General features: G+C 65.5%; 93 protein-coding genes, 4 tRNA genes and 1 pseudogene (2 of these 98 running past the window's edge). 38 read left to right on the plus strand and 60 right to left on the minus strand.

The features are described 5' to 3' along the window. Positions 1 to 197, minus strand: the start of a protein-coding gene (gene nusG, locus QX051_RS14970; RefSeq protein WP_284423110.1) for a transcription termination/antitermination protein NusG. It extends 361 nt beyond the left edge of the window; 197 of the gene's 558 nt are visible here — the first part of the coding sequence; it begins with the start codon at positions 195 to 197; its stop codon lies off the left edge, out of view. Then, complete coding sequence (secE, locus tag QX051_RS14975) at positions 197 to 388, minus strand: preprotein translocase subunit SecE (protein ID WP_006611822.1); 192 nt, start codon at positions 386 to 388, stop codon at positions 197 to 199. Before secE ends, nusG begins: the two co-directional genes overlap by 1 nt. Positions 389 to 813: 425 nt before the next feature. Here secE and QX051_RS14980 point away from each other — a divergent pair, with 425 nt between their 5' ends. Continuing rightward, complete coding sequence (locus QX051_RS14980; RefSeq protein WP_315776637.1) at positions 814 to 2,055, plus strand: ABC transporter substrate-binding protein; 1,242 nt, start codon at positions 814 to 816, stop codon at positions 2,053 to 2,055. Between the two features lie 89 nt (positions 2,056 to 2,144). Here QX051_RS14980 and QX051_RS14985 read toward each other — a convergent pair. Further along, positions 2,145 to 2,220, minus strand: a tRNA-Trp gene (locus QX051_RS14985). 150 nt (positions 2,221 to 2,370) lie between these two features. Between QX051_RS14985 and QX051_RS14990 the strand changes: the two genes are divergently transcribed. After that, positions 2,371 to 3,606 carry a serine hydrolase domain-containing protein gene (locus QX051_RS14990; protein ID WP_315737582.1) on the plus strand — a complete coding sequence of 412 codons (1,236 nt, stop codon included), beginning with the start codon at positions 2,371 to 2,373 and terminating at the stop codon, positions 3,604 to 3,606. 317 nt (positions 3,607 to 3,923) lie between these two features. Here QX051_RS14990 and QX051_RS14995 read toward each other — a convergent pair whose 3' ends face one another. Together QX051_RS14995 and QX051_RS15000 are read right to left on the minus strand one after the other, a co-directional pair. Further along, on the minus strand, positions 3,924 to 4,691 hold the full coding sequence (locus tag QX051_RS14995) for an SDR family oxidoreductase (protein WP_315776638.1): 768 nt from the start codon (positions 4,689 to 4,691) through the stop codon (positions 3,924 to 3,926). Between the two features lie 320 nt (positions 4,692 to 5,011). Beyond that, positions 5,012 to 5,719: a histidine phosphatase family protein gene (locus QX051_RS15000; protein ID WP_315776639.1), complete on the minus strand. Its 708-nt coding sequence runs from the start codon at positions 5,717 to 5,719 to the stop codon at positions 5,012 to 5,014. A 146-nt stretch (positions 5,720 to 5,865) separates the two neighbouring features. Between QX051_RS15000 and QX051_RS15005 the strand changes: the two genes are divergently transcribed. From QX051_RS15005 to QX051_RS15025, 5 genes and pseudogenes are all read left to right on the plus strand, one after another. Beyond that, on the plus strand, positions 5,866 to 6,651 hold the full coding sequence (locus QX051_RS15005) for an SDR family oxidoreductase (RefSeq protein WP_315776640.1): 786 nt from the start codon (positions 5,866 to 5,868) through the stop codon (positions 6,649 to 6,651). An 877-nt stretch (positions 6,652 to 7,528) separates the two neighbouring features. After that, positions 7,529 to 7,789 (plus strand): annotated as a pseudogene (locus tag QX051_RS15010) (M20/M25/M40 family metallo-hydrolase); the annotation flags it as partial. Positions 7,790 to 8,095: 306 nt separating this feature from the next. Next, on the plus strand, positions 8,096 to 9,634 hold the full coding sequence (locus tag QX051_RS15015) for a YadA-like family protein (RefSeq protein WP_315737577.1): 1,539 nt from the start codon (positions 8,096 to 8,098) through the stop codon (positions 9,632 to 9,634). Between the two features lie 17 nt (positions 9,635 to 9,651). Further along, entirely contained in the window at positions 9,652 to 10,224 is a 573-nt protein-coding gene (locus QX051_RS15020) for a hypothetical protein (protein ID WP_315776641.1), read from the plus strand. A gap of 403 nt (positions 10,225 to 10,627) precedes the next feature. After that, entirely contained in the window at positions 10,628 to 10,912 is a 285-nt protein-coding gene (locus QX051_RS15025; protein WP_315776642.1) for a hypothetical protein, read from the plus strand. Positions 10,913 to 11,064: 152 nt separating this feature from the next. On the opposite strand, the gene QX051_RS15030 is transcribed toward QX051_RS15025, so the two are convergent. Continuing rightward, entirely contained in the window at positions 11,065 to 12,123 is a 1,059-nt protein-coding gene (locus tag QX051_RS15030; protein WP_315776643.1) for a phosphotransferase family protein, read from the minus strand. Positions 12,124 to 12,270: 147 nt separating this feature from the next. Continuing rightward, positions 12,271 to 13,506 carry an acyl-CoA dehydrogenase family protein gene (locus QX051_RS15035; RefSeq protein WP_315776644.1) on the minus strand — a complete coding sequence of 412 codons (1,236 nt, stop codon included), beginning with the start codon at positions 13,504 to 13,506 and terminating at the stop codon, positions 12,271 to 12,273. A gap of 232 nt (positions 13,507 to 13,738) precedes the next feature. Here QX051_RS15035 and QX051_RS15040 point away from each other — a divergent pair, with 232 nt between their 5' ends. Together QX051_RS15040 and QX051_RS15045 are read left to right on the plus strand one after the other, a co-directional pair. After that, entirely contained in the window at positions 13,739 to 14,410 is a 672-nt protein-coding gene (locus tag QX051_RS15040) for a TetR/AcrR family transcriptional regulator (protein WP_315776645.1), read from the plus strand. 37 nt (positions 14,411 to 14,447) lie between these two features. After that, complete coding sequence (locus QX051_RS15045; protein ID WP_315737571.1) at positions 14,448 to 14,693, plus strand: hypothetical protein; 246 nt, start codon at positions 14,448 to 14,450, stop codon at positions 14,691 to 14,693. Positions 14,694 to 14,807: 114 nt separating this feature from the next. On the opposite strand, the gene QX051_RS15050 is transcribed toward QX051_RS15045, so the two are convergent. After that, positions 14,808 to 16,034 carry a CaiB/BaiF CoA-transferase family protein gene (locus tag QX051_RS15050; RefSeq protein ID WP_315776646.1) on the minus strand — a complete coding sequence of 409 codons (1,227 nt, stop codon included), beginning with the start codon at positions 16,032 to 16,034 and terminating at the stop codon, positions 14,808 to 14,810. Positions 16,035 to 16,363: 329 nt separating this feature from the next. Here QX051_RS15050 and QX051_RS15055 point away from each other — a divergent pair, with 329 nt between their 5' ends. Next, a complete protein-coding gene (locus QX051_RS15055) occupies positions 16,364 to 16,918 on the plus strand; it encodes a hypothetical protein (protein ID WP_315776647.1) in 555 nt (184 codons plus the stop codon). Positions 16,919 to 16,982: 64 nt separating this feature from the next. Here QX051_RS15055 and QX051_RS15060 read toward each other — a convergent pair whose 3' ends face one another. Next, positions 16,983 to 17,732, minus strand: coding sequence for an NUDIX hydrolase (locus QX051_RS15060; protein WP_315737568.1), 750 nt, complete (start codon positions 17,730 to 17,732; stop codon positions 16,983 to 16,985). Positions 17,733 to 17,849: 117 nt separating this feature from the next. Here QX051_RS15060 and QX051_RS15065 point away from each other — a divergent pair, with 117 nt between their 5' ends. Both QX051_RS15065 and QX051_RS15070 read left to right on the plus strand, forming a co-directional pair. Next, positions 17,850 to 18,887 carry an SPFH domain-containing protein gene (locus tag QX051_RS15065; RefSeq protein WP_315776648.1) on the plus strand — a complete coding sequence of 346 codons (1,038 nt, stop codon included), beginning with the start codon at positions 17,850 to 17,852 and terminating at the stop codon, positions 18,885 to 18,887. Then, a complete protein-coding gene (locus tag QX051_RS15070) occupies positions 18,874 to 19,806 on the plus strand; it encodes a sugar kinase (RefSeq protein WP_315776649.1) in 933 nt (310 codons plus the stop codon). The genes QX051_RS15065 and QX051_RS15070 overlap by 14 nt, the downstream gene beginning before the upstream one ends. A 323-nt stretch (positions 19,807 to 20,129) precedes the next feature. Here QX051_RS15070 and QX051_RS15075 read toward each other — a convergent pair whose 3' ends face one another. The 3 genes from QX051_RS15075 to QX051_RS15085 form a co-directional block, all read right to left on the minus strand. Beyond that, positions 20,130 to 22,091 carry an alpha amylase C-terminal domain-containing protein gene (locus QX051_RS15075; protein ID WP_315776650.1) on the minus strand — a complete coding sequence of 654 codons (1,962 nt, stop codon included), beginning with the start codon at positions 22,089 to 22,091 and terminating at the stop codon, positions 20,130 to 20,132. Positions 22,092 to 22,113: 22 nt separating this feature from the next. Further along, the gene (locus tag QX051_RS15080) at positions 22,114 to 22,485 is read right to left on the minus strand and encodes a tRNA-binding protein (RefSeq protein WP_315737564.1); all 372 of its coding nucleotides are present in this window, start codon (positions 22,483 to 22,485) and stop codon (positions 22,114 to 22,116) included. 505 nt (positions 22,486 to 22,990) lie between these two features. Beyond that, a complete protein-coding gene (locus QX051_RS15085; protein ID WP_315776651.1) occupies positions 22,991 to 23,983 on the minus strand; it encodes an AraC family transcriptional regulator in 993 nt (330 codons plus the stop codon). A 666-nt stretch (positions 23,984 to 24,649) separates the two neighbouring features. Here QX051_RS15085 and QX051_RS15090 point away from each other — a divergent pair. Next, positions 24,650 to 25,024, plus strand: coding sequence for a hypothetical protein (locus QX051_RS15090; protein WP_315776652.1), 375 nt, complete (start codon positions 24,650 to 24,652; stop codon positions 25,022 to 25,024). 974 nt (positions 25,025 to 25,998) lie between these two features. On the opposite strand, the gene QX051_RS15095 is transcribed toward QX051_RS15090, so the two are convergent. The 8 genes from QX051_RS15095 to QX051_RS15130 form a co-directional block, all read right to left on the minus strand. Next, positions 25,999 to 26,973, minus strand: a complete 975-nt coding sequence (locus tag QX051_RS15095; protein ID WP_315737560.1) for an oligopeptide/dipeptide ABC transporter ATP-binding protein — start codon at positions 26,971 to 26,973, stop codon at positions 25,999 to 26,001. Further along, positions 26,970 to 27,959: an ABC transporter ATP-binding protein gene (locus QX051_RS15100; protein WP_315737732.1), complete on the minus strand. Its 990-nt coding sequence runs from the start codon at positions 27,957 to 27,959 to the stop codon at positions 26,970 to 26,972. The genes QX051_RS15095 and QX051_RS15100 overlap by 4 nt, the downstream gene beginning before the upstream one ends. Positions 27,960 to 27,993: 34 nt before the next feature. After that, entirely contained in the window at positions 27,994 to 28,911 is a 918-nt protein-coding gene (locus QX051_RS15105; protein WP_315737559.1) for an ABC transporter permease, read from the minus strand. After that, on the minus strand, positions 28,908 to 29,849 hold the full coding sequence (locus tag QX051_RS15110; RefSeq protein WP_315754136.1) for an ABC transporter permease: 942 nt from the start codon (positions 29,847 to 29,849) through the stop codon (positions 28,908 to 28,910). Before QX051_RS15110 ends, QX051_RS15105 begins: the two co-directional genes overlap by 4 nt. A 15-nt stretch (positions 29,850 to 29,864) precedes the next feature. Beyond that, complete coding sequence (locus QX051_RS15115) at positions 29,865 to 31,466, minus strand: ABC transporter substrate-binding protein (RefSeq protein WP_315776653.1); 1,602 nt, start codon at positions 31,464 to 31,466, stop codon at positions 29,865 to 29,867. A gap of 303 nt (positions 31,467 to 31,769) precedes the next feature. Further along, positions 31,770 to 32,726: an N-carbamoyl-D-amino-acid hydrolase gene (locus QX051_RS15120; protein ID WP_315737556.1), complete on the minus strand. Its 957-nt coding sequence runs from the start codon at positions 32,724 to 32,726 to the stop codon at positions 31,770 to 31,772. Between the two features lie 75 nt (positions 32,727 to 32,801). Continuing rightward, the gene (locus QX051_RS15125) at positions 32,802 to 34,331 is read right to left on the minus strand and encodes an aldehyde dehydrogenase family protein (RefSeq protein ID WP_315776654.1); all 1,530 of its coding nucleotides are present in this window, start codon (positions 34,329 to 34,331) and stop codon (positions 32,802 to 32,804) included. Positions 34,332 to 34,341: 10 nt separating this feature from the next. Continuing rightward, the gene (locus QX051_RS15130) at positions 34,342 to 35,223 is read right to left on the minus strand and encodes an NAD(P)-dependent oxidoreductase (RefSeq protein WP_315776655.1); all 882 of its coding nucleotides are present in this window, start codon (positions 35,221 to 35,223) and stop codon (positions 34,342 to 34,344) included. Between the two features lie 108 nt (positions 35,224 to 35,331). Here QX051_RS15130 and QX051_RS15135 point away from each other — a divergent pair, with 108 nt between their 5' ends. From QX051_RS15135 to QX051_RS15145, 3 genes are all read left to right on the plus strand, one after another. Next, on the plus strand, positions 35,332 to 36,288 hold the full coding sequence (locus QX051_RS15135; protein ID WP_315776656.1) for a LysR family transcriptional regulator: 957 nt from the start codon (positions 35,332 to 35,334) through the stop codon (positions 36,286 to 36,288). An 83-nt stretch (positions 36,289 to 36,371) separates the two neighbouring features. Then, positions 36,372 to 36,695 (plus strand): hypothetical protein, encoded by a 324-nt coding sequence (locus tag QX051_RS15140; protein ID WP_315776657.1) that lies wholly within the window; start codon positions 36,372 to 36,374, stop codon positions 36,693 to 36,695. 141 nt (positions 36,696 to 36,836) lie between these two features. Beyond that, the gene (locus QX051_RS15145) at positions 36,837 to 37,475 is read left to right on the plus strand and encodes a hypothetical protein (protein ID WP_315776658.1); all 639 of its coding nucleotides are present in this window, start codon (positions 36,837 to 36,839) and stop codon (positions 37,473 to 37,475) included. Between the two features lie 76 nt (positions 37,476 to 37,551). Here QX051_RS15145 and QX051_RS15150 read toward each other — a convergent pair whose 3' ends face one another. The 4 genes from QX051_RS15150 to QX051_RS15165 form a co-directional block, all read right to left on the minus strand. Beyond that, a complete protein-coding gene (locus QX051_RS15150) occupies positions 37,552 to 38,019 on the minus strand; it encodes a hypothetical protein (RefSeq protein WP_315737550.1) in 468 nt (155 codons plus the stop codon). Positions 38,020 to 38,118: 99 nt separating this feature from the next. After that, positions 38,119 to 38,192: transfer RNA gene (locus QX051_RS15155), tRNA-Gly, on the minus strand. A gap of 421 nt (positions 38,193 to 38,613) precedes the next feature. Then, a complete protein-coding gene (locus QX051_RS15160; RefSeq protein WP_315737549.1) occupies positions 38,614 to 39,234 on the minus strand; it encodes a TMEM175 family protein in 621 nt (206 codons plus the stop codon). A gap of 158 nt (positions 39,235 to 39,392) precedes the next feature. Then, positions 39,393 to 40,187: a hypothetical protein gene (locus QX051_RS15165; protein WP_315776659.1), complete on the minus strand. Its 795-nt coding sequence runs from the start codon at positions 40,185 to 40,187 to the stop codon at positions 39,393 to 39,395. Between the two features lie 370 nt (positions 40,188 to 40,557). On the opposite strand from QX051_RS15165, the gene QX051_RS15170 reads away from it, so the two are divergent. After that, a complete protein-coding gene (locus QX051_RS15170) occupies positions 40,558 to 42,438 on the plus strand; it encodes an acyltransferase family protein (protein ID WP_315737547.1) in 1,881 nt (626 codons plus the stop codon). A 6-nt stretch (positions 42,439 to 42,444) separates the two neighbouring features. On the opposite strand, the gene QX051_RS15175 is transcribed toward QX051_RS15170, so the two are convergent. Further along, entirely contained in the window at positions 42,445 to 44,343 is a 1,899-nt protein-coding gene (locus QX051_RS15175) for an acyltransferase family protein (protein WP_315776660.1), read from the minus strand. A gap of 234 nt (positions 44,344 to 44,577) precedes the next feature. Here QX051_RS15175 and QX051_RS15180 point away from each other — a divergent pair, with 234 nt between their 5' ends. After that, positions 44,578 to 45,048: a hypothetical protein gene (locus QX051_RS15180; RefSeq protein WP_315776785.1), complete on the plus strand. Its 471-nt coding sequence runs from the start codon at positions 44,578 to 44,580 to the stop codon at positions 45,046 to 45,048. Positions 45,049 to 45,136: 88 nt separating this feature from the next. Here QX051_RS15180 and QX051_RS15185 read toward each other — a convergent pair whose 3' ends face one another. The 7 genes from QX051_RS15185 to QX051_RS15215 form a co-directional block, all read right to left on the minus strand. Beyond that, positions 45,137 to 60,178: a VCBS domain-containing protein gene (locus tag QX051_RS15185; protein WP_315776661.1), complete on the minus strand. Its 15,042-nt coding sequence runs from the start codon at positions 60,176 to 60,178 to the stop codon at positions 45,137 to 45,139. Positions 60,179 to 60,589: 411 nt separating this feature from the next. Next, positions 60,590 to 60,940: a hypothetical protein gene (locus QX051_RS15190; protein WP_315737544.1), complete on the minus strand. Its 351-nt coding sequence runs from the start codon at positions 60,938 to 60,940 to the stop codon at positions 60,590 to 60,592. A gap of 80 nt (positions 60,941 to 61,020) precedes the next feature. Beyond that, on the minus strand, positions 61,021 to 61,857 hold the full coding sequence (locus QX051_RS15195) for a transglutaminase-like cysteine peptidase (protein ID WP_315776662.1): 837 nt from the start codon (positions 61,855 to 61,857) through the stop codon (positions 61,021 to 61,023). Positions 61,858 to 62,312: 455 nt separating this feature from the next. Then, positions 62,313 to 63,647, minus strand: coding sequence for an HlyD family type I secretion periplasmic adaptor subunit (locus QX051_RS15200; protein WP_315737542.1), 1,335 nt, complete (start codon positions 63,645 to 63,647; stop codon positions 62,313 to 62,315). A 1-nt stretch (position 63,648) separates the two neighbouring features. Next, entirely contained in the window at positions 63,649 to 65,832 is a 2,184-nt protein-coding gene (locus QX051_RS15205; protein ID WP_315776786.1) for a type I secretion system permease/ATPase, read from the minus strand. Positions 65,833 to 66,083: 251 nt separating this feature from the next. Continuing rightward, on the minus strand, positions 66,084 to 67,613 hold the full coding sequence (locus tag QX051_RS15210; RefSeq protein WP_315776663.1) for a TolC family outer membrane protein: 1,530 nt from the start codon (positions 67,611 to 67,613) through the stop codon (positions 66,084 to 66,086). A gap of 638 nt (positions 67,614 to 68,251) precedes the next feature. Then, positions 68,252 to 68,337: transfer RNA gene (locus tag QX051_RS15215), tRNA-Tyr, on the minus strand. 216 nt (positions 68,338 to 68,553) lie between these two features. Here QX051_RS15215 and rlmB point away from each other — a divergent pair. After that, positions 68,554 to 69,384 (plus strand): 23S rRNA (guanosine(2251)-2'-O)-methyltransferase RlmB, encoded by an 831-nt coding sequence (gene rlmB / locus QX051_RS15220; RefSeq protein WP_315737540.1) that lies wholly within the window; start codon positions 68,554 to 68,556, stop codon positions 69,382 to 69,384. 57 nt (positions 69,385 to 69,441) lie between these two features. Here the strand turns inward: rlmB and QX051_RS15225 are convergent, their stop codons facing one another. Both QX051_RS15225 and QX051_RS15230 read right to left on the minus strand, forming a co-directional pair. Further along, entirely contained in the window at positions 69,442 to 69,954 is a 513-nt protein-coding gene (locus tag QX051_RS15225; protein WP_315771125.1) for a hypothetical protein, read from the minus strand. Between the two features lie 57 nt (positions 69,955 to 70,011). Then, complete coding sequence (locus QX051_RS15230; RefSeq protein ID WP_315737538.1) at positions 70,012 to 70,473, minus strand: hypothetical protein; 462 nt, start codon at positions 70,471 to 70,473, stop codon at positions 70,012 to 70,014. 362 nt (positions 70,474 to 70,835) lie between these two features. On the opposite strand from QX051_RS15230, the gene QX051_RS15235 reads away from it, so the two are divergent. Both QX051_RS15235 and QX051_RS15240 read left to right on the plus strand, forming a co-directional pair. Continuing rightward, positions 70,836 to 71,333, plus strand: a complete 498-nt coding sequence (locus QX051_RS15235) for a hypothetical protein (RefSeq protein ID WP_315737537.1) — start codon at positions 70,836 to 70,838, stop codon at positions 71,331 to 71,333. 193 nt (positions 71,334 to 71,526) lie between these two features. Further along, a tRNA-Thr gene (locus QX051_RS15240) sits at positions 71,527 to 71,601 on the plus strand. Between the two features lie 49 nt (positions 71,602 to 71,650). Here QX051_RS15240 and QX051_RS15245 read toward each other — a convergent pair. From QX051_RS15245 to QX051_RS15255, 3 genes are all read right to left on the minus strand, one after another. After that, a complete protein-coding gene (locus tag QX051_RS15245; protein WP_315737536.1) occupies positions 71,651 to 72,247 on the minus strand; it encodes a DUF2147 domain-containing protein in 597 nt (198 codons plus the stop codon). A gap of 172 nt (positions 72,248 to 72,419) precedes the next feature. Further along, positions 72,420 to 73,082: a DUF3313 domain-containing protein gene (locus QX051_RS15250; protein WP_315737535.1), complete on the minus strand. Its 663-nt coding sequence runs from the start codon at positions 73,080 to 73,082 to the stop codon at positions 72,420 to 72,422. Positions 73,083 to 73,240: 158 nt separating this feature from the next. Continuing rightward, entirely contained in the window at positions 73,241 to 73,855 is a 615-nt protein-coding gene (locus tag QX051_RS15255) for a TetR/AcrR family transcriptional regulator (protein ID WP_315771117.1), read from the minus strand. A 294-nt stretch (positions 73,856 to 74,149) separates the two neighbouring features. Between QX051_RS15255 and QX051_RS15260 the strand changes: the two genes are divergently transcribed. After that, positions 74,150 to 74,662: a hypothetical protein gene (locus tag QX051_RS15260; protein ID WP_315776664.1), complete on the plus strand. Its 513-nt coding sequence runs from the start codon at positions 74,150 to 74,152 to the stop codon at positions 74,660 to 74,662. A 72-nt stretch (positions 74,663 to 74,734) separates the two neighbouring features. Here the strand turns inward: QX051_RS15260 and QX051_RS15265 are convergent, their stop codons facing one another. Further along, complete coding sequence (locus QX051_RS15265; protein ID WP_041750859.1) at positions 74,735 to 74,842, minus strand: hypothetical protein; 108 nt, start codon at positions 74,840 to 74,842, stop codon at positions 74,735 to 74,737. A 181-nt stretch (positions 74,843 to 75,023) separates the two neighbouring features. Between QX051_RS15265 and QX051_RS15270 the strand changes: the two genes are divergently transcribed. Beyond that, positions 75,024 to 75,269, plus strand: coding sequence for a hypothetical protein (locus QX051_RS15270; protein WP_315714645.1), 246 nt, complete (start codon positions 75,024 to 75,026; stop codon positions 75,267 to 75,269). A gap of 170 nt (positions 75,270 to 75,439) precedes the next feature. Here QX051_RS15270 and QX051_RS15275 read toward each other — a convergent pair whose 3' ends face one another. The 4 genes from QX051_RS15275 to QX051_RS15290 form a co-directional block, all read right to left on the minus strand. Then, a complete protein-coding gene (locus QX051_RS15275; protein WP_315737532.1) occupies positions 75,440 to 75,679 on the minus strand; it encodes a DUF6719 family protein in 240 nt (79 codons plus the stop codon). 220 nt (positions 75,680 to 75,899) lie between these two features. Further along, positions 75,900 to 76,613, minus strand: a complete 714-nt coding sequence (locus QX051_RS15280; protein ID WP_315776665.1) for a porin family protein — start codon at positions 76,611 to 76,613, stop codon at positions 75,900 to 75,902. A 283-nt stretch (positions 76,614 to 76,896) separates the two neighbouring features. Then, the gene (locus tag QX051_RS15285) at positions 76,897 to 77,343 is read right to left on the minus strand and encodes a hypothetical protein (protein ID WP_315776666.1); all 447 of its coding nucleotides are present in this window, start codon (positions 77,341 to 77,343) and stop codon (positions 76,897 to 76,899) included. 162 nt (positions 77,344 to 77,505) lie between these two features. Continuing rightward, positions 77,506 to 77,847, minus strand: a complete 342-nt coding sequence (locus QX051_RS15290) for a hypothetical protein (protein ID WP_315776667.1) — start codon at positions 77,845 to 77,847, stop codon at positions 77,506 to 77,508. A gap of 290 nt (positions 77,848 to 78,137) precedes the next feature. Here QX051_RS15290 and QX051_RS15295 point away from each other — a divergent pair, with 290 nt between their 5' ends. Both QX051_RS15295 and QX051_RS15300 read left to right on the plus strand, forming a co-directional pair. Then, entirely contained in the window at positions 78,138 to 78,683 is a 546-nt protein-coding gene (locus tag QX051_RS15295; protein WP_315776668.1) for a tetratricopeptide repeat protein, read from the plus strand. A gap of 144 nt (positions 78,684 to 78,827) precedes the next feature. Then, entirely contained in the window at positions 78,828 to 80,216 is a 1,389-nt protein-coding gene (locus tag QX051_RS15300; protein WP_315776669.1) for a serine hydrolase domain-containing protein, read from the plus strand. 17 nt (positions 80,217 to 80,233) lie between these two features. On the opposite strand, the gene QX051_RS15305 is transcribed toward QX051_RS15300, so the two are convergent. Further along, entirely contained in the window at positions 80,234 to 81,823 is a 1,590-nt protein-coding gene (locus QX051_RS15305) for a S10 family serine carboxypeptidase-like protein (RefSeq protein ID WP_315776670.1), read from the minus strand. A 251-nt stretch (positions 81,824 to 82,074) separates the two neighbouring features. On the opposite strand from QX051_RS15305, the gene QX051_RS15310 reads away from it, so the two are divergent. The 5 genes from QX051_RS15310 (at position 82,075) to QX051_RS15330 (ending at position 87,244) form a co-directional block, all read left to right on the plus strand. Further along, complete coding sequence (locus QX051_RS15310) at positions 82,075 to 82,758, plus strand: hypothetical protein (RefSeq protein WP_315776671.1); 684 nt, start codon at positions 82,075 to 82,077, stop codon at positions 82,756 to 82,758. A gap of 18 nt (positions 82,759 to 82,776) precedes the next feature. After that, the gene (locus QX051_RS15315) at positions 82,777 to 84,924 is read left to right on the plus strand and encodes an adenylate/guanylate cyclase domain-containing protein (protein WP_315776672.1); all 2,148 of its coding nucleotides are present in this window, start codon (positions 82,777 to 82,779) and stop codon (positions 84,922 to 84,924) included. 161 nt (positions 84,925 to 85,085) lie between these two features. Beyond that, positions 85,086 to 85,865 carry an NAD kinase gene (locus tag QX051_RS15320; RefSeq protein WP_315776673.1) on the plus strand — a complete coding sequence of 260 codons (780 nt, stop codon included), beginning with the start codon at positions 85,086 to 85,088 and terminating at the stop codon, positions 85,863 to 85,865. Positions 85,866 to 85,989: 124 nt separating this feature from the next. Next, entirely contained in the window at positions 85,990 to 86,535 is a 546-nt protein-coding gene (locus QX051_RS15325; RefSeq protein ID WP_172107934.1) for a response regulator, read from the plus strand. 124 nt (positions 86,536 to 86,659) lie between these two features. Next, a complete protein-coding gene (locus QX051_RS15330) occupies positions 86,660 to 87,244 on the plus strand; it encodes an Hpt domain-containing protein (protein ID WP_315776674.1) in 585 nt (194 codons plus the stop codon). Between the two features lie 171 nt (positions 87,245 to 87,415). Here QX051_RS15330 and QX051_RS15335 read toward each other — a convergent pair whose 3' ends face one another. The 4 genes from QX051_RS15335 to folE form a co-directional block, all read right to left on the minus strand. Then, positions 87,416 to 88,591 (minus strand): DUF2336 domain-containing protein, encoded by a 1,176-nt coding sequence (locus tag QX051_RS15335; RefSeq protein WP_315776675.1) that lies wholly within the window; start codon positions 88,589 to 88,591, stop codon positions 87,416 to 87,418. A gap of 290 nt (positions 88,592 to 88,881) precedes the next feature. Further along, positions 88,882 to 89,913 carry a lytic transglycosylase domain-containing protein gene (locus QX051_RS15340; protein WP_315776676.1) on the minus strand — a complete coding sequence of 344 codons (1,032 nt, stop codon included), beginning with the start codon at positions 89,911 to 89,913 and terminating at the stop codon, positions 88,882 to 88,884. Positions 89,914 to 90,062: 149 nt separating this feature from the next. Beyond that, positions 90,063 to 90,491: a phosphoribosyl-AMP cyclohydrolase gene (gene hisI / locus QX051_RS15345; protein ID WP_315776677.1), complete on the minus strand. Its 429-nt coding sequence runs from the start codon at positions 90,489 to 90,491 to the stop codon at positions 90,063 to 90,065. Between the two features lie 29 nt (positions 90,492 to 90,520). Continuing rightward, positions 90,521 to 91,228: a GTP cyclohydrolase I FolE gene (gene folE / locus QX051_RS15350; protein WP_315737519.1), complete on the minus strand. Its 708-nt coding sequence runs from the start codon at positions 91,226 to 91,228 to the stop codon at positions 90,521 to 90,523. A 227-nt stretch (positions 91,229 to 91,455) separates the two neighbouring features. On the opposite strand from folE, the gene QX051_RS15355 reads away from it, so the two are divergent. Further along, positions 91,456 to 91,917 carry an iron-sulfur cluster assembly scaffold protein gene (locus tag QX051_RS15355; RefSeq protein ID WP_315737518.1) on the plus strand — a complete coding sequence of 154 codons (462 nt, stop codon included), beginning with the start codon at positions 91,456 to 91,458 and terminating at the stop codon, positions 91,915 to 91,917. Between the two features lie 135 nt (positions 91,918 to 92,052). Here QX051_RS15355 and QX051_RS15360 read toward each other — a convergent pair whose 3' ends face one another. Further along, the gene (locus tag QX051_RS15360; protein WP_315776678.1) at positions 92,053 to 92,952 is read right to left on the minus strand and encodes a hypothetical protein; all 900 of its coding nucleotides are present in this window, start codon (positions 92,950 to 92,952) and stop codon (positions 92,053 to 92,055) included. 262 nt (positions 92,953 to 93,214) lie between these two features. On the opposite strand from QX051_RS15360, the gene yidD reads away from it, so the two are divergent. Both yidD and QX051_RS15370 read left to right on the plus strand, forming a co-directional pair. After that, on the plus strand, positions 93,215 to 93,565 hold the full coding sequence (gene yidD, locus QX051_RS15365) for a membrane protein insertion efficiency factor YidD (RefSeq protein WP_315737516.1): 351 nt from the start codon (positions 93,215 to 93,217) through the stop codon (positions 93,563 to 93,565). A gap of 164 nt (positions 93,566 to 93,729) precedes the next feature. Then, positions 93,730 to 93,942 carry a hypothetical protein gene (locus QX051_RS15370; protein WP_315737515.1) on the plus strand — a complete coding sequence of 71 codons (213 nt, stop codon included), beginning with the start codon at positions 93,730 to 93,732 and terminating at the stop codon, positions 93,940 to 93,942. A gap of 10 nt (positions 93,943 to 93,952) precedes the next feature. Here the strand turns inward: QX051_RS15370 and QX051_RS15375 are convergent, their stop codons facing one another. Together QX051_RS15375 and QX051_RS15380 are read right to left on the minus strand one after the other, a co-directional pair. Continuing rightward, the gene (locus tag QX051_RS15375) at positions 93,953 to 95,191 is read right to left on the minus strand and encodes a hypothetical protein (protein ID WP_409998101.1); all 1,239 of its coding nucleotides are present in this window, start codon (positions 95,189 to 95,191) and stop codon (positions 93,953 to 93,955) included. Position 95,192: 1 nt separating this feature from the next. Further along, entirely contained in the window at positions 95,193 to 96,566 is a 1,374-nt protein-coding gene (locus QX051_RS15380; protein ID WP_315776787.1) for an APC family permease, read from the minus strand. A gap of 316 nt (positions 96,567 to 96,882) precedes the next feature. Between QX051_RS15380 and QX051_RS15385 the strand changes: the two genes are divergently transcribed. After that, complete coding sequence (locus tag QX051_RS15385; RefSeq protein ID WP_409997754.1) at positions 96,883 to 98,118, plus strand: alpha/beta hydrolase; 1,236 nt, start codon at positions 96,883 to 96,885, stop codon at positions 98,116 to 98,118. A gap of 21 nt (positions 98,119 to 98,139) precedes the next feature. On the opposite strand, the gene QX051_RS15390 is transcribed toward QX051_RS15385, so the two are convergent. From QX051_RS15390 to QX051_RS15400, 3 genes are all read right to left on the minus strand, one after another. Further along, positions 98,140 to 98,490, minus strand: coding sequence for a hypothetical protein (locus tag QX051_RS15390; RefSeq protein WP_315737513.1), 351 nt, complete (start codon positions 98,488 to 98,490; stop codon positions 98,140 to 98,142). Between the two features lie 147 nt (positions 98,491 to 98,637). Further along, on the minus strand, positions 98,638 to 99,813 hold the full coding sequence (locus tag QX051_RS15395) for an MFS transporter (protein ID WP_315776681.1): 1,176 nt from the start codon (positions 99,811 to 99,813) through the stop codon (positions 98,638 to 98,640). A gap of 94 nt (positions 99,814 to 99,907) precedes the next feature. Continuing rightward, positions 99,908 to 101,185 carry a hypothetical protein gene (locus tag QX051_RS15400; protein WP_315776682.1) on the minus strand — a complete coding sequence of 426 codons (1,278 nt, stop codon included), beginning with the start codon at positions 101,183 to 101,185 and terminating at the stop codon, positions 99,908 to 99,910. Positions 101,186 to 101,584: 399 nt separating this feature from the next. Between QX051_RS15400 and thrS the strand changes: the two genes are divergently transcribed. Further along, positions 101,585 to 103,651: a threonine--tRNA ligase gene (gene thrS / locus QX051_RS15405; RefSeq protein WP_315776683.1), complete on the plus strand. Its 2,067-nt coding sequence runs from the start codon at positions 101,585 to 101,587 to the stop codon at positions 103,649 to 103,651. A 91-nt stretch (positions 103,652 to 103,742) separates the two neighbouring features. Here thrS and QX051_RS15410 read toward each other — a convergent pair whose 3' ends face one another. Further along, complete coding sequence (locus QX051_RS15410; RefSeq protein WP_315776684.1) at positions 103,743 to 104,645, minus strand: hypothetical protein; 903 nt, start codon at positions 104,643 to 104,645, stop codon at positions 103,743 to 103,745. Between the two features lie 322 nt (positions 104,646 to 104,967). Between QX051_RS15410 and QX051_RS15415 the strand changes: the two genes are divergently transcribed. Beyond that, a complete protein-coding gene (locus QX051_RS15415; protein WP_315737508.1) occupies positions 104,968 to 105,531 on the plus strand; it encodes a nitroreductase in 564 nt (187 codons plus the stop codon). Positions 105,532 to 105,638: 107 nt separating this feature from the next. Here the strand turns inward: QX051_RS15415 and QX051_RS15420 are convergent, their stop codons facing one another. The 3 genes from QX051_RS15420 to QX051_RS15430 form a co-directional block, all read right to left on the minus strand. Further along, the gene (locus tag QX051_RS15420; RefSeq protein WP_315776686.1) at positions 105,639 to 108,113 is read right to left on the minus strand and encodes a putative bifunctional diguanylate cyclase/phosphodiesterase; all 2,475 of its coding nucleotides are present in this window, start codon (positions 108,111 to 108,113) and stop codon (positions 105,639 to 105,641) included. Between the two features lie 838 nt (positions 108,114 to 108,951). Continuing rightward, complete coding sequence (locus QX051_RS15425; RefSeq protein WP_315776687.1) at positions 108,952 to 109,122, minus strand: RNA polymerase sigma factor region1.1 domain-containing protein; 171 nt, start codon at positions 109,120 to 109,122, stop codon at positions 108,952 to 108,954. An 81-nt stretch (positions 109,123 to 109,203) separates the two neighbouring features. Continuing rightward, positions 109,204 to 110,268 carry a hypothetical protein gene (locus QX051_RS15430; protein WP_315776688.1) on the minus strand — a complete coding sequence of 355 codons (1,065 nt, stop codon included), beginning with the start codon at positions 110,266 to 110,268 and terminating at the stop codon, positions 109,204 to 109,206. A 273-nt stretch (positions 110,269 to 110,541) separates the two neighbouring features. Between QX051_RS15430 and QX051_RS15435 the strand changes: the two genes are divergently transcribed. Then, positions 110,542 to 111,576 (plus strand): patatin-like phospholipase family protein, encoded by a 1,035-nt coding sequence (locus tag QX051_RS15435; protein WP_315737504.1) that lies wholly within the window; start codon positions 110,542 to 110,544, stop codon positions 111,574 to 111,576. Here QX051_RS15435 and QX051_RS15440 read toward each other — a convergent pair. Together QX051_RS15440 and QX051_RS15445 are read right to left on the minus strand one after the other, a co-directional pair. Further along, on the minus strand, positions 111,563 to 111,991 hold the full coding sequence (locus tag QX051_RS15440) for a CBS domain-containing protein (protein ID WP_315737503.1): 429 nt from the start codon (positions 111,989 to 111,991) through the stop codon (positions 111,563 to 111,565). The two genes, QX051_RS15435 and QX051_RS15440, sit on opposite strands and share 14 nt — an antisense overlap. Before the next feature lie 276 nt (positions 111,992 to 112,267). Further along, positions 112,268 to 113,065 (minus strand): rhomboid family intramembrane serine protease, encoded by a 798-nt coding sequence (locus QX051_RS15445; protein WP_315776788.1) that lies wholly within the window; start codon positions 113,063 to 113,065, stop codon positions 112,268 to 112,270. 523 nt (positions 113,066 to 113,588) lie between these two features. Between QX051_RS15445 and QX051_RS15450 the strand changes: the two genes are divergently transcribed. Next, complete coding sequence (locus tag QX051_RS15450) at positions 113,589 to 114,146, plus strand: PAS domain-containing protein (protein ID WP_315737502.1); 558 nt, start codon at positions 113,589 to 113,591, stop codon at positions 114,144 to 114,146. Positions 114,147 to 114,210: 64 nt separating this feature from the next. On the opposite strand, the gene QX051_RS15455 is transcribed toward QX051_RS15450, so the two are convergent. Further along, positions 114,211 to 115,343, minus strand: partial view of a tetratricopeptide repeat protein gene (locus QX051_RS15455; protein ID WP_315776689.1) — the end only. 1,999 nt of this gene lie beyond the right edge of the window; only the last 1,133 of its 3,132 coding nucleotides appear in the window; its start codon lies beyond the right edge, outside the window; the stop codon is at positions 114,211 to 114,213.

The following is a 115,343-nucleotide window of genomic DNA, read 5'->3' on the forward strand; positions in this document are numbered from 1 at the left end:
TTGCGCTCGGCGTCGATCTTGCGGCCGCGGCGCACCTCGGTGACCTTCTCGATCGGCACCAGCACCTGCTCGAACAGGTCCTCGAGATTGCGCTGCTTGGCCTGCTCGCGGATCGACTCCGCGACCTTCTTCTCGAAGTTCGAATAGGCGTGGACGATGTACCAGCGCTTGTCGGAGCTTTGCGTTGCGGTTGCCATCAGTGAATGCCCAGCACGAGGGTGATGAGATAACGGATGATCTGATCGGCGGCGAAGAAGAACACCGAGGCCAGCGCCACCATCACGAACACCATGATCGTGGTGATGGTGACCTCGCGACGGCTCGGCCACGAGACCTTGGCGGTCTCCGAGCGCACTTCCTGCAGGAATTTGAACGGGCTGGTAGCCATCGTCAGGGGTCCGCGTCCGTCATCGGACGATTGAAGAGTTGACTGGGAAAACCGAACAGCCGTCCTTGGCCCACCCTCTTGTCGGAGAGATGAGCCGAATCCACGGGCTCGCTTGTTCGGGGAGTGAAAAGCCGCGCCGGATATCCGCTTTTATCGCGGGCCGGCTGCAGGTTATCGAGATATCTACTGTCGGGCCGGCCAAAGGTCAAGATATGGGCATGCCGGGCGTCGGCGGCCATTCCCGCGTCAGGCCCCCGCCTGGTCCGCCACAACGCGGTTTTTCGTGCAACGGCAGGCCATTTCCGCACCACGGCAGGTTGAGCAGTTGCCGCGACGAAATGCCCGTGGTGGAGCAGCTCCTGCTCTTGCCGGGCCTGCGCCACCCGCTCATTCTCGTCCGCACAAGAACAATCCGGAGGAAACCCATGACCTTTGCCCCGCGCAAGGGACGGACGCGCCTTGCCGCCGTCAGCCTTGCTGCTCTCGGTCTTGCCGCTCTCGCCCTCACCGCCGTCCCTGCCTGTGCCCAGGCCCAAGCCCCGCTCAAGATCGGCGTGCTCAGCGACTTCTCGTCGGTCTATTCGGACATCGGCGGCCAGGGCAATCTCGAGGCCACCAAGCTCGCGGTCGAGGAGTTCGGCGGCAGCATGTTCGGCAAGCCGATCGAGGTAATCAGCGCCGATCCGCAGAACAAGGCCGACATCGCCGCCGCGATCGTGCGCAAATGGTACGAGAACGAGGCCGTCGACATGGTCATCGACATGCCGACCTCGGCCACCGCGCTGGCCGGCATGGAGATGTCGAAGCAGTTCGAGAAGCTGATGATCGTGACGGATGCCGCGAGCTCCGACATCACCGGCAAGTCCTGCTCGCCCTACACCGTGCACTGGACCTACGACACCTACGGCAACGCGCACACGGTCGGCAGCGCCATCGTCAAGAACGGCGGCAACACCTGGTTCTTCATCACCGCCGACTATCTGTTCGGCCATTCGATCGAGCGCGACACCGGCGACGTCGTGCGCGCGGCCGGCGGCACGGTGGTCGGCAGCGCCCGCCATCCCCTCAACAACCAGGATTTCTCGTCCTTCCTGCTGCAGGCGCAGGCCTCCAAGGCCAAGATCATCGGCATGGCCAATGGCGGTGGCGACACCATCAACACCATCAAGCAGGCCGCCGAGTTCGGCATCGTCGCCGGCGGCCAGAACCTCGCCGGCATCGTGATGTTCATCTCCGACATCCACAGCCTCGGCCTGAAGCTCGCCCAGGGCCTGATCATCACCGAGGCGTATTACTGGGATCTCAACGACCGCACCCGGGCGTTCGGCAAGAAGTTCTTCGAGCGCATGAAGCGGATGCCGACCATGAACCAGGCGGCGACCTACAGCGCGACCCTGCACTATCTCAACGCGGTCAAGGCAGCAGGCAATCGCGACACCAAGCCGGTGCTCGCCAAGATGCGCGAGACCCCGGTGCGCGACGCCTTCACCGACAACGGCGTCGTCCGCGAGGACGGCCGCATGGTGCACTCGATGTTCCTGTTCGAGGTGAAGAAGCCCGAGGAGTCGAAGGGCCCGTGGGACTATTACAAGGTGCTGGCCGAGGTGCCCGGCGACCAGGTGTTCCGGCCGATGAAGGACGGCAACTGTCCTTATGTGAAGCAATAAGGGGTTGCTGAAATGCATTCGGGGCTCGCGCGTTGCGGGCCCCGGCCTAACCTGTCTCGTCGATTTTTGGCTTAAGTGCTTGATCTCGCTGGCAGGAGTGGAGAGGCTCGAACTCCCAACCCCCGGTTTTGGAGACCGGTGCTCTACCAATTGAGCTACACTCCTAGCGAGCCGGGACAGTGTCGCCGGTTCGCGCGCTTTGAAGCATAGACCTCCCCCCGAATGCAAGGGTGCAATGGGGCAAATCGACTGGTCAGACCACAACTTCCGCGCCAGACTTGATGCAAACCGACAACAGGACTTCAGGGAGAGCCCATGACCCCGCCGACTACCGCATCAAGCGCGCACCTTTCCGCGCTCCGCTCGCTGACGCCGCCGCTGCCGGATGACCGCCCCGAGGCGCTGGGCCTGTCCCAGGCGCCGCTGCAGCGAGCTTCGGATGCGTTCAAGCGCGAGGCCGACAAGGGAACCATCCCCGGTGCCACCTTGCTGGTCGGCCGCCGCGGCCGGATCGGCTGGTTCGACGCCATCGGCCGGCAAGCGCCCGACGCCGACACGCCGATGCGGCCGGATTCGATCTTCCGCATCTTCTCGATGACCAAGCCGATCGTCTCGCTCGGGATCATGATGCTGGTCGAGGACGGCGAGCTGCTGCTGTCCGACCCGGTCGCCAAGTTCATCCCGGAATTCGGCGAGCAGAAAGTGGGCGTCGAGACCGGCGGCAAGCTGGAGCTGGTGCCGGTCGCCCAGCCGATGACGGTCCAGGACCTGCTGCGCCACACCTCGGGCTTGGCGTATGAGCACACCGGCACCGGGCCGGTGCACCAGCTCTACCAGCAATCGCGGGTGCGCAGCCGCAAGATCACCAATGCCGAGCACGCGGCCATCCTCGCCGGCCTGCCGCTGATCTGCCAGCCCGGCGCCGAGTTCAACTACAGCCGCTCGACCGACATCCTCGGACGGATCATCGAGGTCGTCGCAGGCACATCGCTCGGCGCCTTTCTCTCCGAGCGCATCCTCAAGCCGCTCGGCATGAATGAGACCGGCTTCTTCACGAGCGAGGCCAATGCGCACCGGCTCGCCGAGCCGTTCGCGAAGGACCCGTGGACCGGCGAGGCGGTCAACCTGTTCAAGATGACCGAGCAGCCGCTGATGGAATCCGGCGGCGGCGGGCTGGTGGCGACCACGATGGACTACGCCCGCTTCTGCGCGATGCTGCTCAGCAAGGGCAGCCTCGACGGCACCCGGCTGGTCGGCCGCAAGACGCTCGAGCTGATGGCCTCCGACCATCTCGGTCCACATGTGAAGACGCAGGGCACGCTGCTGTCGCCCGGTCACGGCTTCGGCCTCGGCTTCGCCGTGCGCCGCGAGGCCGGCATCGCCCCCTTCCCCGGCTCGGCCGGCACCTTCTTCTGGAGCGGCATCGCCGGGACGTTCTTCTGGATCGATCCGAAGGAGGATCTGTTCTGCGTGTTCATGGCCCAGGCTCCCGGACAGCGCGACTATCTGCGCACGCTGGTGCGCGACGTGGTGTACGCGGCGGTGGAGTGAGGGCGCCTGCTTCGTAGCACGGATGAGCGCAGCGACATCCGGGATATCCGCTCTCGTCATGTGACCCCGCATATCGCTTCGCTCATGCGGGCAACAACGCTGTGTTCGCGGCGAATGCGGGCCTGCCCCGTTTGCCCGGATGGCGCGACAACCACTGCTGTCGTCCCGGCGAACGCCGGGACCCATACCGCGTGATTTGTCGAGGGACGTCACTGCCAGTTGCCGGCCTCATGCCGGCCGGTGGTTATGGGTCCCCGCGTTCGCGGGGACGACACCGTTGGATGAGGCCATGGCACCGGCCCCACTGACAGCTCTCCTCAACTGATCGTCGCGCCGCCGTCGATCACCATGGTCTGGCCGGTCATGAAGTTGCCCGCGGCGGAGCCCAGGAAGACGGCGGCGCCGGCGATTTCGTCGGGGATGCCGATGCGGAGCAGCGGCGAGCGGGCGGTCGAGGCCTTCAGGTTCTCCGGATTGTCCCACAGCGCTTTGGCGAAATCGGTCTTGATCAGGCCGGGCGCGATGCAGTTCACGCGCACATTGTGCGGGCCGTATTCGCAGGCGAGGTTGCGCGCGAGCTGCATGTCGGCGGCCTTGGAGATCGCGTAGGCACCGAGGATGGTCGAGCCCTTCAGGCCGCCGATCGAGGACACGATGATGATCGAGCCGTCCTTGCGCGCGATCATCTGCGGCACGACCATGCTGATCAGCCAGTTGTTGGCGACGATGTTGTTGTCGAGGATCTTGCGGAACTGATCGTCGGAGATGCCGGCGAGCGGCCCGTAATACGGGTTCGACGCGGCGTTGCAGACCAGCACGTCGATCTTGCCGTAGATGCGGTTGGCCTCGTCGACGAGGTTCTGCAGGTCCTCCTTGCTGGAGATGTTGGCCGCAACCGCAGTTGCCGTGCCGGCGCCGAAGCGGTCGTTGAGCTCCTTCGCGACGGCGTCGCAGACATCGGCCTTGCGCGAGGAGATCACCACCTTGGCGCCGTGCTCGGCCATGCGCTCGGCAATGGCGAGCCCGATGCCGCGGGTCGATCCGGTGATCACGGCGACCTTGCCGGTCATGTCGAACAGGGTCATTGGGGTGTTCCTCCTACCTACTAGATGTTGTTAGTTCAAAAAGAGCATCGCGCACTTCTTCCGCGGTGCCAGTGACTGCTCCCTCTCCCCTTGTGGGAGAGGGCGTGTACGACAGAGCCGCAAGTTCGGTAGGGTGAGGGGTATGTCTCTACGAGTCGAGATCGCGGAGAGATACCCCTCACCCGGCATGATCGCGCTGAGCGCGATCATGCCACCCTCTCCCACAAGGGGAGAGGGTGCACTGCCCGTGTGGCGACAAAAGTTGATGCACCAAGCTTGAACCGGGCGCGAACGACGCATGGAGTATATCGCCACCCCCCTCACGCCAGCTTGCTCGTCGTCAGCTCCGGACCGGCCGGCTGATGCATCGCCTTGTGCCTTGCATCCGCGATCCACGGCTGCTGATTGACCATCGGCAACCGCCACGTGCTGGTCTCGCCGCTCACGATGTGATCGAGCCGCGTCACCGAGCAGTTGTCGATGTCGAAGGCGAGGCCCTTGTCGACCAGGCCGCCGAGCGCGAGGCCGACCGCGGCCTTGATGGTGCCGCCATGGCCGATCGCGATCACGTCGCGGCCCGCTTCGGCCTGCGTGATGCGCGCGATCGCCGCAGTCACGCGGGTGTACAAATCCATGTAGCTCTCGCCGCCGGGCGCCGGCTCATCGATGGCGGCGAACCAGTGGCTGCCCGCCGGACGGCTCGCCAGGAACGCGGCGCGGTTCATGCCCTGCCATTGCCCGAGATGCTGCTCGGCAAAGGCGGCCTCCTTGATCATGGTCGCAGGCCGCGGAAAGCCGGCGGCCCAGATCGCCTCCGCAGTCTGATGCGTACGCATCAGATTGCTCGCATACCACACCGCGCTGCGCGGCAGGATTTTCGCGACCGCCTCGAACACCTCGCGATCGGAGGTATCGCAGGCGATGTCCGACTGGCCGTAGATGTTGCCGCCGTCGCTGCGCACCGGCGCGTGACGCACCCACCACCAGCGCGTGGTGACGACAGAAGGTTTCGTTCCATCAGCCGACATCGCTCAAACCCTTCCCTCCGCTCGTCTCTCGCTGTACGTGAAGGCCTAGATCGTCTCAAGCCGCTTGGCGATCTCAGCACGTTTGAAACGGCGTTTGAATTCCGTTGCGCGGCACGCAACTGATTACAATTGAAGCAGGAGGAAACATGGGCCGCCTCGAAGGCAAATCCGTCATCATCACCGGCGCCGGCAGCGGCATCGGCCGCGCCGCATCGCTGATGTTCACCAGGGAAGGCGCGCGGCTGATCGCAGTCGATCGCAGCGAAGGCGTCAAGGAGACCGTCGAGCTCGTCAAGCAGCAGGGCGGCATCGCAGAAGCCGTGATCGCCGACGCCGGCTCCGAGGCCGATGTCAGCCGCTTCATCGATCGCGCCGTTGCGACCTATGGCAAGCTCGACGTCATCTGGGCCAATGCCGGAATCTCCGGCGGCTTGATCCCGATCGCCGAGCAGACCGTCGAGCACTGGCAGGAGATCCTGCGCATCAACCTGATCGGCCCGTTCCTCGCGGTCAAACACGCGATGCCGCACATGGTGCGGCAGCAGCGCGGCGCCATCGTCTGCACGGCCTCCGTTGCGGGCCTGAAGTCGGGCGCCTCGGGCCATCCCTATGCCGCAAGCAAGGCCGGCGTCATCAGCCTGGTGCAGACCACCGCCTATTCGCTGTCCGGCACCGGCGTGCGGATCAACGCGGTCTGTCCCGGCCTGATCGAGACCGGCATGACCAAGCCGATCTTCGACGGCGCCAAGGAGCGCGGCACCGAAGGCAAGATCGGCCAGCTCAATCCGCTGAAGCGTGCCGGCCAGCCGCACGAGATCGCCGCCATGGGCCTGTTCCTCGCCAGCGACGAGGCGTCCTACGTCAACGGCCAGGCTTTCCCGGTCGACGGTGGCCTCACGGCATCGATGCCATACGCGGGAAAACCGATTTAGCCGGGTTGCCGCGCCAAACACCGGTGTCCTCCCGCAGAACGCCGGGACCCATATCCCCTGGCCGGAATGAAGCCCGCAACTGACAGCGACGTCCCTCGCCAGATCACGCGGTATGGGTCCCGGCGTCCGCCGGGACGACAGCTGTTGTTGCCGCGCCACTGCGGCCCGTTCAGCACAGCTGCGCGCAACACACTCCGCTGTCGTTCCCGCGAACGCGGGAACCCATACCGCGGAATCGCGCGAGCAACGCGGCTGCCGGCTGTCCGTCAGGCGACGTTCCTTTCTGCAGCCGTCATTGCGAGCGCAGCGACGGAGTTCAATCATGATGACCGCGTGCAATCATGCAAAATTCTTCCCGCGACGCCTTCGCGCCCGAGTGATCCCGAATTTCACCGCCCTCTCGCATCGAGGACGCAGGGAAGGCCAGGCGTCGGCTGACGCCTGCGGCCCACCTGCGAAAAAAATGCAGGCGGCAGGTACCACAGGTGCAGCCGAGAACGCCCGGCCTTCCCTGCGCGACGGTCTTAACGCTTACTTCGTGCTCTCCCCGGGGACCGGCTTGATTGCCCCCGTGATCGACGCAACTCGCGAGCGCTGGCGTCAACTTGACCTCGGCACCGGGGTATCAGGACCACGCGACTTCACGTCCGCACACTGCCGTTGGTCCGCACATCAGATAAGCATGCTGCGGCAATCCGCGGCCATCGCCTCCCCGCCTCGCCTGTCGTGACGATCGCGCGCAACGCCCCTCCGGTGAGGCGGGATGGGATAAGCAAATTACAAATTCCGAAAAAGCGAAAGAAGAATCTTTCGCCTTCGCCGCTGGACGGGACGATCGCCTTGATCGCGCTCGCAAACTCTTTTTTGTCGGCGCCAAGACCATCCGCTGGTGACGATTGCCAAGACCCTGGCGGGCCGCAACAGCCACATCAAGGTGTCCTACGGCACCGAGGCCGGGCTGTTCGTCGCGATGGCCGATATTCCCTCCGTGGTGATCGGCCCCGGCGCCATCGCCCAGGCGCACAAGCCGGACGAGTTCGTGGAGGTGGCCGAGCTGGAGCAATGTGCCGACATGATCGAGAAGCTGATCGCAAGGTGCAGCGAGCCGAATGGGTTGGATAAACTGGCAAGGCACTGACCCTGATGCCAGCCGCGACCGAGCAAATACGATGAGAGCTGAGCTGAATTTCCTGTCCAGCAGCGATGCCGATCCGCATTTCAAAATATTCCATGTGGCCTGCCGGCCACAGCTGCGCGCGATGGAACCCGCTAAACTGTTCGCGCTTGCGGCGCGGATGTCGGGTTGCCGACGTTGATGCGCCCGGGCTCTCGGTCAGGCAGGTCGGTCTTGCAGGGCGACTCGTGGGCCGAAGCAGATGGGGTTGGGGGACTCTCGATGCAGGTGATCCGGGGCACAGGCCGTGCGGCTGGCGGCAGGTTTGGAATGCGCGCGCGCCGTACCGATCATGGTCGCCTGCGATGGATCGCGGCTGCCGTCCTGCTCTCTTGTGCCGCCCTGCTTCACCCGGCGCCGGCGGCGGCGCAGTTCGTCTGCCAGAGCACCTCCGGCAGCGGCCAGGGCAGCAACGCCTTCGGCTCGACTCTGCCAAACAACGTGGCCTGCGGCATCAGCGTCGACGCCACCGGCGTGAACTCGGCCAACACCGGCCTCGGCGTCAGTGCCAACGCCAGCGGCTCGGCCTCCGCCAACGTCGCGGTCGGCGGCGGCGCATTGAGCTTCAGCGCCCCCAACGCCTCCGGCCTCAACTCGACCAATATCGCCATCGGCGGCGCCGATGCCAGCAGCGGGCTCGACTCCCGCAACATCGCGATCGGCACCAACGCCAATGCCAGCGGGTCGGTGTCCAACAATATCGCGATCGGCACCAATGCCGTTGCCAGCGGCACCGGCGTCGCCGCCACCGCGATCGGCCATGCGGCGACGGCGAGCGGCGACCGCGCCGTCACCGTCGGCGCCAACAGCAGCGTCATCGGCACCGACAGCAGCGCCTATGGCAGCGGCAACATCGTCACCGGCAACAGCAGCGGCGCCTTCGGCACCGGGCAGCACGTCAACGGCAATGGCAGCTTCGCCATCGGCGATCCCAACGTGATGAACGGCAACAACAGCTTCGTCTATGGCGACAACAACACGATCAACACGACCGCCGCCGCAGGCTTCGGCGACAACATCCAGGTGATCGGCTCCAACAACACCGTGGCGGCGACCGCGAGCGCCAACAGCGCCTCGATCCTGGGCAGCGGCAACACCGTCAATGCCGCCAACGCGATGGTGGTCGGCAATGCCAACACGGTGAGCGGCGTCGGTGCGCTGGTGATGGGCAACAACAGCACGGTCAGCGGCGCAGGCGCCGTGGCGCTCGGCTCCGGCACCGCGGTCGCGGGCACCAATGCGGTGGCGATCGGCGCGGGCACGGCGGCCGCCGGCGACAATGCGGCCGCGCTCGGCGCGGGCTCGAGCGCGAACTTCGCCAACTCCACCGCGATCGGCACCGGCGCCGCGACCACGCGCGCCAACCAGGTCGCCGTTGGGACCGCCGCCAGCACCTACACGCTCGCCGGCATCACCTCGGCCGCCAGCAGAAGCGCGCAGTCGGGATCGGTGCAGCTCGTCACCTCGGACGCCTCGGGCAATCTCGCCACCACGACGCTCGCCAGCCTCGGGCTTGCCTCGGCCGGCGACCTCGACCGCATCAACACGCGGCTGAACGATCTGTCGAGCCGCAACAACAAGGCGATGAACGGCGTCTCGATGGCGTTCGCGATGGCCGGCGTGCCGACCCTAATGCCGCAGGAACGCTTCGCCGTGACCATGAACTGGGGCAATTTCCAGAGCACCAACGGCGTTGCCGTCAACGCCGCGGCGCGGATCACCGATCGGGTGCAGCTCAATGCCGGCCTCGGCTATGGCGCCAACGAGAACCTGCTGGGCGCGCGCGTCGGCGTGCGGGTGGGCTGGTAGATCGCCTCGCGATGGTGTTGCGCAAGCTCGTTGGCAAGCCCGTCGGCAAGCTCCTGGCCGGCCTGATCCTGTGCGTTGTCGCCGCAACGGCGGCCGAGGCACAGGACCCGCGCCCCGCGGCCTCGCCGACGCCGACCCAGGCGCCGGCGCAAGCATCCTTGCCGGTCAGCCCGGAGCAGGCGCTCTATCTGATCCGCTCGACGCTGCTGTCGCTCAACGATGCCAACCGCAGTGGCAACTACTCGGTGCTGCGCGATCTCGCCGCACCCGACTTCCAGGCCCGGAACGCCGCCGCCGATCTCGCGATCGCCTTCATCGACCTGCGCCGGCGCAACGTCGATCTCTATCCCGTGGCGTTGGCCGCGCCGCAGCTCTCCACCCCGCCCTATCTCGATCCCGGCAAGATGCTGCGCCTGACCGGCTTCTTCCCGACGCGGCCGCTGCAGATCAATTTCGACCTGACCTTCCAGAACGTCGACAATCACTGGCGCATCTTCGGCCTCTCGGTGGCGACGCCGCAGGCGCCGGAGCCCGCCCCCGCGGCGTCACCGACGCCGGCCAGAAAAGGTGCGGCAACGGGGAAGAATTGAGCGCGGCAGCTTGCCGGTCATCCCCGGTGTCACATTCCGGGATCGACCGACGAGTTGCGACGTTGAAAACGTCGATTGGACATTCGATCCCTTCACACACGTCATTCCGGGGCGAGGCGCGAGCCCGGACTCCATTTGACGGCGGAGTTCAGCGCCAGAGGGAGCCCGGGCTCGATGCTCCGCATCGCCCCGGAATGACGAGCGTGGCGCGGCATGTCTTCCGTCATCGCGAGGCGCCGGGCTCAGGGTCGCGCCATGTCGTAACGAGCGACCGTCTGGTTCAAACCACGACAGGCGTGCCTGCCACCAATTCTTGCTTCGCGTCTCGAACCGCCCTCTCTTGCGCGCCGTCGAACCTCGCAAGCGGACCATTCCGGCTTCGCCGAACCGAAGGATGGATCACATGTCGAGGATATCGAAACTGCCCGCGCTTGCCTTGATCGCTGCCATGGCGGCCGGCGCGGCTGCAACGAGCGCCAGCGCGCGCGAGGTCCAGCTGCCCCGCTGCGAGCTTGTCTCCTGGGGCGCCTGCGGCACTCCCGAAACGACGATTCAACAGGCCTCCCGGTCGCGCAGCCGCGACACCTCGCCGACCTACATGAAGCAGACCGATCCGCGCTACAGCAACGCGATGATCACGGCTGGTGGGGGCGGTGGAGGCGGTGGCGGTGGGGGCGGCGGCCGCTGACGAATGCGGCCTCGAAGCCCGGGCGAACGCAGCGACCACGGGGTCGCTCGCTCCACGCAGCATTCCGGCGCGAGAGGCCCCCGCATGTCGCTTCCGCCGTCGCTCTCCGAGCTTCGGCGTCAGCTCATGCGGGCTGCCGAACCGCCCGCGCCTTACGCTGCGCCCGCCTTCTGCGCGTAGGCCCAGGCCTGCTTGGTCATCGGCACCATGCGCTTGACCGACTCGATCGCCTTGTCGTTGGCAGCGGTGCCGTCGCGGATGCGGCCGATGATCCCCTGCAAAATGCCGGCGAGCCGGAACAGGTTGTAGGCGAAGTACCAGTTGAGGTCCGGCAGCTTCACGCCGGTGACGCCGCAATAGATCGCGGCCGCCTCCTCCATGGTCGGGATGTTCTTGGCCTTGAGGTCGACGCCGTCGAGGCCCGGCATGATCCACTGCATCAGCAGATAGGTGAAGTCCGCCATGGGATCCCCGAGCGTCGACAGCTCCCAGTCGAGCACCGCGATGACGCGCGGCTCGGTCGCGTGGAAGATCATGTTGTCGAGCCGGTAGTCGCCATGCACGATCGAGACGCGCTGCTGCGCCGGCAAGGTGCGCGGCAGCCATTCGATCAGCTTCTCCATTTCGGGAAGGTGCTCGGTCTCGGACGCACGATACTGCTTGGTCCAGCGGTCGACCTGACGGGCAAAATAGTTGCCGGGCTTGCCAAAATCGGCGAGGCCGATTGCGGCGGGATCGTAGGTGTGCAACTTCGCCAGCGTCTCGATCTTGCTGGTGAAGATCGCGCGGCGCTGCGGCGCGTCGACATGCGGCAGGGTCGGATCCCAGAACACCCGGCCCTCCTCCATCGACATGATGTAGAAGGCAGCGCCAATGACGCTGTCGTCGTTGCACAGCGCGTAGGCCTTGGCGACGGGAAAGCCCTGCTTGCCGAGCGCGGCGATGACGCGGAATTCGCGATCGACCGCATGCGCTGACGGCAGGAGCTTGCCGAACGGCTTGCGCCTGAGCACGTAGGAGCGCGCCGGCGTGTTGAGCCGATAGGTCGGATTGGACTGGCCGCCCTTGAACTGCTCGACGGTGAGCGGGCCGGCATAGCCCTCGACATGCTCGGCCATCCACGCCGCGAGCTTGGCTTCGTCGAAGCGGTGCCGCTCCTCGACCGGCTTGGTGCCGGAGAATTCTTCGTCCTTCTTGACGCCGTCGGCCACGACGAACTCCCTTGGGTCATATTGAACGTAGGGTGGGCAAAGCGAAGCGTGCCCACCGCTTTTCTCGGAGACTGGAATGGTGGGCACGCGCCTGCCCGCGCGCTTTCGCGCCCGGGCCGACGCTTTGCCCACCCTACAAGGTCTGCGTCAATGCCGCGGCTCGTTGGCGTACTTCTTCATCTCGAGCCGGGCGATGGCGCGGTTGTGCACCTCGTCGGGGCCGTCGGCAAGACGGAGCGTGCGGATGTTGGCGTAGTCCTTGGCGAGACCCGCATCATCTGACACGCCGGCGCCGCCGAACGCCTGGATCGCGTCGTCGATGATCTTGAGCGCCATGTTGGGCGCCGCCACCTTGATCATCGCGATCTCGCCCTGCGCGGTCTTGTTGCCGACCTTGTCCATCATGTCGGCGGCCTTGAGGCACAGCAGACGGGTCATCTCGATGTTGGTGCGGGCCTCGCCAATGCGCTGCTCCCACACCGAGTGCTCGATGATCTTCTTGCCGAAGGCCTGGCGCGTCATCAGCCGGCGCACCATCTTCTCCAGCGATTCCTCGGCCTTGCCGATGGTGCGCATGCAGTGATGGATGCGGCCCGGCCCGAGACGGCCCTGCGCGATCTCGAAGCCGCGGCCTTCGCCGAGCAGGACGTTTTCCGCGGGCACGCGGACATTCTCCAGCAGCACCTGGGCGTGGCCGTGCGGCGCGTCGTCGAAGCCGAATACCGGCAGCATCTTCTCGACCTTGATGCCGGGGGTGTCGAGCGGCACCAGGATCTGCGACTGCTGCTGATGCTTGGCCGCCGACGGATCGGTCTTGCCCATCAGGATCGCGATCTTGCAGCGGGGATCGCCGACACCCGACGACCACCATTTGCGGCCGTTGATGACGTAATGATCGCCGTCACGCGTAATGCGGGTTTCGATGTTGGTGGCATCGGACGAGGCCACCGCGGGCTCCGTCATCAGGAAGGCCGAGCGGATCTCGCCGTCCATCAGCGGGCGCAGCCATTTGCGCTTCTGCTCCTTGGTGCCGTAGCGGATGAACACCTCCATGTTGCCGGTGTCCGGCGCCGAGCAGTTGAACACCTCCGAGGCCCAGGAGATGCGGCCCATCTCCTCGGACAGCAGCGCATATTCGAGATTGGTCAGACCGGCACCACGGAACTCGTCGTCCTCGTGCTCCGACGGCGGCATGAACATGTTCCAGAGGCCTTCCGCCTTGGCCTTGGCCTTGAGGTCCTCCAGGATCGGGATCACCTTCCAGCGATCGCCCTCGGCGTCCTGCTGCTTGTAGATCGGCACCGCCGGGCGGACATGCTTGGTCATGAAGCTGCGCACGCGCTCCAGCCATTCCTGCTGCTTCGCCGACATCGTGAAGTCCATGGGACTCTCCTCAGGGTTTCCTCGAGATTGTTTTGACCGCAGTGTCGGTCCGCACGTCGCGTTCTTGCAAGTGTGATCTTGCGCGGCACGACCGCGCGAACCGTCGCTGCAGTGCCAAAATGTCGTCTCGCGGAAGCACCGCGATTGACATTCCGGCCGTCTCAAACAATAGTTTCATACAATTGTTTGAAACGCAACTCCCCACCCTGCTTCGTCGTTCGGGAGGACCAGCATGGCGACCGACCAGACCCGGACTGCGATCCTGATCGCCGCCGAGCGGCTCTATGCCGAGTGCGGCTTCTCCGACGTGACCTTGCGCGACATCGTGGCGGAGGCGAACGTCAATCTCGCCGCGGTGAACTATCATTTCGGCTCCAAGGACGAGCTGATCGCCGAACTGTTCGTGACCCGCTCGATCGCGCTCAACCGCGAGCGGCTGCGCGAATTGCGCGCAGCGGAGGATGCCGGCGGCGGCCGCGCCGACATCAGCGACATCCTGCGCGCGCTGGTCGGCCCGATCCTGCGCGGCTGCCTGGGGCCGGAGAACCAGCGTTCGGCGGTGGCGCAATTCATGATCCGCGCCTCGATCGAATCGGTGCCGCCAATCCGCCGCATCAAGAACAAGGAAATCGACCATCTGCGGAAGTTCGCCGCGGCGATGAAGCGCGCTTTGCCCGACAGCTCCGAGGTCGACCTGTTCTGGGGCCTGCATTTTGCGCTGGCGATGGCGCATCACACCATCCGCGAGAGCGAGCGGCTGACCAAGCTCTCCGACGGCCGCTGCGACCTCGACGATGTCGAGGATGTGATCGCGCGGGTGGTGCGCGGTGCCGTGCTCGGCTTGACGACGCGCGTGCCGGCGGCAAAGTCACAGGCCAAGGTCGCAGCGCGCGAGGCGCGCTAGACCTCGTGCTCCGCTGGATGAGAAGGAAGCTCGCCTGATGACGCAGCGCCTGCGATTGATCATGGCCGTCGCCGCCACGGCGCTCGCGATGGTGACCGCCAGCGAGCCGGTGCTGGCCCGTGGCGCCGCCGCCAGCATCATGAACTCGCCGGGCTATCAGCGCCGCCTGCAGGAATCGCGGCAGCAGCTTGGCGCGCCGCCGCGGGCCCCGTTGTTCGAAGCGCCGCACTCCTATTCCCCGTGGAAGGCGAAGCGGCACCGGCATCACCGCCACGCCCACTGATCGTACGCTACACCACGTCCTCTGCTTCAAACTGCAGCCCGGATGAGCGCAGCGACATCCGGGGTCCTCACCGGCGGTAGTGGCGATCCCGCATGTCGCTTTCGCTCATGCCGGCTACACCACGCCCTGCTGCTTCAACGCCGCGATCTTCGTCTCGTCATAGCCGAGCTGCGCCAGCACATCCCGGGTGTGCTCACCGAGCAGCGGCGGCGCGCGGTACTCTGTGATCGGCGTGCCCGAGAAGGTGAGCGCATTGCGGATCAGCGACAGCTGCGGCTCGAACGGGTGCTCGACCTTCACCTCCATGCCGCGCGAGCGGACATGCGGATCGGCGAACACGTGCGCAAAATCGTTGACGGGCCCGCACGGCACGCCCGCCTTCTCCAGCTCCTCCAGCCAGTGCGCCACCGAGTTCTTCAGGAACAGGCCGGCAAAGATCGCCATGATCTCCTTGCCGTTGACGACGCGGTCGTTGTTCTTGACGAATTTCGGATCGGTGGCGAGCTCCGGCGCCCCTAACACGGCGCAGGTGCGCGCGAATTGCGCGTCGTTGCCGACCACCAGCATCAATTCGCCGTCGGTGCAGCGGAACACGCCGGCCGGCATGCCGCCATTCCCCCAGGTGCCGCGGCGCGGCGGCGACTTGCCGTTGACCAGGAAGATCTGGGCGTAGTGCGACAGCGAGGCGATCACGGTGTCGAACAGGCAGACGTCGACGTGCTGGCCACCGCCACCATTGACGTCGCGGTGATAGAGCGCCGAGAGGATGCCGATCGAGGTATTCATGCCGGTCATGTAATCGACGATCGACGGCCCGACCTTCATCGGCCCCGCCCCCGGTTCGCCGTCCATGTGGCCGGTGACACTCATCAGCCCGCCCATGGCCTGGAAGATCGCGTCATAGCCGGCGCGCGGGGCATACGGCCCGGTCTGGCCGAAGCCGGTGACCGAACAATAGATCACGTCCGGGTTGACCGCGCGGATCGCCTCATAGTCGAGGCCATAGCGCTTGAGATCGCCGACCTTGTAGTTCTCCATGAAGACGTCGCAATCCTTGGCGAGCGCGCGGATGATCTCCTGCCCCTCCGGGCTCGCGATATTGACGGTCACCGACTTCTTGTTGCGGTTGGCGCAGATGTAAAACGAGTTGTTATTGTTGGCCTTGCCCTCGGGTTCCTTGAGGTAGGGCGGGCCGAAGGCGCGGGCGTCGTCTCCCGTGCCGGGCCGCTCGATCTTGATCACCTCGGCGCCGAGATCGGCCAGCATCTGCGCGGACAAGGGTCCGGCGAGCACGCGCGTCAGATCGAGAATCTTGATGCCAGAAAGCGGCAGGGCCGACATGGAGTTCCTCCGGGAGCCTTATTCCTTGTGGCGGATTTGCTCTGCGAGGCACCGCCTGTCACCCGCGGATACACCATTTCGTGCCCCGGAGCACTGCGCTGGCGGCATGCGGCCTTGCCCGGCACAGGATGTCACCCGGATTCGCGACGCTCACCGAACCGGTAGCACCCATTGGGAATGCGCCCGCAATCACCGGGGCACGCGCCGACTTTCTTGCTTCGTTTTGTGTGCGACGGGAGTCCAGACACATCCGGACACAGGGAACAAGGAGCCGTTAAGCGTTACAACCACAGCTGGAGACAGGTTTGATGTCTTACCCGGAGCACACCATGACTTCGATCTCTGCCTCCTCGATGAGCGGCTTTTCGCCGCTCGACCTGCTCAAACAGGAGCTCACCAAGGAAGTCTCGGCCGGCAAGGTCAGCTCGACCGACCAGACCGCCTTGTCGTCGGCGCTCGACGACATCGACTCCGCATTGAAGAGCGGCGGCAACAGCTCGTCCTCGTCGTCGACCTCCAGCACGCCGCCCTCTCCCGAGGAGATGCAGTCGAAGATCGACGATCTCATCCAGAGCGAGGTCGACAGCGGCAAGCTCACCTCCGACCAGGCGACCGAATTGAAGAACGTATTCGCCAATGCGTTCTCGGGCGGCGGCGCCGGCGGTCCGCCGCCCGCACCAAGCGACGATGCCAGCAGCGACACCACGTCGAGCACCTCGTCGTCGTCCTCGTCGAGCTCATCGTCTCAAGTCGAGGAGCTGTTGAAGAAGCTGCTCGACGCGCTGCAGAGCTCGAACAGCAGCAAGACCTCGTCCTACAGCGCCAGCGGCACCAGCTCGTCGAGCTCGTCCAGCAAGTCGCTGGTGGTCGACTTCTCGGCATGATCCGGCGGTCTCACCATTGTGCCCGCGGTCTGTCGCAGCGGGCTACGTGGAGAAACCGGCGGCGTCACTCCGGCGCATTGAACGTCCGCGCGAAATACACCGGCGCAGCCGTCTTTTTCAGGCGGTAGAGCTGCGCCGGCCGGTTCGGCCCCTTGCGCATCTTGGCGATCGGCTCGATCAGGTCGGCCGACAGCATGCGGGTCCGGAACGCGCTCTTTTCCAGCGCACGATCCAGCACGACCTCGTAGGTCCGCTGCAGCTCGGGCAAGGTGAACTCCTCCGGCATCAGATAGGCCGGCAGCGAGGTGTACTCGACCTTGTTGCGCAGTCGCTGCACCGCAGCGCGCAGGATCTCCGCATGATCGAAAGCGAGCTTCGGCTTCACGCCGGTCCCGTCGAGCGGAAACCATTGCGCGTCCGCGGCGAGCGCCGTCTCCGCCGCTGACGCCGGGACCAGCGCAAAATACGCGTGGGTCGCCGACCAGCCGCGGGGATCGCGGTTCGCGCTGCCCCAGCTGCCGAGTTGCTCCAGATACGGGCTGACGACGCCGGTCTTCTCGACGAGCTTGCGCCGGGCGCAGGCTTCGAGATCGCGATCCGTGTCGACATCGACGAAGCCGCCCGGCAGCGCGAAAGCGTCCGGGAACGGCTCACCCTCGCCGTGACCGCGGCGCACCAGCAGCACGTGCAGCGCCTCCAGGCGGATCGTGAAGATGACGACGTCGACCGTCGTCAACGGGCGCGGGAAATTAAGCCCGGCCCCGCCTCGCCCGATCTCGCCCGCGCCGCCGCCTGGTTCTTGCCGTCCCGCCATGCCGCCCCCTGACCGCCTTGCCGAATTTTGCCCCTTGACACTAGCACGCTTAGTTGTACTGTCCAACTTACTTAGTTGGCGTAACACACTTACGCCATCAGACGTCAGGAGGCCGCCATGTTCGGCATTCGCTTCATCAAGGCCCAACCCACCACCTACCTCCTCAAATACCGCGCCGGCGCCGTCGTCGAGGAAGGCGCCGGGCTCTCCACCTTCTATTACGGGCCCGCGACCTCGCTGGTCGCGATCCCCATCGGCAGCCGCGACGCCGCCTTCATCTTCCAGCAGATCGCCCGCGACTTTCAGACGCTGACGATCCAGGGCCAGGTCACCTACCGCATCGGTGAGCCGAGGAAGGCAGCGGCGATGCTGAACTTCACCCTCAAGCGCGACGGCAAGACGTACGAGTCGGACGACCCGGAGGAGCTGCCGCAGCGCGTGCTCGGCGCGGTCGAGGTGCTGGCACAGCAGGCGGTCAAGGACATGACCCTGAAGGAGGCACTGCGCGCCTCCGACCGCATTGCCGAGGCGATTGCGACCGGACTAAGGCAACGCGCCGATATCGATGCGCTCGGCCTGGAGATCCTCGGCGTCGCCGTGCGCGCGGTGAAGCCGACGCCGGAGACCGCCAAGGCGCTCGAGGCCGAAGCGCGCGAGGCGATTCTGAAGACCGCCGATGAAGCGATCTTCGCGCGGCGCAACTTTGCCGTGGAGCGCGAGCGGGCGATCCGCGAGAGCGAACTCGATACCGAGATTGCGGTCGAACAGAAAAAGCGCTCGATCCGCGAGACGCAGATGGACGCGGAGGCCAGCGTCGCGGCGAAGAAGAACGAGCTGCGCGAGGCCGGCATGGTCGCCGACATCGGGCTGGAGGCCAAGCGAAAGGACTTCGTCGCGCTGAATGCGTCGAACACCCGCACGCTGGCCGATGCCGAAGCCTATCGCGTCGGCGCGCTGATGAAGATCTTCGAGGGCGTCGACACCCGCGTGATCCAGGCGCTGGCCGCCACCGGCATGCAGCCGGGCCAGTTGATCGCACAGGCGTTTTCGGGTCTCGCGGAGAAGGCCGAGAAGATCGGGCAGCTGAATGTCTCGCCCGAGCTGCTGAACAGCCTGATGCAGAAACCCGCGGAGGCTGCCCGTGTCCGGCAATGACCGCAAGGTGGTGCTGGTCACGCGAAGGACGCGGCTCGAGGAGCTGATCGCAAGGTTCCTCACCGCGGACCAGGCCCGCTTCTATGTCGAGCATCTCGGCGCCGACTTCTCCGACTATGAGCGCGAGCACGCGGCCTACCAGGCCGCGCGCTTGACCAGCGTCCAGACGCTGGAACGCTGGGGCCGCTACCAGATCGTCGACCGCAGCTTCCTGCCGAACTTCCTGTTCGGCCCGGCCGACATCGTCGCGGCGCTCGGCCCGGACGGCCTCGTCGCCAACACAATGAAATATCTCGACGGCCAGCCGTTGCTCGGCCTGAACCCGGACGCGGCCCGGCATGACGGCGTGCTGCTGCCGTTCGCGCCGGAGAACCTCGCGAGCCTGCTGCCCGAGGTCGCCGCCGACAAGCGCGCCGCCAAGGCGGTGACCATGGCACGCGCAAGCCTCGCCGACGGCCAGGTGCTGCATGCCGTCAACGACCTCTTCATCGGCGCGCGCACCCATGTCTCGGCCCGTTACGAGATCGCGACGCGCGACGGCCATGAGCGGCAGTCCTCCAGCGGCCTGATCGTGGCAACGGGGCTCGGCTCGACCGCCTGGTTCAAGAGCATCGTCACCGGCGCGCTCGCCATCGCCGGCAGCTTCAGTGGCCGCACGACGGGCGGCGACTACAGTCCCCTGCCCTGGGACGCCCGCGCGCTTCGTTTCGCCGTGCGCGAGCCGTTCCCGAGCAAGACCTCGCAGACCTCCCTGGTCTGCGGCGGCCTCATGGGCGCCGAGACCCTGCGCCTGCGCTCGCTGATGCCGGAGAACGGCGTCATCTTCTCCGACGGCATCGAGGCCGACCATCTCGACTTCAACGCCGGGACCGAGGCGGTGATCGGAATCGCGGAGCGGCAGGGCCGGCTGATCGTGTAGTTTGGTCCCGCAGGTCGCATCGTTGGCAGCGTAACGCGCTCTTGCCGCGTCATTGCGAGCGCAGCGACGCAATCCAGACTGTCTCTGCAGAAAGATTCTGGATTGCGTCGCTTCGCTCGCAATGACGGAGGAAAGACCAAGCGTCCATCTTCCACATGTCGTCGCTGCGGGCGCGCTGCCGTAGGGTGGGCAAAGCGGCCGCCGAAGGCGGCAGCGTGCCCATCGTGGATCGGCGAGCTCGACGGCAAAGATGGTGGGCACGGCGCAATCCCGATCTGGGTCGTGGACAGAGCACGGCTGCGCCTTTGCCCACCCTACGGCCGTTACGCCCGCGCAAACACCAGCACGCCGTTCGCCGGGATCGTCACCATCGCCGAGCACGGCTGGCCGTGCAGCGCCGGGCCGCCTGCGATCACAGCGCCATCGTTGCCGACGACATCCGGATTGACCCAATTGTCGTAGACGTCGCTGTTGAACACCTCTTTCCACTGCCCGGCCGCCGGAAAGCCGATCGCGTAGTCGCGCCATGGCGTCTCGCTCAGGCTCACGATTACGACGACGTCGTCGCCCTGGCCATCCCAGCGGTGAAAGGCGAGCACGCGGTTGCCGTCATGGACGTGGACGATGGCGCAGCCTTCGGCGGTCAGCGCCGGATGGGTGCGGCGGATCGCGATCAGTTCGCTGGTAAAGCGCATCGCATCGGCGGTGATCTTGTCCTCGCCGTCAAGCAGCGCCCAACTGATCGTTGTGTCGGGGTTCGGCGTGTCGCTCCATGGTCTGTCCTCGAACAGTTCCTGGCCCATGAACAGCATCGGGATGCCCGGCGCGGTCAGCAACAGGCCCGTGGCGACGCGGCTGCGGCTGCGCGCATACCAGCAGCGGCTGTCGACGGGATCGGCGAGGCGCGGGATGCGCGGCTCGCGGCCGGCATAGACGATGTCGTGGTTCTCGATCGAGTTCACCGCGCGCCAGCGCTTGTCGAGGCTGAGATCGGCGATCGCCGCGGCGATCGGCTGCATCGCAACGGCAGCGCCGGCGCCTCCGGCCGCGCTGGCGACGGCGCCGCGCACAGCAAGGCGCAGGCCGTCGCTCCAGGTCGCGTCGAAGCCGGCGCCACCTTGTGCGATGTCCCTCACCACCCACGGGTTCACCGGCCAATATTCGGCGATCTGGAACGCGTCGGGCTTCTCGGCGCGCAGCGCCTCGGTGAGCTGCTGGCAGGTCGCCCAGCCGCCGAAGCGGTCCATCACGCTGACCTCGTCGAAGCGCAGGCCGTCGGCGTGGTACTCGCGGTACAGCATCACGGCATTGTCGACGAGGTACTGCCGAACGTCGGCGTTCCAATAGGCGAACACCTGGCCGCCGGCCCAGCCCTGGTCGGTGAAGTACAGGCTGCGGTTGGGATCGCCATAGGCCTGACGGTCGAAGAACCAGATGCTGTTCTCGTCAAAACCGCCGCCGGCGTGGTTGTAGACGACGTCGAACAGCACCGCGATGCCATGGACATGACAGACGTCGATCAAGGCGCGCAGTTGGTCGTCGCAATGACGCACGGTGTCGACGCCGGCGTAAGGCGCCGCGCCAGCCGCGACCAGGATCTCATTGGTGCGGGCGACATAGGCGGCGAGATGCGCCTCCTCGGCCTCGCCATAGTCGGTTTCCGGGCTGAACAGGTCGGTGCCGTTGTAGCCCATGCTGAACATGGTCGGGAATTCCTGCACCGGCAGCAGCTCGATGGCGTTGATGCCGAGCTTCGCCAGGTGCGGCACGCGCTCGATCACGTCGAAGAAGCAGCCGTCGGGATTGCCCGCCTTCATGTCGAAGGTGCCGACGTGGAGCTGGTAGATCACGAGCTCGCTATAAGGCGGCGGTGTGAACGCGGTGTCGTGCCAGGGAAACGCGTTGGGATTACGCAGCACCGAATGCGATTGCGGGAACGGCGGATCGACGGTCAAGAGCCGCGCATGCGGATCGCGCTTGTAGCCCGAGGTGCCCTCGCCTTCGACGAAGTACATGTAGGCGTCGCCGTCCTTCAGGCCGGGGATGAAGATCGCCCAATGGCCGTTGCCGATCGGCGCTAGGCGGCAGCTCGCGTCCTGCGCCCAGTCGTTGAACGGGCCGGAGACGTAGACCGCCTTGGCATGCGGCGCGAACACGCGGAAGGTAGCGCCGCCGGTCACCAGGGTGCCGCCCATGGGAGCCTGGAGAAGATGCATCTGCCGCAGCGAAATCCTCAATCCTTCGGGGAATGGCGGCAGCGTAACAGGTTCGAGCAGCATATCCATGATGGTCGGCTCTCCCCGGCGCTCAGAACAGCCGCGCGCCATTCGGCACGGGCTTGTCCGGCTGGAACAGCACGACGTTGCCGGCCTCGTCCGGGAAGCCGAGCGTCAGCACCTCGGACATGAACTTGCCGATCTGGCGCGGCGGGAAATTGACGACGCCGGCGACCTGGCGGCCGATCAGGGTGGCTGGATCGTAGAGCGTGGCGATCTGGGCGCTGGAGCGCCTGGTGCCGATGCCGGGCCCGAAATCGATCGTCAGCTTCAGCGACGGTTTGCGCGCCTCCGGATAGGGCTCGGCCGCGACGATGGTGCCGACGCGGATGTCGACGACCAGGAACTGGTCGAAGCTGATCCCTGCTGCCGCCGGCGCTGTGGGATCATGGGCAAGATGCATGGCGGCCTCATCGAACGCATGACCGCGCGGGAAGGCTTGCGGTGCCGACGCGGTCTGGGTCGGAATCTTTAATCGCCATAAGGGCTCCTGACAATGCACCCGCCCGGCGACGGCACGGCATATGGACGATTGGCTGTATTGGTGTGGCAGGCCGGTCGCAGGGTGCGAAGCCTTCAATCGCAGGCTGGGCGAGCGGGGGTGCCGCTGCCCCGCATCGCCGAGCGGGAGGTGCGTGAATCGCCATGGAATGTCGCTATCCGGCGAATCGTCGCGTGCACGCCTTGACCCGCCCTGCAGCATGTCCGCCGCCGAGCGCAATGATTATGACACGTCGCCCGTAATGTCGCAGTTCGGTCGCTTTGCCTCCAGACACAGCACGGAGGCCCAGCCTGGCTGCGACTACTGGACATCATCAGCAAGCTTCGCCGGGCACAACCTGCCCACCGCGCGTTGCCGGCCCCGGCGCTCTTGGGAATGGTCCTGGCCGGCGCTTCTGTCAGGCGAGCTAGGCGGCGCGCCGCCCGCGCGACAGAGTTTCGGATGGAAGCTCACCGAACATGTCGCGATAGTCTCTTGCGAAGTGTCCGAGATTTCCGAAGCCGCAATTGAAGGCGACTGCAGAGACGGAGGTGCGCTGATCTGCCCCCGAGAGCATCTGCTTTGCCCGTCGCAATCGCACCGTTTTCGCAAACGCCATCGGCGAGTATCCGCGGCTCTTCTTGAAAGCAGTATAGAGCGCGCGGATGCTGACGCCTGTCTGTGATGCCAGCGCCTCGATCGTGATGGCGCGGTCCCAAGAGGCCTCGATATACTCTTCGGCCAGCCGGACGATCCGCGGCACGACGTCCTTTTCGGCTCTCTCCAACAGCTCGCTGAAATTGTGGCGGTGAGCCGACAGGAAGGAAACGATGAGAGCCTGCTCCAGTTCGACGAGCACCGTGCGTGGCAGCTCTGTCGCCGCCGCATCCAACTGATGAGCGAGGAACATCGCCAGATCGCGCAAGACCAGAGCGTTCGGCTGCACCGCAGCCGCTATGGGATCAAACTTGAGGACACCGGCTGGCTTTGCACCGAGCAGCGTCGTCAATGTCTGCTCCAACGCCCTCGCGCTTATTCGAAGAATGAGCTGCTCATAACCTGGCTCGAACACAATCTTGTTGGGCTCGCCCGGCGCAACTATGCAGGACTGCCGCTCGGTTACCGCGATCGCCGTGCCATTCAGAATGGTCACAGCGCTGCCTTTGAGGGCAATTTGCAGGCGCGCGAAGTCGCTCTCCGGGAACTCGACGACTGACCTTGCGCCGCCATATGCACAAAAGCCGAGGCCGATGCTCGCAAGCTGAAGGTAGTTGCCCACCCCCTGGAAGTCATCTGCGTTGGAGACTGCGAATCCAGTTGCCCCGTACACCGTACGCAACGCGTGCTCCATCGCCTCCGGATCGTCTGTACGAATGACGGGAGCGCGGCTCAGCAGGCTCACGGATCGGTCGAGGTTCATCGGAGGATCGGTCCCCACTCTTATATGGCTTTTGCCAAAATATTGGAGCGTACGTCTTCCGGGCTGATCCAAGTCAACCTCCGAACACTTTCGTCAGGCGGCAGGCGCCTCAGTTCCATCAGGTTCCCGTTTCTCACATGTTAATTCGAAAGGGTAATTGGCTAGTGATGCAGCTAATTCTGAGCAAAGTTTGCAGAGACTGGACTTGAGAATGACTTCAAAATCGCTGCGCGACGCGCTTCAATCTCGTTGAGATGAACAGGCCGCAGGTCTTCTCTGCGGCCGCAAGAGAGGAGACGAACGTGGCGGCACGGGACCAGTATTTCAGCCCGACGACGTGGAACTCATGAGGTCCGTGCTGGACGAGGCGGTGATCATCCTGCCCACTGACACACCGCCAGTGTCTCACGTTTCCTATGGGACACAGTCCTCATGATTGGCTCTCAAGCTTGAGCGGGCGTCGTTCGCGTGCTGCTCGACGGCTTTGAGGGAATGGGGATCAGGTGATCAAGACAAGCGCCGCCCAACCGTCGACGCTGGGCGCTTGAGATACTCGATATTGCAAAGCAGGTCACCGAAGCGATGAACTTATGACCTTGTCACAACGCGAGCCTGGCAACGTCCACACGCCTGTCGATATGAGGCGATATGAAGTGAGTCCTTATCATGCTTATCAAGACGGTCACGTTGCATTCTATTACTTATCTTGTAGGGATTACCAGTTCAGTGGCAGTGCACCAGGTCATCCCCTCGCCGGGCACAGCGATCATCTTCCAGTCTGGCACGACTGCAATACGTTATCAGCAGGTCGCCAATCGCTCGACCAAAAGCGATAAGTTGCCAATCAGGCACGCAAATCGTCAACTCAACGTGCCAGGTTCTAAATTCGGAACCGACTGCAAACCGCCAATTGATGTCCCTGGGCGCTGCTTTGCAGACGCCGAAGGGATCCGCAAGGTCGAGTTGTCCGCTCCCGGCCCCCTTCGTGGCATACCGATTGCTTTGAACCAAATCGGTCCTGATGCGACGGGTCTGGTGTAGTCGTGGTGCAGAAAAAAATGACCGATATTCGAAGCGGCGACCTGTCCAATCAGGCTGTATTGAAATCGCTAAGTAGACTCCGCGCAGCAAAGCTGCGCCTCGATCGGCCGACGTCGCTCCAATCGACAGAGGCCACCCTGTTGTCGCAGATCGCGCTTTGCGACGTTCTATTGGACGAAATTCAGTCGATCGCTTGCAGCCTAAAGCGGCCGAGGCCGTACCCCGGTGAGCCGACGGCTGGTCGGAACCGGGCACGGCTGTGGTACCGTTCCTCAAACATGGGGTGCAGCGCCGGCACGCGGCGCAGCGATGCCGCCTTCCACCGCTGGAGACGGGGCCGCGTGCCGTCGATTGACGAGGCCGGTGCGGCCGATGGGTCCCAGGGTCCCCCACGCGCATCGCGGCCGCTCGCCGCAGAGTCTCGCAGCCTCCCAAAACTCCGCTGTCTTCCCGGCGTACGCAGGGACCCATAACCACGGGGGATTGGTGACATGAGATGGCCCGACGTCCGCAGCCCAACGGCCTTTACGGAGGATAGGTCCCGGGTCGGCGCCCCGCCGCCGCTTCGCGCCGTCGTGGCTTGCTCGGGACGACAACGGAGGTTGGCGGGAGAGCGGAGACGCGGATCAGTCGTCACGTAGCCCGGATGAGCGCAGCGACATCCGGGTTCAACGACACGGCACGTGAGACCCCGCATGTCGCTGGCGCCGACGCGCGTCCCGCGCGCCGGCTATCGCTCATGCGGGCTACGCGCCGCACCCAGACAGATCCGCGCGAGAAACGCACCATCTCTCCTCCGTCATGGCGAGCGCAATGAAGCAATCCAGACTGCCGCCGCGGAACGATTCTGGATTGCTTCGCTGCGCTTGCAACGACGATCGGCCCGACGGTCTCGTGCATCAAGCTGTCATTCGCACCGGGCCGTGGGCACGTCGCTGCGCGGCCTTCGCCGCGTAGCGCCTACACGACTACAACTACACATTCTCCAGATGGCACGCCACCCACTGGTCCTCGCCCTTCAGACGCAGCTCGGGCGCCTCCACTCGGCAGCGGTCGAATGCGAGCGGGCAGCGGGTGTTGAAGCGGCAGCCCTTGGGCGGGTTGACGGGGCTGGGAACATCGCCCTTGAGAATGATCGGGGTGCGCTCGGCGCCGGGCTCGGGAATTGGGACGGCTGAGAGAAGCGCCCTGGTGTAGGGATGGCCGGGGGACGCGAAGATCTGGCGGCGCGGGGCGAGCTCGACGATGCGGCCGAGATACATCACGGCGACGCGGTGCGTCATGTGCTCGACGATGGCGAGGTCGTGGCTGATGAAGAGGAGCGCGAGGCCGAACTCGCGCTGCAAATCCTGCAGCAGGTTGACGATCTGCGCCTTGACGGAGACGTCGAGCGCCGACACCGCCTCGTCACAAACGATCAGGTCGGGCTTGGCGGCGAGCGCGCGTGCAATGCCGATGCGCTGGCGCTGGCCGCCGGAGAATTCGTGCGGGCGGCGGTTCACGGCGTCGCGCGGCAGCCGGACGATCTCCATCAGCTCGGCAATGCGCGCATCGCGCTCGGCCGCAGTCTTGGCGAGGCCGAAATTGTTGATCGGCTCGGCGAGGATGTCGCGGATGCGCATCCGCGGATTGAGGCTGGAGAACGGATCCTGGAACACGACCTGCACGCGGCGGCGCATCTCGCGCAGGCGGTGCGGGCCGAGATCGTCGATGCGCAGGCCGTCGAGCACGATCTGTCCGGCCGTGATGTCGAACAGCCGCAGGATGGCGCGGCCGACGGTCGACTTGCCGCAGCCGGATTCGCCGACCAGCGACAGGGTCTCGCCGCGCGCGATCTCGAACGACACGCCGTCGACGGCGTGCACCCGGCTCTTGGCTCGGCCGAACAGGCCGCTGCGGATCGGAAAATGCTTCTTGAGGTCGTTGACCTGCAGCAAGGGAGCGCTCATGCGGCGGCCTGCTCCTTGGCGGCGAAGTGACAGGCAGCGATGTGGTGCGGCGCCTTCTGCTCCAGCCCCGGCGCATATTGCCGGCACACATCGGTGGCGAGCGCGCAGCGGCCGGCGAACACGCAGCCCTCGATGCGCTGCTTGAGGTCCGGCACCTGGCCGGGAATCTCCGCGAGCCGCTTGATCTCGCCCGACAGCGACGAGCCGAGCTTCGGCAGCGCGCCGAGCAGGCCCTGCGTGTAGGGATGGCGGGGGCTGCGGAACAGTTCCCTCACCGGCGCTTCTTCGACCTTGCGGCCCGCATACATCACCATCACCCGCTCGGCGACCTCGGCAACGACGCCGAGATCATGGGTGATCAGGATGATCGCCGCGCCGACGCGCTGCTTCAGTTCCAGCATCAGCTTGAGGATCTGCGCCTGGATGGTGACGTCGAGCGCGGTGGTCGGCTCGTCGGCGATCAGGAGCTTTGGATTGCAGGCGAGCGCCATCGCGATCATCACGCGCTGGCGCATGCCGCCGGAGAGCTGGTGCGGATATTCGCGCACGCGCCGTGCCGGCTCGGGGATGCCGACCAGGGTCAGCATCTCCACCGCGCGCGCCTCCGCCTGCGCCTGGTCGAGCCCCTGATGCAGCCGCAAGGTCTCGCCGATCTGGCGGCCAACCGTCAGCACCGGGTTGAGGCTGGTCATCGGCTCCTGGAAGATCATCGAGATGTCGTTGCCGCGAAGCGCGCGCATCTCGCGGTCGGAGAGCGTCAGGATCTCCCTGCCCTCGAGGCGGATGGAGCCGGCGATCTTGCCGGGCGGCTCCGGGATCAGGCGCATCATCGACATCGACGTGACCGACTTGCCGCAGCCGGATTCACCGACGATGGCGAGCGTCTCGCCGGGGTTGACGTGGAACGACACGCCGTCGACGGCGCGGTTGATGCCGGTGGGGGTGCGGAAATGCACCTGCAGATTCTCGACCTCGAGCAATGGCATCATTTGAGCTCCCGGCGATCTCTGACTGCGCTGCTCATGGGTTCTTCGCCATGCGCGGGTCGAGCGCGTCGCGCAGGCCGTCGCCGACGAGATTTACCGCGAGCACCGTCACCGACAGGAACGCCGCCGGGAAGAACACGATGTAGGGCTTGACCTGCCACAGCGCGCGGCCTTCGGCCATGATGTTGCCCCAGGACGGGATGGTCGGCGGCGTGCCGGCGCCGATGAAGGAGAGGATCGCCTCGGTGATCATGGCGCTGGCGCAGATGTAGGTCGCCTGCACCAGCATCGGCGCGGTCGTGTTCGGCAGGATGTGGCGCAGGATGACCATCGGCGTGCGCGTGCCCGAGGCGACGGCGCCATCGACATAGGGCTGCTCTCGCAACGACAGCACGACGCCGCGCACCAGCCGCGCCACGCGCGGGATCTCGGCGATGGTGATGGCGAGGATGACGTTGCCGACGCTGCCGCGCGTCAGCGCCATCAGCGCCACCGCCAGCAAAATCGGCGGGATCGACATCAGCCCATCCATGCAGCGCATCAGCACGCCGTCGGCCCAGCGCACGAAGCCAGCGACGAGACCGATCGTGAGCCCGATCAAGGAGGCGCCAAGCGCCACCGCGAGGCCAACCGTGAGCGAGACACGGGTGCCATAGAGCACGCGGGAATAGATGTCGCGGCCGAGCGCATCGGTGCCGAACCAGAAATCCGCCGACGGCAGCCGCGTGCGCTTGGCCGGCGCGATCGCGGTGGGATCGACGGTGAAGAGGAATGGCGCGAACACGCCGATGATGACGAGCAGCAGCAGCAGCGCGCCGCCGATCGCCACCGTCGGATGGTTGCGCAGGAAGCCGATGGCGCCGCGCCGGATCTTCGGCGCAACCATCAGGTCGGGCAGAACAGGGGCGAGGACGAGGCCCGGCGGCGGCGATGTGGATGTCGTGGCGGTCAATAGCGGATCCTCGGGTCGACCAGGGTGTAGGTGATGTCGATCAGGAGATTGACGAGCACGTAGACGAAGCTGAACAGCAGCACGATGCCCTGGATCACCGGATAGTCACGGCGCAGGATGGCATCGATGGTGAGCCGGCCGAGACCGGGAATGGCGAACACGCTCTCGGTGACGACGGCGCCGCCGATCAGAAGCGCGATGCCGATGCCGACCACGGTGACGATCGGCACCGCGGCATTCTTCAGCGCATGAATGAACAGGATGCCGCCCTGCCCCAGCCCCTTGGCGCGAGCGGTGCGGATATAGTCCTGCTGCAGCACCTCGAGCATGGCGGCGCGGGTGATGCGCGCAATCAGCGCGATGTAGACGCAGCCGAGCGCGACCGCCGGAAGGATCAGGTTCTGCAGCCACGGCCAGACGCCTTGGGCCAGCGGCGTGTAGCCCTGCACCGGAAGCCAGTCGAACTTCAGCGCGAAGACGTAGGCCAGGATGTAGCCGACCACGAACACCGGCACCGAGAAGCCGAACACGGCAAAGGCCATGATGATGCGGTCGATCCACGTCCCTGCCTTCCACGCCGCGATGACGCCGAGCGGCACCGCGACGATGATGGTGAGGACCAAAGTCACCATCATCAGCGACAAGGTCGGCTCGATCCGCTGGGCGATCAGGGCCGACACCGGCAGGTTGGTGAAGATCGAGGTGCCCAGATCGAAGTGCAGCAGACGCCACACCCAACTGCCGAACTGGACCAGGAATGGCTGGTCCAGTCCGAGATTGGCGCGGATGCGCTCGACGTCGGCCGGGCTCGCCTGGTCGCCTGCGATGACAACGGCCGGATCGCCCGGCGCGATGTACAGCAGGCTGAAGACGAACAGCGCGACGATCGCCATCACCGGCAGCGTCGACAGGACTCGTCGGAGCGCATAAGCGAGCATGAGACGTCTTTCGCTTTACGCCGTCTTCGACACGCCCCAGAACAGCGGGATCGGCCCCTTGGTCACGCCGGAGACGTTCTTGCGCCACGCGGTGTAGCCGAGGAAGAAGCCGGTCGGCGCGAACACGACGTCGTCGAGCGCGGCCTTGTTGATGCGCGCGGCAACCGCCTTCTCCTCGTCGAGCGACTTGGCGGCGAACCAGTTGGTGATCTCCTTTTCCACGGGCTCGCTGGTCGGCCAGCCGAACCAGGCCTTGTCGCCATTGGCGCGCAGCGCGGTGTAGGCGGCCGGGTTGATGCAGTCGGCGCCTGCGTGCCAAGTGTGGAACATGTGCCAGCCGCCTTGCGAAGGCGGCGTCTTCTGCGCGCGGCGGGCGCCGACGGTGCCCCAATCGGTGGCGACGAAGTCGACGGTCATGCCGAGCTTCTTCAGGAGATCGGCGGTAACGTCGCCGAACGCCTTGGTGATCGGCTGGTCCTGCGCGACGACGCAGGTGATCGGCTCACCCTTATAGCCGGCCTCCTCGAGCAGCTTCTTGGCCGCCGCGAAATCGCGTTTGCCTTTGAGGATGTCGCCGCCCGCCTCGGTATAGAGCGGCGTGTCCGGCGTGAAGAAGCCGGGCAGCGGCTTCCACAGCGCGTTGTCGTCGCCGACCAGCGCGCGCATATAATCTTCCTGGCTCATCGCCATCAGGATCGCCTGGCGCGCCTTCACGTTGTTGAACGGCGCATGCAGGTGGTTCATGCGGAACGAGCCGACATTGCCCAGGGGATCGCCGATGTCGACGCCGATGTTCTTGTTGCCCTTCAGCACCGGCACGAGATCGGTGATCGGGTTCTCCCACCAGTCGACCTCGCCGTTCTGCAACGCGGCGGCCGCGGTCGCGGGATCCGGCATGATCACCCATTCGACGCGATCGACCAGCACCTGCTTGCCGCCGGCGAGCCAGACCGGCTTCTCCTGGCGCGGCACGTAGTCGGTGAACTTCTCGAACACGGCCTTGGCGCCCGGCACCCACTCGCCCTTGACGAACTTGAACGGGCCAGAGCCGACATATTCCGACATCTGCTTGAACGGGTCGGTCTGCGCAATGCGCTCGGGCATGATGAAGGCGCAAGGCGCATTGCCCTTGCCGAGCGCGAACAGCATTTTCGGATAGGGCTGCTTCAACACCCATTTGAAGGTCTTGTCGTCGACGGCCGTGAGCTCGTTCTGCAGCGCCTTGAGCATCAGGCCCATCGGATCGCGCGCCGACCAGCGCGTGAGGCTGGCGACGACGTCCTTGGCGAGCACCGGCTCGCCGTCGTGGAATTTCAGGCCGGAACGCAGCTTGAAGGTCCAGGTCAGGCCGTCGTCGGACACCTGCTCGGATTCCACCATCTGGCGCTGCGGCACGAACTGGTCGTCGATGCCGTACAGCGTATCCCACACCATCGCGGCCGCGTTGCGCACGACATATTGCGTGCCCCAGATCGGATCGAAATTGGCGAGATTGGCCTGTGGCACAAAACGCAAGGTGCGCGCGGCAGCGCCTTGTGCGATCGCCGGCGCCGCAAACCCCGTCAGCGCCAAGCCACCCGCGCCCGCCAATCCCTTCAATACCGTTCTGCGATCCATGTTCTCTCCTGATGCAACTTGCCTGAGTTCAATTGCCGAAATTGTAAGCAAGGCCCATGCCATGCGCGCGAAGGGGATTCATTTGAACGCAAATGAGGCACGAGGCGCAAGGGCGCAGGTGCCGTAGGGTGGGCAAAGGCGATGCGATAGTCTCTCCGCGTCCGAGGTCGCCGTGGCGCCGTGCCCACCATCGCGCCGCACAGTCCGCCGCAAGACGGTGGGCACGGCGCCATTGCGGTCTCACATTTGGAAACAGCACGGCTGCGCCTTTGCCCACCCTACGCAGTGTGCCAGCTGGCCGCATCACGGCTTGCGCACCGGCGAGCCATCCGCCATCAGCCGCTCGCCCTTGCGTTCGACGATCATGCCATAGGCTTGCGGCTGGCGGTGGACGTCGAAATTGAAGATCGTCTGCTTATAGGATCTGCACAAATCGAGGTCACAGCGCGCCAGCGCGATCTCGTCGCCCTTGGTGGCGCAGGCCGCCACGATCTCGCCCGAGGGTGCGATGATGCAGCTGCCGGCGATGTGGTCGATGCCCTCCTCGATGCCGCCCTTGGCGACGCCGATCACCCAGGTGCCGTTCTGATAGGCACCGGACTGCATCACCAGGCGGTTGTGGAACAGCGAAAGGTCGTCATGCTCCGGTGCGGGCGGATTGTGCACCGGCGTGTTGTAGCCGATCAGCACCATCTCGACGCCCTGCAGCCCCATCACGCGATAGGTCTCGGGCCAGCGGCGGTCGTTGCAGATCGCCATGCCGATGACGCCGCCAAAGGCGCTGGCGACGCCGAAACTTTTGCCCGGCTCGAAATACCGCTTTTCCAGATGTTGGAACTTGCGCCACGGCTCGTGCTCGGCATGTCCCGGCAGATGCACCTTGCGGTATTTCGAGACGATCGCGCCGGTCTTGTCGACGAGAATGGCCGTGTTGTAGCGGTGCACGATGTCGTCTTCGACCGTCAGCTCGGCGTAACCCAGGCAGAAGCCGATGCGCAGATCCTTTGCGAGCGCGAACAAGGCCTGCGTCTCCGGCCCCGGCATCTCGCGCTCGAAATAGAGGTCGATCTCGGCCTGATCGGCCATGTACCAGCGCGGGAAGAACGTCGTCAGCGCCAGCTCGGGATAGACGATCAGGTCGCAGCCATTGGCGTGCGCCTGCCGCATCAACGCCATCAGTCGCGCAACCACCGCGGTGCGTGTTTCGTTCTTGGCAATCGGGCCGAGCTGACCAATGGCAACGTTGACGAAGCGCGGCATGTTTCCGTTCCTTATTTCGGAACTAAGTGATCGTTCCGTGGCGCGCAGCTCTTGCACCGATCATGCCATGCCGGCTCAATCGCGCAAGCCCGGCGCGTAGCCGAACGCCACGGCCGGCTCGGCCGCGGTCTCGACCCACACGCTCTTCACCTGCGTGTATTCGTAGAGCGCCTCGACGCCGGAGGAGCGGCCATGGCCGCTGTTGTTGTAGCCGCCGAACGGCGAGGCGACGTTGATGGTCTTGTAGGCGTTGATCCAGAACGTCCCGGCCTTGACCTGTGCTGCGACGCGATGCGCGCGCGCGACATCCCTGGTCCACACCGCGCCCGCGAGGCCGAACTCGCTGTCATTGGCGATCGCGATCGCCTCCGCCTCGGTGTCGAAGCGGATCGCGGCGACGACCGGACCGAACACCTCCTTGCGCGCGATGCGCATGGCGTTGGTGACGTTCTTGAGCACGGTCGGTTTGACGAAATATCCGCCGTCCTGCGCCACGCCATTTGCGCCAGCGACGATCTCGGCCCCCTCCGCCGCGCCTTCGCGGATCAACGACAGCACGTGATCATATTGCTTGGCGTTGTTGATCGGACCGATCTCGGTGTCCGCCGACAGCGGATCGCCGCATCTGATCTTCGCCGCGCCTTTCGCGACCAGATCGACGAAGCGGTCATAGACCGCGCCCTGCACCAGCAGCCTGGAGCCGGCGACGCAGCTCTGTCCGGCGCCGCCGAAGATCGCGGCCTGCGCGCCGACGGCGGCGCGTTCGAGATCGGCATCGGCGAACACGATGTTGGCGGACTTGCCGCCGAGCTCGAGCACCGACGGCAACAGCCTGCGCGCCGCAGCCTCGCCGATCAGCCGCCCGGTCGGTACCGAACCGACGAACACGACCTTCCTGACCGCAGGCTGGCCCAGCGCGGCCTGCCCCGTGGTGTGGCCGAAACCCGCGAGCACGTTGACGACGCCCTTCGGCAGGCCCGCGCGTTCGGCGATGCTTGCCAGCGCCAGCGACGTCAGCGGCGTCAGCTCCGACGGCTTGAGCAGCACGGCGTTGCCCATGCTGATGGCGGGCGCGATCTGCCAGCCCGCGGTGAAGATTGGCGCGTTCCACGGCGTGATCTGCAGCACCACGCCCATCGGCTCGCGACGCGTGTAGTTGAGATGGCTCGAAGGCACCGGGATGACGTCGCCGTGGAATTTGTCGGCCCAGCCGGCATAGTACTCGAACATCTCCGCGACCTTGGCGACCTCGCCCCTGGTGTCGCGGATCGGCTTGCCGGCGGACAGTGATTCCAAATGCGCCAGCGGCTCGGCCGCGGCGAGGATCGCCCGTGCCACCGCCTGCATCACGCGGCCGCGGCCCGCGGCGGTCAGATTCGCCCACTCCGCCTGCCCCGCCACAGCAGCTGCCGCCGCCTTGGCCGCCACATCGGCGCCGGCATCGGCATAGGTGAACAGCAATCTGCCGGTGGCCGGATCATTCACCGAGACCGTCGCGCCATCGCCGACGATGAGGTCACCGCCGACATGGGAGCCAACGGCCTCCAAGTCAGGCCAGAACGGTAGCGTCGCGGCGCGCAGGCGGGGATCGATGAAATGGGTCATGGCGGCAGGCTCACGGCTTCGCCATCGAACCGAGCTGCAGCTCGACGATGCGGTTGAAATCATCAGTGTCGGCAATGCTGGCGGCGCTGTCCGCCCAGATGCGCGCGGTGTCGGCGGCCATCGGCAGCGACAGTCCGAGCTCACCGATGAGCTGCGCCGCGAGCCTGACGTCCTTGCGCATCAGCTGCATGGTGAAGCCGGAATCGAAGGCGCCGTTGAGAATCCAATTGGGCACGTTGACGAGCGTGACGCCGGAGCGGCCCGAGCCGGCATTCAGACCTTCCAGCAGCCGCTCGGCATCGACGCCCGCCGCATCGGCGATGCGCAGCGCCTCCGCGGCGGTGAGCAGGTGCGCGGCGCAGAGGAGATTGTTGACGATCTTGGCGACGTTGCCGGCGCCGACGCCGCCGACATGGACGCGCTTGGCGCTCATGCGATCCAGCACCGGCATCACACGCGCCAGATCCGCGTCGTCGGCGCCGATCACCATGGTCATCGTGCCGCTCGCCGCGCCCTTCGGTCCGCCGCTGACGGGCGCATCGACGAAGCCCATGCCGCGCGCCTTGAGAAGGGCTGCGAGCCGGCGCGAGGTCTCGGGATGCGAGGTCGAGGTGTCGACGATGACGACGCCGGGCCTGGCCTGCGCGAGGATGCCGCCGGCGCCCTCCACGACATCGGCGACGATGCCGGCGGTCGGCAGCGACAGGATGACGATGTCGGCGGCGGCGATCACGCCGCCAATGCCGTCGGCAATCGCGATGCCCTCGGCCGCCAGCGCCGTTCGCGTCGCGGCGAGCGCGTCATAGCCGGTGACGGCAAAGCCGGCGCCCTTCAGCGTCAGCGCCATGCCGCGCCCCATCTTGCCAAGTCCGATGATGCCGATCGCCGTCACGTGGCCTCCTGCCAGGATTTGCCTCGGCAGCGTAGCCGCACCAATCCGGAGCAGACATCAGCGCCCTCCGCCGCTAGTGTTGCCCTGAGGTCAACAGTTTCCGAAGCCATGTCCGCCCTGCTCGATCACCACCGCCTGCACTATCTGCACGAGGCGATCCGCCTCGGCTCGGTGCGCGCCGCCGCGGAAGCGCTCGACGTCAACGCGTCGGTGATCAGCCGGCAGATCGCACTGCTGGAGAAGGAGCTCGGCCTGACCCTGCTCGAGCGGCTCAGCCGCGGCATCCGCGCCACCGAGGCCGGCGCGCTGCTGGTCGAGCGCTTCCGACAATGGCAGGCCGACCAGACCGACACCGTCGCCAAGCTTCGCGAATTGCAGGGCCTCAAGCGCGGCCATGTCGACATCGTGCTCGGCGAGGGTTTCGTCAGCGACCTGATGTCCGGCCCGCTCGGCCGGTTCTGGCAGCGCCATCCCGACCTCACCATGGCGTTCGATCTCGCCGGCACCAACGAGGTCGTCAATGCCGTTGCCGAGGATCGCCATCACATCGGGCTGGTGTTCAATCCGGGCGCCGATCCCCGCATCCGGATCGCCACCGCGAGCCGGCAGCCGCTGTGCGCGATCATGCCGCCGGATCACGCGCTGGCGCGGCTCGGCCGTCCCTTGCGCCTGCGCGAGCTCGCCGACCACCCGCTCGGACTGATGCATCCGAGCTACGGCACGCGCCAGATCGTGGCGATGGCGGAGGCCGCCGAACGTATCGCTCTGTCGCCGAAGCTGACCACCAGCTCGATCAACGTGCTCCGCCACTTCGTCAAGAGCGGCCTCGGCCTGACGCTCTTGCCCGCCTTCTCGATCGCCGCCGATCTTGCCGACGGCTCACTCGCTGCCGTGCCGGTCGACAACCGCCTGCTGGCCTCGAGCGAAGCCTGCGTCATCACCCGGCGCGGCCGCGAGCTGCCGCATGCCGCCGGTCACCTGCTGCGCTTCCTGAGTGGCCAGATGCGGGCGTTCCGGGTCGGCGGAGCCGCCGGCAAGACCAGGACGCGCGGCGCCGGACGTTGATCCGCGCAGATCACCGCGGATCGTTTTCCGTTGCGCTCGCGCGTGGGTTGCGATTGGATGTTGCAACCTCGGGAATCGACCTCATGCGCAACGTTCTCGCGATCGCGTTCGGCCTGTGGGCGGCGACAGCGGCCCAGGCCGAGACCTGCCAGTTCATCGGCAACCAGATCCTGTGCGACGACGGGAGGTCGGGGCAGCGGATCGGCAACAACACTTATTGGAACGACGGCTCCTCGTCACAGCAGATCGGGCGCTTCACCTACAACAACGACGGCAGCAGCTCGCAGCAGATCGGCAATCACACCTACTACAGCGACGGCACGTCGGCGCATACGATCGGAAACACGACCTACTTCAGCGACGGCAGGACGTGCCGGCGGATGGGCAACCGCGTCTCTTGCGACTAGGCGATTCGGCCAATGTGACCGACGCTGCAACGGCTTCTCGGAGCTGGAAATATTTGAAATAAAGGGAATTGAACCCTTGCATCGGGGCACGTCGGCTCCGGTCGACGGTCGTTCAACTGGCGTTTCACGAAGGTAGCCATCATGGAGTTCCGCTTTTCTTCAACGATCGAAGACGAGGCCTCCCACGTCCGCTTCCAACTTGGAAATCTCGAATTCTTTCGAACCGAGAAATACGATGTGACCTGGCCAGATGCACTCAAAGCGGAGATCGAGCAAGGTATAGCTCAGTTTTCAGATGAGAGACTGCGCGACGCGATCGTGCGTCACGACCTGCCAGGCGCCAGTCTGGAGAGCGTGGTCCAGTCATGGCGGCGGGTGGAGGATCGATTTGCTTCCGATTTCGTTGCGCAGCTTACGCGACAGTTGCCAAAGGTCGTGCGCGTCCATGTGACCAAGTTTGGTCCGGGCGGGTCGCACAATGGCACGCCGATGGCACCGCGATTGGTCGTAGGCTATCCGGAAATGAAGGGATTGGATTTCAACAGCGTTCTCGTCCATGAGTTCATCGAAGTCTTGCTTTGGACAAGGTTCCGCAGCGAAGAAGCCAGACTGGGAAAGAGAGCCGCTCATGCCATCAAGGAAGCTGTCGTCGACAAGTTCTGCTCCTGCGACAACCTGATACCCGTCGTTGGGAGCTACAGAAAACAAGCGAGCTATTCCCAACTGCCTCCGGATTGGGAAGGTTGGCTACCAGCTAAAGGGCTGACGTGGAGTTCGTAGCGACCAGGCCAAATCTAGTGCGGCGTCATGCTGGCTGGCGTTGACGCAGCGGTGGTGACGGCTAACAAGTAAGAGGTCACAGTTCGGGCCGGCAAACAGTCAACCACCCGACGAATTCACTCCACGACCAAACCTTGACCGAAAACCCGGCGCGATGAATTCTTGCGGCGAGCCGGGTTTCGTTTGTTACCAAAACATCAGACTCGTCCGCAGCCGTTGCAGCTATCAGCGCGTCTTCCGCGTGCTTCGTATTTCCTGCCATGTGCGCGACGATTGAGGCGTTGACTGCATTGCGGCCCCAACTGCATTCATCCCACTCTGAAACGTCCCAAATTGCGCCGGTTGTCGATACCTTCCCAGCCAGTCCGTATATCTCCAACAAAGCAGCGCGCTTCGGCTCTGGAGCCAGCGACAGCTCATCGCGCTGAACGTGGGTGCTAACGAGCGTCAATTGACCGTCCGCGATGCGCTCCTGAATCGCTCCGATCACAACCTGATCGGCCGCAACCAGATCATGCACATTACTGTCCAGCATGATTCTCATGGGTCAGTGTTCTATTTGAAAATGAATCGTCAGGTAAAATGGTTGCCACCATACTTGCCACCAAAGAGAACCTACCTTTGGCTAAGTGGCTGAAAATACTGGAGCGGGTGAAGGGAATCGAACCCTCGTATTCAGCTTGGAAGGCTGCTGCTCTACCATTGAGCTACACCCGCATCAGGGCGTTCCCTAACATGGTCCGCGGCGGGTCTCAACCTCTTCGGGGCGGGGTTTCGAAGCGGATGGGTCCCGGATCGGGCCTGATGGAACGGCCCGAAGCGATGGCAGCGCACGACACCGAGACCGCGGCGCGGCACGCCGGCGGCGGCCCGGTTCCGTAATCTGCCCCTACCCTCGCCGGCCGGACCGTCCTATATTGGCGTCACCATCAACAACGAAAGGAGGTGATCCAGTGTCTTTCACCAAGCGCTGTCACCTCGCTGGGATCGCCCGCTGAGCGGCTCTTCATGAGCGACGTTTGAGGGCGTGATTCGTCAGCGGATTGCGCCATCGCGGCTTGGCAACGGGGCGGTCTCGGCCCTGGACCAGCGAGTTCAAGAACGGAAGCGCGGCGGGTCTCACGGCTCGCCGCGTTTTTTATGGCACCTCCGCCCGTTCCCCGGCGGACGGTGCCGGGGGCGCCGGCTCACTGCGGACGAACCGCCGCGCCAGGAAGCCGCCGAAGCCGAGCATCCAGAAATACTGCACGTACTCCGGTGCAAGCGCTGCGATCACGATGCCCGGCACGAACACGATGACGGGAAAGATCGCGCCGGCGATCTCGGCATGGCGGCCGCTTGGAAGCGCGAGCCACCACAGCGCGGCGTTCAGCGACGCAATGATCGTCAGATGCAGGCCATAGAGGACGGCCACCGCGCTGCTCAGCCTGTAGCCGCCGTAGAGCCCGTTGGTCACCGGCAGCAGCACGATCGACAACAGGAAGAACAGATTCAGGATGACCACGGGCCGGCCCGCGAACGGCTGCCGGGCCAGCCGCCGGTGGTGGCTGATCCAGAACACGCCGGCGATGATGAAGCTGAGGACCAGCCCGGCGAGACGGCCGGAATAGGTATGCGCCAGGTCGATCCAGCCGGGCATATGCGCGAAATTGGGCTTCGGCAGGTCGTAGGCGAGAAGCGTCATCGCCACACCGAAGATGGTGTTGGACAGCGATTCCAGCCGGCGCATCTCGAACAGGTGGGACTGAGGCTCTGTCATGTCGAATCGGAAGCGACCGCGGCGGGGAACGGAGATGAAGACTCACGTTCTATAGCAGCTCCGGCGCCGCACCGCCCGACCTCGCTGCCGCCCTTGGGCGGCAGGCTGTCACGTCACTCGCCGCCCTCCAGACCAAACCGGCGATCGAGCGGCAGCCCTCACCGGCACGCATAGATATGGCCATCGAAGCCGCGATAGCTGCGCGTCGCCGGGTTGTAGCTGCGGAACTGGACGCAGGCCGGCACACCCGCTGTGCGCAGCCGGGGCTTGTCCTCCGGATGCAGCCGGGCCGCGGTCGGGGTTGCGGCCGCAGGCCTCGCCATCACGATCATCGGCCGGCTGGCGACCATGCGCGATGTCCTGCCGCCATCCTTGGCCGCTGCATCCCTGACGGCGACCACAACGGCCTGCGCCTGGGCCGCCTTGCCGGAGGACGGCTTGCCCGATGAGGCCCTGGCTGGGGATGGCGTCGTCGCGGGCGGATTGGCCGCGGCCGTCTTGGCGGAGGACGGCTTGGCAGAGGACGGCTTGGTCGCTGCTGCCGCCGCCGTCGACGGCGATTTCACGGACGGCTTGGTCAGGGACGGCTTGCCGGCGACTGGCTCTGCTGCGGCGGCCTTCGGAGCCGCATCCTGCTTGTCCGTAACTGCGGCCTGCTTCGGCTCAGCCGAGGCGGCGGATGTCGTCGCAGCCGCCTCCGCAGCCGCGGCAGGCTTGACCTCGGGACCGGCCGAAATGTCGGCGCTGGCAGCTTGGCTCGGAACGGACGGTCCGGGATTGACCGACGCGGTCTTGTCGTCTGCAGGGATCTTGTCCTCGGCAACGGGCGCCTCGGCCGGCTTCTTGATCAGTTTCTTGCATTCCAGCGGGAACACCAGCTCGCCCGACGCCGTCAACCCGATCGGCTCGCATCCGCCGAACGGCCCGCTGTCCTTGCCCTGATCCTTGGCCACCTCGCCTGCGGATGGTGAGGAGCCGCCCGGCTCGGCGCTTCGCGCAAGCGAACCGCCAACTACAATCTGAAATAGAACAACGCCGCACAACAATCCGGCCCGGCCGGCCTTCCGCCCCAATGTACGCATGACACGCTCGCTCGACGCATGAACTCCGACAAGGCCATCACGCCATTGAGGCAAGTCTGTGAAGGCACGCCGCGGATTCCCGCTGCGATGTCAATTCGATGGCATTGTGTCCTGTTTGCACGACCGGACAGTGTTTGGCGTCCCGCATTGCAGTTGCAATTGGAGCGTGCCAGGGTCCGTCGCACGCGCCGCGGCTCGGCCATTCACGACGGCAGCGCATACGAGCCTGCGGACGGCCATCTTGAGTTCGACTGACTATCGTCCCGACATCGACTGCCTACGTGCCTTCGCGGTCACGTCGGTGATCGCGTTCCATTACGACATCTCGCCGTTCCGCAGCGGCTATGTCGGCGTTGACGTGTTCTTCGTCATCTCGGGCTTCCTCATCACGCGGATCATTCATGCCGAGGCGCAGGCCGGCACATTCTCGTTCGCGGCCTTCTACCGGCGCCGCGCCCGGCGCATCCTGCCCGCGGCGTTCGCGATGGTCTGCGCCACACTGCTCGGTGCGAGCCTGATCCAGCTGCCGCGCGAGACGGTGTCAACCGCCCATCAGGCGCTGGCCGTCCTGACCTTCTGCTCCAACATCCTGTTCTGGTTGCAACAGGGCTATTTTGACGCCGCGGCCATCACCAAGCCGCTGCTCCACACCTGGTCGCTCGGCGTCGAGGAGCAGTATTATCTGCTGTTTCCGGCGCTGGCGCTGGCCGTCTTTGCGCTCCGTCGCTCGCTGATGCTGGCGAGCCTCGGCGCCGTCTGCGCGGTCTCGCTCCTGCTCTGCGTGGTCCAGACCCGGATCCAGCCGGCGGCCGCGTTCTATCTGCTGCCGGCGCGCGCCTGGCAGCTCGCGCTTGGAGCACTGCTTGCCGTCGAGTCCGTTCCGGCGCTCCGCGGACAGTGGATGAGGATCGCGGTGGCCGCGCTGGGATGGATCGCGCTCGGCGCCTCCGCCAACGTGTTCTCGCCGCGCACGCCCTATCCCGGCGTCGCCGCGCTGCTGCCCTGCCTCGGAGCGGCCGCGGTGATCTGGGCCAATCCCACCCCGAGCAAGGCCGTGCTGACGGCCTTCAAGCCGATGATCATGGTCGGGCTGTGGTCCTACTCGCTCTATCTCTGGCACTGGCCAGTGGTCTCGTTCGCGGCCGCCATCTGGGGCCCGCCGAGCTCGATCATGGACAAGCTCGCGCTGCTCGGCGCCTGCGCAACGCTGGCGCTGACGAGCTTCTATCTGATCGAGCAGCCCGCCCGACGTGCCGCATGGCCGGTCACCGCACGTGCGCTCATGGCGATCGGCGCGACCGCGATCGGGGCCTGCGCGATCATGATCTGGTCCGCGGGTTTCCCCGCGCGCTTCTCGCCGCAGCAGCGGGCCTTGGTCGACTTCCTGAGCTACGACCACAAGACCGTCTATGAGGAGGGGACCTGCTTCCTCTACCCGGGCCAGACGTTCGACATGTTGCAGCCTGCCTGCCTCGTCGAAGGGACGCGCCCCAACATCCTGCTGTGGGGCGACAGCCATGCCGCACACCTCGCTCACGGCCTGAGGCGCGCGCTACCTCAAGCTACGCTGTTGCGCGCGACGCTAGCGCAATGCATTCCCCACGACGAGCCGGGACAATCGGCCGCCTGCGCCGACTTCAATGGCCGGCTGCCCGGACTGGTGCGCGCTCTCGCGCCCGACATCGTGATCCTGTCTGGCAACTGGACGCGCACGGCCATGGCGCCCACCGCACGCGAGAACCTGCTCGCCACGATCAACGCGATCACGCGGGCCGGCAGCCGCGTGGTGGTGATCGGGCCGAGCCCGCAATTCGATCGTCCACTGCCGGATCTCCTCATCGCGGCATCACGCTTCGGCATCTCCCCGGACGGGCACATGTTGGATACGTTCAGCGGCATCGACGGCTTTCTGCAAGCCCTGCTAAAGGATTTCCCGCAGACCGACTACGTGTCGCTGCTCACTCTTCTCTGCCCCGGCAAGGATTGCGTTCTGCAGACATCCAGCGGCGCACCGCTTGCCTGGGACGACGGCCATTTCACCGCACAAGGGTCCGAGCTTGCCGCCGCGCGCATCGTCGCGGCCTCGCCCACACTCGCGCCCTTCGCGCCCAAGAGCGAATAGCGCCACCTAATCGTCCGACAAGAACCTCGCGAACACCGGCGCGGCGCGCTCGCCCATGCGCTGGGCCCCTGCCACGGTGAAATGGCCGGCATCCTGGAACAGCCACACGCCACCCTCCACGACCGGGCAATCCTGGTCGCAATAGACCTCCGAGGGCCTGAGCAGCGTCACCTTGGCCAACGGCCTGATCGCCTCCGACAGGACGGCATCGATGATGCGGTTGGTCGCCACCGCCTCGCTCTTCGGCACGGCATCGCACGGCTTAGCGGGCGCATGCCAGCGCGGCCCCGGCAGCATGCGTAGCTGATCGAAGGCGCAATTCACCGGACGGACCTGGCCGCCGACGACGAGGAAATGCCGGCCCGGCCGGTCGAGCAGACGGATCGTCTCGGCAAGATGAGCGGCGACCGCGGCGTTGCGGGCCTGCGCTGCCGGCCCATCGCCGAGATCGAGATAATGCTGCCACGCCTGCCCGATCACGACGAAATCGGCCTGCGACTGCCGGATCCGCGGCAGCTCGCTGTCGCGCAACTCTGCGCACACCTGGGCGCGCGGTCCCTCCGCGGTGAGCCCGGCGAGCGTGGGACATCCGCTCATGGTGGAGACGTGCCCGATCATGCCGCGCGCCTTCAGCGTCGCATCGAGCGCGGCGACATATTGCTGGACGTAGGAATCGCCGAGCAGCTCGACGCCGCGCGTGCCGTCGAGATCGCCGAACGCGCAGAGACGGCCGAAGGTGCGGCCGCATTTGTTGAGGCCGAAGCCCTGCAGCTGGAACAGCGCGAGCTGGTCGTCGGGCAGTCGCGACACGACGCCGTTGGCGCGGAACGTCACATGGGTGAGCGCGGCACCCACGATGAGCACGGTCGCAAAGCTCGCCACCTGCGCGACCCTCGGCCACGGCAGCCGCCGCAGCGGCCGCTCGACGATGACGAACATTAGCGTGGTCAGCACCGCCATCAGCGCGAGCTGCGCCGCCAGTCCCGCCGCGGTCTGCGCCGCATCGCCAAAGATGAAACGGACGAAGAAGATCACCGGCCAGTGCACGAGATACAGCGAATAGGAGGCGGCGCCGACGACGCGCACCGGGCGGACCATCACCAGCGATGTCGGCGCGTTGGCCGCAATGATGACGGCTGTGGCGATGCAGGGCAGCAGCGCGGTGACGCCCGCAAGGGACTGATAGCGGCCGATCACGAGGAGGCTGCCGGCCAGGACGACGTCGCCACGGGCGGCGGCGAGCAGGCGTGCGCGCGGCGACGCTGCCAGGCGGGCCTCGAGCGGAATGGCGAGCGCGCCGAGCGCGAATTCGAACACCCGGAACGGCGTCAGGAAGAACACGGCGTCCGGATCGCGCGATGACCAGAGTGCGGCCGCGGCAAGGGACAACAGCCCGATCGCGGCAATGGCACGGAACACATGCCGGCGCGTGCCGAGCCACATCAGCAGCAGCGGCGCCAGCGCGTAGAATTGAACCTCCGCCGACAGCGACCACAAATGCAGCAGCGGCAACTGATCCGCGCTCGGCGCGAAATAGGCGCTGGCCTCGCGCCAATATTGGATGTTGGCGATCGAGAGCAGCCCGTGGGTCGCCTCCTTGGCGAGCTGGCGCAGGGCTTCCGGCGACAAAAACAGCCAGCCGACCGCGAACGTCGCCGCTGTCGTCGTGACCAGCGCCGGCAGGATGCGCCGCGCCCTGCGCAGATAGAACTCCGACAGCGAGAACCGCTGCGCGGCGACGTCGCGCAGGATCTGCCCGGTGATGAGATAGCCGGAGATGACGAAGAAGATGTCGACACCGGCATAGCCGGCCTCGAAACCCGTGATCTTCAGATGAAAGAGAATGACGATGACGACAGCGATCGCCCGAAGGGCATCGATGTCAGCCCGATGACTGCGTTCCAATGTCGTCCACTCCGCGCATTCCTCGAGGCGGACGAGTTGCGCAGACACGAATGGCAACAGCGGGAAACAGTCATGACGTCATCGGACCCATCCGATGACACCGCGCCGGCGATGCCGTGGCGGACGTGAAGGAAGTTTGCTGAAGTCGGCCGCAAGTTCGGCAATCCGTTGAACGATCAGCTCGAATACGGCAATCTGGCGGCGCTGAGGGACCATGCGGGGCTGAGGACGGTGATGAACCTGTTGCGAGGAGAAGGGCGGGCAGCGTTCGCGGGAATAGCCGTCGCGGCGCTGCTGGCGGCGGCCACCTCAGCCGCGGCGCAAGCCCAGACGCCTGCTCCCGCGCCCGGTCCCGCTCAGACCACGGTCGAACGCAATGCCAAGGGCGTCGCCGGCAAGCCGATCCAGGTCGGGATCTATCTCAACGTCCAGCCCGACTGCTCGTCCGGCCCCCTTCCCTCCATCCGTCTGCTGACGGCGCCGGGCAACGGCACCGTCACGATCAAGCGCGGCAAGGTCAGCGCGACCAACTACAAGCAGTGCCTCGCCCTGGAAGTGCCGGGCTTCATCGCCTTCTATCAGTCGAAGGCCGACTTCGCCGGCACCGACACGGTCACGCTCGAGGTCAAGTTCCCGCAGGGCCGCACCGAAGTGCAGCGGATCATGATCAACGTCGGCGTCGGGCCGGCGGGGCAGAAGATCTGAGCCGCAGCGCATCGGCGACGCCGCCTCCATGAGAAAAGGGCCACCTCATGGGCGGCCCTTTGCTTCTGCTTGTCCCAAGCCGGCCGGGTCAGACGTGGACCTGCGTCTGGGCGTGGCTGTTGTCGATGATCATCTTGATCACGTCGTCGCCGGCCGTGAGGTTGCCGCCGGTGTCCTTGATCGTCGCGACGTTGGTCCAGCCGGAGCCGGCGTTGATCTGCAGCGTCAGGTCGCCGTTGTTCAGAACGCCACTGCCGTTGGCCGAGGCCAGGCTGGTGTGCCCGCCGCTGTCGACGAAGCGCACCGCGTCGGCATGGTTGCCGGACACGCTGGCCAAGAGGCCCGAGAGGTCGATGACGTCGCCGGAGGTCCCGGTCTGGAAATCCAGGATGGTGTCGAGCCCGCCGCCGGCGAGATCGCCAGCGTTCCACTTGAACGTGTCGGACCCGCCGTTGCCCGTGAGCTGGTCGGAGCCGGCGCCGCCGATGAGAACGTCAGCGCTGCCCGACCCATTGATCGTATCATTGTAGTTCGAACCGATCACGCCTTCCATATTCTTGTAGCTGTCCGTGCCGAGACCAGGAATGGACACATTCATGGCGGTCGAGCTTTGAGTCAGCGTCAACGTAAAACCGGCCGTGGCATCCGAGAAGTCGAGCAGGTCGATCCCTGCCCCGCCATCGATGGTGTCGTTGCCGCCGCCGCCGCGGATGATGTCGTCGCCGTCGCCGCCATTGATCGTGTTGGCAGCACTGCTGCCGATCAGGATGTCGTCGCCCGAGCCACCGGTCACGCGCTCGATATTGGCGATTGAGCCGAAGCCGGTGGCCGTGCCGGCTCCGAGATTGACCGTCACGTCCTCGCCGGTGATGTAGGTCAGCGTATCGCCGTTGTTGCTGCCGAGATCGGCGGTCACGGCCTCGATATTGCTGAGCTTGGTTCCGTTGACGTCGGTGATCACGCCGCCGGCAACCGTGACATAGATCAGATCCTGCGACGACGTCCCCTCGATGACGAACGTGTCGGCGCCGATGCCGCCGTCGACGGTGTCGACGCCGTCGTTGACGCCCCAATAGAAGGTGTCGTTGCCGGAGCCGCCGATGGTGACGTCGTTGCCGCTGCCGCCCCGGATGGAGTCATTGCCGGCGCCGCCGTTGATGTAGTCGTTGCCGGCGCCGCCGAGCAGCGTGTCGTTGCCGCCGAGGCCGTAGATGCCGTCATCGTCGGCGCCGCCGTTGAAGTTGTTGCCGCCGCTCGACCCGATCATCACGTCGTAGCCGTTGTTGGCATTGGCCTCGAGCGTGTTGTCGACCGTGGCGGTGATCGCGTCGCCGTCGTTGGCACTGTAGCCGGACAGCCACGGTGCCGAGCCGACCACCCACGACTTGTCCGACAGCGAGTTGATGGTGAGATTGAGCGCACCATTGTCGAGCGCGTTGAAGGCCAGATAGGTCGATACGGACGATACCGAGTCGGTGGCCGTGACCTTGTAGACGTACAGGCCCGCGTCGTTGTTGCTCGGATCTCCGGTGAACTGATTGCCGGTCCGGTGGATCCAGCTGTCGTCGCCGGTCGAGCTGTAGACGAGGCTGTAGGTGTAGGTGACCGTCCCCGTTCCGCCTGAGAACAGCGTTGCCGCATTCAGGCTGATCACGTTCGGCGAGTCGGTGTTCTGCGACAGCGCATAGCGTCCGTCGGCGCTCGTGGTGTCCACGACGGCCAGCGGCGCCGGCTCGTTCGTGCCGTTGATGGTCACGTCGATGACCTGGCTGGCCGTGCCGTCGACCGACTTCACGGTCAGCGTGTCGTGCTTGACGTCGCCATTGTTGAGCGCCTGGACGTTGGCCGCCGAATTGTTCAGCGTATAGCCCCAGGCCCCGGTCACCGCGTTGAAGGTGAAGGTGCCATACGTCCCCGCCAGTGAAGCGGGCGTCTGGAACTGGGCTTCCCCGCTATCGACGTCGGTAACCGTCAGGGTCCCGCCGGCCGTCAGCGTGCCGTCCTCCTTGACCGTCCCGCTTGCCGTGCCCGCGATCGACGCCGCATCGTTGACGCCGTTCACCGTGACGGTGACGGTCTGCGTCGTCGTCCCGCCGTGACCGTCGTCGATCTTCACCGTGTAGGTCTGATCGATATGGTCGCTGGCGCGCAGCGACTGGATGTCGGCGTCGTTGACGGTGAACGTCCAGTTCACCTTGTGGCCGGTATTGTCGACCGTGGCGTTGAACGAGCCGTAGTAGTTGCTGCCGGCCGGTGTCGTGTAGGTCACGGTCTGGGCATCGCCGTCTACGTCGGTGAAGGCGATCGCGCCGGACGCCCGCTCCACGCCCGGTGTCACGACCGTGCTGGGTTGCACCGAGATGTCGTCGATGACGGCACCACCTGCGCTCGCGAACTTGATCGTCGTCGACGTCGAGGTCGCGGTGAACTGGTAGGTCTGCTCCGTCCAGCCAAAGTTCCAGGCGCTCGTCGTCAGAAGGGGTGTTCCATCAACGGATGATGTCACGGCCGTACCGTAGGTCATCACGTAGAAGTCGACGGTATAGGTCACGCCGACGACGGTGCTGATGGTCTGGCTCATCGAGCTCGATGCGCCGTAGAAGTCGGCCGAGCCGCCATCCGTGCGGCCGCCCACGACGGTGACGGCATGGGCGCCCCCGACCGTCCACGCATCCAGCGTGTAGAAGTTGCCGTTGTAGTAGCCGAACGAGCCGTTCTGGATCAGGTTGCCGCTCGGCGCCGCATAGGAGGCGTCCTCGGTGACGCTTGCCGCGGTCGTTCCGGCTCCGAAGGTCGGCGCGTGGTTCGGCGCCGTGACCGAGCCGGTCTGGCCGCTGGTCACGTTCTCGGCAAAGCCCTGGCCGTCGGTATAGGTAACGTTGGCCGAGATCTTGTGGCCGACGTCGTTGGACCCCAGCGTATAGGTCGAGCCGGTTGCGCCGTTGATGACGGCGCCGTCCCGCAGCCAGTGATAGACGACGTTCGACGCGGCGCCATCCGGATCGCTGCCGAGATTGGCGGTCAGCGTCTGGCCCTGCGTCGCCGTGCCCGACACCGTCACGCTCGCAGCGCCGTCATTGACCGGCGTGATGGTCAGCGTGAAGGCGTCCGAGACGGCATATTCGCCGTCGCTGGCGTAGACCGTGACGTTGACCGTGCCTACGAAATTGGCCGGCGGGGTGCCGCTGAAGGTGCCGGTCGTGGCGTCGAAGTGCAACCACGCCGGCAGGTTGCTGCCGTCGCTGAGGTTCGCCGACAGCGTCAGCAGGTTCGCGGTGCCATCGAAGCGGCCATCGACATCGGCAAACGTGTTCGACGGGATGGTGAAGCTAAACGGCTGATCTTCCGCCGAGCTGCGGTCGGTCAGCGCGTTCTGCAGGACCGGCGCATCATTGTTGCCGAGGATCTGGATCGTCACCGTCTTGGCGGTGCCGTCCTCCGTGTAGACCGTGAAGCTGTCGGTCAGCGTGGTCTCACCTTCCTTCAGCGCCTGGATTCTCGGGTCGTTGTTATAGATGCCGTAGGTCCACCTGCCATCGCTGCCGATGTCGTACCAGCCGTAGCCGTTGGCCGTGTTCGAGGACGTCGCCTGCCACACATCGTTGTGCCCGTCGACGTCGGTCGCATTGAGGTCGCCACGCGCGATGCCGTAGAGCGGGCTGCTCTGGCTGTTGGCGATGCCGCCCTCCTCGGCGATGGTGCCGGTGGCGTCGCCGCTGATCACGGCCGCGTCGTTGACGCCGGTGACCGTGATCTTGAGCGTCGCCGTGTTCGACACCGCGCCCGACGGATCCTTGTCGGTATAGGTGAAGGTGTCCACCGCGGGCACGCCCGCCGCCAGCGCATCGGCCTTGTCGGCGACATAGGTGTAGGAGCCGTCCGAATTCAGCGTCAGATGGCCGTAGGCGCCCTCGATCGAGGTGCCGACGCCCGCCCCCTGCGTCACGCTGCCGGTGCCGGCCACGACGCCGGACACGACGAGCGAGCTGACGGGGTTGTCGACGTCGCTGTCGGCCACCGAGCCGCCGGTCGAGCCGCGGATGACGCCATTCGCAACTGAGATGTTGAGCGTGTCATCCTCGAGCACCGCATGGGTGTCGGAGTTCGCCACCGGCGGGTGGTTGGCGGGGATGACCTCGACGCTGACCGTCTGGGTGGCACTCAGATTGCCGCCGCCAACATTGCCGTTGTCGTTGATGGTGATCGTGACCGACCCCGGCTGGTCGCTGTTCGGCGTGAACACCGCCGATGCCAGATAGGTATTCAGATCGTTGATCTTGAACCCGCTCATCGCGAGCGTCTGCTCGGCGTTGAAGACGCCGAGCGACGGAATGGACAGCGTGCCGCCGGAGATGTCGAACCTCACGGACTCGACGACATTGCCGTCCGCGTCGGAGAAGGTGATCGCGTTCGCGCCAGTGAAAGCGAACGACGCGCCTTCATCGGCGGTCACGTGCGTCGGGGCATGGATCTCCGGTGCATCGTTGACCGGCACCACGTTGATCGTCAGCGTGCCGGTGTCCGTCTGTCCGACCGCATCACGCACCGTGTAATCCACGGTATCCGCGCCATAGAAGTCGGCCTTGGGCTTGTAGACATAGGTGCCGTCGGCATTGAAGTGAATCGTGCCGCCCTTGGCCGTCGTGAAGTCGCCTGCCACCACGCTCAGCGTGTCGCCGGTGTCCGGGTCGCGGTCGTTGTGCAGAACGCCCTGCGTCGGATCGGACACGGTCAACGTCGTGTCCTCGTTCACACTGGCCGTGTCATCCACGGCCGTGGGAGCATCCTCGATCGGGTTGATGTTGATCGTGATCGTCTGCGTCGCGCTCAGATTGCCACCGCCGACATTGCCGTTGTCGTTGATGGTGATCGTGACCGATCCCGTCGCATCGTTATCGGCTGATGGCGTGAACACCGCCGACGCCAGACAGGCGTTCAGATCGCTGATCTTGAACCCGCTCATCGCGAGCGTCTGGCTGGCGTTGTAGACGCCGAGAGACGGGACCGCGAACGTGCCGCCGGAGATGTCGAACCTCACGGACTCGACGACATCGCCGTCCGCATCGGAGAAGGAGAACGCGTTCGCGCCGGTGAAGGCGAATGGCGTATCCTCGTTCGTCGTCACCTGCGTCGGCGCATGGATCTGCGGCGCGTCGTTGACCGGGGTCACCGTGACATCGATCGTCTGCAGTGCGGTGTTGACGACGTCGGTGTGGACGTTGCCGTCCGACAACGTAGCCTGGTCGGTGACCTCCGCGACCACCGACAACGAGAACGTGCCGTTGTAGTTCGCGGGCGGCGTGATCTGCAGCGGGTGGCTGTCGAACGCGGCGATCGCGGCGGCGCTATCGATCACCCACTTGCCGGCGTCAGCGCCGGTTCCGGCATGGCCGACCGAGAAGGTCGCACCGGCCGGATAGCCCGAAATCAGCAGCCGCAGGCTTTCGGAGCCGTCGGTGTCGGTGACGGCGGCACTGATGAGCTTCAGGTTGATCGTGGTGTCCTCGGCACCCGAGGCCGGGCCGAGATCCATGAAGCCCAGCGTCAGCGCGTCCGCCTTCGGTGCGACGTCGACCGTGACATGCGCGGTCGCGGTCCCGCCATCGCCGTCGCTGACCGTGTAATCGAAGCCGGCGACGCCCGAGAAGTTCTTGTCCGGCGTGAACACCGGATTGCCGTTGGAGAGCGAAACGGTGCCGTGCGTCGCGTTCGACACGCCGGTGACGGTCAAAGTGTTGTTGTCGACGTCGGTGTCGTTGTTGAGCAGGCTGAGCAGCGCGTTGACGGTGAGCGGGCTATCCTCACTCCCCTGGACCGCGTCGTCATGAGCCACCGGCGGCGTGTTGAAGACGCCCGTGAGCGAACGGGTGCCGTCGGTGAAGGCAAAGCTCTCGTAATTCGTGAACGTATCGGTCAGGCCGTTGTGGGTGACCTGCACGCCGATCAGCGTCACGCCGTCCGTCGCGAACACCTTGGTGTAGGTCGCCTCGGCGAACTTGAAGCCGAACTTCACCGTGTCGCTGTCAGAGCCGCCGTCGGACACAACGCTGGTGTTGCCGGCAAACCGGACGAGATCCAGCGTGTCGTTGCCGGAGCCGCCGTTGAACACGATGGTCGACGGCGCGATCGCCGTGCCGCTGATATCGGTGATCGTCACCGAGTCGCTGGCGGTGCCGCCGGTGATGGTGATGCGCTCGATCTCGTCGGCGCGGATCGTCGCGCCGTTCGGACCGTCATAGCGCACCAGAATGTCGGTGGCGTTGCTGGCGGACGGATCGTTCAGCGTCGGATTGATCTCGGTACCGGTCGAGGTCTTGCCGATGGTGAAATTGCGCGCATTTCCATCGCCCGTGATCGCGAGCACGTCGTAGTTCGGAAAGGTCGTGCCAGACTCCGAGCCGCCGTCGATGACGTCGCTGCCGTCGCCCACCGTGTAGAGGAAGGTGTCGTTGCCAGCGCCGCCGAACAGCCGGTCGCCACCTCCTCCGCCGATGATGATGTCGTTGCCGGCGCCGCCAAACAGGGCATCGCCGCCCACGCCGTTGCCGCCGACCAGAACGTCGTCGCCATTTGAGCCGTGGGCCTCGGTCACGCTGCCGAGCTTGTCGGTGCCGACCACCTTGTCGGTCACCGCGGCGCGGTCGGTCACGCTGTGAGCCCCGACCGTCTCGCCGACGACCGTCGCCGCGCTGTCGCCGAGATTGACGAACACCGGCGAATTCGGCGCGTCATAACGCGTCGTGGTCACGGTGCCGGCGGCATCGACCCGGACGGTGAAATTGTTGGTGAAGACGTCGTGATCGCGGTCCTCGACCGCGAAGGCGAAATTGAGGTCGAGATACTGGTCGGCGGCGCTCGAGGTCCCGATCGGCGCGGGATGATCGAGCGGCTGCAGCGAGGTGAAGTTGTAGGAGCCGGTGCCGGTCTCCGACAGCGTCACCGTGAACACGGCCGCATCAGCCGCGTTGCCCGTCACCAGACCATTCTGGCCGATGTAGCTGCCACCGCTCATGCGATAGGCGGTCAGCGTCGTGTGATCCGCCGACATCACGTAGGTCAGGCCGAAGCCGAGCGATGTCAGTCCGGAGAGCTGGTGGTCGGCCGCATCGTAGACGCGCACCGGCGACGCGCCGAAGAACGTCACCGACGGCCCGGGGCTGTCGCCATCGGCCCCATAGGTGATGCGCAGATCGACCGCGCCGGTCGAGACGCTGCCGGCTGCCTCCGAGATCGCGACGGTGTCGACGTCCTGCGACTGCGGGCTGTCATCGTTGACGGTGATGATGATCTGATCGTGCAGCGCAACGGAATCGCCGTCGGAATCGGTGGCGGTCACCGCCGTCGACAGGTCGAGCGTCAGCGTGTTGTCATGGCCGGTGCCGACGTGGTCCAGCGCGCCCTTCAGACGGAACGAATACTGGCCGGTGTTGGCATCGACCTGGAATTCGAAGATCGTGACGCTGCCAGCCTTGGCGATCAGCGTGTTGTCGACCCCCATGCTGTAGGTCAGCGCCACGCCGCCCGACGTCAGCGACAGCAGCTCGGGCGCGAGGTTGGTCTTCTCGACCGTATAGGTGCCGGGCTTGTCGGCGCCGAACGACACCAGCGAGCTCAGATTGCCGGTGAAGTAGGAATCGTTGCCGTTGCCGTCGCCGTTGAGGTCGCCGCCATGGTTGCCGGTCGCGGTCACCACCGTTCCGTTCGGCAGCTCGCTCTCGTAGACCGCGGCTCTCAACACCGTCGCGGTCGCAACGGGGGTATCGTCGTCGATCGTCACCGCGAATGACGAGCTGGCGCTGTCGCCATCCGCATCGGTGGCGGTGAAGCCGAAGGTCAGCTTGACGTCGTTCTCGTTCTGGCCGGCCGGATGATCGACGTGCTTCAGCAGCGTGAAGCTGTAGCTGCCTGCACCGGAATCATCGAGCGAGACCTTGAACACCTGGCTGGCCACCGACGGCGGGTTGCCGTTGGTAGGATTGCTGCCGGTGTAGCCATAGACCGTATTGCCGACGACCCAGAGCTTGACCTGGACGCCCCCGACCGTCAGCGAGCCCGCGTCCGAAGTGGCGTTCTGGCCGTTGATGATGCCGCTGAACGCGACCGCGCGGTTCACGCCGCCGCTGTTGTTGTCGTCGGCGCCCCAGGAGATCGCCAGCGAGCCGTTGGCCGTGACATTGGCACCGGCGACGTCGCCGATGGCCGCTCCGGTGTTGCCGCCGGAAAGCCCATCCTCGTCGACGGTCCCGGCATCAGACGTGCCGATCGCGGGCCGGCCGTTGTCGTCATTGATGGTGACGGTGAAGTTGCCGCCGGAGGCGATATCGCCATCGGCATCGGTCGCGGTGAAGCCGAGCTTCAGCGACAGTGCATTGGTCTGGCCCGAGCCGACGTGATCGACATTGTCCAGGAGCTCGAAGGTGTAGCTGCCAGAGCCATCGTCGGACAGCGTGATGTGGAACACCTTGCGGTCATTCGTCGTGAGCTGGCCGCCATTGTCGTTGGCGACGCCCCAGATCTCGGTGTCCGACACGCGGATGAACTGCACCGCCGTGCCGTTCGACGTCAGCGTCGGACTGCCTGCGCCGGTGGTCTTGACCACGTCGCCGGTATGGATCGCGCTATCGAATGCGACGCTGCGATTGGCCGCGCCCGAATTGCTGTCGTCGGCACCCCAATTGATGTTGAGCGCGACATCGGCCGCGGTCTGGGTCTGAAACACCTCCGCGCCAGCAGAGCCGGTGGCGTTCTCGGTCAGCGTCGCGGCGGTCGGCGAACCGAGCACCGGCACGTCGTCCTTGACCGAGACGGCGAAGCTGTTGCTGGACGTGTCGCCGTCGCCATCGGTCGCCGTGAAGCTGAACGACAGCTTGACGATGTTCTCGCCGCTGCCGGCGGGATGGTCCAGAGTGCCGAGCAGCTTGAAGTTGTAGGAGCCGTCGTTCTGGTCGCTCAGCGACACTTCGAACACGCGGGCGCCGTGGGCGAGATCGCCGCCGGTGTAGCCGACCAGCACGCCGTTCTCGAAGGTGTACTTCACCGTCTGGCCATCCGACGTCAGCGTCAGATTGCGGCCCGAACTGTCCTCGGCGTCGACATTCGCGCCCGCGCTCGTGTAGCGGAAGCTGACCGAGCGGTCGCCGAGCCCGCCGCCCGAGGTCTTGTTGCTGTCGTCGGAGCCCCAGCTGATGTTGAGGTCGCCGCTGACCGCGGTCGGCGCCTTGGAGACATCCGTGCCGCCCGGCAGATCGTCCTCGTCGACGGTCCTGGCATCGCCGGCCGCCGCCACCGGCGCGGTGTCGAGCACCGTGACCTTGAAGCTGCTGGTGACGCTGTCGCCGTCGGAATCCGTGGCCTTGAAGCCGAACGTCAGCGGCAGGCTATCGTCGTTCTGGCCGGACGCCGGGTGGTCGATGTTGTCGTACAGCGTGAACTTGTAGCTGCCATCGCCGCTGTCGGACAACTGGATGGTGAAGACGGTGCGGTGATCCGCGGTGACGGCCGTCAGCAAGGTGCCGTCGCTGGAGATGGTGTAGCTGATCGCCGAGCCGTCGGAGGTCAGGCCCGTGGCGCCGGCGGCAGTGGTGAAGGCCACCGCGCGGTTGTGCCCCACGCCCGTATTGTTGTCGTCGGCCCCCCAGGAAATGTCGAGGCTGCCGGTCTGGACCGTCGAGTTCGACGCGTCTGGATGGCTGGTGTCGTAGCCGTCGGTCGGCAGGCTGGCCTCGCTGACGGTCTCGTCCTCGGCGCAGCCGACGGTCGGCACGTCGTCCGTCACCGCCACCGTGAAGCTGCTCGTGGCGCTGTCGCCGTCGGAATCGGTGGCCTTGAAGCCGAAGCTCAGCGCCAGGCTGTCGGTGCCCGACTTGCCATGGTCGAGGTTGTCGAGCAGCGTGAACTTGTAGCTGCCGTCGCCGTCATCGCTCAGCGTGACGGTGAAAACGGTGCGATGATCGGTGGTGACCGCGCTCAGCGTGGTGCCGTCGGACGAGACCACGTAACTGATCGCATAGCCGTTGGACGTCAGCCCTTCCGGTGCGGTCGTGTCGAAGAACGCCACCGAGCGGTTGTTGGTCGCGCCGGAATCATTGTCGTCGGCGCCCCAGGAAATCGCGAGGCGGCCGGTCTGCACGGTGGAGTACGGCGAATCCGGGAACAGGACGTCGTAGAGATCGGTCGGAAGGTTGGCTTCGCTGACGGTCTCGCTCTCGGCGTGCCCGATCGTCGGGACGTCGTCGACCACGGTGACGGTGAACGTGCTGCTGCTCGAATCGCCGTCGGAATCGGTCGCGGTGTAGTCGAACGTCAGCTTGACGACGTTGCTGCCCTGCCCGGCCGGATGATCGAGATTGCCGAGCAGCTTGAAGGTGTAGGTGCCGGTACCGTCGTCATCGAGCGAGACTTCGAACACGCGCTGCCCGAAATTGAGGCTGTTGCCGGTGTAGCCGACCAGCACGCCATGATCGAAGGCGTATTTCACCTGCTGACCGTCCGAGGTCAGGCCGCTGAGGCCGACATCGCTGCCGTTGGTCACATGGACGTCGGCGGCAGCGTTGGACGTGTTGGCGAAGCGGACCGAGCGATCGGCGGCGCCGCTGTCGTTGTTGTCGGCACCCCATTTGATGTTGAGCGCGCCGGTCACCTGGGGATCGCGGCTGCCGCCATCGTGGCCGCCGAAATCGGGGCCGCAATCGCCGCCACCGGAGTTGAGATCGGCTTCGCTGATGCTCTTGGCCGCCCCGGTATGCGCCTCCGGGCTGTCGTCGTTGACGCTGACCTTGAACGTGCCGCTGACCTGATCGCCGTCGGAATCGGTGGCGACGTATTTCAACGTCAGCGCGATGCTGTCCTCGGTGTTGGGCACCGGGTGGTCGAGATTGTCGAGCAGCGTGAAGCTGTAGGACCCGGAATCGAGGTCGGACAGCTTCACAGTGAACACGGCGGCATTGGCCTTGTTGCTGGTCCAGTTGCCGTTGCCGTCGATGTAGTGCTGTCCGTCGAAGCGGTAGGCCGTGATCAACGTGCCGCCTTCGCTGACGCCGTAGGTCAACGCGACGCCGTTCGAGGTCAGGTGCTGCGCGGCGAGCGTCGTGGTGGCGTCGGATGCGAAGGTGACGGCGCGGTCGCCGTTCACCGATGACGCACCGGTGATCCCGACATTGCCGAGATTGTTGGCGCTGTCGCTGCCCCAGGAGATGCCGAGATCGCCCGTTGCGACCGTGTTCTGGCCGGGAACATCGCCAGGTCCGCCGGCGAGCCCGGTGGCTAGCCCGTCCTCATCGACCACGCCGGTGGCCATCTCCCGGTTCAGCACTGGCGCGTCGTCGTTGATCTTGACCTTGAAGGTGTCGGAGACCGCATCGCCATCCGAATCCGTGGCGACGAAGCCGAGGGTGAGCGTGACGTCGTCCTCGGTGTTGTGGGCCGGATGATCGATGTTGTCGATCAGCGTGAAGCTGTAGGACCCCTGCCCCTGGTCGGACAGCGACACCGTGAACACCGCAGCCGTGGCCGGATCACCGGTGGCATGGCCCTCGCCGTCGACGTAGGTGTGATGCGCTTCATCGTAGCGGTAGGCGGTCAGCATCGTGCCGCCGGCGGACACGGTGTAGGTCAGCGCGACGCCGTTCGACGTCAGATGCTGGGCGGTAAGCGTCGAGACCACGTCGACGGCGAAGGTGACGGCGCGGTCGCCGTTGACCGGCGCACCGTTGATGCCGCCGTCGACATGGCTGTTGGCGCTGTCGGCGCCCCAACGGATGCCGAGAAAGTCGGTCACCGTCAGATTGGCGCCCGCAGCGTCGTTGCCATCCGCGTAGGAATTGCCGGGATTGCCGAGACCATCCTCGTCGACCACGGAGTAGCTGACGCGCTCGCCAAACACCGGGGCGTCGTCATTGACCTCGACATTGAAGCTGCCGTGGATTGCGTCGCCGTCGGAATCGGTGGCAACGAAGCCGAAATACAGCCCTTGATTATCCTCGCTGCCGTGGACCGAATGGTCGAGATTGCCGGTAAGGTTGAAGGTGTAGGAGCCGTTGTCCAGATCCGACAGCGAGACGGTGAACACCGTGGCGCTGGCGAGGTCCTCCGTCGGCTTGCCGTTCGCGTCGACATAGGTCTCGTGGGCGGCATCGTAGCGATAGGCGGTCAGCAGCGTGCCGTTCTCGGAGACCTGATAGCTCAGCGCAATCCCGTTCGACGTCAGCCCCAGCTCCTCGAGCGAGGGAACCGTGTCCGCGGCGAAAGTGACGGCGCGATCGCCCTTGACCGACGCGCCATCAATGCCGCCGTCGACATGGCTGTTGGCGCTATCGGCGCCCCACAGGATGGCGAGCGTCTTGGTCACCGTCAGATCGGCGCCGGCGACGTCGCTGCCTTCCACGTAGCTGTCGCCGGCATTGCCGAGGCCGTCCTCGTCGACCACACCGGCGCTCGGCGCATCGCCGAACACCGGCGCGTCGTCGTTGACTTTCAGGGTGAAGCTGTCGGTCACCGCGTCACCGTCGGAATCCGTGGCGACGAAGCCGATGTTGAGCGTGATGTCGTCCTCGGTGCCGTGCACCGGGTGATCGAGATTGCCCTTCAGCTCGAACGTGTAGGAGCCGTGATCCTGATCGGACAGCGCCACGGTGAACACCGTCGCGTGGGCCGAATCCGTCGGCTTGCCGTCGGCGCCGACATAGGTCTCATGCTCGGCGTCGTAGCGATAGGCCGTGAGCAGCGTTCCGTTGTCGGACACGACGTAGGTGAGACCGAAGCCGTTCGAGGCGAGATTCTGGGCGTCGAGCGTCGCGACCACGTCGGCCGCGAAGGTCACGGCGCGGTCGCCGTTGACCGGCGTGCCATCGATGCCGCCATCGACATGGCTGTTGGCGCTGTCGGCGCCCCAGCGAATGCCGAGCGTATCGGTGACCTTCAGGTCTTCGCCATAGGCGTCGCCGTCATCCTTGTAGCTGTTGCCGGCGTTGCCGAGGCCGTCCTCGTCGACCACCGAATAGCTCGGCTTCTCGCCGAAGCTCGGGGCGTCGTCATTGACCTTCACCGTGAAGGTGTCGGTGATCGCATCGCCATCGGAATCGGTGGCGACGAAACCGATGTTGAGGGTGATGTCATCCTCGGTGCCGTGCACCGGGTGATCCAGGTTGCCCGACAGCGCGAAGGTATAGGAGCCATGACCCTGGTCGGACAGCGACACCGTGAACACCACGGCGCCCGACAGCCCCTCGCCTTCCAGCGGCTTGCCGTTGGCATCGACATAGGTCTCGTGCGCGGCATCATAGCGATAGGCGGTCAGCACGGTGCCGTTCCCCGACACTTCGTAGCGCAGGGCAAAGCCGTCGGAGGTCAGATCCTGCGCCTCGAGCGAGGCCACCACGTTTGCGGCGAAGGTGACGGCGCGGTCGCCGTTGACCGGCGTTGCGTTGATGCCGCCGTCGACATTGTTGTTGGCGTCGTCGGAGCCCCAGCGGATTCCGAGCGTATCGGTGACCGTCAGGTCTTCGCCATAGGCGTCGCTGCCATCGGCGTAGCTGTTGCCGGCATTGCCGAGACCGTCTTCGTCGACCACCGAATAGCTCGGCTTCTCGCCGAAGCTCGGGCCGTCATCGGCGACATTGACGGTGAAGGCGCTGTTGACGGGGTCGCCGTCGGCGTCGGTCGCGACCACCTTGAAGGTCAGCGGCAGCGACGCGTCGTTGGCGCCGTTGTGGTCGATATTGTCGGACAGGGTGAAGGTGGCGCTGCCGGAGCCGGTGTCGGACAGCGACACGGTGAAGATGGTGCGCGCGCCCTCACCCTCACCTGCGGTCGCGATGATCTCGGTGCCGTTAGCCGACAGCGTGTAGGAGATGGCCTCGCCGTTCGAGGTCAGGCCCAGCGCCTGCAAGGTCGCGATCTCGGACGCGTCGAACACCAGCGAGCGGTCGCCGTCGACCACGGTCCCGTTGGAGCCGCCATCGACCTTGCTGTTGCCGTTGTCGGCGCCCCAGCCGATGTGGAGATCCACGCTCGCCGTGGTCGGCTCGAAGCCGTCGCCGCCCACGACCTTGGCGACGAGCTCGCTCTCGCCGCCGCCTTCACTGGCGCCGCCGGTGTGCTCGGCGACATTGATCGCCTCGACGGTGCCGGCGACCGGCGAATCGTCGTTGACGCCGATCACGATCGTCACCGGCGCGGTGTCGCCGCTGCCGTCGATGGCGATGACGTTGATGGTGAGGTTCAGCGTGTCTTCGGTCCCGAAGACCGGATGATCGAGCGGCTGCAGCAGCGTGACCGTATAGGTCCCCGCGATCGTCGCGTTGGCGTCGAGCGTGACGGTGAAGACCTGGTTGGCGACGATCGAGGGATCACTGCCGATATAGCCGATCAGCTCCGGCTGGCCGTTGACGGTGGTGATCGCAAAATGCACCTCCTGGCCGCCGGACGTCAGCCCGGCAAGACCAGGCTGTGACGCCGCAAACGCAAAGGCGCGGCCGATCACGTCGGTGCCGAAGTCGACGTTCAGCGAACCGGTAAAGCTCGTCGCCACGCCGCCGATGTCGCCGCTGCCGCCGGGCCGGCCCTCGGACAGCCCGTCCTCATTGAGCACCACGCTGTCGGCGACGCCGGCAATCGGCGTCGGATTCGGCGTGACCGGATTGTCGCCGAATTTGGTGGTGGTGTCCTCGGCTCCCAGCAGCCCAAGCGGCGTGCCGCCGATCAGCGCATCGATCTTGAACGTCCCGAAGTTCGCTCCGGCAGGCACGCCCGGCGCACCGGGCGTTCCCGCGGCGGGCAGCACCGACTGGTCGGTGGTGATGGGAAACAGCTCGGCGAACTGATCGCCATTGATGATTCGGTCGGGGCCGACCTCGAAGCTGACGTCCTTCAGCGGGGCGCCGTTGGTATCGAAAACCGGGTCGATGGACACCGTCGACTGATTGTCGAACAGGATGATGAGGCGGTTGCCGATCTTGATGAAGGTCAGCCGCTCGCTGGCGATGTCGCTGAAATCGATCTGGCTCTGACCGTCGAGGTGAACCGTAATGGCTTGGTTGCCCGGCGGTTTGCCGATCTTGAGGTGCTTTGCAGAGGCGCTGGATGGCTGCGAGGACGTGCCGGTCAACTGGGCCAGCAGGACAGGAGCATTCATGCGCCAAAACCTCCAAATATGGGGCGCTTTGGTGGCGCTCCCATTTCTATCGTTAAACTATTATTAAACGAGAATACGGGTCAATATTACCGGTTCTTGTTAATCAGACTTTAGGGACTTTGGGTAAATGCAGTCAAGTGCAGCGGCATTTATGAAGGTAAATTAGTCCGCGCCTATGCTTCCGCGCTACGCATGGCGCAGCCGGAAAGACAAGATTAAATCGGGTTTTGGCCTGGAGAATTACTACTGATCCGCAGTTGTTCCGCGCGCAATACTTGCGGAACACCACGCACGCTGTCGTGAATATGAGCTGAGCGCCATGAAATGGCCGAAATGGAACTCCGCCTCTCGCGAATTATTTGCGAAAGGCGGAGCCTATTCTTGAAAGAGGTTGTGCAGCGGCAGAATGCCTCAGATGCGGCTGACCACGCAGGCGACCGGTTCATATTTGCGCAAATACAACAGCGCCTGGTCACCGATACCATCGAGCCACACGCCGCGGCCTGCGTAGCGATAGCCGTCGCCCATCGGAACGAGACGGACCGGAATCGCGTGGCGAGGATGGAGGTAGAGCTGCGCGGTGACGATCTCGCCCGGCGCGAGCACGGGACGAGAGCGCAGCACGTAACTGCCGCCATTCTCGCAGGCGATCGCAAACGCCGCGCCCGGCAGCACCACGGCGTCGGCCCGCGCGATGCCGATCATCCCACCGATCGCCGACAGGACCACTGCCCCGCAAACCATGACTTGCTTGATATTCACCGCGGCCCCCTGCTCGCCAGCTTCCCGGCGTGCATTAAGACCGCAAACGGCGCCGGCTACAAGTCGTTCGGCTGCGACATTCAGAGCAGCAACGGCCGGCCCGGATCACGGCCGCCGCCGATGTCGGCTTCGGCCGCCGGCGTGACGTCGCTCTCGCTTTCGTGGTGCGGCCGCTCGGCATAGGGCGCCGCGAACAGGCTGACGCCGCGGTGATCGATCGCAAACAACGGCATGAAGGACTGCAGATCTCGTCCCTCCATCAGAGCGGCCCGCCGATTGTCGAGCACGAACCACTTGCCCTCGAGCCGGACTGCGACGACGGCGTGATCCTGCCGCACGGCGAGGTCCCGGACCAGCAGCAGCTTGAGGTCGGATTCCGGCGTTCCCGCCGCCAGCAACAACGCGTATTTCGCGATCGCGTAGTCCTCGCAGTCACCGAGGCCGCTGCGAAAGGTCTGCAGTGGCGAACTCCAGACGTCCGGCAGGCCGTGTTGCTGATCGTCGCTGACGTAGCGCACCGCCTGGTTGACGCCGCGATTGATGATTTCCGCGCGTGCACGACCTTCGCTGGCGGCAGCCGCCGACCGCATCAGCGCGACGAAGAAGCGCTCCGACGCCGAGCAGCGCGCGTCATCGCCGTTGCAGCGCTCGGTCGACATCCGCTCGCTCGCCATCGCAGCCTGGATGCCGTGCCATTTCACCCACAGCACGCCTTCGGGTGCGCGGAACGTCACCAGGCCGAACGGCTCGTCGCTGGGATTAGCGACCGCCGGCCCCTGCGGGGCGTCGCTGACTGATCCGGCGCGGCCGGCCGGGTCGGTCGATGCCACTTCCACAGGCCCGGAGGCCGCGCGACGCAGGCCGTCGTGCTTGGCGAGCACGGCATTGATGGTGAAGAAACGGACGGGCGGCAGCACCGGCAGCGCGCTATCCGCAGTGCCCTGCGGAGATCTACGATTTGAAGTCTCGGCAAACGCAGCGCCGGCACAACCGGCCACGACCGACAACACAAGCGCAAGCCCCAGCGCGCGCGGGAGAGCCCGCGGCCGATCGATCCGCAACATCCGTGACGCCCCGTATGCTCCGGGGCATCGGCCGACGTCATCGCGTCGATCCCTGTCCCGGTTGTTATCGGATCAGGGATAGGGCCGGCGCGGCTTCGGGCCGGTTAAACCGCGGTGATGTTCGCGGCCAAGCTGCGAACGCGACTAACCGCGGCCGACCAAATCGCGTCGCATTTGAACGATTCAGAATTTGGTAACGCAGGCCGGCTCGCTCAGCCGCGGATCAGCGCAGCGACTTCTGGGATCTCACATACTTTTCGCGGAGAACCGGGTATCGCTGCACTCACACGAGCTGGCCGCGCCTGCGCTCAGCGCTCGCGCAGCGCCTCGTCGCGCAGCATGCGGGCAGGCTTGACCAGATAGTCCAGCACCGATTTCTTGCCCGTCAGGATCTCGACGGTCGCGACCATGCCCGGGATGATCGGAAGCGGCTGCTGGGCGGTGCCGAGGTGGTTCTTCTCGGTGCGCACCATCACCCGATAGAAGGTCTCGCCACGCTCGTTCTTGTCGCCCTTCTCGTCGGTGATGGTATCGGCGCTGATGCGCTCGACGCGCCCGTGCAAGGAGCCGTACACCGAGGAATCATAGGCGCTGAGCTTGACCACCGCCTCGTGGTTGGGACGGATGAAGGCGATGTCCTGCGGACGGATGCGGCCTTCGACCAGCAGCGTGTCATCGAGCGGCGTGATCTCCATCAGGCTGGCGCCTGGCGCGACCACGGCGCCGATGGTGGTGACGTTGAGCCTGTTGACTATGCCGCGCACGGGCGAGCGCAGCTCGGTCCGCCGCACCCGGTCCTGGGCCGACTTGATGTTCTCGTCGAGCACGGCGAGATCGCCGCGCGACTTGGCGAGATCGTCCTCGGCCTGGGCGCGAAACGCCGTGACGATGTTGAGCCGGCGCGCGCGCGCCTCCTGCACGGCGGCCTCGGTCTTCACGATGCTCGCCTGCACCACCGCGAGCTGCCCCCGCATGTCGGTGGCCTGGCGGTCGGCGCGGAGCATCTCGATCTCCGGCACCACCTTCTGGTCGAACAGCTTGCGGGTCAGCCCCAATTCGCGATTGAGCAGTGCCAACGTCTCCGAGAAGCGCTTCTCGGTGGCCCTGAGCTCGTCGATCTCCTTGCTCTTCTGCTGCTCCTGCTGCTGCACGACGTCGATGTCCTGCGCGAGCTTGCGCGCATGGGCGTCGAACACGGCGCGCTCGGTCTGCACCGCGCGCGGGGCGTCCGCGACGAGTTCCTCGGGAAACTCGACCGGGCTGCGGCCCTCGGTTTCCGCCGCCAGCCGGATCACCCGCGCCGCCATCGCGCCGCGGCGCTCGCGGATCTCGCCGAACTGCGACGCAAAATTGGTGTCCTCGATCCGCGCCAGCGGCTGATCCTTTTCGACGATCGCGCCTTCCTGCACCAGGAGATCGGCGATGATGCCGCCTTCCAGCGATTGAACCACCTGGGTCTGGCGCGACGGCACGACCTTGCCATTGCCGCGCTTGACCTCATCGAGCACGGCGAAATGCGCCCAGATCAGGAAGGTGAAGAACAGGCCGAGCGAGGCCAGCAGCAGCATCCGCGCCGTCTTCGGCGTGCGCAGCTCGACGGCAGCCCTGATGTCGTTGGAGAACGCGAAATCGCTGAGCGCCATGTCACCGCGTTCCCTGGACCGGCTTCACCGCGTGGCTCGCGGCCGGCGCCGCCGCGGGCTGCTGCGGACGCAGCATGGTGAGGATCTGCGCGGTCGGACCGTCGGCGACGATCTTGCCGGAGTCGAACACCAGGATGCGGTCGACCAGCGACAACAACGAAGGCCGGTGGGTCGAGACGATGATGGACATCTCGCCTTTGGCCAGCGACTTCAGGCGCTCGAGAAATTCGCCCTCGCTGCGGACGTCGAAATGTGCAGTCGGCTCGTCGAGGAATAGCACGCGCGGCTTGCGGATCAGGACGCGCGCCAGCCCGATCGCCTGCTTCTGCCCGCCCGACAGGCTGCGGCCGCCTTCGGCGATCATCATCTCATAGCCCTGCGGGTGGCCGGCGATGAAGGTTTCGACGCCGGCGAGCCGCGCTGCCTCGAGCACCTCCTCATCGGTCGCCGCCGGACGGCCGAGCGTGATGTTGTCGCGCAGCTTGCCGTAGAACAGGTCGGTGTCCTGCAGCACGAAGCCGATGCCGGCGCGCAGATCGGCCGGGTCGTACTGCTGGATGTCGATCCCGTCGATCAGGATGCTGCCTTCGGTCGGCGGATAGAACGCAGTGGCGAGGCGGCCGACGGTGGTCTTGCCCGAGCCGACCCGACCGATGATGCCGATCTTCTCGCCCGGCTTGATATCGAAGGAGACGTTGTCGAGCGCCTTGGTCTGGCTTCCCGGATAGGAGAAGCTGACGTTCTTGAACTGGATGCGGCCCCGGTTGATCTCACGCGCGACGTAGATCTTTTCCGGCGGACGCTCACGGTCCAGGGACATCAGCCGGTCGATCGAGCGCAGCGCCGACGTCGTCTGGGTGAAGCGCGTCATCAGGCCGGCGATGCCGGCGATCGGACCGAGCACGCGACCCGACAGCATGTTGGCCGCCACCAGCGCGCCGACCGAGAGCTTGCCGTCGAGGATCAGGAACACGCCGACCACGACCAGCAGAAGGCTGCAGAACTGGCTGGCGACGCTCGCCGCGGTCATGGCCATCGAGGCCCAGAACTGGACGTCCTCGCTGGAGCGCGCCTGCGCCGCCACCGAGCGCTCCCAGACCGTTTGCACCCGGCTCTCGCCGGCCACCGCGCGGACCGTCTCCATCCCGTTCAGCGATTCCACCAGAATGCCGTGACGCGCGGCGGACTGCGCCTGCATCTGCCGCATCGCGCGTTCGAGCGGCCGCTGGATCAGCAGCCCGACGGCGATCATCACCGGCAGCATCAGCAGCGGAATCCATGCGATGGGACCCGCGATGATGAACAGCACGATGATGAACACGACCGCGAACAGCATGTCGGTCGCCGACACCACGGTGCCGGAGGTGAAGAACTCGCGAACCGAATCAAAGTCTCGCAGCTGGTTGGCGAGGATGCCGACCGACGGCGGCCGCTTGTCCATCTTCAGCGACATCACGTGCTCGAAGATGTTCGCGGCAAGCACCACGTCGATCTTCTTGCCTGTCATGTCGATGATGCGGCTGCGCACCACCTTGAGCAGGAAGTCGAATCCGATGGCGAGGAGAAGGCCGATGCCGAGTGCGACCAATGAGGGGATCGCGCCGTTCGGGATCACGCGGTCGTAGACGCTCATCGTGAACAGCGGCGCGGCCAGCGCCAGGATGTTGACGATGAACGCGGCGATCGCGACATGGCCGTAATTGGCGCCGAAGCGGCTGACCACCGACCAGAACCAGTGGGTCTTCGGCACCTCGCCGGCTGCCGCCACGCGCGGATCGGCGACTGTGGCGGGCCGCACCAGATAGGCGAAGCCGACATATCGCGCCGCGACCGCCTCGAAGCGCTCGATCGCCGGCTGTTCACGACGCGAGGGATCGACGATGGTGAGGCGGCCGGCGGCCTCGTCGATCGTCAGCAGGATGCGCGTGGTGCCGTCGTGAAACATCAGCACGCAAGGCAGCACCAGCGCGGGGATCTCGCTCAGCGGCCGTTCGACCAGTTGCGCCTCGAGCCCGGCCCGCTGCGCGGCGCGCTCGTAGAGCGCGATGCTGAGCACACCGCTGTCGAGCGGCAGTCCGGATAGCAGCGCGCTGCGGCTCAAGGCGCGGCCATGATGAGCTGCGAGGTAAAGCAGACTGTCGCTGAGAGGATCAGTTGCTGCTGCGGCTGCGCTCATCTGCGGCATCACGTGGGCCGTCTCTTCGAGCTCGAACCTTGTCGGACGAATATTCAACGACGCCTCGAAAACCCATCTGGCCCACCGAGCAGCGCGGACCTGCACCCATTGCTTCTTGCTAATAATTTGCCTTAGCCCAATTCTTTGGCTCGCACCTGGCTTTTTCAAGATTTTTACAGGTGCTTCTCGACAATCTCGGCGCAAAGTAAATGCGTATGGTGAAAAGCCGGCGCGACATGCACCGGCTTTGTTAGTCTCACCTATTTCGGCGCGCGCCCGTTGGGGCTCTGAGCGAATCCGCCGTACTTTCCGGACGCGACGAACAGTGTCGTATCCTCAGGATCGCTCGAGGCCCACCGATCGCCAAAGGTAATCGGCGCAGGATGCTTCGGCGTACCAGCATGCAGGCCGAACATCGGCACCGGACCGGCGGAGCTCAGCGGCTGCGGTCCGGGCGCAGGCGCGCTCAGCCGAACAGGCGCCAGGCTATAGCCGATGAAGCCGCTCGGCGTGTCCACCGGCTCGGTCTCCGGAGGATGCCCGGTCTTCAGGTAGTTGAGCATCTGGCCCATCGCGGCGAGCAGCTGATAGTCAGCGAACACAACCACACCGCGCGCCGACACCAGCGACACGTTGGCATTGAAGTACTGGTTCTGCGAGTTCAGGAGATCGATCAGCGTGCGCTGGCCGAGTTCGTATTCCTTGTTGTAGGCGACGAAGGTGCGACGGGCCGCTTCGACATCGCGCACGAGGGCGGCGACGCGATCGGCGGTGATGATCCGGGCCGCCCAGGCCTTGTCGATCGACTCCAGCGCATCGCGCTGCAGCCGAGCGTGCTTCTGCTGCTCCTGGATCATCCGCTGCGCAGCTTCCTCACGGCGCCAGCTGTTCTGACCGCCGTTGAAGATATCCCAGGACGCAACGACCTTGCCGCTGACCTCGTCGTAGCGATTGGTGTAGGTGATCGATTCCTTGCCGGTCGTCGCGCGGCCTTCGAGCGAAAGCGTCGGCAGGAAGGTGCCGGTCGTCGCATCGAAGCCCCGCTTGGCAGCCGTCACATCCGCCGCGGCGGCGCGCAGGGTCGGATTGAACTTGTAGGCGATGTCGAGCGATTCCGCCTTGTCTCTCGGCATGTCGGACAGCCGGCCGGGGAAACGCAGGTTATAGGGCTCGACGCCGACGACCTTGCGGTACTTCGCCCGCGCCACTTCCAGGCTGAGACGGAATTCTTCGAGCACGGCCTGCGCTGCAGCGACCCGCTCCTCGGCCTGCTGGGTGTCGCCCTCGCCGGCCCGGCCGCCCTGGAAACGGGCCAGCACGTTCCTGCGCAGCTCGAGATGAACCTTGAGGTTCTTCTCGGCCAGCGCGACCAGCCTGGAGTAGCGCACCACGTCGACATAGGCCTCGGCGGCATCGAGACCGATCAGCTCGGTTCGCTCCAGCACGCGGTACGCGGCGGCATCGACCCGCGCGGCCTGGCGCCACACTTCATTGATCGAGGAAAAGCCATCGAACAGCAACTGACGGACCACCACGCCGGCCTCGCGGCCGCGCAGGTAGCGGCCATTATTGGCCGGCGCCGGTGAAACATACTGCTTGAGCATCTCGGGCCCGGCGCTCGCATCGAGCCGGACCTGCGGCAGCAGCGTCCCCTGGGACTGGCGAAGCTCGGCTTCGGTGGCCCGCCGGTTGGCGGCGGCCTCCCCGACACCGGGATTGGTCTTCACCGCCTGGTTGATGGCGTCCTGGATGGTGAACGGCTCAGCGCCCAATGCCGGGCTAAAGCTCATTCCCACAACACATATCAAAATCGGTGTATATATGCTCTTGAACATATGGAACCGATAACAAACGTGAGATCAGCTCGCAACGCGACTCGCCACAGTTGCGACGAAAAACCGCCCGGTTGTGGCAGAATAGCTACGCTCCGCCACATTCTTCGAGGCGAAAGATTCAGGATTCTGAAGCAAAATCAATGCGGTGGGAATGACGCGAAGCCGACGCGGTTGATTTAAAGCCAGCTATTTTTTTTTATAAAGAAAATCTCGCGACAGAGAATGTCGCGTTTTCCGTGGTTGCCTCAATATATCGATCGCTTTCGCGGCATTAACTCGGCTGTGGCAGCCGGAATCTCACCCCGCGAGGGTGGACCGGCAACAAGCGATCAATAGCCCACCGTTGCCAAGCCGGCTTGTCCGGAGCCTGGGTTCTGGCGCGTCGTCATGGCAGCCGTGAGCGATTGCCACCGAGGGATCGAGGAACAACCAAGGATACAATGGAGGTCACGATCGACCGTTGGATTTCCGGATCTCGCCATGACCCAGATGCGACCCATTGATTTCGGCGCTCCGTCTGCAGGGAATGCGGCGGCAATGCCCAGGGGGTCCCCGATCCTTGCAAAATCTCATGGAGCTGAGAGGCAGTAAATTGGTGGGGGAGGCAGGACTCGAACCTGCGAAGCCATGAGGCGGCTGATTTACAGTCAGCTCCCTTTGCCACTCGGGACACTCCCCCGTATCGACGGCAATTCGGGCCGGCCGCGGAACAGCAGCGTCGGGACCATCAGCGCCATGGAGACGGTAAGACCGCGGGGCCCGGATGAGTGGGCGCGCGCGGCCGGGGTGGTTATGATCGAACCCGCCCCTCGAAGTCAACCAAGGGACGACGAATTTTCCCGTCTCAGCGGTGCCAAATTGCCAGAATCCGCAGGCCGTGACAGAAGCTCGGGCCATGAGCGAACGCGACCGAAAGCCACCTTTTCGCCGTCCGGGCGGTAAATTCTCCGGCAAACCGCGCGGATTCGAGCGCCCCCAGCCGTGGCGGGAGCGCGGTCAGGACTCGGATGGCCCCGTCATTCTCTATGGCTGGCACACCGTGACCCTGGCGCTGGCCAATCCGAAGCGGAGGATTCGCAAGCTTTACCTGACCGAGAACGCTGCCCGCCGGCTCGCCGACGAGGGGATCGAGACAAGGGTGACGCCCGAGATCGTGCGTCCCAGCCAGATCGACCAGCGGCTCGGCCCGGACGCCGTGCACCAGGGCCTGTTGGCGGAGGCCGATCCCCTGCCCTCGCCGGACATCGACACGCTCGCCGCCGAGGGGCTGATCCTGGTGCTCGACCAGATCACCGACCCGCACAATGTCGGCGCCATCCTGCGCTCGGCCGCGGCGTTCGGCGTGAAGGCCGTCGTCACCACCGGGCGCCACAGCCCCGAGGCCACCGGAGTGCTGGCCAAGTCCGCCTCCGGCGCGCTGGAGCTGGTGCCGATCGTCACGGTGCAGAACCTCGCCCGCGCGCTGACGCGGCTGAACGAACGCGGCTTTCAGACAGTGGGGCTGGACAGCGCGGGCGAGGAGGACATCGCGGCGGTCGCCTTGCGCGAGCCGCTCGCGCTGGTGCTCGGCGCCGAGGGCAAGGGCCTGCGGCAGTTGACGCGCGAGACCTGCAGCGTCGTGGCACGGCTCGACATGCCCGGCGCCATCAAGAGCCTCAACGTCTCCAATGCCGCCGTGCTCGCACTCTATGTCGGCGCGACCCGCATCGGATTGATGCCGAAATGACGAAGCGCCCGCGCGCATGCGGCGCGCGGGCGCTGGCGTGAACGAAGGTGCGGCTGATCAGTAGTAGCGGCGCAGCACGCGCTGGCCGTGATAATAAGGCGAGGCGCCCCAGCGATAGGCGGGGCGGGGCTGGGCATATACCACTTCGGGGGCGACGCGGGTCGCCTCATAAGCATGCCGGCGGTGGTGATAGCGATAGACCGGGAGCGCCTGCTCCTCATAGGCCGGATACGGCGCGAAGGCGCCGGGACCGCTGTAGGTCGGACCTTGGTTGACATAGTAGTACTGCCGCGTCGGCTCGGGCAGCCGCTCATAGCTCGCGCCGCAGGCACCGCAGCCGTGGCCATAGGTGTAGCCGGGCTGATAGAAGTATTGCGGCTGATACGTCACCGTGGGCTGGTAGGTCACGGTCGGCTGATAAGTGACCGTCGGCTGATAGGCGACCTGCGGCGCGCACGGCGTGGCGTAGCCGCACGGCGCGCAGGCGGAGGCGCCGCAGGCGGCGGCCGACGCGCTGCCAGCGACGGCCAGACCGGCAATGGCGACTACTCCTGAAATTATTCCACGCATAACTCTCTCCTGTTGATCTATTTTTGCTTGATTTGACTGTTGATGGTGAGCTGCTCGCTAGCGGCGGTAGGCCGGCGGTGAATTAGAATACCCGCGCGGGCCGCCATCAGGCGGAGCCAGGATGACGGCAGGCGGATACATCGGCACCGCCGGCTCCGGCGGCTGCATCTGCGACTGGGCACCCCATGAGCGCGAATAGCTCTCGGCCGGCTTCGGCAGCTTGCGATCGGCCGGCGGCTCGATCTCCATGCGGCCATAGCCCGGCCTCGCTCCGAGAGTCGGATAGTAATGGCCGACATGGGGCTCGGGCTCGACCGGCCGGCCGCCATAGATCGTCGGCTGCATGTAGTTGCCCCTGCCAAGACCGTACTGGCCTTCGACAACGGCGTAGGACGCATCGATGCCGTTGATGACGACGGGCACGCCGGGCCGCTGCGGAATGACGATCTCGAAGCCTTCGCTGGCGAGCGCGACGGAAGACGCTCCAATCAGAATCACAAGAGCCGTTGTAATACGCATGAATTCACGCCCCGGTTGCCATCCTACCAATACCGCAACGCGCGCCCCGATGGGTTAAACGCGCACATCAATCTGCTGGTAAGACTAACGCGCGAGCCACCATTCCGGGTTAAAGCCCCGCTGGGGTTCGAGCGCGAGGGTTAATGGCTGATCATCAGCCGAGAGCGACAATACTGCCAGCATCAACCCCGCCTGCCCTGTCCGCGAGACTAACAGCCTTCGGGTCGGAGCAAGCCGGACCGCAACCGCTGCTCCGGCCTCGCAAAGCAATGGCCTCATGTCGTTCCAAAACATTCCCGGCGCGGCGGGAACGACGGGACCAGCTTGCGCTTAGCAGGAGGGGCGCAACGACGGAGTATTCCATGACACGATTTGCTATTCTTGGGGCTGCTGTACTCGCAACGGCGCTCGCCGGCCCGGCCATGGCGCGCGACATGCACCACCGGCATATGAACCACCAGCAGGAAGGAATGATGCAGCATCGGCACATGGCCCGCCAGGACGGGGCGATGATGCAGCAGCGCACCGATGCCGGGTGGAGTACCGGATGGAACAACAACGGCTGGGATCGCCGCAACAGCGGCTTCTGGCCGGCTGACGTCGCCGCTGGAGCGGTCGGCACCGCTGCTGGCATCGCAGGCGCAGCCATCGGAACCGCCGGCGCCATCGCCACTGCGCCGTTCCGGACCGCGGATGCCTATGCCTACAGTCCCGGCCCCTCTTACGGCCAACCGAGCTATGATCGCGGCCCGAACGGCTACTATGGCGACTGGAACAGCTACGCGACCCGCAACGGTCTGGTCTGCCGCCCCGGCACCATGTTCAAGGGCAGCGACGGGCTGATGCACATCTGCCAGTAAAGATCGCGCCGGAGCGGCTTCGATGATCGGCTCCGACAGGGGCGGCCCAACGGCCGCCCATTTTGCTGGGTTGATGGGAGAAGCGGCCCTCACGCGGGGAGTAGCCGGACTGCATCAACTCTGGTAGGAACACCGCGCTTCGCGAGACCTCGTCGCAATCTGAGGACGAGATCTTCGCCACCAATGTGCATTCGCCGGCTTAGCTCAGCGGTAGAGCAGCGGTTTTGTAAACCGAAGGTCGGGGGTTCAATCCCCTCAGCCGGCACCAGCTTCCGTGAAGTTGGGATTTGCTGCGGCAATCGCTATCGCCTTAGGCGTCAATTCGCCCTCGTCCTGACCGCTGGCTTGGCGATGCCGGTCGCCGACGGCGGCTTGGGCGCAGTCCACTCTGGATCCGGCAACGGCCCGCCGCCCTCGCCGGTCGCTCCGATGAGTTGGCCGGGCACCTGATCCGTCACCAGCACCCAGCCTTGCGTCGCGCAGAACAGCCCGAGCAGACAGCCCTTGACCGCCAGCATCTTCGGGCCCTCGCGCCAGATCGAGACGGCATAGGTCTTGCCGTCCTCGGCGTTGTAGACCTCGCCGCTGTGACGGCCGTCGGCGTTCAGCTTCAGGCCGAGCAGCATCTGGTGGCCGAGCAGCAGACGGCCGCGCCTGGCCGGATCCGGATTCAGCCGGTCACGGAACGGCTGCCCCTTGGCATCCGCCGTCTCCTTCATCCAGACGATGTAGCCGCAGACGCGATCGGCCATGGCGCCACAACGCTCGATGCGGACGCGGGCGCGGCCGTCCTCGGTCAACCATGTGCCGAGCGGATCGCTGACGGGGGCGGCATGACCGCGGCCCTCCGCCATCGACAGCAGCAGGCTGACGACGATGCGCAGGCCGACGCGCAGAACGAATCTCAATGTCATGTCCAGGGACCCCGTTGTCTCCACGGCCTCGAGCCACGCGCTCGTACGGCGAGATTGACGTCGCCAATGGCTGCCGGACATTTGCCGGTGCCCTCGATACGAAAGCGCGCGAAAGACGGCTGCGCGGCGGGCCGCCTTCTGGGGCCCCGGTCGATTCGTCTGCACTGCCCGCTCATTGGAGCTGCGCGACCAGGGCATCGGCCCCCTTGTCGATCCCGGCTTCTGCGGCCGCGAGCGCGCCGACGCTGGCCTTGATGTCGTAGGGAGAGGGATATTGCTTGCTGACGAAAGCGTTCAGCAGCCGCCCGCTCGCGGCATCGAAGATCTCGGCCGCGTAGAACACCGAGCCGGTCAGCAGCCCCTCGCCGTCGCGGGCGCTTTGCACACCGTTGTAGACGGCGCCGGCGAGATCGAAGCGCGAGGCGGTGCCGAGCACCGGCGTGTTGGCGACGGCGCCGGTCAGGGTAAGCCGCACGCGCAACGTGGCCGGCCCTCGCTGGCTCACGACCCGGAAGCGCGCCGACAGACTTTCCAGGAACCGCGACCGCATGTAGGCGGCGAGCCTCGCCTTGTCCTGCTCGGACATGTCGCCGAACTGGTGATCCCTGCCGCGATAGATCACGACCGGATCGAGCATCACCTTGTCATAGCTGCGCCAGTCCGCGGCAGCCGCGTAGCGGTACGGCACCCGCCCCGAAGGGTCGGCGGAATTCGGCGCCAGATAACGCGCCGAGGCCACCTCGGAATAGGCCACCGGCGTCACCGTATTGCAGCCGGCGCAAAGACCCGCCGCGGCAATCGCCGCAAAGCCGGACACCCGGAGTCGAACCGTCATTCCCTTTCTCCTCACCTGCGCGGCTTGTTGCGAAGCACAACCAGCGCCTAATCAATAAAACCGACCAGACGGTTTGTAAAGAAGCTCGGTGAAGATTGCGTTAATGTCTCGGTGGGATGCGACCCGGCGCCTGCCGAAGAAGCGGCTTTCGAGGCAGATCAGCGGTCGGACGGGACGCGGTGCTCGAACCCCGTCCATTGGCGGTCGTCGAGCAGGCGGGCAAACAGGCGGTCCAGGTCCGGCTGCTCCAGCGGCGAGACGCGCAGCATCGTCATCAACGCAAGCCCACGGGCCGCCGCCCATCTTAGGACCGCGAGATCGGCGTCCTCGGCCTCGCCGCGGATCTCGGCTACTCTCTCGGCATCCTTGGCACGGGCATCGGCCAGCAATCCCGGCTCCTGGGCGAGCGCGCCGAGCATGGCCTGCGCCACCGAATATTGCTGGGCGATCAGCTCCCGCGAGATCGCGATCTGCGTCGCGAGCTCGGGCTGATCAGCCGCTTTGCCGGCTTCAGCCCTGTACCTGCTGGCGAATTCGTCGAAATGCAGGAATTGCTGTTCCAGCAGAGCCTTGAGCACCGCTTCCTTGTTGGGGAACTGGTGCATCAGCCCGCCCTTGCTCAGCCCGCTCTCGCGGGCGATGGCGTCGAGCGTCAGCCGCCCCGGACCATCGCGGGCGATGATGGTAAGGGCGGCGGTGAGCGCGGCCTTGCGCGACCGCTCGGAGCGTGAAGGGTTGTCCATCGAAGACTGCGAAGTGCCCGGGCGGCGCACGAAGGTTGCGAGCAGGAAGATGCCCCGACACCGAGGCGGCTCCGTCATAGGGGCGAGCCACCCTCCTCTGTCAAGAAGAGCTCCGGAAAAAACCGCCGCGCCTCAGGAACCATCTGCGCGGGATTGAATTTCTGCTATCACCTTCCGCGGGTGAGGGACGAAACGAGTTCAGACTGTGGCAACATTGTTGTCACATCTCATCTAGAACTCCTGCTTATCCCCAGAAGTCACTGGTCTTCAACTTGATTTCGTCAGCCGCTTTTGTTGCAATTGAGGCATCGGGGGACAAGCGTCATGACGTGGAAGGAAGAGCGTGATGCACTGATCGCGCAGACCATGGCCTTCGTGCAGTCGGTCACCGGAAAGCCTGCCGACTTCGCCCAGTTCGAGCTGCCTGCCGTTCCAGCCGACACCCCCGCTACGCCGCAGCAGGCTGCGGTCGAGCGACCGACGCATGTCACCTTGGAGCGTGTGCTCGCCGCCCGAGCCGAAATCGGGGCATGGCGCGGCGGCAACGCGCAAGGCGAGATCCCTAGCGCGGTCGCGGAGGCTGCAGGGCCGAGTGCGCCCCACTCCATCGCGTCCGAGGCTTCGTCCGCAGCCCTGAGCCCATCCCCCCCGGAGCGTTTCACCAGCATCGCCTCGCAGCTCGATCTGCAGCGCGACATGCAGGCAGAGATTCGTGCCCGGGTCGCTCGCTTCCGGGCCCACCAGGAGCGCTTCAACCGGGAGCGTCAGGAATATTTCAGCGCGACACTCGCGCGCCTGAAAGCATCGGCCGAACGGAGCGCCCTCCCTGAGGACTAAAGCCGGCCGCGCCAGAGGTGCACAACGGCCGAGAGTGCACAAAAGAACGAATCCCGCAATCGACGCGCCCGCTCACAGCCAGGCGCACAGCAGCGCCACATTGGCGACGAAGGCGAGCAGCAGCCCAAAGGCGAGCGTCAGCTGGATCCGCCCGCAAAAGATGTGGAGATCGGTTCCCATGGGCTTAACCATCTGGCGATTCTAGCCCCGGAGTCCCACGGATTCTTTTTTCAAAAATTTAGGACTCGTTTACGACTCGGCCGCGCCGAAAAAGCCCCTTTCCTGCCCCAGGCGCGCCAGTGTCTCGCTACACGTGCCGTTCATTCTCGGTTCATCCTTCGCTTCTCTGGAGCTGCTTGGAATGCCCTACGCGCTATTTTGCAACGACGCCAAGTTGAGCAAAGCCTATCCGACCGAAGGGGATGTCTGGCGGCTGGCGCGGCAGAGCGGGCTTGTGGTGGACGTGATGATCAATGCGCGATCGACCGCGCATCTGCAGCTCGACAATGATTACGAGATCAGACCCTGCGCCGCCGAGCCCGAGGAAGATCCCTGGCAGAACCGTGCCGAAGCCGAGCAGGAGTTCAACATCCCGTTCGCATCCTGACCGGCTACGGCGGAAGCCCGTCTTGGGTCACACGCGGCAGAAGAGATGCACGCCGTTATGCCCGTCCGCTCCCGCGGACGGCTTGCTTTCATCAAAGATTTTTCGACAGACAGACCCGCGATCAGCGGGCAGCCGGAGCTGCAGCTGGAAGGTCGCCATGAAGCCCGTTCTCAGGGCGTCGCCGTCGCCAGCGATACCGTCTCGGCCGGAAGGGCGACACAGGCGCGCTTGCGGCTGACACCGCGGATCGCACCGGTCACCTTCAGAACCTTGCCCGACGGGCAGGACGCGGTTTGCACCAGCGCCACCTCGTAGGGGGCCAGCATCAACGGTTCGGACTTCAGAACGGTCTGGGCGGAGCACGGCAAAACAGCCGCCGACAACAACAGCACGGACACCAAGATACGCATGTGGGATGATCCATCAAACCAGCGGACTGATAATATCAACTGATGGCGAAAGTTTCACGAAGGTTTGAAAATTTTTTTGCACTGCGTGAGCGATCCCGAAACCATCGACGGCCAACCGCCGGATAGCAATACACCCGCACCAGATGGCGCGGGCGTGTTGGAAGTGAGGCGTGAACCGGTCCCCGCCGGAAGCCGCCGGCCGCGGGCTCGGTGACCGCGCTTAGTACTTGCTGGCGGCCGGTCCGCCCCAGCCGAAGCGGTAGTTCACGCCGACCTTGACCGTGTGCTCGTCGCTGTTGAAGCGGCTGCCCACAACCGGAGCCGGTCCACCCGTGAAGGTCGTATTGCCGAAATTGTAATATTGATACTCGGCCTTGGCCGACCAGTTCGGTGCGAACATGTATTCGAGGCCGGCACCGACGGTGTAGCCATCCTTGGTATTGCCCGACGTGGTGAAGCCCGTCGGCACGCCAGCGACGCTCACCCCGAGATTGTTGCCGTCCCGCCAGGCGTAGCCGCCCTTGGCATAGAGCAAGGCCGGTCCCCAGGTGTAGCCAACACGGCCGGTGACCGAGCCGAGCTGGTTGGCGCCGGTCGAGGTCACGACCGCAGCCCCCGGGAAGCCGAAATTGGTCGTATTGCGATCCATCCAGCTGTACTGGGCTTCGATGCCGAGCACCCAGTTCGGGGCAAACTGGTAGTCGAAGCCGCCCTGCACGCCGCCGAGGAAGCGGCCGTTGTTGCCTTCCAGGCTGCTATTGCCCGCGAAGGCGCCACCAAGGTGACCACCGAGATAGAAGCCGGTCCAGTTGTAGATCGCCTGGGGCGGCGTGTAGACGGGCGCCTTGGTGTAGGTGCGCGGAGGCATGTCGGCGGCGAAAGCCGGGGCAGCCAATGTGGTCAGGGCCACTGCACTGAATAAAAACCGCTTCATGGGACGTCCCCGTTATTCGTCTGCGACATCTATCGAACATCATGGCCGCATTTGGGTTGCCCGGCGGCGGTGACACAGCTGTGATTGCTGCTGCGGTGTCACCAGAGGGCAACAAAGGCCTTTTGTTCCATAGGCTTCCCGAATATTTCGTGAAGCTGACGCCGCGCCCGATATTTGGTCGCCGCGAGGCGGCAAAGCGTTCGGGCCATCCCCGATTTGTGATCGGGCAAGCCGCTTGGCAAGGTGCTGCGACGACGTGGCAGGCGGCCGAAGACGTCGCGGCCTAACGCGTGAGGCCGGCAAGCTCCGGGAATGGCGCGTAGGTCGACCCGGCACAGAGCTCGCCTGCATCCTCGACCAGACGATCGAACCGGCCGTCGACGAACACCGCCGCGCGCTCCTGCGCCGGACGGTAGCTGCCGTCGGACTCGCGCGCCGCATAGCGGAGGCAGCTCACATAGCGCAGCCGGCCACCGACCGTCCGTTGCACCGGCTCCGCCATGACGCCGTCGCGCACCCCGACCGGATTGTTCAGGTAGGTCCTGAGATAGGACAGGATCTCGCTGCGGTGGTTGGCCGGAAACGGCTGGCTGCCGACGCCACGATCGCCGGTGTAGGAGATGCCGCGATTGTCCTCGCTCATGAACGCGGCGGGACCTCCGCTGGCGCACCCCGCCAACAGCAGCGCCAGCGCGGTTGCCGGCCACCAGCTCGTTCTCCCCATCCCCAAGGCGCCCAACTCTTGAAAGCCAATCCCGCGGCCGTTCTAGCTCAAAGCCGGAGGCCGGGAAATCCGTCCCGGCTCACGCCTTCGTCAAGCCGCTGCCGCCGGAGCGCACTGGCGCGCTCCGGCGGTCAACGACCAGATCGGCTCTGCGTGACCTTGGCCGGATCAGCCGCGGCGGGTCGCCGGCGTCACGCGCTTGAAGCTCACCTTGTTGTGATGGCTGAGATGCGCCACGTGGCGATGCTTGTGGCGGACAAGCGAGGCATGCGGCTTGGTCTTCGTCTTGCCGACGGTGGGCTTCATGTCGTTCGCCTTGTCGCCGGCCTGCGTCGCGCCCGGCTTGGTGGCGTCGGTCTTGGCCGCATCGGTCTTGCTCACATCGGTCTTCGCGGTGCCAGTGGTCTGGCTGGACTTCGCGGACGTGTCGGTTTTTGCAGGACCAGCAGCGAACGCGGGCGCAGCCAGGATCGACGCGGCGAGCAGAGCAACAGACATTGACTTCAGCATGGTCGTCTCCGTGATGTGAAGATCTGGAGGCACCATCCAGTCTGGATGGGCTCGTGATCATGGAGGCGACGATAGGGAACCGGCACTGAACCGCCCCTGAAGTAAAGTGGTGTTTTCAGTTCATGGACATGAAGGGATAGTCATCGAGGTGACTGGTCTGTCATCATGTCGTCCGTATAATGAACCGATCGCGGCGCAAAATCCGCGCAAATGGCCGGGAATATTTCGCAGCTGCGGGAGTTCTTCTCCGTACGCAGTCACCTGTTGGATCGACAACTCGGGAGATACGAATGAAAAAGTCTGCGATCAGGATTGCCACGCTGGCTCTGTTCTCGATGGCCGTGGCCTCCGGGCCGCTGCTTCTGTCGAAGGCCTATGCCGCGGGCAGCGATACCCCGTCGTCGCCGCCGGCGTCGGATTCAGGCAAGAAGAAGAAGGACAAGAGCTCGAGCATCGAAGATCCGAAGTTCCTGGCGGCCTATCGCACGGCCTACACCTCGATCTACGATCGCGGCGACTACGCCACCGCGATCCAGCAGCTCAAGGCGCTGAACCGCGAGGACGTCGCCGACGTTGCCAACCTGATCGGCTACTCCTACCGCAAGCTCGGCAACTACCAGGCCTCCAAGCAGTACTACGAGCAGGCCCTGGCGGATGATCCGAACCACGTGCGCACCTGGCAGTATTACGGCCTGTGGCAGCTCGAACAGGGCAACCGCGAGCAGGCCAAGTACCACCTCGACAAGGTGGCGCAGCTCGCCGGCACCGACAGCGCCGAATATCGCTCGCTGGCCGACGCGCTCGAGAAGCAGCCGGGCACCGGCCTCGTCTACTAAGACGCGATCGGACCCGATCCGATCTCAACAGTGGCGCAACCCGAAGGGGTTGCGCCATTTTCTTTGTCCGCTGCCCTTCGTCCGCTATGGATGGGATGTCGTGCAGTCCATTTTCATCACGTCTTTTGAACGGGAGATTGCCTCGTGGAGTCCTGGCTGGGCGCAGCACTCGATTACATCAAGGATTGGCTGGCCTTTCAGGTCGCCGTTTCGGAGCAACCCGGCTGCATCCTTGCGATTGCCCATCGCGGTGAGATCGTCCTGGAGGCGGCCTATGGCCACGCCAATCTCGACAGCGGCGAGAAGCTGACGCCGCGGCACCGCTTCCGTATCGCCTCGCACACCAAGGCGTTCACCGCCGCCGGAATCATGCGCCTGCGCGAGCAGAAGCGGTTGAAGCTGGACGATCCGGTCGGCGGCTACGTCAAGGATTTGCATCCGGATGTCGCCGCAGCAACATTGAACCAGCTGCTGTCGCACACGGCAGGCCTGATCCGCGACGGCAAGGATTCCGGCCAGTTCACCGACGGCCGATCCTATCTCGACAAGGACGAGCTGCTGGCCGAGCTGAAGCAGCCGCCGGCGATCGATCCCAACAGCCGGTTCAAATATTCCAATCATGGCTACGGCCTGCTCGGCCTAGTCATCGAGGCGATCACCGGCGAGCCCTACCCGGCCTGGCTGCAGCGCGAGATCATGACGCCGCTGGCCTTGCGCGAAAGCGCGCCCGACATGACGCTGCTCGGCAAGGGTGTCCCGTTCGCGCGCGGGCATTCGCGCATCGTGCCCGTGGGCCGCCGGGTCGTGATTCCCGGCGACAATCCGACCAACGCGATCATGGCGGCCGCCGGCATCGTCGCGACCGCGGCCGACACCGCTCGCTTCTTCGCCCAGCTTGCCCCGAATGCGAAGAAGAGCCTGCTGTCGGTCGCAAGCCGCCGCGAGATGATCCGCCGCCAATGGCGCGTGCCCCAGGACGTCGAAGAGGCCTATTACGGCCTGGCGCTCATGAGCGGGACAACGGCCGGCTTCGACTGGTTCGGCCATGGCGGCGGCTTCCAGGGCTACATCTCGCGAACGTCGGTCATTCCCGCGCGCGAAATTGCGATCACCGTATTGACCAATGCCGTCGACGGCTGGGCGCCCGGCTGGGCCAACGGCGTCAAGTTCATCCTGCAGGCCTTCGCCACCCATGGCGCGCCGTCGCGCAAGACGCGCGATTGGACCGGCCGCTGGTGGACGCTGTGGGGCGCAGTCGATCTCGTCCCGTTCGGCGAGCAGGTCATGGTCGCCAATCCGGTGTTCATCAACCCGTTCCTCGATGCCGCCCGCATCGAGGTGACCGGACGCGACACCGGGCGCATCGTGCAGGCGGCCGGCTATGCCAGCCATGGCGAGGCGGTCAGGCGCGTGCGCACCAAGTCCGGCGTCAGCGAGATCTGGCTCGCCGCCGCACGGATACGGCCCGAGCGCGTGGTGAAGGCCGAGATGGAGCGGAAGTATCCGAAGGGCCGGCGCAAGAAGGACTCATAGCCCGGGTGTCGCTGCACTCATCGGGCCTCCTCCCTACCCTCCTTCATCAACGCCTCGGCCTCACCGCGGAACGCTTTCCGCGCATCGTCGCGGGAATAGAACATGTGCCCGCCCGGATAGACCACGAGCTTGACCCGCGGCGGTCGCGCGAAGGCCGGCAATTGGTCGAGCAGGATCTTCGAGCCGTAATACGGCGTGGCGAGATCGAACAGGCCGTGGCCGACCAGCAGCTTCAGCTTGGGATCGAGCGCGAGGATCTGCCGGAGCTCGCCGGTGGACTCCGGCGGGCTGATGCTCCGGCCGAAATCCCATGACCGGTTCACGGCCCCGCTCAGCAGCTCGTAGGAGCCGTCGGGGTGCCAGTTCAGCCTGCGCGTCAGCTCGACCGCGGCACTGGTCAGCGGCGCGGTCAGCACATCCCCGGATGGATCGGAGCTGCGCGAGCGACTCGAATCCGGATAGGGATCGATGCCAAGCACCGAGCCGTCATAGCGTCCGGCGATGCGGCCGTTCTTGCGGTCGAACTCGCGGCGAAACTCCGAGACGTCGAACCGGCCGGCCAGCCTGCGGCTGACCGCCTGGTCGATGCCGGTGAGGCTCGCGACCCTGTCGGCGAGCCGGTTGGTCGCTTCCGTATCGGCCTCGCCCTTGACGAGGTCGAGCAGGAAGTCGCCGCTGGCGTAGCGCTCGACGTCGGCAAGATCGGCGCGGGTGACCGGCCCCTTCATCTGCTTCGCGACGGCCGCATAGCTCGGCAGGCTCGCAACATATTGCATCAGGCTTGAGCCGGAATAGTCGCGAAAGTCCATCAGCGGCGACAGCAGGATCAGGCCGCTGATGCCGATGCCCTGGTCATGCTGCAGGTTGTTGACGATCTTCGGACCGCGAATGCCGCCATAGCTCTCGGCCGTGATGAATTTGGGCGATGCGAGACGGTCGTGCTTCTCCAGCCAGCGACGCACCACGAGCGACAGCGAACGCACGTCGCCGTCGACCGAGAAGAACCGTTTGCGCACCTCGTCGCCGGTTGCGACGAAACGGCTGTAGCCGGTCCCGACGGGATCGATGAACACCAGATCGGTAAAGTCGAGCCAGGTGTCTGCATTCGGCATCAGCTCCAGCTTCGACGACGGCGTCACGCTGGCCGCATCGATTCCGATCCGCCACGGACCGGCATTGCCGAGCTGCAGATAGGCGGACGAGGCACCCGGCCCGCCGTTGAAGAAGAAGGTCACCGGGCGGCTGGCGCGATCGGCGCCATCGAGCTGATACGAAGTGTAGGCGATGTCGGCCTGCGGCTCGCTCTTGTCGTCGAACAGGCGGATCGAACCGGCAGTCGCCGTGAACGACAGCGTGCGGCCGGGCAGTTCGAGCTTCTGTGTCGTGGTGGAGTCCGGCGGCAGCTTGTGCTGCTCGGCGGTCGATGCTGAGCCGGGCGGGCTCGCAGCGCGATTGCCGGCCGATCCGGTTCGGTGCGCGCCGGGAGCCGTGGTGTCCTGCGCCGCCGGCGGCGCGTCCTGCGCGTATACGGCTTGGCCGGCGAGCAGCGCCGTCAAGGTCAGGGCCATCACACGGAACCACACGACGGACGATCTCGAACCTGCCATCAACTCACTCCCTGGACGATGGATTGGCGCAACGCGCTACCCTTTATCGCTTGCTTTACAAACGCATGAACCGCGGCTTGGGACCAAGCTCAACCAACTCTTCCGTGATCCAGGTCACATCCGGAGCAGTGCCCGTTCTTCGTAAGGTGTGTTATGGGCTCGAACCTCTCCATCGCCTCCGGCGTCCCACCACTGGGACACCCAGGTTTGGGCCAAGAGGCGCGCCGCCGATTGCGATCACGGAGTTCATCATGAAGTTGCCGACGCTCATCATCGCAGCCCTCACCGGGCTCGCCGGACCGGCCATGATTGGACCGCCGGCGGCCTGGGCCGGTCCGCCGGCGGCGCTGGTCGAGGACGTCCAGGGGGATGTGGCCGGCGCCGAGCTGATGGACTATGTCGCGCCCGGCCAGGTGATCAAGCTCGGCCCGGATGGCGCCGTGGTGATGAGCTACCTCAAATCGTGCCGGCGCGAGACGGTCAACGGCGCCGGCAGTGTCACCGTCGGCCCCGGCGAAAGCACGGTCGACGGCGCGACGCTCAAGAGCGACATCGTCAATTGCGACGCCAGCCATGCGCAGGCCACCTCGCGTGAGACCAGCGAGGTCGCGGCCACGATCGTGCGCAGCGTCGGGCCGGACAGCGCGCCGGTGGCGCAAGCGATCATCTACAGCGCGTCGCCCATCTTCGAGGCCAAAGGGCGCGGCACGCTGATCGTCGAGCGGCTCGACCAGCCCGGCGAGCGCCAGCAGGTCGAGCTCTCAGGCCGGCAGTACAAGGGACGATTCTACGATTTCGCCGGCACCAGCCACCCGCTTACTCCCGGCGGCACCTATGTCGCGAGCTTCAGCAACGCGCGCATCGTGTTCAAGGTCGACGCACAGGCCAAGGCGGGCCCCGGCCCTGCGGTCGGGCGATTGATCCGGTTCAACTGAGACCGAAAGCTCTTGTCGGTGGCGATCGGACGCCGGACGCGCGACGCGGTTGCCGTCATCGCCATTGCGCTGGCGTGCGCGGGCCTGTTCGTGTCGCCGGCCTTCGAGCGCGGCCGCGGCCTGTCGCTGGACGCGCTGACATGGCTGCACTTCGAGACCTTCGGCAACCGCCACGATGCAGCAGCGAGCCCGGCCGTGGTCATCGCGGTCGACGAGGAGAGCTATCAAGCGCCCCCCTTCAAGGGCGCGCCGCTGTTGACCTGGACCGGCGAGATCGGGCGCGTGATGACGGCCGTCCTCGACGGCGGCGCCAAGGTGGTCGGCTTCGACATCGTGTTCCAGACATCGATCGAGCAGTCGGAGATTCCGCTCGGCGACAGCACCCTTGGCGAGAAGACGCGCGGCTTCGATCGCGACTTCCTGCGCGCGCTCGCTGCCGCGGCCGCCGGCGGCAAGGTGGTGCTGGGCGAGATTTTTGCCGAGCCGCCGATCCTGCCCGCGCCCGGCCAGCGCATCGCGGTGCGCCAGCAGCAGAACCTTCGTCCGCTCAACACCTATACCGACAGCGATGATGTCGTCCGCCGCCATCCGTTGACGCTGTCCGTCGATGGCAAGGCAGTTCCGAGCATGGCGCTGGAATTGGCGGGGCGCGCAACCGGCACCGCGCCGGTCATTGCCGCTGATGGCGTCACACTCGGTGAGTACAAGGTGCCCGGCAGCGTGCCGGGCACCATGACCCTGAATTTCGCCGGCGGCGCCCAGGACATCCCGACGTACTCGTTCGCCGATTTGCGCGCCTGCGCGCTCAAGGGCGACAAGGACTATTTCCGCCGCGAGTTCGCCGGCAAGGTCGTCCTGCTTGGCACCGTCGGGATCGAGGATCGGCGGCTCACCTCGAAGCGCTTCGCGACCCGCGCCGAGGGCGCGCGCCGGCCGCGCTGCGTGCTGGACGAGCGCAGGATCACCGAGACGTTCGCCCGCAGTACCATTGCCGGCGTCTACATCCACGCCACGGCGGTGAACAATCTGGTGCGGCAGGACGCGGCCACCGAGCTCGGGCGCCCAGCGATCTTCGCCATCGCCGCAACCATCGCCCTGCTGGCTGCGCTGCTCGCCCGACTGCTGCGCCCCGCCTCCGCAGCGGCCATCCTGGCAGGGCTCGCGCTGCTCTACACCGCGCTCGCCACCGCCCTCTTCGACCATGCCTACGCGCTGCCCTTGGTGGAGCCGCTCGCGGCCGGCGTGCTCGCGCTGGCTGCGACCACCGGCTATCGCTTCATGGTCACCGACAAGGACCGCAGGCTGCTGCAGAAGAGCTTTGCCTATTATCTCGCACCGCACGAGATCGACCGCATGCTGGCCTCGCGCCGGCTGCCGCAGCTCGGCGGCGAGACCCGCGAGGTCACCGTATTCTTCTCCGACATCGAGGGCTTCTCGCGCCTCGCCGAGCAGATGACGCCGGAGCAGCTCATGGCGCTCACCAATGAATATCTCTCGGCCATGACCGACGTCATCGAAAGCCACGACGGCTATGTCGACAAATACATCGGCGACTCCGTGGTCGCCGTGTTCGGCGCTCCGCTCGACGATCCCGACCATGCACGCAGCGCGGCGCGTGCGGCGCTCGACTGCAAGGCGAAGCTCGCCGAGCTCAACCTGATGTCGACGGCATTCCAGGGCATCAAGGTGGCGCAGCGCATCGGCATCAACAGCGGCGCCGCGCTGGTCGGCAATTTCGGCTCACAACGTCGCTTCAACTATTCCGTCATGAGCGACGCCGTGAACGTGGCCTCGCGGCTCGAGGGCGCCAACAAGTTCTACGGCACCACGATCATTGCCTCCGAGAGCACGGTGACGCTCGCCGGAAACGAGTTTGCCTGGCGCGAGCTCGACACCATCCGGGTCAAGGGGCGCGAGCAGTCGTTGAAGATCTACGAGCTGCATGGCCGCGCAGCCGAGCTCACGCCGGAGGAACAGGCTCTCCTCACCGGCTACGCCGCAGGCCTCGCGCATTGGCGCGCCGGCGAACTGCCGCAAGCGGTCGACTGCTTCGCGCGGGGCGCACCGAGCGATCCGCCAAGCCACTTCTTCGCCGAACGAGTGAAAGCAAGCTTGGCGACCGGGTCCTTGGCCTGGGATCCGGTGCGCAGCCTACAGGAAAAGTGACGCCACGATGACTTCCGCGCGTGCGCACACGTCCGGGCCATATCAGCCTCATCCCGGCCCCATTGCCCCGGGATACCGGCCGCGATGGACAAGCACGGGCAAGGTCGGCTAGACGACACGGCGCCTGTCACCGGCCAACCGACCAGCGAGCCCTGCGACGCATGACCACGTCCAAGCGATATGAGCGGATCGCCTTCGTCGCGAGTCCGAGTGCCGAAGCCCAGGCCGCACTGGCGCAGCTCTCCGCGCTGTACGGCAACTCCGATCCGGACCTGGCGGACGTCGTGGTCGCGCTCGGCGGCGATGGCCTGATGCTGCAGACGCTGCACGACCACATGCGCTCGGGAAAGCCGATCTACGGCATGCATCGCGGCACGGTCGGCTTCCTGATGAACGAGTTCAGCACGATCGATCTGCACGGGCGGCTCGAAGCGGCGCAGGAATCGGTAATCCATCCGCTGCTGATGCGGGCGACCGATGCCGCTGGCGTCGTTCACATCCACCACGCCATCAACGAGGTCTACCTGTTTCGCCAGACGGCGCAGACGGCGCGGCTGCGCATCCTGATCGATGAGCGCGAGCGCATGCCGGAGCTGATCGCCGACGGCGTGCTCGTTGCCACGCCCGCAGGCTCCACCGCCTATAACCTCTCGGTGCAGGGCCCGATCCTGCCGATCAACGCCGCGCTGCTGGCGCTGACGCCGATCAGCGCCTTCCGGCCGCGGCGCTGGCGCGGCGCCCTGCTTCCGAACACGGCCTATGTGATCATCGAGGTGCTCGAAGGCGACAAGCGCCCAGTCGCGGCGGTGGCGGATCATGACGAGGTCCGCAACGTCCAGCGAGTCGAGGTGCTCTCGGACAAGACGATCTCTATGCGGATGCTGTTCGACGCCGGCCACAGCCTGGAAGAGCGGATCCTGAGCGAGCAGTTCGGCTACTGACATCGGGCGCTTTTCCGCGCCTTTTTCCTCCTTCGCCGCCCTGGGCAACGCTTTGTTAACCCGCGGCTCCGTATGGTTAATGCGGGTATACCGCCATCACCGGTGATCCTTTCAGGCCGGCCAAATGTACCGCATCGACTTCAACAAGCTGCGCTTTCTCGTCTGCGACGACAATCCGCACATGCGCCGCATCCTGCGCACGCTGCTGCATTCGTTCGGCGCCCGCGAGGTCAACGAGGCCGAGGACGGCGCGACCGCACTCGAGATGTATACTCATTTCTCCCCCGACATCGTCATCACCGACTGGGCGATGCCGATCTTCGACGGGCTCGAGCTCGCGCAGATGATCCGGCAGCCGGAAGCCAAGGGCAACCCCTACGCGCCTATCATCATGCTGACGGGACATTCGGAGAAGCGCCGCGTCACCGTCGCGCGCGATGCCGGCGTGACGGAATTCCTCGCCAAGCCGATCTCGGCGAAGGGACTGTATCAGCGCATCCTCAACGTGGTTGCCAATCCGCGTCCGTTCATCAAGACCAAGACCTACTTCGGTCCGGACCGGCGCCGCAACACCAACACCGCTTATATCGGGCCGGAGCGCCGGATCGGCGGCGAGGCCGAGATCTTCCAGCAACCGTCACTTCTGGATAAGGCGCGCTCCGCGGTTTAGGAGCGCGGCAGTGAGCCCGCGTTAACGCAATCCGGGGATCGACGCCCAGAGCGCCCAGTTCCTCGGCTATGAATCGGGGCAATGAGTCGATTTGCGTTGGTCGGCATCATCAGGGGATATCGAGATGGCGAAAGACAAGGCCCCGGCGATCCAGGTCAAGACCTACACCTCACATCACGTCATCACCCAGCCCAATCCGCTGAAGCAGGTGCTGCGCCGCGCCGAGGAGAAGGATCTCGACGATCCTATCGCGCGCGCGGAAGCCGCGCTTGCCGGGCTATCCGGCGAGTTCAAGTCGTGGATGGACACCGAGGCCGATCGCCTGACGAAGGCTTACGGTGCCGTTCTGAACAATGGCTTCGACGACGACGCCTGCGAGGAAATGTTCCGCGCCGCCCACGACATCAAGGGCGATGCAGCGACCTTCGGCTATCCCGCCGCTGCCGAGGTTGCCGACAGCCTGTGCCGGATCATCGAGCACGCGCCGGATCTCGAAAAGGTCCCCGTCGAGTTGTTCGAGCATCACGTCAACGCCATCCAGGCGATCGTGCATGACCATACGAAGTACCACAGCCCGACCGTCGCTGCCGAATTGAGCCGCCGGCTGCGCCGCGTCGCCGACGACTACCTGCTCCAGGTCAACCGCAACCGGCCGGAGCATCTCGAAGCGATCCTGGCGCCGAGCCTGGTGCCGAGCGATCAGCCGTAATCGGATGGCGATCACGTAGGGTGGGCAAAGCCGCCGCCGCAAAGCGGCGGCAGCGTGCCCACCATGGATCAGCAATCTCTGCGGCAAGTCGGTTGGCACGGCGCCACCGCGCGCTCGAACGTGGCGATATCTGCGACGCGCCTTTGCCCACCCTACGGCAGCGGACGCGCCTCACGCCGCGATCAGTCCGAACTCCAGCCCGGCCACGAAATCCTCCGCCATCACCTCGTCGCAGAACTCGCGGGCCTCGTCGCGGGCGGATTCGGTGGCGAAGCGGCGCAGCAGGATCAGCAACGGCTCGGCGGCATCACGGTCGGTGGCGCAATGGGTGAGCACGCGCTCCACCATCTTGCGGCGCAGGATCGCTGCTCCGCTCAAGGTGTCGGCAAATCCGTTCTCGCGGCAGACTTCGAGCGCGATGCTGAAGGCGTCGAAGGTGGTGTCGGGAATGCCCGCCTTGCGCAGCAGCCCCTGCAGGCTGGCGCGGCCGCGATCGTTGAGCAGCGCCGACACCCGGGCCCGCGGCATGTCGGCGAGCTCCGACAGCGCGATCTCGAACAATTCGACGTTGCCGGAGAGAAGTGCGCGCAGGATCAGGCCCGCGGTGAGTTGCGAGGTTGCACGCAGATGCTGGACCAGCCCGCGCAGCTCCTCGCCGCGCGACCGCGCCGCGATGGTAATGGTCGAGCGGTCGCGCGCCTCATTGGTGATGCGCCCTGCTTTGTCGGCACTGAGCCAATTCCTGGCGACGACGAACTGCGCCAGTGTCTCGGAGAGCTTGTCGACCAGCGCCGCCCGCGTCGCGGCCGGCAGGTCGTCCAGCACCAGCATCGCTTCGCGGATGGCGGCGAGATGGCCGTGGCGCTCGACGATGCGGTCCCAGGAGAACGGCGCTAGCTCGGCATAGGCGTTCTCGATCAGCTCGAGTGCGGCGGCGGCGCTTCCGACTTCGGCGATCGCGGCGCAGACCGGCGCCGGCAGGCCGACGCGCCGCGCGATCGCGCATTGTGTGTCGGAGTTGCCGGTCGCGACGATGTCGACGAGGTCGGCATCGATCAGCAGCGGCGAATGTTCGAGGATGATGGCGGCGACAGAAGCCTGGTCCGTGGCGAGCGCCTGGACGATGGCGGCCGGCGCCTCCTCCGAGCGGGCGAACACCTCCGCCATGGCCTGACGCACCAACGGCGACGGATCGTCCAGCAGCATGAGGAGCGCGCCCTCCGCGGCGCCGCGATCCTCATCGCAGAGATCCGACAACAACCACGCCCGCGCGAGCGCCCTGGTGGCCTCTGCCCGCTCACCGGCGGGTGCGGTTCTGACCCAACTGAGAAACTGCCGAACGATCATGGTCTTTCCGGCTTACGCAACTTGCAGACAAAGGCCACGAGGGCCTCAACAGCACCGAAAATAAACCACGACGCTTAACAAAGCGTTCACCATAAGTAGCTGGTTTTGTTGATGTTTTGTTAAGGAGGTAAATCAAAACTATATTATGCTACCTCTGAATGTCTCATTTGGCCGTAATCCAACGGGCGAAATGCGGCCGCCGCCGGCAGCGCAAGCCGTGGCGGGAGGTCGAAAATCGTTCTTTTTGATCAATGGTTCAGCGACGAGTGCGGACCGCCTTAGCCGGCACATCAGCCCGAAAAGGTGCCGTGGGGATCGCTGAACAGGTCGAGTCTGCGCTGGCCATTGCCGCCGCCATCGTTACCGCCGCCCTCCGGCGAGGCCGCGCTAGCGACCGATGAGCGGCCCCACAATTCGCGGACGGTCGGCGAGACCGCCTGGCTCGACTGGCCGTCAACCTGGAATAGCGAGCGAAACATCGGGTCCGCCGGCCGGGTGGCGGCCGATGCGTCGGCCGTCGTCGAAGATGCGGCTTGCGACGAGCCGCGCGCATCCGGAAACATCGACAGGAAGGTGGCGGTGTCGGTCGTCGGCAGCGCGCCGCCGCCGGCCGCATTGGCCGCGACGTTCGCCGATGCCCCTCCATAAAGGGCGAGCGCCCCGCGCGTCGCCGAGGAGTTGGCGGCGCCGGCATAGCGCGTGTTCAGCACCGCATAAACCTGGGACACGCTGCGGGCTTGTCCGTCGCGATCGTAGAAGATCGGCCGGTTGGCCGCGGCGGCGCTGGGAAACATCCGCGCGGCCGACGCATTCGGCGTCTCCTGGGTGCTGGTGATCAGCTTCGCGGCGCCGCCGACACCCATGAAGTGCGCCATGTAGAGCTCGGCATCGGTCGGCCGACGGCCGATCTTGCCGGCGAGCTGGAAACTGTTCGATTGCGTGAGCGCAGCGGCCATCGCGGACGACGCCTGCGGGTCGTCGCGCAGCTTCATGATCGCCTGCCGCATTCCGGGATCGCTGACCGTGTAGTCGCCCGACGATGTCCGGGTGATCGCGTCGGCATATTGGCCATAGCCGAGATCGGAGCCGGCTTCCTTCACGGTGCCGAGCCAGGTCTGGTCGATGAACTGGTAGAGCCCGCGCGCTGATGACGTCGAGGCGCCGGCGGTCGGATTGAAGTCCGACTCCATCTTGGCGGTCGACAACAGATATTCGAAGCTGGTGCCGACGCTGTCCGCGGCCTGCTTGATTGCGCCGGCGACCTTCGCCCGGACGCCATCGAGGAAACCGGTGGACGAGGAGTTGGATGCGTCGACCGACATGGGAAGACCCGCTGTTTGCAGATTCGCTGGCAGACGAACGCGCCGGAAACGTCCGGCAAAATGCGGCGGGTATGGTTAATGGCGGGTTAATTCGCAGGGCCCGACCGGGCCAATGAACGACCGGGCACGTCAGGACGCAGGTCGCTGGCCTACTTGCGATAGACCTCGGCGGGATCGAACAGCCTGTCGGCATCGACGAACACGAGCCGCGCGCCACTGCCGTCATCCGATCGCTCGACCTTGCGATAGAAGCAGGAACGGCGGCCGGTGTGGCACGCCGCGCCGACCTGCTCGACGCGCAGCCAGACCGCGTCCTGGTCGCAATCGGTGCGCATCTCGACCACGCGCTGGGTCTGGCCCGAGCTCTCACCCTTGCGCCACAACGCATTGCGCGAGCGGCTGAAATACCAGGCTTCGCCGGTCGCCACCGTCTTGCGCAGGGCCTCCTCGTTCATGTGGGCGACCATCAGCACGTCGCCGCTCACGGCATCGGTCGTCACACAGGTGACGAGGCCGGCCGCGTCGAACTTGGGCAGGAAGGCCAAGCCCTCCTCGCGCTCAACTGAGGATGAAGACACGAAACTCTCTGCTCAACGGGTTGGCAGGCTTACCGTTGCGGCGACCGCACCATGGACAGGAAGCGCGACTGCTCGGCCGGATTGTCCCTGAACATGCCGGTGAAGCGGCTGGTGAAGGTGATGGCGCCGTGCTTGGCGACGCCCCGCACCGACATGCAGGTGTGCTCGGCCTCGATCATGACGGCGACGCCGCGCGGCTTCAGCACCTCGTCGATCGCGGCCGCGATCTGGGCGGTGAGATGCTCCTGGGTCTGCAGGCGGCGGGCGAAGATGTCGGTCAGGCGCGCCAGCTTGGACAGGCCGACCACCCGCTCGACCGGCGTATAGGCGATATGCGCGCGACCGTAGAAGGGCATCATGTGATGCTCGCATTGCGACGTAAACTCGATGTCGCGAATCAGCACGAAGTCGTCATAGCCGGCGGTCTCGCCGAAGGTGCGGTCGAGCACCTCGGCCGGGCACTGGTGATAGCCCTGGTACAGCTCGTCATAGGCCTCGACGACCCGGCGCGGCGTGTCGACCAGCCCCTCGCGGGTCGGATCCTCGCCGATGTAATTCAACAGCGTATAGACCGCGGCCTCGGCCTCGGCCCGCGACGGCCTGGCACGGTCGGGCCGCACGGCGGCAGCGAGAAACTCGGCGGGATCGAGCTCTGCAGCGCGAGCGTCAGTCAGCTTGGCGTCTAACGGCTTGCCCTCGGGCTTGTTCGCACGCAACGTCTTGATCAAAGTGTCCATCTCAACTCCGTTCGACCGGTCGGCGGTCCGACCGGAGTGTCACCGGCACAGCATCACCTTGAGGGCGTCACCTGCAGAGGTGCCACACGCAGGCTTGGCGCCTCTCGCGCCGGACGCCTGTGGATGTGGCTGGAATTCCTGCCAATCGTTTCCATATACTCGCAATATAGGGCGATGAAACCCGGCCGCCAAGGCCGCCACGCCGGTAATTCCGGGACGTCAGGCACATGCTGAACGACATCTACAACAAGCGCATCATCGAGCTCGCCGGCAACATTCCGCGGCTCGGACGGCTGGACCACCCGGACGCCACTGCCACCGCCCATTCCAAGCTGTGCGGCTCGACCGTCAAGGTCGACCTCAAGATGGACGGGCCCGTGGTGACCGACTTCGCCCATGACGTGAAGGCCTGCGCCCTCGGCCAGGCCTCCTCTTCGATCATGGCCCGCCACGTCGTCGGTTCCAGCGCCGCGGAGCTGCGCGAGCTGCGGGAGACGGTCCGGAGGATGCTGAAGGAGAACGGTGCACCGCCGGAGGGCAAATGGGCCGACATTGCCCTGCTTGAGCCGGTGCGAGACTACAAGGCCCGCCACGCCTCCACGATGCTGACGTTCGACGCCGTGGTGGATGCCATCGGCCAGATCGAGGCCAAGACCAACGGCGAGCAGCCGACCGCGGCTCAGGGCTGAGGCGGCACCGCTTCCCACCCGTGCGTGCAGACTGACAGATCCATAGCCCGCATGAGCGCACCGGCATGCGGGAGCGGTCGTCGGCAAGCTCATGATTGGACGCGGAGGTCCGGCTCGCCCCGGCGACGTCGATGCCTATTGCTGCGGCGTCGTGGCGACCGTCGCTGGCGGCAGAGCCTCGGCGGTACGCGACAGTTGCCCCTTGTCGCGGTCCAGCGCCACGGAGAAGCGGTCCTGCTGCTTGTCCTTGGCCTGCGGCTTCGGTGCGAGCTCGGCGACCGGCACGGCCCCCTTCGGCGGCAGCACCTCGGCAACCAGATCCGTGGTCACGACGTTGGTGAGCCGCAGCTCGGCGCGCGACAGCTCATGCAGGTCCTCCCAGGGCGGCACGTTCAGCGCCAGCGACAGCAGATCGCCCGCTCCGCCCATCTCGAAGGTGTATTTGGCGAGACGCCCGATGTCGCGCTCGACGATCATCAGGTCCTGCGCCGTATAGCTCGCCGCCTTGGCGTCGTCGGCGCGGTCTCCCATCCAGATCTGGTGAACGCGGACATGGGCCGTATCCGGAACATAACGCGTGGTTCCAGCCAGCAGCAGGAACACGCACATCGACTCGCAATAGGCCTCGGGCATGACGCGCGGCCGGTCACCCGCGCGGCTCGAACGCTGGGTCATGCCGACGGTGGTGCGCATCTTCAGCCCACGGAACCGGCGGCCCAAGGTGATGGCGTCGTTGACCGAGCCGCCGCTGGAGTCGAGCACCAGGGTGGCCCCCGTCAGGTCGCGATCCCTCGCGAAATCCTCGAAATCCTTCGGCGTATCGCCGGTGACGATCCCGACCGCACTGACCCAGCCGCAATTCGGCTCGCAGGCGACCCAACCGAACCGCATCGGGAGTTTGCGCTCTTCGAGCGCGCCGCCGGCGCGCGCCGTGTTTGACATGATGGTGATCGCGCTACCGACCACCGCACCAAGCGCTGCAACACCAAGTAGCATCCAGCGCAATTCACGCGACCGCAGCAATCTCACGCGCAATCCGTCCCCCTCGTCAAGCTCGGTACGCAGTTCCTCAGTTTTCTCGCGGAAAGACCTGACAACCTGGCCTCAAATCCGTTATTAGTCTGTCACATCCTTGTCGGGAAACGTATCCGGGCAATCACCGACCGTCCAGCTGCGGCGTGCTGCGGCGCCGCTGAAAACCGGCCATTGTTGCATCACATCACCACAAATGAACGCGAGCCGGGTTCCCTGCCGAGGAACCGGTCAAAAGTTCGCACATCCATCTGGCATCGCGCTCATGAAGCACTCATGCTCTGACATCGGCTGCCATTCTGCGCACATCGGGTCGCTGCTGGCCCGACTCCCGCGGCGCGCTGCTCACGCGCTGATCTGGCTGTACCGCCACACATTGTCGCCGCTGGTCGGCTACAATTGTCGGCACCTGCCGACCTGCTCGGTCTATGCCGATGAGGCCATCGAACGCTTCGGACTCTGGGCGGGCGGGTGGATGACGCTCGCCCGTCTGCTGCGCTGCCAGCCCTTTGGCACCTCGGGCATCGACAACGTCCCAACAACGGCTCCCACAGGCGCTCACTGGTATCTGCCTTGGCGCTACGCGCGATGGCGCGGCGTCAACGGCCCGGGCTGATGTGCAGCGCAACAGACGTCGCGCTCGTCAATTGATCTGCAGCACATGGCCCTGGCGAAATCTCGGGCTACGATTATCCTTACGTCACGAGCCGGCGCTCCCATCAGGAACCGCGCTGCCTCGACCTGCATTGATGTGATGCTTCCTTCGGGAGGAAAACAACGATGCGCTGGACAATCAGCCCCAGAAGCAACCGTTCCCGCAAGAGCATCGGTCCGGATCAGGCCGGCCACCACGACGCACGCCAGGTGGATCTACTCTGCATCATCGCTTTGTTGATCGTCATTGTCGGTGCCTGGCGCTATCTTGCCGACAGCACCGCCCTGCCCCCGCCGACGACGTCCTACATCGTGCCCAGCCAGAGCGTGCACTGGTGATATTCACCCCCTACCATCTCGGCCAGAAGATGAAATCGTCGCGCCGCGGCGGCGGATAGAGAGGAACCGGCTCCAGCGGCCGCGGCACGCGCCGGGCGCGCGGCGGTGGCTGGTAATCCGTTTCTGCAGGGGCGCTCGCTTCGGCCGAGACCGTCGCGTCGGCCGGAGGCGATCTCACCGCGAGCAGGACATTCGATTCACGCGTGCGCCAACGATAGCCGATCCCGAATTCCAGCGGCTGCGCACGCTCGAACAGCCTCGCATAGCTCCTCTGGTACATGTCTGGGAATTTGTCGATCGGCCCCGCATAGCGCCCGAACGGCAGGAAACGCCAGGCCCGCGCCTCATAGCTCGCGAGCGGGATGCCGGAATCGTCCTGGATGACGGTGGCGCTGTTCTTCAGCAGCCAGCTGCGGACCCGTGCGAAGCCGTTCTCATGCAACAGATAAGACGCGCTCTTCAGGAGACTGTCGCCCGGCCCCAGCGGCTCGCAGAACTTGAACAACCCGCTGGCCTTCACGCCGGAATCGGAGAGATCAGCGGAGAAGTAGTAGAGCGTCTTCGCGACCCCGTCGGCGCCGGCAAACAGGATGCGCGCGCCCTTGGTCGCATTGCGCGTCGGCGGCTCGTTGTTTCCGTGCAATCCGCCATTCTCGTCCAACCAGATCAGACTGGCCTCGCGGATCGTCTTGCCGGTGCGCGCCAGGAAGACGTAGAGAATTGGCAAGGTCCCTTCGAGTTCGCCTTCGCGCAAGTCGACCTTCATGTCCTTGGTGATAAAGAAGGAGAAACTCAGGATCGATTGCAACGAGCGTTCGACATAGGACAGCGCCGGGCCGATGCTGCCTCGGGGCAATCTGGTCAGGTCCGGGATCGGGCCGGTCGGCTCGAGCGCCACCAGGACATAGGTCGTTGCCTTCGGATGAAAGGCATCGGCATAGAGAAAATCCGGCCCCGAGAAGAAATAGAACATCGCCGGCCGCGGCGCGGCCAGATTGGCATCCGCCCAGGCCCTGATCTTCGACAATTGTCGCTGCTCGAGCTGATTGAAGGCGTTGTCGAAGAACGCCGCGTGCCGCCGCCATGCCGGATCCTGCACGAAGGGCACGAGCGGCGAGCCCGCCGCTGGCGCCATGCCCGCCAGCACCCGCGCCGTATCGTCCGGCGTGATGGTCTGAGCCCGAGCCTCGAAGCTCATGGCAAGGATCAGACATGCGACGGCGAACCAGACTCTCGAGGCCAACAGCATTTCAATCCGAACCCGATGCGAGCGTTGCGGTGATACGGCGCGATCGCGCGTGAGCGAGCCAATAGATCAGCAATCCCGACGCCATTGCGCCTGCGCCGAGCCCTGCCTGCAAGGGCCGCGTCGCGACGAGATAGTACATCATGAAGAAGGTCACGCTGAGGAAGATCAACGGCGTGACCGGATAGCCCCAGGCGCGGTAGGGTCGCGTGAGTTCGGGCTGCGCGATGCGCAGCTTGAGCAGTCCGAGCACAGCGAGAAACGAGCAGGACAAGAGCGAGAACTGGACGAGATCCAGCACCGCCTCGAAGCTCTCCGTGAACAGCATCAGGGTGGCCACCGTGAGCTGGAACAGGACGGCGTAGGCCGGCGCCCCGTTGCGCGAGCGCCGCGCGAACACCGACAGCGCCGGAATGTCCTCGCCCATTGTCATCAGCACGCGCGGGCCGATCCACATCATCGCGGCGATGGAAGGAACCAGTCCGATGCAGATCATCGCGGCCACGAAGCGCCCGCCGGTCTCGCCGAAGATATGACTGCCCGCGATGCTTGCGACCTGGAGTTGGCCCGCGAGTGCGTCCATCGGTGCGGCCCGCAGGAAAACCGCGTTGAGCGCAATGTAGAGCACCAGAACGATCACCGTGCCCAACAGCAGCGCGCGCGGCAAGGTCCGCTCCGGCGCATGCAACTCGCCGATGATGTAGGTCGCCGCGTTCCAGCCGGAGAACGCGTACATCACGAACACCAGTCCGGTCGCGAACGCCGCGCTCGTCACGTGACCGACATCGGTCACGGTTGGCAGGAACGTCACCGGTTGCGGGGTGGCGATGGTGTAGCCGGCGATCAGGAAGGCGGTGATGAGCCCGAGCTTCAGCACGGTCGACAACAGCTGGAAACGGCTCGACTGCCTGATGCCGCCGAGTTGCACTGCTGTCACGAGCCAGACAGCGCCGGTGGCGAGCAGGAGCGGCGGAGCGCCCGGGATGACGGCACGACCATATTCTCCGAACGCCATGGCCGCGAGCGCCACCGGCGCCGCGAAGCCCACCGTCGCCGAGACCCACCCGGCCATGAAGCCGATCGCCGGGTGGAACGCCCGCGTCAGAAAATTGTACTCGCCGCTCGAGCGCGGAAACATCGTGCCGAGTTCGGCATAGGACAGTGCCCCGCAGATCGACACCAATCCCCCGACCGCCCACAGCACCAGAATGGAGAAGCCCGACGGGATGTCCCGGACCTGGAAGCCGAGGCTGGTGAAGACGCCGACCCCGATCATGTCGGCGATGACGATAGCAGTCGCGACCGGAAGCGACACGGATGGAACCCGGTCGCCGTCTGTCCGGCCCCGGCCGGGATCGTCCGCCTCGGATGCAGCCATCTCGTCGAAGGACGCCCGGCGCCCCTTCCTCTGCTTCAGCCCAGGTTCCCGCCGAAGCATTCAAACATCGTTAACGGGCGTTAAATATGACCTTCATCAAGGGTATTTATGAACCGATTTCGGACAGGCTGGGCTGCGACATTGCATTGGGCCGCCAAGCGTCCCACAATCGCGACACGTTCGCGTGGTGTGTCCCGGTGCGCCCGGGGTTGGCCGGACACGATCCTTAACGCGACCTCAATTTCGGCGGCGCAGGTTGAACGAAATCCGCTGGTTGAAGAGCCGTGTTGCGGCTCGAACTCGTCTTTGGGGACGGATGATCGGGGAAGACCATAACATCTTGAGGTCTGTGCGCAGAGGTTGGTGCCTCTGGTGGCGCGCGGCTTTGGCGCTGGCGATCTGCCTTTCGTTCACGCATTGCGGCAAGGCCCCCAATCCCGAGGCGTTGGCCGCCAACGCGTCGACGGCCCAGGGGCTGACCTTCGACGATCGTTTTCCGGCACCTGAATTCAGCGACCGTTTCCCGTCCGCGCAGGAGAGTTTTCGGCTTCACACGCCCTCCGACTTCGCCCCGAAGCCGGCGCCCTCTCAGATCGCATCGCTGGAGCCGCAGCGGCCGGGACGGCCGCAGCGTGAGGAACTGACGACCCTCATCAGCATGAAGTCGTCGGCCTTTCCCTATTTCGGCAACAATCCGGCGTCCGACGCACCGTTCCTGAACGTCAGCAGCGGTGAGCGCCGCGGCCACCGCAGCTTCTCCGGCCGCGTCTACTGGCAGGACCAGACCTACAACGACAGCCGTGTGCTGGTGCACGTCCCCGAACAATTCGATGTGCGCAAGCCGGGCGTGATCGTCGTGTTCTTCCATGGCAACGGCGCCACGCTGGAGCGCGACGTGCGCGACCGCCAGTTGGTCCCGCAGCAGATCACCGCGGCCGGCGTCAACGCGGTGCTGCTCGCGCCGCAGATGGCCGTCGACGCCGCCGATTCGAGCGCCGGCAAGTTCTGGCAGCCCGGCGGCTTCAAGCGCTTCATGGACGAGGCCGCGGCCAGCCTCGCCCGCCTGACCGGCGATCCGGCAAGCGCGAAGACTTTCGCCGGCATGCCCATCGTAATCGTCGGCTACAGCGGCGGCTTCCTCCCCACGGCATGGAGCCTCGAGGTCGGCGGCATCAGCGACCGCGTGCGCGGCGTCGTGCTGCTCGATGCGGTCTACGGCCAGCTCGACAAGTTCGCCAACTGGATCGAGCGCAGCCGCTCCGGCTTTTTCATCAGCTCCTACACGCGCTATACCGCGCGGCATGATCAAGAACTGATGGCGATGCTGCGCAATCGCGGCATCGAAGTCTCCGAAGACATGGACCGGCCGCTGCGCCCGGGCAGCGTCGTCTTCGTCGAGACCGACGAGGGCATCACCCATCGCGACTACGTCACGCAGGCCTGGACTCGCAACCCGATCAAGGATGTGCTGGTCAAGATGGCGGCCGCCCAGCCGCCGATCCGGATTGCGGCCGGAGCCCAGGACATGTCGAACCGCGTGTCGAGCCGCTGAGAGAGCGGCCGCCGCAACGCCTCAGGACTTCGGCAGCTTCTCGACGAAGCCGTTGAAGCAGGCGAGCCGCTCGTCCTCTTCCTTGGTGAACTTGCAGTCGCCGACCGCCTTGGCCTTCATCGCCTTCGGCTTGGCGGCCGGCGGAATGACGGCGTCGTAGCAGTTCAGGCGCTCCTTGGTTCCGTCATCGATCTCCAGGCAGGCCTGGAGCTTGGCGGCCGCCGATTGCGGCTTGGCCGGCGCGGCGGCGGCGGTCTTCGTCCCCTTCGGCTTGACCTGCACCAGCGGTCGGTCACCGACCATCGGCGCGCTCTGGGCCAGCGCAGGGGTGCACAGCAGCACTGCAGCCAGGCTCAACATCATCTTCTTCATGCCATATCTCTCTCATCCGACCCGTGGGCACGCGAGGACGTCCGTCGATGCTACTCGCCGGCCGTGGCAGAATCCACGCCCCAGCAGCCCCCACGACATCGGCCTTTAATCCGGTCGGGCCGGCTTTGCCAAGCGTCAACCCGCTGCTCAGGCCGGAACCGCGATCCGCGCGCGCTGGCGGCTGGCCAGGATTGCCAGCAATGCCAGGGTCAGGAACATCAGTGCGACGTAGCCGGTGGCGCCGAGCAGGTCGCGCGCGAACAGGCTGCCACCGATCGCGGAGCCGATGGCCTGGCCGATATAGAGCACCGAGGTGTTGAGCGACACCGAAGCCGAGGCGAGCGGCGGCGCGGCTGCCACCAGCCGAACCTGCTGCATCGAATTGGTGGACGCAAACCCCAACCCCCAGATGGCGACCGCCACCGCCATGAGGCCGTAGGTGCCTGCCGCCAGCGTCCAGGCCGACACGCCGGCGAACATCAGGCAGGTGAACAAGAGCGACGTCCGGTAGGCTCCCCAGCCATCGACGATCCGGGTTGCGATGACGACGCCGAGAAAGCCGCAGGCGCCGTAGATCGCGAACACCAGGCCGATCTGGTTGGAGTCGGCGCCAGTCAGGCGCTTCAGCAGCGGTCCCATGAAGGTGAAGATCACGAACTGTCCCGACATCTGCAGGGTCGTGACCAGGAGCAGCAGGACCACCAGGCGGTTGCGGCCGAGTTCGGTCCAGGTCTTCAACGCGACCGGCGCGCCCTTCAGGCCGGATGGCAGGCGCCACGTCAGCAGCACGAAGCTGACCGCGCCGGCCGCACCGACCGCGAGATAGGCGGCTCGCCAACCGGAATGACTGCCGATGAAGGTGATCATGGGCAGCCCCACGGCGGCCGCCAGCGACCAGCCCAGGAAGACATAGGCGATGGTGCTGCCGCGTCTCTCGACCGGGCTGATCAGCGCCGCCGTTCCGGCGGCCTGCGGTGTATAGAGAGCGCCGACCGCGAGCATCACGAGGCGCAGCGCGAGCAGGCTCGCATAATCGGGCGCAAACGCCGAGCCGAGATTGCCGAGCGTGAGCACCAAGAGCGTCGCTGCGAGCAGACGGCGGCGGTCGAAGCGGCTCGTCAGCCAGGCGGTCAAGGGCGAGCAGATGCAGAGCACCACCGCGCCGAAGGTGATCAGGAGCCCCGCCGTCTGAACGCCGACAGCAAGATCCGAGGCGAGCTCCGGCAGCAGGCCGGCGGGCGCGAGCACCGAGCAGCCGGTGACGAGATTGCCGAGCATGAGCGCGGTCGGCGCAAAGCGCCCGGGAGCGGATGTGGATGTCATCGCGCCTCAATAGCAGAGAATTCCATGCATTTGCATGAAAATGTCTCATGCCGTCCATGACTTTCTCTCGTCCTGCCTCCTTCGTCCATTCTCGTCAGCGCGCGGGGGCGGACTGCGCCGCCGAGGCCTGCGGCGAGGGAATCTGCGTCCACGGAACCGGCGTACTCGTCGGACGGGTGATGGCCTTGGACGGCGGGCAGCTGTCGGTCAGCATCTTCAGGGCAGATTGCAGGCCTTCGCTGCTCACCGGAAATGTCGAGACATTGCGACGCGCGACATTCAACAGGGAATCGCTCAGCTCGGCCGACGGCATCAACGACAGCGTTTTCACCTGGCTTGCATTCAGGAACACGCCCCAGGTCTCGCGATCGCCCGACCGCCGCGGCGGCGAGAGGAAATTGAGCCGCATATCTCCGCTCGCCATCGCCAGCGGACCCGGCGGCGAGCCGGCCGGCGCGATGCGCTCGACGTCGAGCTCGAAGCGGTCCTGATCGAAGCAGACCATCTGCAAGCGCGTGGTCTGGAACGTGCTCTCACCGTCCCTACGTGCGAGAATGGTCTTGTAGGCAATCCCTCGGCTGGCGGTCTCGAACATCCAGGGGCTTTCCACCCGCTGCCGCCTGTCGAGCGCAAACCGCGCGATCTCCTCCCGCGTCAGGATGCGCATGCTCTCGAACGGGACAGACCGCGCCACCGTCAGCAGACCGGGATCCGCGCCGAGCTTGGTGATGTAGTCGAGCACCATCTTGTCGGCCCGAGCCATCGCCTGCTGCATCGCCTGCGCCCGCATCTCGCGGGTCGGCACGCCGCCCGTGAAGTTCAGGATGACGCGCGGAGAATGCACCGCGAGCGTCGCATCCGCTGCGATGTCACGTGTGGACGCGCCGAGCAGCAGGTAGGGACAGGCCGAATTGCACGTCGCCCCCCGCGTCCAGACCTCGCCATGCAGCTCGCGTCCGGACAGCTTCAGCTTGCTACAAGCTTCGCCCTCCTGAGGCTCGAAGCCGCACTCGCGCAAGGTGGTACGTCCCACCCGCACGGCGGCCTTGCGCTCGCGCAGCATGTCGCCGATGGCGAGCGCCTGCTGCAGATTGCCGCCTGGAGAATTGAAGTAGATCGGCAAACTGCGCTCGCCGATCTGCTTCATGAACTTGCGGAAGCGCGCGGCGGCGCCGCCGTCGATCTTGCCTTCGGCGGCGATCCAGCTGTCACAGCCATGTCCACAGGCGTCCGAGGAGCCCTTGACGAGCGCGAACGCAATCGGCGCCGAGCCATCTGCGATCCGCGGCGACGGGGCGCGGCGCGCGGCCGGCCTGGACTCCGTTGCAGGCCTGGCCGGGGGCCTAGGCTGCGCCGCCGGCTTCGGCTGCAAAGCCTTTTGCTGCGAAAAAGTCTTTTGCTGCGAAAGAGGTCTTGGCTGGACCATGGATCTGGACTGGTCCGCGGGCCTTGTTGCCGCCGGAACGGCCGCGAGCGACGACAGGCTCGACAGCACGCACATGATCAGTGCGGCCCCAACATGAATGCCGCCGCGCCGACAAACGGAGAGCGGCGCCTCCCCTGCAGACTCCATCGCCAAACGCGTCCCCACGCCCCGAACACTTGAAGTTGTATCATACCGGCCCGCGGCGGCAATCTCCGCATCGCCGCACCAGCCGCAATTGGGCGGTTTTCCCGTCCCTCTCCCGGTTGCAGCCTGAAAATCCCCTGCTATACCCCTTGCTCCCGCTTACCTGCGCTCGTTCGCAGGAGTGAGCTCAAGGAGTGACCCATGTCCGATCCGAAATCGCCTGATTCCAAGTCCGACCAGCAAAAGTCCAATTTCCAATACAGCCTCAGTAACCTGAAGCCCGCCACCCCGGTCGAGAAGATCACCATCAGCTTCCCAGACGGCGCCCGGCGTGAATATCCCAGGGGCACCACCGGTCTCGACATTGCCAAGGGCATCTCGCCCTCGCTCGCCAAGCGCACCGTCGCGATGGCGCTGAACGGCGACCTCGTCGACCTCGACGATCCCATCACCGATGACGCCAAGCTCGAACTCGTCGACCGCGACGACCCGCGCGCGCTGGAATTGATCCGGCACGATTGCGCGCACGTGCTCGCCGAGGCCGTGCAATCGCTGTGGCCGGGCACTCAGGTCACGATCGGTCCGGCGATCGAGAACGGCTTCTATTACGACTTCTTCCGCAACGAGCCGTTCACGCCCGAAGACTTCGCCGCGATCGAAAAGAAGATGCGCGAGATCATCGGCCGCGACAAACCCTTCACCAAGGAGGTGTGGGACCGCGAGAAGACCAAGCAGGTGTTCCGCGACAAGGGCGAGGCGTTCAAGGTCGAGCTGGTCGACGCCATTCCGGGCAACGAGCCGATCAAGATCTACTACCAGGGCGACTGGTTCGACCTGTGTCGTGGTCCGCACATGACCTCGACGGGGAAGATCGGCAACGCCTTCAAATTGATGAAGGTGGCGGGCGCGTATTGGCGCGGCGATTCCAACAACCCGATGCTGACCCGCATCTACGGCACCGCCTTCGCCAAGCAGGAGCAGCTCGACGCCTACCTCAAGCAGATCGAGGAGGCCGAGAAGCGCGACCACCGCAAGCTCGGCCGCGAGCTCGACCTGTTTCATTTCCAGGAGGAAGGTCCGGGCGTCGTGTTCTGGCATCCCAAAGGCTGGAGCATCTTCCAGGCGCTGATCGCCTATATGCGCCGGCGTCTCGCCGGCGAGTATGACGAGGTCAACGCGCCGCAGATCCTCGACAAGTCGCTGTGGGAGACCTCCGGTCACTGGAACTGGTATCGCGAGAACATGTTCGCGGCGCAGTCCGCCGGCGACGAGGCCGAGGACAAGCGCTGGTTCGCGCTCAAGCCGATGAACTGCCCGGGTCACGTGCAGATCTTCAAGCATGGCCTGAAGAGCTACCGCGACCTGCCGCTGCGGCTCGCCGAGTTCGGCGTCGTGCATCGCTACGAGGCCTCCGGCGCCATGCACGGCCTGATGCGCGTGCGCGGCTTCACCCAGGACGATGCGCATGTGTTCTGCACCGAGGACCAACTCGCCGACGAGTGCCTGAAGATCAACGACCTGATCCTGTCGACCTACTCGGACTTCGGCTTCGAGGGCGAATTGACGGTGAAGCTCTCGACCCGGCCGGACAAGCGCGTCGGCACCGACGAGATGTGGGATCACGCCGAGCGCGTGATGGCGACCGTGCTGAACGAGATCAAGGCGCAGAGCAACCACATCCGCACCGAGATCAATCCGGGCGAAGGCGCGTTCTACGGGCCGAAGTTCGAATATGTGCTGCGCGATGCCATCGGCCGCGACTGGCAGTGCGGCACCACGCAGGTCGACTTCAACCTGCCGGAGCGGTTCGGTGCGTTCTACATCGACGCCGACGGCGCCAAGAAGGCGCCGGTGATGGTCCATCGCGCGATCTGCGGCTCGATGGAGCGTTTCATCGGCATCCTGATCGAGCACTATGCCGGCAGCTTCCCGCTGTGGCTGGCGCCGACCCAGGTCGTCGTCACCACCATCACCTCGGAAGGCGACGAATACGCCAAGCAGGTGCTGGCGGCGTTGCGGCGCGCGGGTCTGCGGGCGGAGATCGATCTGCGCAACGAGAAGATCAACTACAAGGTCCGCGAGCACTCGCTGCAGAAGATCCCTGCCCTGCTCGTCGTCGGCAAGAAGGAGGCCGAGACGCATTCCGTCTCCGTCCGCCGGCTCGGCCGCGACGGCCAGACCGTGATGCCGACCGCGGAAGCGATCGCCGCTTTGGTCGACGAGGCGACGCCGCCGGACGTGCGGCGCCGTCAGCGCGAGGCGGCGTGAGCTGTCCCGGTTCGTAGCCCGCATGAGCGCAGCGACAGGCGGGAACAGTTTCCCCGGGTGTCGCTTGCGCTCACCCGGGCTACGGGCGCTGCTATGCCGACAGGGTGGCCACGGCATCCGTCGCACTCCCATCCCGGCCCGCCGCCTGCCGCGCCACCTCGGCGCATTCAGCCATGTAGAGGAACATCGTCGCGAGCATCCGCTCGATCGCCTCGCGTCCCCTTGGCAGGATGGTGATGGCCTCGGTGCCGCGGACGAGCAGGCCCTTCTCCTCCGCATCACGCAGCAAGGTCAGCACGTGCTTGCGCGACACCGAAAAACGCGTCGCCAGTCCATTGATGGAGAGCGGCACGGGACCAGCGGGCGGGAACGGCTGGTCCGGCCCGCCCCCTTGGGCCAGGCTGAACAGGATCACCATGCCGGCGGTGCGCTCGGCAAACGGCTCCAGCTCCGGCGCGCCGTCGAGCACCCGCACGCCCGCGATGAAGCGGCGGCCGAGCTCGAGCACGAAGGTCTTCACGAAGGCCGGATCGTTCAGCGCCGCCCGATAGGCCACGGCGGCCGGCAGCACCGCGCTCATCGCGTCGAACTGCACGCCCCACCGCTCGCGATGCAGCGCGATGAGCTTGTCGGTCGGCACCAGCGGACGCCGGCGTCGGTCGAGATTGGAGGCGGACGCGACCAGCCCGGCCGCGCGCATAAGCGCCAGCATCGCCTCGCAGCGGCCGCGGCTGCACAGGCCGAGCCTGACGCACATCTCCTTCATGGCGCCGACGGTGAGGCCGAGCTCGCCATCGCGCTGCTCGGCGAAGTGCAGGTACAGCGCGACATGTGGAAACAGCGCCCGCGCCCGGTCGCTCAGCAGCGCATTGAGGATGCGGTCGCCCCGGTAGAGCCTGACGGCAGCCTCGGTCGACGCCCGCATCGCCGCGGCGAAACCCGGCTCGCGGCGCAGCCGCACGACGGCATCAACTGAAGGTGTCAGCGCTGTCATTCCCACCGCAAGTCTGCTGCCCCGGCCGGCCGCGAGCTGCGGTCTCCAGCGTCATCTTTTTACCGATCCACCCAAATTTCCACAATTGCCACGGCCGAGGCTGGCGGCGGACCGATGGCCGCAGCCAACCAGGCCGGGGCCGCCGTGTGAGGCGAGAGATTGCAGGATTCACGTCACGGCTGCACGGCAGCTTGAGCAGAGCGCGCGCCGCCTGCGGCTGCGGCAACACGCGGTAGAACCGATCAAAACGCCGTTCCGTGGTCTCGTTGCAGGCGAAGGCGCATGCTATCTGTCCCGCGTGCAACCAACGAGACATCACGACGTGACCGATGCGATTGAACTGCTGAAGACCCGCCGCTCCGTGAAGCCGCGCGAGATGAGCGGCCCCGGCCCCTCGCCCGCCGAGCTCGACACCATCCTGACCATCGGCGCCCGCGTGCCCGACCATGGCAAGCTCGCGCCGTGGCGCTTCATCGTGTTCGAGGGCGACGGCCGCCGCCGCGCCGGTGAGGTCATCGCGTCCGTCTTCGCCAAGAACAACCCGCAGGCGAGCGCGGCCGAGCTTGAGGTCGAGAAGAACCGCCTGATGGAGGCGCCGCTGGTGATCGGCCTCGTCAGCTTCACCCGGCCGCATCCCAAGGTGCCGGCCTATGAGCAGGAGCTCTCCGCCGGCGCCAGCGCGATGAACATCCTGACCGCGGCCACCGCGCTCGGATATGGCGGCTGCTGGCTGTCCGGCTGGTTCATGTTCGATCGCGATGTGATGAACGGGCTCGGCCTGAAGCCGGAGGAGAAGCTCGCCGGGCTCATTCATATCGGCAAGCCGACCAAGCCGAACGAAGACCGCCCGCGGCCGGCGCTGGCGGAGATCGTGACGCGGTTCTGACAACGAAGCCCGCAGTCCGTAGCCCGCATGAGCGAAGCGACATGCGGGGACGGTGCTCCCGGGGCCGCTCCGCTCGCCCGGGCTACGCACTGCGCACTCGTCAACCATCACGCTGCCTTCGACGACCGCGCGCCGAACTGCGCCAGCAACCCCGCGATCTCCGATGCCGGCTTTGCGGCGCTGAACAGAAAGCCCTGGACCTGGTTGCAGCCTTCGGCGCGCAGCCAGTCGAGCTGATCCGATGTCTCGACGCCCTCGGCGGTGGTGATGATGTTGAGGCTCTTGCCGAGGCCGGAGATGGCCCGGACGATGGCGAGGCAGTCGGAGCGCTGCGCGAGGTCCTTCACGAAGGAGCGGTCGATCTTGATCTTGTCGAACGGGAAGCTGCGCAGATAGCTCAGGCTGGAATAGCCGGTGCCGAAATCGTCCATCGAGATGCGGATGCCGAGCTGGCGCAGCTGATGCAGCGTCGCCAGATTGGCCTCGGTCTCCGCGAGCAGGATCGACTCGGTGATCTCCAGCTCGAGCCGCTCCGGCGCCAGCGCCGACTGCGCCAGCGCCTGGACCACGACCTGCACCAGGTTGCGGCTGCGGAACTGCACGGCGGAGAGGTTCACCGCCACCTTGATGCCATCGGGCCATCGTGCCGCCTCGTGGCAGGCCTCGCGCAGCACCCATTCGCCGAGCGGCACGATCAGGCCAATGTCCTCAGCCACAGGGATGAAGTCGGCCGGCGAGATCATGCCCTTGTCGGGATGACGCCAGCGCAGCAGGCATTCGAAGGCAGAGATGGCGTTGGTCGCGACATCGACCAGCGGCTGGTAGTGCAGCTCGAACTCGCCATGCGCGAAGGCGCGGCGCAGATCGTGCTCCATGTCGCGCCGCTTCTGCGCCTGGCGGTCCATCTCCTTTTCGAAGAAGCGATGCACGCGGCCGCCGTCCTGCTTGGCGCGATACAGCGCCATGTCGGCGTTCTTCATCAGCTCCTCGCAGCTCGCGCCGTCGCCCGGCGACAGCGCGATGCCGATGGAGGCGCCGATCACGAGCTCATTGCCGTCGATGTCATAGGGCGCGCCGAGCGCCGCGATCAGGCGGGCGGCACATTCGCTCGCGTCGTTGACGCCACTGCTCTGGCTGATGATCACCGCGAACTCGTCGCCGCCGAGCCGCGCCGCCAGCTTGCCGCCATGCATCTGCTGCGTCAGGCGGCCGGCGACCGCCTGCAGCAGCCGGTCGCCCATCGGATGACCGAAGGAGTCGTTGACGGTCTTGAACAGATCGAGGTCGATGCACATCACCGCGATGCGCCGGTCGGCCGCGCCGGCGCCGTCGAGCTCCTGCGTGAGGCGCTGCTGGAAGAACTCGCGGTTCGGCAGGCCGGTCAGCCCGTCATGGTGCGCCATGTAGGCGATGCGCGCCTCGGCGCGACGGCGCTCGGTGATATCGACGATCGCGACCAGCACGCCGTCGCGGCCATCGAAGGTGATCTCTCGGCCATAGGTCAGCACCTCGATCTCGCTGCCATCGGCCTTGCGATGGCGCCAGTCGCGATGAAACAGGTCACCGTCGGCAAGCCGCAACAGCGCGTCATCCAGGCTTTCCCATTCGCCCGGCGGCCAGAGATCCCAGACGTTCATGCAAAGGAGGTCCGCCCGGCCGTAGCCGTAGTGGCCGACCATCGCATCGTTGACATTGAGGATCTGCGCGGTCTTCGCGTCGAGAATGCACATCGGCACCGGATTGGCGTCGAACAGCAGCCGGAACGACGCCTCGCGCCGCTTCAGCGCGGTCACGTCGGCAATGGTCAATGAGATGATGTCGCCAAAGGCGTGGGCGCCGAGCCTGAGACTGCGGGCTTCGCTGTCGAGCTCGAACTGGTCGCTTCGCCCCTGCGTGACGACATCGAACAGCCGCGCCATCACCTCGGGCGTGCACAGCATGTTGCCGCCCTGCTTCAGGCGATGCCATTGCAGCGTCGCCGATGGCAGCCTGAGCAGCTCGGCCGCCGCGCGATTGTGATGGACGACCTGAAAATCGCAGGGCATGCCGACGCTGTCGCGGATGGTTGCGAGCGAGACCACGCCGTCATCCGTCGTCGAGAAGATCGCATCGAGCAGATTATATTGCGCGTCGCGCTCGTTGACATAGGTCCCGACCAGCGTGCTGCCCCACCGCGAGTTGGTCGGCAGCGCCAGGACGTCATAGCTGCGAACCATGCCGTCGCGCACGCAATGCGCATGGGCGAGATAGGGCTGGCCGCTGGCGAGCGCGCAGTTGGCGGCCTCCACCAGCACGGTGGCGCAATCCGGCGACACGGCCTCGACCGCGACGTCCCAGCGTTCGTCCTGCAGCCATTGCTGGACATAGCGGCCGCTGCGCGAAATCTGCAGGCCGCCGTCCCGATTGTTGAGCACCGCGATATGATCGGCGAGACGGCCGAGGCTGCCCAGCATGACGTCCTCGTAGCGCGGCAGGCGCTGGCCGGGCTTCAACGCGGCCTGCCATTTGCGCCTGAGCACCGGGATGTCGTCAAACAGATCGCTGCTGATCGTCGTCAACGCCTTGGTCGTCGCGGCACTCATCATTCCCACTCAATCGCCACCCTGTCGGTCCCGGCGGTATCTGAAGCAGACGCGGCTTTAACGAGCTGTAAATGCATTGGCTTCGCGCGTGGCGCGCAGCCATTGTGACAGTTTTAAGTGGTTCCATGGTTATCGCGCATTAGCGACTGTGACAGCATCGCTTCACGTTCGTCGCCTGTGTCGCAACGGCGAGGTCGATACCGATACGGCATAGATGCGGATGTGAACCTGCGATCTCGCGACAATATCTGCCCGAGTTTTGCTGATCGAACCGCCCTCTTCGAACAGAGGGCGCAGGGAGAGCCGGACCTCGACTGAGGTCCGTGGCCCGCCTGCGAAAAAAATGCAGGCGGCAGGTACCACGGGTCAGCCGGAAACCCGGCCCTCCCTGCGCGATGGCTGAACGGCTGCTTCGCGTTCTCCCTGGTGCGCCGGGCTTTCTGGCCACCATCCCCCGCACGACGCGCGAGCATCGCTGTGAGGTTGATATCAGCATCGGGATATCAGGACCGCGCGACTTGACCGTGCGCAGCGAATTGTTCGTCGGCGCGAGAGACTCGCGCTGCAATCCACCACGCCCACCGCTCCCCGCCTCGCGTCTCGTGACGACCGCGATACGCCCCTCATCTCGAGGCGGGATGCGCGGAAAGATCGACCTGATTTGCCCGACGACACAAGAACTAATAACTGCGACAAAGTAACCCGACGGGCAGATGTGGCACGACTTAGCGAGTCGTGTCGCGCACCACTGCTTCGACAATCACCGCTGTCGTCCCGGCCTTGAGCCGGGACGACACCCGTGGTCAGGCGCGCTCCTGCCAAAAACGCTGTTCTTGCATCAGTCCTCCTCCAGACGGATGCCAGCGTCGCTCAGCGCCTGCATGATCCGCTCGATGCCCTCGGGGTCGACTGTTTTACCCGGGCAAAGTGCGTTCAGCTCGTCGAACGTGATCCAGCCCTTGCGCTCGCCGATCTCGATGGCATGGCGGATGACGTCGGATATCTGCATGCGGCTCTCCCGGAGACTGGCTCTCATAGATAGCGGGGAGAGTCGGTGTCCTTCTGCCGGGCCATTTCGCGTGCGAGCCGCTTACCGCGCGAGCACCTCGACCTCGCCGTCGACGCCGTTGACGACGCTGAAGGAGCGCTCGAACACCTTGCCTTCGTTCTTGGCGATGGCGCGGTAGTCGCCTTCGGACAGCACGACCTTGGGGAAGGCGCCGATCGATTCCTTGATCACGTCGCCGCCGGGGTTGATGACCGACCAGGCCGTGTTGGCGAGCGCCTCGCCGCCCTTGTCGGAGACGAGCTTCAAGGTGATGACCGCGGCGCGATGCGTCACCGTGACATCGGTGAGCTTGCCGGCCTGGACGCGGATGTCGGAGCGCACCACCGAGTTGGCGTCGCCATAGTTGGAGACGATGTAATAGGTCCCCTCCGGCAGCATCAGCATGTCGCCGGCGGCGACGTTCGGCACCAGCGGCGCCCGCTCGCGGCCGTCGAACTGGCTGCCCTTATAGATGGCAAACGAGATCTGGTTCTGCGGGATCTTGCTGGTGCCGACCCTGCCCTCGAGACGCAGGCCCCCGGCCGGCAGCACGAAGGATTCGCGATCGGTCTCCGGCTTCAGGTTCACGGACCTGACCGCGCTGACGAGACCGAGCGCGACATGGACGACATAGGTACCGGGCGGCAGCACGATGTTCGGCGTTGCGCCGCGATCCTCGCGCAGCATCTTGAAGGCGCCGGATTCGTCCGGCCGGTCGGCGAACACGCGCCAGACCAGCCCGCCATTGATGTTCGGCAGGTCCTTGCCGAACCGCGCCGACAGCGACAGCACGCCCTGATTGGGGGCTGCGGCCGGCGGAGCGGCAACCGGGGGGATCGCAGCCGGCGCGCCGGGTGGAATCGCGGCGACCGGCGGTCCCGGCAGCGCCTGGGGTGCCGGCGACGGAATGGGGCCGGAGGGTGGTGCCAGGCTGACCGCTGCCCCGGGATCGGGCACCGAGGCCGGCGGAACCGGCGGCGGCCTGTCGCTGAACAGTTGCGCTGCGGCCGGCGACATTGGGAGTCCGGTCAGCGGGCACGACAAGGCAAGCACAAGCCATAGCCGCCCGCTGCGCCGGAATCTGGTGAACCCGCGACCTGTCGTCATCGTCCTGCTTTTGACCGAAAACGCGGCAAATTCAAGCCTCTACTCAACTGTCCCCGAGGAACCGCATGAGCGGCGTGCGACTTGGTCGCATTCTCCGGCGGTGAGCGGCCGGAGCGCGCAGTTCCGTCCAGGAGAGCGTTCACATCAGCGGCATCCGATGCTTCCGTCGACCCGGCATAAAGGATGCTTCTGGTAGGCTGGTGCTAGGCTGTCATGCGTCATGAGTCCGTTGCCGACTCATTGCACACAGTATGCGTAGGCGTGGAGATCTCGGTGCTGGATATTCTGAAAGGACGCCGTGCGAGCGGAACCGAAGGTTCCGATGTCGGTCTTGGGACGATCCGCAAGCCGGTCATCGGCCTGGCGCTCGGCGGCGGTGCGGCGCGCGGCTTTGCCCATATCGGCGTGCTCCGAACCCTGATGGCGCACGGCATCGTGCCCGACGTCGTGGTTGGCACCTCGATCGGGGCCGTGGTCGGCGGTGCCTATGCGGCCGGCCAGCTCGATACCCTGGAGGAATGGGCGCGCAGCCTGCAGATGCGCAACATCCTCGGCTATCTCGACATTCGCCTCAATGGCTCCGGCCTGATCGGCGGCGAGAAGCTCGCCGCCCAGCTCGAAGCCTCGCTCGGCCGCGTCACCATCGAGGAGCTGCCGATGAAGGTCGCAACCGTGGCGACCGAAATCCGCACCGGTCACGAGATCTGGCTGACCCATGGCAGCCTGGTCGATGCGATGCGCGCCTCCTACGCCCTGCCCGGCATCTTCGCGCCGGTCCTGATCGGCGACCGCTGGCTGGTCGACGGCGCCATGGTGAACCCGGTGCCGGTGTCGGCGGCGCGCGCGCTCGGCGCCGAGATCGTGATCGCCGCCAACCTGTCCAGCGACGTGTTCACGCATTCGACGACGATCTACTCGCATGGCCAGCCGGTCGAGGTGCCGGAGACGGTGATGGAGAGCGCGCCGCCCAAGCGCCGCTTCGGCAGGCTGTTCTCGCCAGAGCGCGCGGTGAAGCGGCAGTTCTTCGGCGGCGGCGGCCGGCCGGGCATCTCGTCGGTGATGGTCGATGCCTTCAACATCATGCAGGACCGCATCACCCGCGCACGTCTCGCCGGCGATCCGCCGGACCTTCTGATCTCGCCGCGCGTCGGACAGATCGGCTGGTTCGACTTCCACCGCGCGGCCGACCTCATCGCGTTCGGCACCAGGGCGGCCGAACGTGCGCTGGATTCGATCCAGGAGACCATCGGCCAGGCGACCGGCGCGGTGACGCCGACCGGCGGCGGAGCGACGACTACGCCGTCTTGATGTACTGACGCAGGGCTTCCTGCTCGGTCTCGTATTCCTGGACGCGCCACTTCACGACGTCGCCGATCGAGATCAGGCCGACGACGACGCCGCCCTCGATCACCGGCAGATGGCGGAACTTGCCGTTCGTCATCACTTCCATGATCGAGGCGACGGTATCCGCCGGCTTGCAGCTCACCACCCGCCGCGTCATCACGTTCGACACCGGCTCGGTCAGCGCCGAGGCGCCGCGCTCGCCGAGCGCGCGGACGATGTCGCGCTCGGATAGGATGCCCTCCATCCGGGAGCCCGACATCACCAGCACCGCGCCGATCTTGCGGTCAGCAAGCCGCTTGGCGGCTTCGGCGAGTGTGGTCTGGGACTCGACGCTCTCGACCTGATGGCCCTTGATGTCGAGAATCGCACGTACTGTCATTGCTCGTCTCCTTCAGGGGCCGGTGTGCCTTCTTGCGCGAGGCGTCGTTGCGGCCGATGCTTCCAGCGATCGTCAGTCAAGCGAGTCTTCAATCAACAGTCTGGCAACGCAACGGATCCAATCCTCCCGATCACGCTTTGGTTGCATTGCACTCGGCAGGCTGGCCTGCGCGGCACAAAATGGCCTGCTTTTGTTCATCCGGAATCGTGCTCCGGTTGCAGTGGACGCAAATGATGAATGAAATCACCTGCGCTCGCAAGCGCAGGATTGCGGCAACTAACGGTCGACCACGTCGGACGGTAACGCAGGCGCAGCATCGTCACGCACATGCGGGGTGGGATCGAACAGCGCAAACAGGATCAGGCCGGCGATGAAGCCGCCGATATGAGCCTGCCAGGCGACGTCGGCGCCCTCGGCGCCGGGCGTGATGCCGCCGATGCCGAACACGATGTTGACGCCGAACCACACTGCCAGAAAGCCGAGGACGCGCGGATTGCGCAGCGCACGCGACAGCGACAACGCCGGAACCCTGGCCGCCGCCTCGGCATCGCCGCGAGTGAACGACAGGAAGCTGCCGCTCACGAAGGCAAAGCGCATCGCGGCCGCCATGGTGCCGGACACCGAGGCCGAGGCGCCGATCATCGGCGCCAGCGCGTGCTCATGGGTGAGCAGATGCGCCAGCGCACCGGCCGCCGCCGTCACCGCCATGAACAGATAGAACCGGGCCGCCCCGAAGCGGCGCGCGAGCGCGCTGCCGAATGGCAGTAGCCACAGCACGTTGAAGCCGATATGCGCCAGATTGGCGTGCAGCAGCGAATAGCTGACGAAGGTCCAGATCTTGGCCGGCGTGCCGCCGGGAAACGCCCCGTCCATCAGGGTCTGGTCGTATCGTTTCGGGACGAAGGCGAACAGGTCGATGATCCAGCCGTTCAACTCGTCCGGCAACAGCACGCGCAGATGGATCACCGCGATCAGCAGGATGTAGGCGGTCAGTGCGCCCGGCAGATTGAGGATCGGCTCCCGCGCCTGCTGGAGCGGCGGATCCTGCGTGAGGTCTGACGAGGAGGAATCCAACGGAACGCACGCCTTCGACGAGAGGAACAGATCCGTCAGATAGGCGGCTTTGGCCGGCCTGTGCAAGCGCACGGCGGCAGAGTTGATGTGCGGCGCGGTGGCAGCGGTGGAGAAAGGGCGGCGGATCCGCAAAAAGAACGAGGGAGGGTCCTGAGAAAACCCTCCCTCCGAGACTTGCCGGCCTCTGCCGCGTCCGGAGCGCCCGGGTTTGTTTTCCCCACCCCGCCCCGTCGCGACGACCAGACTTGTTTGACGCCGCCTGCGTGTACCTCACCGTATCGCGGCGGACCTTCCACCGTCCGGCCGCGATCTGATGAACGCATTGTTAACGATCGCTCGGCGGCCGCCAAGCTCATCGTTAATTTAACCTTAACGCGCGGAAGGCCGGGGGAAAGCCGGCACGATCGCACCATCGGCATGGACGCTGCACCGCCCCTCCTGCGAAAACAAACCAGGGAGGCGCCTGGACGAAAGCGGGACAGCAATGTCCTCCGTGACGTCGAGGGCGCGAGGGATCACCGAGATGAAACATCCGTCCAATCGCGAGCTCTTCGCCTATTGGAACGACAGGCGCGGCCATGCCAAGGCGCCAGAGCGCTGCGACTTCGAGCCGTCGGCCGTGCGCGAGCTGCTCGGCGACATCTTCGTCTTGTCCTGCGACGCCGACAGCGGCTTTCCGTTCCGCATGGCCGGCACGCGGCTGTGCGCCCTGCTCGGCGGCGACGTCAAGGACAGGAGCTTCCCGGCGCAGTTCGCGCCCGCCAGCCGCCGCGAGATCGAAGAGATCACGATGGTCGTGTGCGAGGAGACGCTGCCGGCGATCGCCGGCGTCAAGGCGCAGGGACCGGATCGCACGACGGCGCATTTCGAGCTGCTGCTGCTGCCGTTCGCGACGCGCGCGCACGAGCCGATCAGCCTGACCGGCCTGCTCGCCCCGTTCGAGACGCCGCGAGGCGCGCTCGGACCGCTGGAGATGGTGTCATGGCGCTACATCCATCCGCCGGCCGAGCCGATCGTGCCGCGCGCGCTGCGCAAGCTCGCGCTCGCCCGCGGCTTGATGGTGTATGAGGGCCTGCGCTGACTGCGGCGCGCGTAGTTAGGACTTCTGTGCAGAAGCAACCGCAAATACTCCAATTGCGTTACCGCTAGCGGATTGTCGTAAGGGCCGAGAGTTTCGCCTGGAACCTTTCGCGCACCTTCTCTGCCCCGCTCTTCGGGTCGTTGGCTAAGAGTGCGTTGACGACGACGAGGCCCTTGCGATAGGCGTCGACGGCGTCTTGCAGGGAGCGGTCATCTTTTCCCGGCTCGCTCTGCTCGCGCGCGGCGTCACCGATGCGCTCGTAGCCTTCCGCCAGCTCAAGTTGACGCTTGCTATCGTCGGGAAACCTTCCCGCGAGCTGCAGCCGGATTTGCAGACCGGCATCATATTCCTTGAGCGCGTTTACGAAGTCGTGCTGCCTTCGCCAGGCGCCCCCAAGCCTATCGTGTGTGTCGGCTACGTCGCGCGTCCATGCCACTTTATTGAGGTCCTTTGCGGTGATCTCCTCGCGAATTGCCAGAGCACTGCGGTATCTTTCGATCGCGCCCGCCGGGTCCTGCTCTGCCACCGAATCGCCGATGATGACGTATTGCCGGGCGAGGCGAATTTTCCAGTCGACCTTGTCGGGATCGTCGCGGGCGAGGCCGGCTGAGAGGTCGACTGCCTTCTGGAAGTACTTCAGTGCGTCGTCGAGCTGGTCTTGCATCCTGTGCACTCGGCCGATCTGCTCGTAGATCCTCGACAAATTGGATCGATAGATGTTGTTTTTCGGCTCCCTGCGGACCAGGGCTTCCCGTATCGTCATTGCCTGCTCGTATTCCGCCAGAGCTTCCTTCGGACGATCGTGCGCAGCAAGGACATCGCCGATCCGGGTCCGAGCATCCGCCACGGCCTTCTGCGCATCCGGATCGTTCGGGTCCTGAGCCAGGAGAGCGGTGCCAATCGCAAGGGATTTCCGGTACCAATCCAGAGCGCCCTTCCAGTCCGTATTCAGGAGGCTGTCCGCAATCTTGTTCTCGACGAATGCGATTCTTGGGCGCGCTGCGCCGTCCGCGGGATTCTTGTCAGCCAGCCGCTGCGCAATCCGTAGCGCGTAATCAAGTTCCGCTGCGGATCGCTTCAGGTCACGGCCCTCGAAGGCGTCTCCGAGTCGGAACGCAACCTCATAACGCAGCTTCTTCCACTCGTCGTTCTCGGCGTCGTTCTCGAGGAGCTGGTCAGCGAGGTCTTTGGCCTCTT

This window comes from Bradyrhizobium sp. SZCCHNR1053, assembly GCF_032381235.1.
In the GTDB taxonomy this organism is placed as follows: Bacteria; Pseudomonadota; Alphaproteobacteria; order Rhizobiales; family Xanthobacteraceae; genus Bradyrhizobium.

What these genes read in the sequence shown, in the direction of transcription:
- secE (WP_006611822.1), bottom strand. Translation starts at nt 388, where the DNA reads ATGGCTACCAGCCCGTTCAAATTCCTGCAGGAAGTGCGCTCGGAGACC.
- QX051_RS14980 (WP_315776637.1), top strand. Translation starts at nt 814, where the DNA reads ATGACCTTTGCCCCGCGCAAGGGACGGACGCGCCTTGCCGCCGTCAGC.
- QX051_RS14990 (WP_315737582.1), top strand. Translation starts at nt 2,371, where the DNA reads ATGACCCCGCCGACTACCGCATCAAGCGCGCACCTTTCCGCGCTCCGC.
- QX051_RS14995 (WP_315776638.1), bottom strand. Translation starts at nt 4,691, where the DNA reads ATGACCCTGTTCGACATGACCGGCAAGGTCGCCGTGATCACCGGATCG.
- QX051_RS15000 (WP_315776639.1), bottom strand. Translation starts at nt 5,719, where the DNA reads ATGTCGGCTGATGGAACGAAACCTTCTGTCGTCACCACGCGCTGGTGG.
- QX051_RS15005 (WP_315776640.1), top strand. Translation starts at nt 5,866, where the DNA reads ATGGGCCGCCTCGAAGGCAAATCCGTCATCATCACCGGCGCCGGCAGC.
- QX051_RS15015 (WP_315737577.1), top strand. Translation starts at nt 8,096, where the DNA reads ATGCGCGCGCGCCGTACCGATCATGGTCGCCTGCGATGGATCGCGGCT.
- QX051_RS15025 (WP_315776642.1), top strand. Translation starts at nt 10,628, where the DNA reads ATGTCGAGGATATCGAAACTGCCCGCGCTTGCCTTGATCGCTGCCATG.
- QX051_RS15035 (WP_315776644.1), bottom strand. Translation starts at nt 13,506, where the DNA reads ATGGACTTCACGATGTCGGCGAAGCAGCAGGAATGGCTGGAGCGCGTG.
- QX051_RS15040 (WP_315776645.1), top strand. Translation starts at nt 13,739, where the DNA reads ATGGCGACCGACCAGACCCGGACTGCGATCCTGATCGCCGCCGAGCGG.
- QX051_RS15045 (WP_315737571.1), top strand. Translation starts at nt 14,448, where the DNA reads ATGACGCAGCGCCTGCGATTGATCATGGCCGTCGCCGCCACGGCGCTC.
- QX051_RS15050 (WP_315776646.1), bottom strand. Translation starts at nt 16,034, where the DNA reads ATGTCGGCCCTGCCGCTTTCTGGCATCAAGATTCTCGATCTGACGCGC.
- QX051_RS15055 (WP_315776647.1), top strand. Translation starts at nt 16,364, where the DNA reads ATGACTTCGATCTCTGCCTCCTCGATGAGCGGCTTTTCGCCGCTCGAC.
- QX051_RS15060 (WP_315737568.1), bottom strand. Translation starts at nt 17,732, where the DNA reads ATGGCGGGACGGCAAGAACCAGGCGGCGGCGCGGGCGAGATCGGGCGA.
- QX051_RS15065 (WP_315776648.1), top strand. Translation starts at nt 17,850, where the DNA reads ATGTTCGGCATTCGCTTCATCAAGGCCCAACCCACCACCTACCTCCTC.
- QX051_RS15075 (WP_315776650.1), bottom strand. Translation starts at nt 22,091, where the DNA reads ATGGATATGCTGCTCGAACCTGTTACGCTGCCGCCATTCCCCGAAGGA.
- QX051_RS15080 (WP_315737564.1), bottom strand. Translation starts at nt 22,485, where the DNA reads ATGCATCTTGCCCATGATCCCACAGCGCCGGCGGCAGCAGGGATCAGC.
- QX051_RS15085 (WP_315776651.1), bottom strand. Translation starts at nt 23,983, where the DNA reads ATGAACCTCGACCGATCCGTGAGCCTGCTGAGCCGCGCTCCCGTCATT.
- QX051_RS15090 (WP_315776652.1), top strand. Translation starts at nt 24,650, where the DNA reads ATGCTTATCAAGACGGTCACGTTGCATTCTATTACTTATCTTGTAGGG.
- QX051_RS15095 (WP_315737560.1), bottom strand. Translation starts at nt 26,973, where the DNA reads ATGAGCGCTCCCTTGCTGCAGGTCAACGACCTCAAGAAGCATTTTCCG.
- QX051_RS15100 (WP_315737732.1), bottom strand. Translation starts at nt 27,959, where the DNA reads ATGCCATTGCTCGAGGTCGAGAATCTGCAGGTGCATTTCCGCACCCCC.
- QX051_RS15110 (WP_315754136.1), bottom strand. Translation starts at nt 29,849, where the DNA reads ATGCTCGCTTATGCGCTCCGACGAGTCCTGTCGACGCTGCCGGTGATG.
- QX051_RS15115 (WP_315776653.1), bottom strand. Translation starts at nt 31,466, where the DNA reads ATGGATCGCAGAACGGTATTGAAGGGATTGGCGGGCGCGGGTGGCTTG.
- QX051_RS15120 (WP_315737556.1), bottom strand. Translation starts at nt 32,726, where the DNA reads ATGCCGCGCTTCGTCAACGTTGCCATTGGTCAGCTCGGCCCGATTGCC.
- QX051_RS15125 (WP_315776654.1), bottom strand. Translation starts at nt 34,331, where the DNA reads ATGACCCATTTCATCGATCCCCGCCTGCGCGCCGCGACGCTACCGTTC.
- QX051_RS15135 (WP_315776656.1), top strand. Translation starts at nt 35,332, where the DNA reads ATGTCCGCCCTGCTCGATCACCACCGCCTGCACTATCTGCACGAGGCG.
- QX051_RS15140 (WP_315776657.1), top strand. Translation starts at nt 36,372, where the DNA reads ATGCGCAACGTTCTCGCGATCGCGTTCGGCCTGTGGGCGGCGACAGCG.
- QX051_RS15145 (WP_315776658.1), top strand. Translation starts at nt 36,837, where the DNA reads ATGGAGTTCCGCTTTTCTTCAACGATCGAAGACGAGGCCTCCCACGTC.
- QX051_RS15150 (WP_315737550.1), bottom strand. Translation starts at nt 38,019, where the DNA reads ATGAGAATCATGCTGGACAGTAATGTGCATGATCTGGTTGCGGCCGAT.
- QX051_RS15160 (WP_315737549.1), bottom strand. Translation starts at nt 39,234, where the DNA reads ATGACAGAGCCTCAGTCCCACCTGTTCGAGATGCGCCGGCTGGAATCG.
- QX051_RS15180 (WP_315776785.1), top strand. Translation starts at nt 44,578, where the DNA reads ATGAACCTGTTGCGAGGAGAAGGGCGGGCAGCGTTCGCGGGAATAGCC.
- QX051_RS15185 (WP_315776661.1), bottom strand. Translation starts at nt 60,178, where the DNA reads ATGAATGCTCCTGTCCTGCTGGCCCAGTTGACCGGCACGTCCTCGCAG.
- QX051_RS15200 (WP_315737542.1), bottom strand. Translation starts at nt 63,647, where the DNA reads ATGGCGCTCAGCGATTTCGCGTTCTCCAACGACATCAGGGCTGCCGTC.
- QX051_RS15205 (WP_315776786.1), bottom strand. Translation starts at nt 65,832, where the DNA reads ATGCCGCAGATGAGCGCAGCCGCAGCAGCAACTGATCCTCTCAGCGAC.
- QX051_RS15210 (WP_315776663.1), bottom strand. Translation starts at nt 67,613, where the DNA reads ATGAGCTTTAGCCCGGCATTGGGCGCTGAGCCGTTCACCATCCAGGAC.
- rlmB (WP_315737540.1), top strand. Translation starts at nt 68,554, where the DNA reads ATGAGCGAACGCGACCGAAAGCCACCTTTTCGCCGTCCGGGCGGTAAA.
- QX051_RS15225 (WP_315771125.1), bottom strand. Translation starts at nt 69,954, where the DNA reads ATGCGTGGAATAATTTCAGGAGTAGTCGCCATTGCCGGTCTGGCCGTC.
- QX051_RS15230 (WP_315737538.1), bottom strand. Translation starts at nt 70,473, where the DNA reads ATGCGTATTACAACGGCTCTTGTGATTCTGATTGGAGCGTCTTCCGTC.
- QX051_RS15235 (WP_315737537.1), top strand. Translation starts at nt 70,836, where the DNA reads ATGACACGATTTGCTATTCTTGGGGCTGCTGTACTCGCAACGGCGCTC.
- QX051_RS15245 (WP_315737536.1), bottom strand. Translation starts at nt 72,247, where the DNA reads ATGACATTGAGATTCGTTCTGCGCGTCGGCCTGCGCATCGTCGTCAGC.
- QX051_RS15250 (WP_315737535.1), bottom strand. Translation starts at nt 73,082, where the DNA reads ATGACGGTTCGACTCCGGGTGTCCGGCTTTGCGGCGATTGCCGCGGCG.
- QX051_RS15260 (WP_315776664.1), top strand. Translation starts at nt 74,150, where the DNA reads ATGACGTGGAAGGAAGAGCGTGATGCACTGATCGCGCAGACCATGGCC.
- QX051_RS15265 (WP_041750859.1), bottom strand. Translation starts at nt 74,842, where the DNA reads ATGGGAACCGATCTCCACATCTTTTGCGGGCGGATCCAGCTGACGCTC.
- QX051_RS15270 (WP_315714645.1), top strand. Translation starts at nt 75,024, where the DNA reads ATGCCCTACGCGCTATTTTGCAACGACGCCAAGTTGAGCAAAGCCTAT.
- QX051_RS15275 (WP_315737532.1), bottom strand. Translation starts at nt 75,679, where the DNA reads ATGCGTATCTTGGTGTCCGTGCTGTTGTTGTCGGCGGCTGTTTTGCCG.
- QX051_RS15280 (WP_315776665.1), bottom strand. Translation starts at nt 76,613, where the DNA reads ATGAAGCGGTTTTTATTCAGTGCAGTGGCCCTGACCACATTGGCTGCC.
- QX051_RS15290 (WP_315776667.1), bottom strand. Translation starts at nt 77,847, where the DNA reads ATGCTGAAGTCAATGTCTGTTGCTCTGCTCGCCGCGTCGATCCTGGCT.
- QX051_RS15295 (WP_315776668.1), top strand. Translation starts at nt 78,138, where the DNA reads ATGAAAAAGTCTGCGATCAGGATTGCCACGCTGGCTCTGTTCTCGATG.
- QX051_RS15305 (WP_315776670.1), bottom strand. Translation starts at nt 81,823, where the DNA reads ATGGCAGGTTCGAGATCGTCCGTCGTGTGGTTCCGTGTGATGGCCCTG.
- QX051_RS15310 (WP_315776671.1), top strand. Translation starts at nt 82,075, where the DNA reads ATGAAGTTGCCGACGCTCATCATCGCAGCCCTCACCGGGCTCGCCGGA.
- QX051_RS15320 (WP_315776673.1), top strand. Translation starts at nt 85,086, where the DNA reads ATGACCACGTCCAAGCGATATGAGCGGATCGCCTTCGTCGCGAGTCCG.
- QX051_RS15325 (WP_172107934.1), top strand. Translation starts at nt 85,990, where the DNA reads ATGTACCGCATCGACTTCAACAAGCTGCGCTTTCTCGTCTGCGACGAC.
- QX051_RS15330 (WP_315776674.1), top strand. Translation starts at nt 86,660, where the DNA reads ATGGCGAAAGACAAGGCCCCGGCGATCCAGGTCAAGACCTACACCTCA.
- QX051_RS15335 (WP_315776675.1), bottom strand. Translation starts at nt 88,591, where the DNA reads ATGATCGTTCGGCAGTTTCTCAGTTGGGTCAGAACCGCACCCGCCGGT.
- QX051_RS15340 (WP_315776676.1), bottom strand. Translation starts at nt 89,913, where the DNA reads ATGTCGGTCGACGCATCCAACTCCTCGTCCACCGGTTTCCTCGATGGC.
- folE (WP_315737519.1), bottom strand. Translation starts at nt 91,228, where the DNA reads ATGGACACTTTGATCAAGACGTTGCGTGCGAACAAGCCCGAGGGCAAG.
- QX051_RS15355 (WP_315737518.1), top strand. Translation starts at nt 91,456, where the DNA reads ATGCTGAACGACATCTACAACAAGCGCATCATCGAGCTCGCCGGCAAC.
- yidD (WP_315737516.1), top strand. Translation starts at nt 93,215, where the DNA reads ATGAAGCACTCATGCTCTGACATCGGCTGCCATTCTGCGCACATCGGG.
- QX051_RS15370 (WP_315737515.1), top strand. Translation starts at nt 93,730, where the DNA reads ATGCGCTGGACAATCAGCCCCAGAAGCAACCGTTCCCGCAAGAGCATC.
- QX051_RS15375 (WP_409998101.1), bottom strand. Translation starts at nt 95,191, where the DNA reads ATGCTGTTGGCCTCGAGAGTCTGGTTCGCCGTCGCATGTCTGATCCTT.
- QX051_RS15380 (WP_315776787.1), bottom strand. Translation starts at nt 96,566, where the DNA reads ATGGCTGCATCCGAGGCGGACGATCCCGGCCGGGGCCGGACAGACGGC.
- QX051_RS15385 (WP_409997754.1), top strand. Translation starts at nt 96,883, where the DNA reads ATGATCGGGGAAGACCATAACATCTTGAGGTCTGTGCGCAGAGGTTGG.
- QX051_RS15390 (WP_315737513.1), bottom strand. Translation starts at nt 98,490, where the DNA reads ATGAAGAAGATGATGTTGAGCCTGGCTGCAGTGCTGCTGTGCACCCCT.
- QX051_RS15395 (WP_315776681.1), bottom strand. Translation starts at nt 99,813, where the DNA reads ATGACATCCACATCCGCTCCCGGGCGCTTTGCGCCGACCGCGCTCATG.
- thrS (WP_315776683.1), top strand. Translation starts at nt 101,585, where the DNA reads ATGTCCGATCCGAAATCGCCTGATTCCAAGTCCGACCAGCAAAAGTCC.
- QX051_RS15410 (WP_315776684.1), bottom strand. Translation starts at nt 104,645, where the DNA reads ATGACAGCGCTGACACCTTCAGTTGATGCCGTCGTGCGGCTGCGCCGC.
- QX051_RS15420 (WP_315776686.1), bottom strand. Translation starts at nt 108,113, where the DNA reads ATGAGTGCCGCGACGACCAAGGCGTTGACGACGATCAGCAGCGATCTG.
- QX051_RS15425 (WP_315776687.1), bottom strand. Translation starts at nt 109,122, where the DNA reads ATGCAGATATCCGACGTCATCCGCCATGCCATCGAGATCGGCGAGCGC.
- QX051_RS15430 (WP_315776688.1), bottom strand. Translation starts at nt 110,268, where the DNA reads ATGACGACAGGTCGCGGGTTCACCAGATTCCGGCGCAGCGGGCGGCTA.
- QX051_RS15440 (WP_315737503.1), bottom strand. Translation starts at nt 111,991, where the DNA reads ATGACAGTACGTGCGATTCTCGACATCAAGGGCCATCAGGTCGAGAGC.
- QX051_RS15450 (WP_315737502.1), top strand. Translation starts at nt 113,589, where the DNA reads ATGAAACATCCGTCCAATCGCGAGCTCTTCGCCTATTGGAACGACAGG.